Source organism: Dietzia cercidiphylli (genome assembly GCF_039531545.1).
In the GTDB taxonomy this organism is placed as follows: domain Bacteria; phylum Actinomycetota; class Actinomycetes; order Mycobacteriales; family Mycobacteriaceae; genus Dietzia; species Dietzia natronolimnaea.
In genome coordinates this window covers 504,209-619,551 of sequence record NZ_BAAAQG010000007.1, presented here as the reverse complement: position 1 = coordinate 619,551, position 115,343 = coordinate 504,209, and the positions used below count along the sequence as shown (strand labels likewise).

The following is a 115,343-nucleotide window of genomic DNA, read 5'->3' as shown; positions in this document are numbered from 1 at the left end:
CGGCCACGGAGGACACCCCGCCGGACGCCACCACCGGCGCTCCGGTGACCGAGCACACCTGGGAGAGCATCTCGAGGTTCGGACCGTTGAGCATGCCGTCCTTGGAGACGTCGGTGACGACGTACCGCGCACACCCGTCCTTGTCGAGGCGCTCCAGCACCTCCCACAGGTTGCCCCCGTCGGACACCCACCCGCGGCCACGGAGTCGGGGCTCGCCGTCGACCACACGGACGTCCAGCCCCACCGCGATGCGGTCCCCGTGCCGGGCGATCGCGGAGGCGCACCACTCCGGGTCCTCCAGGGCGGCGGTCCCCAGGTTGACCCGGGCGCAGCCGGTCGCGAGGGCGGCCTCCAGCGAGTCGTCGTCGCGGATCCCCCCGGACATCTCGACCTTGACGTCGAGCGCGCCGACCACCTCGGCCAGGAGGTCGCGGTTGGTCCCGCGTCCGAAGGCGGCGTCGAGATCCACCAGGTGGACCCACTCGGCCCCGTCCCGCTGCCACTGCATCGCGGCCTCGAGCGGAGATCCGTACGAGGTCTCGGTCCCGGCCTCCCCCTGCACCAGACGGACGGCCTGCCCGTCGGCGACGTCCACGGCGGGCAGGAGTTCGAGGTAAGAAGCGTTGGTCACGGGCATCAGCGTAGTCCGTCCGCCCGGGGGTGCTCCCCATCGCCCTCGGCCGGTTCCGACGGCTCCCCGGGGTGTACGCCGGAGTCGACCCCGACCTCGACGGCGGGCTCGTCCCCGTACTCGGCACGGATCGCCCGATCGGTGATGCGGGTGGACACGACCCCCATGGCCACGACCGTCATGACCACCCCGACCAGCGCCACGACCGCCCGGCCCACCGGCGGCAGCGGGAGCAGCGCCACCGCCAGGGCCGTCAGCCCCAGGGAGAGGACCCCCGCCCCGGATACCCCCAACGCCAGTACCGCGAACGACACGGGCGCCGGGCGACCCCGGCGGTCAGCCAAGGGATCTGATCCAGTTCTCGAGCAGCTGAAGTCCGGCGTCGCCCGACTTCTCGGGGTGGAACTGGGTGGCGGACAGGGGCCCGTTCTCCACGGCGGCGACGAACCTCGTGCCGTGCCGGGCCCAGGTGACATCCGGCGGGGCCAGGTGGTCGGACGGTTCCATCTCCCACCGCTGCACCCCGTAGGAGTGGACGAAGTAGAAGCGCTCGTCGGCGGGCATGCCGGCGAACAGGACGCTGCGCTCGGGCGCCTCGACGGTGTTCCACCCCATGTGCGGCAGCACCGGTGCCTCCAGCCGCTCGACCACCCCGGGCCACTCACCGCAGCCCGCCGCCCCGGAATCGGCGTGCTCGCCGTCCGAGAACTCCGTCCCACGCTCGAACATCACCTGCATACCCACACAGATCCCCAGGACGGGGCGACCGCCGGCGAGACGCTCGCCGATGATCCGCGGCCCCTTGACCGCCCGGAGACCCTCCATGCACGCCGCGAACGCACCGACCCCCGGGACCACGAGCGCGTCCGCCTCGGTGGCGACCCGGTGGTCCGAGGTGAGCTCGACCCGGGCGCCGACACGCTCCAGCGCGCGATGGGCCGAGCGGAGATTGCCCGAGCCGTAGTCGAGGAGCGCCACCCGCGGGGCCGATGAGGTCATGGGCTCACTTTATCGTCCGTGGCGGGCGAGGTCAGATCACGCGTCGGCCGGGTGCGCCGGGCGCCCACCGCCGCGGGACCGCCGACGAGCAGCACCACGCCGGCCGCGACCGTGAACAGGACGACGTATCCGAAACCGGCGACGCCACCCATGACCACCGACCCGAGACCCGTGCCCGCGTCGAAGGAGATGTTCCACGAGGCGGACGCGGTCCCCAGGCGCGAGCGCGGCATCCGCTCGAACGAGGCGACGAGCGCCTCGTTCTGCACGGCGCCGAACCCGAGTCCGAACACCACGGTCGGGGCGATGAACCACCACGGGTTCGCCGACACCGAGAGCAGGCCGGCGATACCGGCCATGCCGAGCGCCGAGACCGCCAGTCCGGGCCAGACCAGGGCGCCGGGGCCGCGCCGGTCGGAGACGAGTCCCGCGAAGGTGCGCCCGACGATCACGCCCACCCCCAGCAATCCGAGCCCGACCCCCGCGACGACCGCGCCGCTGCCCGAGACGATCGAGTCCAGGGCGGGCGAGAGGAACGACGCGGCGGCGCCGTACGGCAGCGACACCGCCACCATGACCAGGAACGGCCCGGCGAGCAGGACGAGCATCGCCCGGCGGCCCAGTGCGGACGGGTCGGAAGGCCTGGCGGGAGCGGGGTGCACGTCGGGGAGTCGTGCCGCCGCGAGCAGTCCGACCACACCGAACGCCGTCGCGCTCCAGGCGACCGTGGCCAGACCGAAGACCTCCAGCAGCCACAGACCGACAGGCAGGAAGATGGCCTCGGAGATCCCCACCGCGAGGCCGATCAGCGAGGTGGCGCGGCCGAGCATCCCGGGTGGCGCGAGCTCGGCGACCAGTGCGGAGCCGGCGACCGTCATCATGCCGAAGCCCGCCCCACGCACACCGCTGACCGCCAGCACCGCGAACGGCCCGTCGAACAGGGCGAGCAGCCCCGAGGGCAGGCCGAGGAGCGCGCTGCCGATCGCGAGCACCCAACGGTAGCCGATCGCCGCGGTGATCCTCGGGGTGAGCAGTTGGACCAGCACGGTGACCGTCATGAACACACCGGTGGTCGCACCGGCGACCAGCTCGCTGCCCCCGCCCCGGACCACGGCGAGGGGCACCACGGGCAGGAGCAGCGAGAAGCCACCGAAGGCGAGGAGCACCAGGACGAACGCCGCCGGCACACCGGGGGTCCGGGACAGCTGTGCGAACGCGCCCGGCTTCGTGACCCCCGCGGTCACTTCGCCATCACAGAGCGCCCTTGGTCGAGGGGATCCCGCTGATCCGCGGATCCGGCTCGACCGCGGCGCGCAGCGCCCGGGCGACGGCCTTGTACTCCGCCTCGGTGATGTGGTGGGGGTCGCGCCCGTAGTGCACGCGGACGTGCAGCGCGATGCGGGCGTGCGACGCGAGGGTCTCGAACACGTGCCGGTTGAGCACGGTGCCGTACGGCGCGCTGTCGTGGCCCACGACGACGTACCCGATCATGACGTCGGGCTCCCCCGTGTGGACGCAGTACGGGCGCCCGGAGACGTCGACGACCGCCTCGGCGAGCGTCTCGTCCATGGGGATCGAGCACTGGCCGAAGCGGCGGATGCCGCGCTTGTCCCCCAGTGCCTTCCCGAGCGCCTGGCCCAGAACGATGGCGGTGTCCTCGACGGTGTGGTGCGCCTCGATCTCGACGTCGCCCGTCGCGCGGACCGTGAGGTCGAACGCTCCGTGCTGGCCGAACGCGGTGAGCATGTGATCGAAGAACGGGACGCCGGTGGCGATCTCCGTCCGGCCGGTGCCGTCGAGGTCGATCTCGACGACGATCGACGACTCCCTGGTGGTGCGCTCGACGCGACCGACGCGTCCGCCCTGCTCGCTCATCGTCTCTCCCTCGTCGTGGTGATCTCTGTTCCCGCCAACTCGGCGCTCACCTGCAGCAGCCGGTCGTTCTCGCTCTCCAGCCCGATGGTCGCACGAAGACGGCCGGGGATGCCCACGTCGCGGATGAGCACGCCCGCGTCGAGGTAGCGCCGCCACGCGCGGGGCGCGTCCACGAAGGGCCCGTAGAGCACGAAGTTGGCCTCGCTGGGCAGCACGTCGTAGCCGAGCGACTCGAGCCCCGCGGTGACGCGCTTGCGCTCCTCGGCCAGCAGGGCGACCGACGCCAGGGTCTCGTCGGCGTGCCGCAGCGCGGCCGCGGCGGCGGCCTGCGCGATCACCGACAGGTGGTACGGCAGGCGGACGAGCAGCACGGCGTCGACGAACGAGGGGTCGGCCGCGAAGTAACCGAGCCGCCCGCCGGCGAACGCGAACGCCTTGCTCATGGTGCGCGAGACGACCAGCTTCGCCGGGTACTCGGCCAGGAGCGTGCACGCGCTCGGCGACGGGGAGAACTCCGCGTACGCCTCGTCGACCACGACGATCCCCGGTGCCGCGTCGATCAGCCGCCGCAGGTCGTCCAGCTCGATCACGTGGCCCGTCGGATTGTTGGGCGTGGTGAGGAAGACGACGTCGGGGCGGTGCCCGGCGATCGCCGCCAGCGCGGCCTCGACGTCGATCGCCAGGTCCGCGCCCCGGTCGACCGGGATCCACTCGGTGTCCGTGCCCGCGGCGAGGATCGGGTGCATGGAGTAGCTGGGGACGAATCCCATCGCACTGCGACCGGGTCCGCCGAAGGCCTGCAGCAACTGCTGGAGGATCTCGTTGGAGCCGTTGGCCGCCCACACCATGTCCACGTCCAGCTCCACCCCGGTCTGCCGCGTGAGGTAGGCGGCGAGGTCGGTGCGCAGGTCGACGGCGTCCCGGTCCGGGTAGCGGTTGAGGTCGGCCGCCGCCGCGGAGACCGCCTCCGCGATATCGGCGACCAGCGCCGCACTGGGCGGGTGCGGGTTCTCGTTGGTGTTGAGCTGCACCGGCACCTCGAGTTGCGGGGCTCCGTAGGCGCTCTTCCCGCGCAGGTTCTCGCGTAGGGGCAGCGCGTCCAGGCCGACTCCTGGCCGGGGGGTGTCGCTCACTGTTCCTCCTCCGCGGCGGTGAGGTCCTCGAAGCGGGCCCGGACCGCCTCGCCGTGGGCCGGCAACCGCTCGGCGTCGGCGAGCGCGACGACGGTCGGGGCGATCTCCTTGAGTGCGGCGCGGTCGTAGTCGATGACGTGGATACCGCGCAGGAAGGTCTGCACGCTCAATCCGGACGAGTGACGGGCGGTGCCCGACGTGGGCAGGACGTGGTTCGAGCCCGCCGCGTAGTCGCCGAGCGGGACCGGGGAGTAGGCGCCCACGAAGATCGCCCCGGCGTTGCGCACCCGGGCGGCGTCGGCGGCGGAGTCGCGGGTCTGCACCTCCAGGTGCTCGGCCGCGTACGCGTCGACCACGCGCAGGCCGGCGTCGATGTCGTCCACCAGGACGATTCCCGACTGCGGGCCCTCGAGCGCCTCGCGGACGCGGTCGGCGTTGAGGGTGACGGTGTACCGGGCCTCGACCTCCCGGTCGACGGCGTCGGCGAGCTGCTCGGAGTCCGTGACCAGCACGCTCGCCGCATTGGGGTCGTGCTCGGCCTGGCTGATGAGGTCGTAGGCGATGTGGACCGGGTCGGCCGTGTGGTCGGCCAGGACGGCGATCTCCGTGGGGCCGGCCTCCGAATCGATCCCCACGACACTGCGGCACAGTCGCTTGGCGGCGGTGACGTAGACGTTGCCGGGGCCGGTGACCATGTCGACGGGCTCGAGCTCGCGGCCGTCGGTGTCCTCGCCGCCGTGGGCGAGCAGTGCCACGGCCTGGGCGCCGCCGACGGCCCAGACCTCATCGACGCCGAGCAGCGCGCACGCGCCGAGGATGGTGGGGTGCGGCCAGCCGCCGGAGTCGGCCTGTGGCGGGGAGGCCACCACGAGTGAGCCGACCCCCGCGACCTGCGCCGGCACGACGTTCATGATGACGCTCGACGGGTACACGGCCTTTCCGCCGGGGACATAGAGGCCCACCCGCTCGACGGGCACCCACTTCTCGGTGACGAAGCCACCGGCGGCGACCTCGGTGACGGTGTCCGAGCGGCGTTGGGCGGAGTGGACGATCCTCGCGCGGCGGATGGCCTCGACCAACGCCGCGCGCACATCGGGGTCGAGGGTCTCGCCGGCCTCCGTGATGACCTCCGCGGGAACCCGGACCGAAGTGGGCCGGACCCGGTCGAACTCCTCGCCGTAGTCGAGCGCGGCGAAGGCCCCGTGCTCCCGGATCGCCTCGACCACCGGGCGGACGGTGTCGACGACGGAGTCGACGTCGGCGGCGCCTCGCGGGAGTGTGCGACGCAGCTCGGCGGTGCCGAGGGTGCGACCGCGCAGGTCGATGCGGGAGAGCATGGTGTGGCCTTTCCGTTGGATCACGGGACGTCGAGCAACCGGCCGACGGCCGCGAACCAGTCTAGGTGCGCCCGCGCCCGAGCCTCCCTCATGCCACCCTCGCGGGTGTTGTGGACGCGGTCGACCGCACCCTCCGGCCGCTCACGCGCAGCACATGCCGGCCTCGTCGTCGTTCGTGGTGTCGTGATCCGCCACCGGCGAGGTCCCGAACGTCTCCGAGTCGGCGAGGACCGTGTAGACCTCCCACCGTTCGCCTCCGGGGCCGGTGACCCACACCTTGTCCTGGGTGGCGAAGCAGCAGGTCGTGCCGATCTCCTCGTCGGTGAAAAGTCCGGCGTCGGTCAGTCGCGCGATCTCACCGTGGACCTGCTCGCTCGACTCGACCTCGACGCCCAGGTGGTTGAGTGAGCCGCCCTGGCCCGGGTTCTCGAGCAGGACCAGCTTGAGGGGCGGCTGCTCCACCACGAAGTTGGCGTAGCCGGGCTTGCGCTTGGCGGGTTCGACACCGAACAGGGTCGAGTAGAACCGGACGGCCTCGTCGACGTCGTCGACATTGAGGGCGAGTTGTACACGGGACATGGTCGGAACCTCCACCTTTGTGACGGATATCGAATTACTACTCCGCACAGATAAGCACCCATTTCGATATACGTCAAGAAGCTGGGCTACACTCGCGGACATGCCCAAGGCACTGCCCCTCCTCGACGTCAGCTCGCCGGTGTGCTGCGCACCGATGTCGGCGGGCACTATCGGCCACGAGGACGCCGTGGAGATCGCGCTGCGACTCAAGGCCCTCGCCGACCCGGTACGGATCCGGCTCCTGTCGCTCCTGCTCACCAGTGACGACGGCGAGGTCCGCACCGGAGACCTGGCCGCAGCCACCGGCGTGGCCGAGTCCACCACGTCCCATCACCTGGGCCGACTCCGCGAGGCCGGGATGATCGAGTCGGAGCGGCGCGGGATGAGCGTGTTCCACCGTGCCCGCGGGTCCGCGATCGACGCCCTGCGTGCTGCGCTCGACCCGAACTGCTGCACCTAGCCGGACCGGACCGCCCCGTCCACCAGGTGCATGCGGGCATCACACCGCGCCGCCACCGTGTCGTCGTGTGTGACGAGCATCAGCGCCACGTCGAACTCCTGCGCCGTGCGCACCAGCAGGTCCATCACCACGGCACCCGACTCCGAGTCCAGCGCACTGGTCGGCTCGTCGGCCAGAAGCAGCGACGGCCGGTTGACCAGCGCCCGTGCGATGGCCACCCGTTGACGTTGACCCCCCGACAGCGCTCCGACGGTCCGGCCGGCCAACGAGCCCAGGCCCACCCTGTCGAGCAGCTCGTCGGCGCGCTCACGCACCTGGGCGCGCCGCGCCCTCGACGGCCGCCCGCCGAGCCACGCCATGGCCTGGAGTTGCTCGCGCGCGGTGAGAGACTCGACCAGGTTGGACTGTTGGAAGACGATGCCGATCTCCGTCCGGCGCAGCTCAGCCGCCCGACGAGCACTCACCGCCGCCAGGTCCACCTCGCCGTCGCGCGTAGCCAGCCACGCGTGGCCGGACTCGGGCGGGGTGAGGGTGGCGGCCACGGCCAGCAGACTGGACTTGCCCGAGCCGGAGGGCCCGGTCACCGCGAGACTGCGGCCGCGGTCGATCCCGCACGAGACGTGGTCGACGGCGGTGATCCGGCCGTCTCCGTCGGGGTAGGTCAGGACGACGTCGTCCATCCGCAGCGCGGTGGTCGCGGGGGTGCCGACGGCAGAGGCGTCGAGGACGGGGGCATGGGACATGCGGTTCTCCTGGATGAGTAGAGGGTGTGACGACGAGGTCGCGCGATCGCGGCCGGGAGTCCGGTTCACCGGAGCGCGCCCAGTGCGGTGGCCGGGTCCGCCGTGACGACGGGGCGGAGCGAGACGGCGGCTCCGGCGAGTCCGAGGACAGCCAGGAGCGCGGCGGGGAACACGGTGGTGGCGGGCGAGACGATGTAGGGCACCGCCCCGCCCGCGACGGCGCCGAACAGCGCGGCGATCCCCACGCCGGTTCCGATGCCCACCGCCAGCACGATGGCCGCCTGGCCGACCGAGTCGCGCACCACCGTGGCGGTGGAGGCACCCAGGGCCTTGATCACCGCGATGTCTCTGCGGCGCTGCATCCCCCAGACCGCGAAGAACGCGCCCACGACCAGCGCGGTGACGGCCAGCAGCATGTAGGTCATGGTGTTCAGCGAGGTGTTCTCGGCGCGGTGTGATGGCAGGGAGGACACCAGACCCTCGGGGTCCACCACCGTCAGACCAGCGGTGGTGGACCCCGAGGACGCGGACGAGACCGCGACGGCGGTGGCCGCCCCACCGCGTGGGGCGAGCTCGCGCCAGGTGGCCAGGTCGGTGACGACGACGGGGGTGTGCGAATGCCAGAGGTCGCCGGCGCTTCCGGCGACGCCCAGCGCGCCACCCTCGATTCTGAGTTCGGTGGCCTCGGCGCCCAGCTCGTCGTCGACGCCTGTAGAGGTCAGGACCTCCCCCGGTGAGGGCGGGGTCAACGAACCCACGGGGCCACCGAGACCCACGGCGACGGCCGAGGCGCCGGTCTCGGTGCCGTCGTCCACGCGGATGCGGGCCACGCCCACGGGGACGGCGGAGGGGTCGGCGGCGGTCACCCGGTCCAGTTGCTCGCCGGTGAGGGCTGCACGGTCCAGGTCGACCGCCCCGTCCTCGTCGGCGGGCAGGACGAAGTCCGAGTCGCCGCTGCCCAGCGCCCGCAGCGCGGACACACTCTGGTGCGCGAGGCCCGCGGTGAGCCCGAGCAGGCCGGCGACAAGCACGGACAGCAGCAGCACGACGCCCGTGATGAGCGCGAAGCGGCCCCGCGCGGTGCGCAGGTCGCGGAGTGCGAAGAACATGGGGTTTCCTCTCGTGGCGGTATGCCTCCAGGTTCGTCGCCGCCCGCGTCTCCCGAATCGCCCGTGCGGATGGTCTCGCGCACCAGGAAGGTGGAGCGCCGAATCCATCCTTCGATGGATGCCCGGGGCGACGGCAACGGCTAGCGTCGACCGGGTGACCGGCCCCTCCCTCCCCCGAGAGAGCGCAGAGCTGCCGCCCGAATCGGCCGGAGTGCGCGCGGTCTTCACCCAGCTGCAGGTGGCCCTGCACACCCTCGTGGCGGCGCTACTCGCGTTCACTCTGGTCAGCGCGCACCGGGACACCGGCGGCGAGCTGGACCACGTGGCGGTGGCGGCTGCTCTCGGGTTCACCGTGGTGTACCTGGCGGGGACCGTGTGGGACCGCCTGTCCGGGACCGGCCGGACCGCGAGGCTGTGGTGGCTCGCCGCGGTGCTGGCGCTGTGGTCGGTCCTGGTGGTGCGGGTGCCGGAGGCCGCCTACCTGGCGTTCCCGCTGTTCTTCCTGGCCCAGTTCCTGCTGGCTGTGTGGGCCGGGATCGCGGCGGTCGCGGCGCTCGCCACCGTGGCGGTGGTGGCTCTGGGGATGCACGGGGGGTTCACTCCCGCCGGGGTCGTGGGCCCCGTGGTGGGGGCGCTCGTGGCGGTGGGTCTGGGCACCGGGGTCCGGGCGCTCGATCGGGAGTCCCGGGCACGGCGCGAGGTGATCGCCGAGTTGGTCAGGACCCGCTCCGAGCTGGCTCGACAGCAGCGCGAGGTGGGCCGCGAGTCCGAGCGAGCGCGCCTGGCCGGTGAGATCCACGACACCGTCGCCCAGGGGCTCGCGAGCATCGGGATGCTGCTGCACGCCGTCGAGCGCGCCGATCCCTCACACCCGGCCGTCGGCCAGATCCGGTTCGCGCGGGAGGTGGCCGGCGAGAACCTCACCGAGACCCGCCGCCTCATCGCCGCGCTACGGCCCGCCCCACTCGACGGCGTGTCGCTCGCCGGCGCACTGGTCCGCGTGGTGGAGCGGACACGCGCGGAGCATCCTGCGGTCGAGGTGACCGCTGACTGCTCCCTCGAGCTCGACCCTCCCGCCGAGGTCGCCGCCGTGCTCGTGCGCGTGGCGCAGGAGGCATTGGCCAACGCGGTCACGCATGCCTCACCCTCGAGGGTGGCGTTGACGCTGACCGGTTCATCCGCCGCCGTCGCCCTCGAGGTGCGTGATGACGGTCGGGGTTTCGACATCTCCGCGCCGCGGCCCACCGCCTCGTTCGGCCTGGACGGGATGGCGCGTCGGGTGTCCGGGCTGGGAGGAGAGTTCGACGTGAGCTCCGAGGCCGGCGCGGGGACCACGATCCGCGCCGTGCTGCCGACGGCGGTGGGAGGCTCGGGGATATGACGACGACGAAGGTGCGCGTGTTGATCGCCGACGATCACGCGGTGGTCCGGACAGGCCTTCGCGCGCTGCTGGCCTCCGACCCCGCGATCGAGGTGGTGGCCGACGTCCCCACCGCCGACGGCGCGGTCGAGCGGGCGCGGATCGGCGACGCGGACGTGGTGCTCATGGACCTGCGCTTCGCGGGGGACGCCTCCGCGGGGGTCAGGGCGACCCGGCGACTTCGCGAACTCGACTCGCCGCCGCAGGTCCTCGTGCTGACCAGCCACGACACCGACGCAGACATCCTCGGTGCCATCGAGGCGGGCGCCTGCGGATACCTCCTCAAGGACGCCGGCCCCGACGAGCTGCTGGCGGCCGTCCGCGCCGCCGCGGGCGGGGAGAGCGCGCTCTCCCCCACCGTCGCCGCCACGCTGATGAGCCGGCTGCGCGACCCGCGTCCGGTCCTGACCGACCGCGAGGTGGAGGTGTTGCGCGCGGTGGCCACGGGCGAGACCAACCGGCAGGTGGCCTCGTCCCTCAACGTGTCGGAAGCGACGGTCAAGACGCACCTCGTGCACGTCTTCGACAAACTCGGCGCGACGTCACGGACGGCCGCGGTGGCCAGGGCGCGTGAGCTCGGGGTGGTGTAGTCGATCAGCACTGCTCGCCCTGGAGCGACGGGAGTCGGAGAGCAAGCGCATCTGCTACTGCCGAGAGCGTCCCGACGCCCTGGTCGAATGACGCTGATTCGACCGCGATGGCGACGGCCACCTCCCCTCCCGCGGCCGGCACGATCCCGAACTGTCGCACGAGATAACCGCCACTCTCCCCCGGCCCCCAACCTCCTTTGAACCGGGCACCCGGAATGCGGCCGAGTCCCCAGCTCTGATCCGGTGATACCCGGCCCATCAGATCGAGAACTCGGGCCGATGACCCGATGCATGGCAGGAGACTGCCGAACCGCGCTTGATCGACGAGTGGCCACCGGGTCTGACCGAAGATCGAGTACTCCGCGCGGGTGCGGACTGTCGGCACCCGGGTGGTGCTGTCACCCCCGTCCGCGAGCACTGCGCCGATCCCGGCCGCCGACGAGGCTCCCCCGCCGAGGGCGTCCCACAATCGCTCGGCCGCCGCGTTGTCGGATGCCGTGATCGCGGTAGACGCCGACTCGAGGGAGGCCGGAGAGACGCGCGCGACGGCGACGGCCAGCGGGACCTTGATAGTCGACCAGGCGGCACCCGACTGCACGACTCCCGCCGTCTGGACCTCGGAGCGACCACCGACTCCGGCTACGGCGATACCAACCGGACTCGGAACACCATCGATCACCCCGGAGAGATCCATACCGCCGGGCCTGGGGTCGGCGACGGGCGGGACCGTGAGCTGGGCGGTATCCGGACCCTCTGCTCCGCCCGGTCCTACCGGTCCCGGAGAGACGGTGGTGACCGTGGAAGTGACGTAGACGGTCTGTAAGGGCTCGCTCGTCGGGACCAGCCCACCACAACCGGAGACGACGAGGACGAGCCCGCAGGAACCCGAGGCCAGCGCCCCACGCCTGCTCAGTAGACCCATCAGTAGATGTACACGACAGCGTTGTTGCCGCCGGTGCAGGTCACAACCGGTCCGCCCGAACAGGACATCGTGTACGTCGTACCCGTCACCGGGCTGTAGGCGTCGATGGTCATCGGGCCCCCGTCGCCTCCGGATGCGAGGTACGTGGAACGGACTGACACCGCGAACTCGCACGAGGTGACTGATGACCCCACCGCGGAATGCGAGAGCGGGCCCCCGCCGACGTTCGAGCACACGAACGACCCGGACGGAGCATTCGGTTGCGCCGGTTGGACCTGAGGCCGGTCTGGTTCCGCAGCACTCGGGGCCGTCGCCGTGGCGGACACCGTCGACGTCACGGGTGCAGCGGTCGGACTGGTGAATCGCGGGATCATCAGGAACGCCACGACTGCGATGAGACCCACGATCAGCACGGCCATCAGTGTGATCATCACGGCCAAGGCCGGGGACATCGACTGTTTCTGAGTGGACGCCACCGGACCCGCCTGAGGGATCCGCCCGAACTCCGACGTGGGGAAGTCACTCCATTGAGGAGGGTTCTGGCCCATGTCGCGCCTCCCGGCTACCCGAACACGCTCGCGACCACTCTGCCGCTGAGAATGAGGGTAGGTGACGCCGCATGACAAGAGTCGCGAATCAGGGTCCTGAACGCCACGTGATCGAGCCGAGAACGAGTCGGGTCGAGTCATCGTCTCGCCTGACGATCCTCCACCCATCGTCGCTCCGGAACGGGGCATCGACTCCTAAGCTCGACACATGCGGAGACTCCCCTGGATCATCGGCGCTCTGGTCGTCGTCATCGTCGTCGTCATCTCGGCGCCCTACCTCTACAAGGCTGTGCGCGGTGGCGACGACGCTCCGGCTGCGACGGTCTCCACCGACGGCGCCGAGGCTGCGACCGGGGACCTGGACGGCTCCTGGGTGGTGGTTCCGGGCTCCGAACCCAACGAGACCACCGCCGGCTACACGGTGGACGAGATCCTGCGCGGGGAGCCCGTGACCGTGGTCGGGAGCACGAGCCAGGTCACCGGTGGGGCGACCATCTCCGGGAGCACCCTCGATTCCGCCGAGTTCGAGGTGCGCATCGAGGGGATCGCCACCGACATCGGGCAACGTGACAACCGTGCCCGCTCCCCCGAGATCCTCGACGCCCAGGCCCACCCCTCGGCGACGCTCGCTCTGGCGGCACCCGTCGGACTGGCGTCGACACCCTCGGACGGGACCACGGCCACGATCCCGATGGAGGTGGACCTGACCATCAAGGGGACGACCGTCCGAAAGTCCGTGGAGGTGACGGTCCTCCGGTCGGGTGAGGAGCTGATCGCCTCCGGCGCCGTGCCGGTGACGTGGACCGAGGTCGGCGTGGAGCCGCCGAGCCTGGGCTTCGTCACCGTCGATCCGACCGGGACCATCGACTTCCTGGTGAACCTGGCCAGGCAGTAACCGGTCAATCCGTGGACCGGGGCGCTCTGCCTGCCCGGACCGTTCTCCCACCGTTATCCGGCGTGATGGCCCTCGATTACGACGAGGTGGACGGAATTCTCCGGGTCCTGTGCGACGAGGTCTGCGAGGGGCGCTCGCCGCCACTGCAGGGTCCGGCCTACGCACCGCCGTCTAGTCCGGATCCCACGCGGGGGTTCTGCCATCACTGCCCGCCGCAGTAGGCGACTGAGTCCACCCGACTCAAGTCAGATTTTCTGACCTGAGTCGGGAATACTCAACTACAGCGGTGAGTTGAACCGTGTGCGACCCCGGAGACGCCGGGCGCACCCCGACCAGTCCTGAAGGAGACCATCATGGCCACCAGCACCCGTTTCGATCCGTTCCGTGAGCTCGATCGCCTCCTGGGCGAGGGGCTGCGCAGCGCGACCGCCTCCACCTCGCTGCCGATGGACCTGTACAAGGAGGGCGATCGCTTCGTCGGGCTCATCGACCTGCCGGGCGTCGATCCCTCCAGCATCGACATCGACGTGGAGGACCGCACCCTCACCGTCCGTGCCGAACGCCGCGCCCCCGCCGAGGGCGATGCCCAGTGGCTCATGCATGAGCGCCAGTCGGGCACCTTCGCCCGGCAGCTCGCCCTGGGCAAGGGCCTGGCCACCGACAGGATCGAGGCCGACTACAGCGACGGCGTTCTGCGCCTGGTGATCCCCGTGGCCGAGGAGGCTCAGCCGCGCAAGATCACCGTCTCCCACGGTGCCCAGAAAGCCGAGCAGGCCGAGATCGTCGAAGGTTCCGCCGACCTCGGAAGCTGACCACCGCACCTGGGCCGCCTGACCACCGCCCCGGCCTCGCGTGAGGTCGGGGCGGTGGTTCTCATTCGACTCGCGCGCCCCGCCACGCGTCCACACGCCGACCTGCCGCCTCACGTTGCACCGGGATCACCCACCACCACCAGTACATCCGTCGCCCGCGACAGCCCCACGTACACCCTCTCGCGGACCCGGTCCATGCCGTCGTGGTGGTTGCACACCAGCACCACGGCGCGGCGCTCCAGGCCCTTGAAGCCCAGCACGTGGCCGTAGAAGATGTCCTCGCCGCTCCAGAAGGTCTCCCAGTAGGCGTCGTTGCCGCCCTGCTGCAGCTCGACCTGCATCGGGTGCCGCGATCCGGTGGTCAGCAGCGCGACGTCCCGCGGCTCCCAGCCCGCGTCGAGCAGGCGCATTGCCTCGTCGTCACCGATCGCCACGGCGTCCTCGCCCTCGGGCACCTCGACGTAACGGACCGCGGGCCCCGAGCCACCGCGCAACTGCATGCGCTGGCCCACCAGGGGTAGGAAGGCACTGGCGATCTGGCGCGTGTTGCGCAGGTTGTGATCGAGCACCAGCGGCACCAGGTCGACGGGCGGCCGACCGGTCCGCCGGAACACGCTCTGCCCGGCGTCGCCGACGATCATCAGACGGCCGCGCTCACGGTCGCGCAGCGCACCGATCACCGGGCGCCACCAGCTGTCTGCGAAGTCCTGGGCCTCGTCCACGATCACGGCGTCGAACCTCTTGCCGTCGGGCAGTTCGTCGGCGAGCTCCGCCATGAGGCGGGGGAGCTCCTCCTCCCACCACCGGACCGTCTCCTCGGACCGGACCCGCTCGTCCGGTCCGGCAGGCGCGCCCCACTCGACACCCAGTGCGTGGAACTCCCCCACGTACGCCGGCTGCTCGCGTCTACTCCATCCGCTCGTCACGCGCCGGAGGTATCCCGCGAGGCCGTGTGAGTAGCAGATCAACGCGACGCGCTGACCGGCCCTCGACAGACGCCGCGCCTGCTCCAGTGCGAGGTAGGTCTTGCCGCTGCCCGCGCCACCACGGATCTCCACGCGCGGCAGTGCGTCGACTGCCCGGAGAAGCACCGATTGCTCGCGGGTGAGCGCGTCGGCGATGTCGGCGTTCTCCGCGGCGCGTGCCACCACGTCGCGCTGCGGTAAGCCCCGGCCACCGAGGATCTCTGCCAGTCGGTTGACGGTGTCGACGGCGAGGAAGGGTCGATCGCTCGGCCCGGAGTTCTGCGCGAGACGGTAGGCGAGGGTGGCGAGCTGATCGAGCTGATCACGGTCGACGATTCGATCGCGCTGAATGTCGGGAAGTGCGAAATCCCCCGGGATCGACGCGTGAGGGAAGACCAGCATGTGGGTCCAGCGCTGGTACTGACGGGGCCATCGTGGGTCCGTATCGACGTGCCCGCGCAGGGCGTAGAGGGCCTCACGACACTGGGTGACGGGATCGATCGTGTGCTGCTTGCCGCCGCTCCCCTGCACCCACCGACCGTCCTCGATCGCGATCTGTCCGGCCTTGACCTCGATCGCCACGATCCCTGCACCGGGCATCGCCACGAGGATGTCGACCTCGTGCTCCTTCTCCGCGGTGGAGACGCGCTGGCCTACCACGATCAGGCTGTCGTCGGAGAGTTGATCCGTGAGTAGCTCCACGACCTTCTCCTCGGAGGGGTGGCCGTAGACGGGGGTGTCGGGAATGACGCGGGGCATGTTCCAGGAGTACCCGCCCGCGCCTGCGGATCGGGTCGAATCGCCGGGTCCTGCCGACACCGCACCGCGGTGAGACCTTCGCGACACTGTGTCAGCATGATACTGACATGGTGTTAGCATCTTCCCCGTTCCCGATGTCGATGCCGGAAGGCCTCCATGTTTCTCGCCCTACGCGAACTGACCTTCGCGCGATCCCGATTCACCCTGATGGGCTCCGTCGTGGCCCTGATCAGCGTCCTCGTGGTTCTCCTCGCCGGGCTGTCCTCGGGACTGGTCAACGACGGCGTCTCCGGCCTGCAGCGCATGCCCGTCCAGGCCGTCGCGTTCGCTCCCGAGACCCGCACCGACTCGGCGTTCACCCGATCCGTGGTCGGGCCCGACCAGGTCGAGGCCTGGGCCGCACGACCCGACGTGTCGGTGGCCACACCGATGGGTCTGTCGATCATCAACGCCAGGACCTCCTCCGGGACCCCGGTGGACCTCACCCTCATCGGCGCGGACCCCGAGGGCCCGCTCGTTCCCGAGGTGGCCGAGGGCCGGGCGCCCGCGTCCGACGGGGAGATCCTCATCAGCGCCACCGCCGCCGATTCCGTCGGCCCGGGCGACACGGTGACGGTCGACCGACTGGGGATCCCCCTCGAGGTCGTCGGCATCGCGGCCGCCCAGCACACCTTCGGCCACGTCGACATGGCCTTCACCACCCTGGCCACGTGGCAGGACGTGCACGCCGGCACCCGCTTCGGCGAGGAGTCGCGCGCCGGCGCCCGTGAGGAGTACAGCGTCGTGGCCCTCGCCGGGGTCGACGGCGAGTTGCCCGACCTGGCCACCGGCGATGCCGCGGCCGACACCTCGTCGCGCACCCTGGAGGAGTCGTTCGACTCCTCGCCCGGATACCAGGCCGAGATGATGACGATGTCGATGATCACCTGGTTCCTGTACGCCATCTCAGCGCTGGTCGTCGGTGCGTTCTTCGCCATCCTCACCGTCCAGCGATCCCGCGAGATCGCTGTCCTGCGCGCCATGGGCGCCTCGACCGTGCGACTCCTGGGCGACGCGATCGGGCAGGCCTTCATCCTGCTGGCGGGGTCCATCGCGGTCGGTGTGGCCATCGGCGTGGGAGTGGGGTCGTTCCTGGTGGGCACCGGCATGCCGTTCGCCCTCGCGACCGGACCCATCGCACTCGGAGCCGCCCTCCTCCTGACTCTGGGACTGGTCGGCGCCACCCTCGCCACCATCCGCATCACCGCCGTCAACCCGCACAGCGCACTGGGAGAGAACCGATGACCACCACCACACACACCGGCGACGCCTCCACCCCGGGCCTTCGCCTGAGCGGTGTCGAATTGACTTTCCGGGACGGCGACCAGACCGTCTACGCGCTGGCCGGTGTCGACGACGAGGTGGCCCGTGGCGAGGTCCTGGCCGTGGTCGGCCCCTCCGGAGCGGGCAAGTCGAGCCTCCTGGCCGTGGCCGGCGGACTGCTGTCCCCGACCTCAGGCACCGTCGAGGTGGGCGGCCGCGACATCACCGGTCTCGGTCGCCGGGACCTCACCCGGTTCCGGCGCGACCACGTCGGGTTCGTGTTCCAGTCCGGCAACCTTGTGCCCGCTCTCACCGCGCGCGACCAACTCCGGCTCGTGGGAACACTCGGCGGAGACCGGTCCCGGCGTCGCGATCCCGACCACCTGCTCGAGGCCGTCGGTCTGACCCACCGCGCGCGCCGCCGCCCGGCCACCATGTCCGGCGGCGAGCGTCAGCGGGTGGGCATCGCCCGCGCCCTGATGTCCTCGCCGGATCTGCTGCTGGTGGACGAACCCACCGCCGCGCTGGATCGCAGGACCAGCCACGACGTGGTGCGCCTGCTCGCGGAGGAGGCCCATCAGAACGGCGTCGCGACGGTTCTGGTCACGCACGACCACGAGATCCTCGAACACTGCGACCGGGTCCTGGAGATGGTCGACGGGCGGCTGCACGCGCACGTGTGACCTGATGGACACGTATGATCGGGCCTCCGCCGAGAAGGTGACGGGAGACCGACATTCCACGTATCGACGCCCCCACCGTGGGCGAACACCGGGACGCCAAGCGTCGGGTCCTGCTCGACGCGGCCCGGTCGATGCTCTCCGAGGCCCCCGGCACCCCTCCCGACATCAATGAGCTGACCGCCCGGGCGGGCATGACACGGTCGAACTTCTACACCTACTTCTCCTCGCGCGCGGAGTTGGTCGTCGCCGTGGCGGAGGACCTCATGCCACGGTGGATCGACACCGTCACTGGAGCAGTGCGTGACGCAGGCGGCGGTCGCCGGGGGGTCGTGGCCTACGTGCACACCACCCTGGATCTGGTCGCCGCCGGTGACCACGCGATCCTCACCGCGCTGGCCGCGCAGCTCCCCGACGGCCCGGCGCGCGAGCGGCTGACCCGGATGCACACCGAGATGACCACCCCACTGCGCGAATCGCTCGCCGAGTCCTCCCGCTCCGATCCACAGTTGACCACCGAGCTGGTCATGGCCGTGACGTTCAAGGCCTCCGAACTCATCGAGGGAGGGCGGCCGCTGGACGAGGTGCTCACCGCGGTAGACGCTCTGATCGATCCGCCGGGTTGACCGGAGAGGCGGCGCGGCTACGGGTTCGCGACCCAAGCGTCGCGCGTCACCCCGGCCCGATCGCCCACCCCGACGCCATCTGCCCGACGAACACCGGCAGCCGCACGAGGATGCGGTTCTGTTCGGCCCGCGGCCGGAAGCCCACGTCCAGGTAGCGGGGCGCCTCGTCGGGCCGGTCGCGCACGAGCGACCGGAACGCCGGCACGAGATCCTGCTCGATGTACTCCCAGCGCGGTTCCCTGTCGGCCCAGTTGAACGCGGGCAGCGGGGTGTGCAGCACCGTCGGTCGGCCGTTGACGTCCGCGCGCACCGACAGCGGGCGGAACCCACCCAGGGTGGAGGCCCCGGGGATATCGGGGGAGCCGCCCACCGTGGTGATGTAGGTGAGCACCCGACCGACGTCCCCTCGGCCGGCCGCCGTCGCGTCCCACTGTTCGGCGATGATCTGGTTCTGCTCCCGCGACGCCATCCGCAGCAGCGCCTCCGACCTGCCGTCCGGTGAGCCCTCGTCGAGTCTCCGCCAGGCATCGAGCGCGTACTCGTCATACGCCCCGCCCGCCGCGAGTTCCCTGACCGCCGGCAACCCCCCTGCCAGGTAGGCCTCGTGCATCGGGACCATGTCCATGAAGATGTTGCGCTGCATGATCAGCAGCCGGTGCAGGTACCAGTCCACGTCCGGCCGCGTGAGCGTCGGACCCGCGGTGGCCAGTAATCTCACGTCGCGCGGCATCCCGGCCGCCAGCTCCCACGGCACTCCACCGAGGGCGTCACCGACCCCGGTCCCCACCTCGTGCACCCCGGGCACGCTGAGCACGCCCCCCACCTCGTCGAGGTCCCAGAACCCGGCGGCGAACGACATCCCGGCCAGCCCGGCCATCCCGGTCCACCAGAACCCGTCGTGGGAGTTGTACAGCCGCAGGTAGTTCACGTACACCTTGTCGACCGTCTCCAGGTTCGCCTCCAGCCCCCGGGCCGGCTCCCACTCGTCGAGGTCGATCCCCGCGTTCTGGGCACCGACGACCAGCCAGTACTGGCGGGCCAGGGTCCCGTATCGCTCCGGCGCCACGCCCGCGGCCCGCACCACGTCCAGCGCCGCCCCCAACTCGTCGCGATCGGTGGTCATGGAGGTGGAGAAGCCTCCCGCCGACTCACCGTGCGGGTTGTCGGCCGCGACGTCCAGGTAGACGGCATAGGGTTGCGCGCTGACGTGGGCCGGCAGGTGGACGAACGCCAGGACTGCCACGAGGAATGCGGCGATGACCTCGCCGAAGACGCGTTGGGATCGAGTCGTCACTGGTCCCCCGAACCGCTGGGTGTGATTCAGGTCACTCTAAGCCAGTCCGGCCGGGCCCGCGACCGGACACGCGGAGCCGCCCACCCCGATGAGGCGGTTCGGGGTGACAGGGGCAACAATGAACCCCGTCCATCGTCGATCAGCTTTCCAGGTGACAAGGAAGTCCACGTGAGCACCTCCATCGATCAGGCCCCGGCCCGGAGCGCAACCCGAGATCTCGCCCAGATCGCGGTGTTCGCCGCCCTCATCGTCGTCCTCGGTCTCCCCGGTCAGATCAGCATCGGCTCCGCCGGGGTGCCGATCACGCTGCAGACGCTCGGCGTCATGCTCGCCGGCGCCCTTCTGGGCTGGCGCAAGGGACTGCTGTCGGTCCTCGCGGTGATCGTGATCGGTCTCGCGCTGCCCGTCCTCGCCGGCGGTCGCACCACCCTCACCGCGCTGGCCAGTCCCACCGCGGGTTTCCTCATCGGCTGGCTCCCGGCCGTCGTCGTGATCGGCCTGCTCACCGCGATGCTGATGCCGCGGTACCGGCTGATCCCCGGGCTGCTCATCAACATCCTCGGCGGCATCGTGGTCATCTACGCCTTCGGCGTGGTGGGCATGCTGATCCGCACCGAGCTGACGTTGACGGCCGCGATCGCGGCGAACGGCGTCTTCCTCCCCGGCGACCTCGTCAAGGCGGTCATCACGGCGGTCGTCGCCGTGCAGGTCCACAAGGCGCGGCCCGGTCTGATCGCCCCGCTGCGTGGGCGTCGTCCGACCCCCGCGTGACCGACCCCCGCGTGGCCGACGACCGAGGCACCGAGATCCGCTTCGACGGCGTCAACCACGCCTACGGTGACCGGACCGTCCTCGCCGACATCGATCTCGTGCTGTCCGAGCGGCGAATCGGGATCGTCGGCGTCAACGGCGGGGGCAAGTCGACGCTCGCGCGGATGATCAACGGGCTGGTCGTCCCCACCTCGGGCACGGTGACCGTCGACGGCCTCGACACGCGCCGCAAGGGCGCGCAGGTGCGCCGCCGGGTCGGCTTCTGCTTCACCGATCCCGACACCCAGATCGTCATGCCCACCGTGGCGGAGGACGTCGAGTTCTCCCTGCGCCGATCGGGCCTGAACCGCGAGGATCGACGACGACGGGTCGACCAGGTACTCGCCACCTACAACCTCTCCGATCACGCCGATCACCCCTGCCACCTCCTGTCCGGCGGTCAGAAGCAACTACTCGCCCTGGCGGCGGTGCTGGTGATCGAGCCCTCGGTGATCGTGGCCGACGAACCCACCACCCTGCTCGACCTGCGCAACCGCGCGCTGGTGGCCGAGACCTTCGCCGGACTCCCCCAGCAGCTCGTGGTGGTGACCCACGACCTGGACCTGGTGGCCGACTTCGACCGCGTACTGGTGGTGGACGGCGGCCGGGTGGTGATCGACGACGCCCCCGCGGCCGCGCTGTCGGGGTACCGCCGGATCGCGCTGCGTCCGGGCTCGGGTACCGGATCGGGATCGGGATCGGGATCGGGATCGGATACCGCTTCGGGGCCGGGGGTCTAGGTGTTCGCCACCTACCAACCCGGGCACTCGCTGCTCCACCGCCTGCCGGCGGGCCTGAAGATCCTCCTGGTCTGCGCGCTGATCCTCGCGGTGTCGCTGTCGGTGCGGGACGCCTGGCACGTGCTGCCCGCGCTGGGGTTCGCCGCGGCGCTCTATGCGATCGGGCGCATCCGGCCGCGCGCCGCCTGGGACCAGGTGCGTCCGGTGCTGCCGATGTTGCTCGCGATCCTGGTGTTGCAGTGGATCGTCGCCGACCTCGACACCGCTCTGCGCGTGAGCGGTGCGCTTCTGGTGGCGGTGGCGGTGGCGGGCCTGGTCGCGCTGACCACCAGGGTCTCGGACATGCTCGACGCGGTCACCCGGGCCGCCCAGCCACTGCGCCGCGTCGGGGTCTCGCCGGATCGGGTGGCGCTCGTACTGGTCCTGACGATCCGGGCGATCCCCCTGCTCGCCCGGCAGCTCCGGCAGGTGACCGAGGCCCGCAAGGCGCGCGGTCTGGGCATGTCGATCAGGGCGCTGGTCGTACCCACCGTCCTCGGGGCACTCACCACGGCCGACCAGCTCGGCGACGCGTTGGCGGCCCGCGGCGTCGACGACTGAGCGCCCCGGCGGGGCGAACTCCGGGGCCGAGCCCACCCTCCTCGGCGAGTGGTCGCAAATACGCCGAGCGGGAGAATTCGCCCTGGGCAAACGCGATCGAAATCGACCACTCGCTGCCGCTGGCGTCGTACCCACATGCCACCATGAACGCCATGTCCGCGCTGGCCCGCTTCTTTGCCCTCACCCGGCTGAACGCGGAGTCTCCGACCCTCGCGCTGCTGCGCAGCCCGCTTTGGCCGCTGATTGTGGCGGTTCTGAGGGAGATGTTCGAGGGCTCCTCCCGCCGGGTACCGTCAGCGGAGCTCTACGAGTTCCTCGACAGGACGTTGCTGGCGGTGCGCGACTCCGGTGCGGATCTTCCCGGGACCGCACAGTCCTACGTGCGGGCGTGGGTGGACGCCGGCTGGATGCTCAGGCGTCCAGGAACCGCCGCGACCGGCGAGACGGTAGAGCCCACACAGTCAGCCCTGGTGGCCGTGGACTTCCTCGACGGTCTGCAGACCCCGCGTCGCGGACTCACCGTCTCACGGGTCGAGACTCTGACCCGCCAGCTCGAGGACCTCGCCCGGGACACCGATCCATCGATCCAGGGCCGACTCGCGTCCCTCACCCGGGAGCGGGAGCGGATCGATGCCGCGATCGCGCGCGTCGAGGCGGGCGAGGTCGAACTCGCGGATCCCGAGCAGGTCCGGGAGAAGGTGGCCGAGATCCTGCACGGCGCGGACGACATCCCCGCCGACTTCGCACGGGTCCGCGCTGAGTTCGACTCGCTCAACCAGGATCTTCGTCGTCGTCTCCTGGACCAGGACGGTGCCCGCGGCGACGTGCTCGACGCGGTCTTCGGGGGTGTCGATCTCATCGGTGACTCGGAGGCGGGTCGGAGTTTCTCGTCGTTCTACTCGGTACTCCTCGACCCCGAGCGCTCCGCCTCGGTCGACGCGTGGATCAACGACATCCTGAGCCGACCGCAGGTGGCGGACCTCCCGCCGGCCGCGCGCCGCGAACTGCGCGCACTGTTCGAGGAGATGGAATCGGCGGGCGCCGAGGTCAACGGTGTCCTCACGTCCCTCTCGCGGAGCCTGCGGCACTTCGTCGCGACCGATGCCTACGTCGAACACCGTCAGATGATCGCCCTGATCCGGTCGGCCCGGTCCGCCGCGGCCGAGGCCAGCAGGACGAACGCAGCCCGACCGACCACGTCGATGTCCGTCCCGCTCCGCCGGATCGGCATGTCCGTCCGATCGGTGAGCGCCCTGCGCCTGAGGAACCCCGGGGAGGAACGCGTGGCGGCGGAGGTCTCCCACCACGACACGGGCACCGCCGACCTCTCCGCACTCACCGCGCTCGTGCGCGCCTCGGAGATCGACGAGGTCGAACTACGCGCCCATGTCGACGACGTGGTGAGCCGACTCGGACCGTCGTCCATCGGCACCGTCCTGCGCGAACACCCCGCCACCCAGGGCGTGGCCAGTGTGGTGGGCCTGCTCAACCTGGCCATCAGGGGCCACGTGCAGGCCCCACCGGACGCCCCGGACGCGACGGAGACCGTCACGTGGACAGGCGCGGCCGGTTCCGAGCACACCGCCCGGATCCCTACGCTGGTGTTCACCGCCGACCGATCGAACGAGGAGAACACGTGACGGCTCCCCCGGGAGACGGTGCCCCGCCCACCGCCGCCTCGACTGATGCCCCGGCCGACGACCGCGACGCGTTGTGGCCCGGTGACACCGGGACGCTGTCCTTCGCTTCCCGACGCGCGCTCGCCCGCCTGCTCACGGGTCCACTGGTGCAGGCGCATCGCCAGCCGGAGATCTGGGCAGCGGTCGTGTCCGACGAGCCCGCTCTCCGCTCCAGGCTCGCGGACGTGTTCCTCGATCTTGTCCTGGACCACGACGCCGGGATCGCGTTCACGCGCCAGGTCGACACCTCCGGCCACGTCGAGGTACCCGCTGTCCTCCGAACCGAGACCCTTTCCCATATGGACACCGTCCTACTCCTGCACCTGCGGTCGGAGTTGTCAGTGGCCCAGCCCGGCGAGCGGGTGATCGTCGACCGCACCGACGTCGCCGAACAGATCGACGTCTATCGCCGGGTGATCGACTCCGACCGGGCCCGCTACACCCGCAAGTTCGACGCCTCGTGGAACCGGCTCAAGACGTACTCACTGCTCACCGAGACCGAGACCGAGGGACGTGCCGAGGTGTCTCCGGTCCTCCGGCACCTCTTCGATGCCGACGTGGTGGCGGGTATCCGCGACGAGTACCGGGGGTTGATCGCCGCGCACGGCGATGCCTCCGACGAGGGTGCCTCCCTGTTCGACGACGACGAGGCGGACGACGATGCCGGATGACCTGAAGTTGCCCGGTATGCCAAAGCACCCCGGGCAGAGGCGGCTCTCGCGAATCCAGGTGTGCAACTGGGGCACGCTCGACGGGTATCACGACGTCGCGGTCCCCAGGAAGGGCTTCCTGGTCACCGGCGGTTCCGGCTCCGGCAAGTCGACCCTGATAGACGCGGTCTCCGCCGTACTCGTCCCGCCCGCTCACCTCCGGTTCAATGCGGCGGCCCAGGAAGAGGCCGGCCGGGGCTCCGGGCGCACGCTCGTCTCGTATCTCCGCGGCGCATGGCGTCGAGGGGCCGACGGCGAGACGGGCGACCTCGCCTCCGTCTACCTTCGCCCCAAGGCCACGTTCTCGGCCATCGCGCTCACCTACTCGAACGGGACGGGGAGCAGTGTGACGCTGCTGCTCCTGCTCTACGCCCGTTCGGGCGACAACTCCGCGACCGGGATCAAGCGCCTCCACGGCGTCGCCGAGCACCCCTCCGACTCCCCCCTCGATCTGACGGAGATGTTCGGTCACCTGCGCAACGGGATCGACAAGCGAGCGCTCAAGCGCGAGTTCCCGGACATCAGGTTCCACGACAGCTATTCGGCCTTCGCCGCGGCGTTCCGGCGCCGGCTGGGCATCGCGTCGGAGGCCGCGCAGTTGCTCCTCCACCGGACTCTGTCCGCCAAATCCCTGTCCAGCCTCGATCAGCTCTTCCGGGACTTCATGCTCGACGAGCCGGACACGTTCGCCGTGGCCGACCGGGCTGTCGAGCAGTTCGCCGAACTGCGGGAAGCGCACCGGTCGGTGGTCGACGTCCGTAGACAGATCTCTCACCTCGAGCCGCTCGCGGACCTGAGTGCCTCACGGATCCAGGTGCTGGGGAGGGCCGAGGAACTCGACGCCGAGAGCTCGGCCTTCCCGGCCGTGCAGGTGGCCGTTACCACCGCGCTGGTCGAGGAGGAGCTGTCGACCGCGCGCGGAGCCCTCGTCGCCGCCGAGGCCGCCGTCGCCACTGCCCGTGATCAGCTCGACTCAGCCAGAACGACCAGCGACGACCTCCGCTCCCGGTTGCGGGGCAGTGCGGGCGCCGGGCGCGACGAGCTCGCGCGGGAGCTGGGCCGCGCGCTCGACCACGCAACGTCGGTGACCTCCCGTCGCGAACGGGCGGCCACGGAGCTCGAGCGACTCGGCGGCACACTTCCGGCCACCGCCGAGGACTTCGCCGTCCTCCTCGCCAGGCTCGACCGGGACGACGCGGACCAGGAAGCCGAGCGAGCGCGTGATCGGACGAAGCTCCGCGAGGTCGCCGGGGACCTCAACGAGCAGTCGAGCACCCTCGCCCGTGTGACGGCCGACCTCCAGGCGCTGCTCCGTCACCGCTCGAACATTGATTCGCGCCTCTTGGCAGCGCGGGACCTGGTCTGTCGTGCGGCTGGGGCCAATCCCCGCGAACTCCCGTTCGCGGGAGAGTTGCTCGATGTGTCCTCCGAGCATGCGAGGTGGCGGCCGGCAGCCGAACGGGTGCTCTCCGGCTTCGCGCGGACGATGCTCGTCCCCGACCATCTCCGCGCCGCGGTCACGCGCGCGGTCAACGACACGCATCTGGGCATTCGGCTGGTCTACGAGGTCGTCGACACCACCGATGACTCGCCTGCCAAGAGGACCGGCCCGGACAGCCTGGTCCGAAAGATGGAGCCCGCCCCCGGTCCGTTCCAGCAGTGGATGCGTCGTCGACTCGCGAGCGAGTTCGACCTGACCTGCGTCGAGTCCTCCGACGAATTGGGCGCCCTGGAGCGGGCGGTCACCCTGCACGGCCTCATCAAGCGTGGTCGGAGGTTCGAGAAGGACGACCGACGCAGCATCGACGATCCGGCGGTCTTCCAGCTGGGTGGTCTCAACGACGCCAAGGTGGAGGCGCTCACCGCTCGGCGCGATCAGATCCAGTCCCGGATCGACTCCGCGGAGAGCCGGTGGGCGGCGCTGGAGAACCTCGACGCCGATCGACGCTCCCGGCAGCAGGCGGGAGCTGCGCTCCGCGGACTGCGGTGGGAGGAGATCGACTCGACCACCGCCCAACGACGGGCCGACGACGCCCGAGAGCGGCTCGACCGGTGGCGCGAGGCGCACCCGGAGGTTGCCGAGATGGAGCGGGAACTACGTGATGCCGAGGAGTTCCAGTCGCGGGCGCAATCGACATACGATGCGGCCACCGGTGACCGAGCAGTCGCGGCGAACCACGTCGCCGGGCTGCAGGCCCGCCTCGCGCAATTGGCCGAGCGTAGTGCCTCCGAAGAGTCCCACGGTGCTGCCGATCCCGACGCCGCCGACCGGATCCGCGCGCGCCTGTCCGCCGCCACACGCAGGCTGACGGCCGACAACGTGCAGGACGTGTGTCAGCGGGCCGAACGCGCGATCGCGGTGGAGCAGTCGGCCACCGCCACCGAGCGCGACCGCATCCACCGGCGCATCACGGCGATCCTCACCTCATATCTCGAGATCTGGCCCACGATGAAGGCCGACCTCAAGTCGGACCCGGAGTTCGTCGGTGAGGCGGTGGAGGTGCTCGTCCGCCTGCGGCGGGACAGGTTGGCCGATTTCGAGGAACGCTTCCTCGGCCTCATCGGCGAGATGCAGACCCGCAACCTGGGCGAGCTCGCCCGCCGCATCCGCCGGGCCCGGTCGGAAATCGAAGCCAAGATCCGACCCGTCAACGAGTCCCTTCATCGATCGGAATTCCAGTCGGGACGCTGGTTGCAGATCGAGGTGCGGGACCGGCGCTCGGAGACCGTCACCGACTTCCTCGGTGACCTGGAAACGGCCCTGACCGGCGCACTCGACAGCCGCACCGTGGACGCCGCGGAGGCGGGTTTCGCCGTGATGTCACGTCTGCTCGACAAGCTCGGGTCGGCGGACGCCGGCGACCGTCGCTGGCGGCAGACGGTGCTGGACACCCGCAAGCACGTGGGGTTCATCGGCATCGAGATCGACGCCGACGGCGCCCCGACCAACTACCACGATTCCTCGTCCGGGCTGTCCGGCGGGCAGGCGCAGAAGCTGGTGTTCTTCTGCCTCGCCGCGGCGCTGCGCTTCCAGCTGGCCGACATCGACGCCGACGTCCCCGGCTACGGGACGGTCGTTCTGGACGAGGCGTTCGACCGCGCCGATCCCGAGTACACGCGTCGGGCGATGGACGTGTTCACCGACTTCGGTTTCCACATGGTCCTGGCCACCCCGCTCAAGCTCCTGCAGACCCTCGAGCCGTACATCGGCGGACTCGTGGTGGTGGGCAACGACGACGGCAGCCACTCCCGGATCGAGCGCGTCACCTGGGACGAGGCCTGATGGTGGCTACCCGCTCGGAGCCGCGCGACCCAGACCAACTGACGGCCGCGTGTGCCACCCGGTTCGCCCGGGTCCACCGTCGGTGGCTCGCCGACCCCTTCGGCGGGGACGCCGAGGTCGTCCGGTTCAGCACGGCGCCGCCGACCGCCGCGAACGCAGCCGAAGACCCCAGTGGGACAGCGGCGTGGATCAGGCGATGGCGCGAGTTCGAGAGCACCCATGGAGGACCCGATGTCCGGCTGACCTGGGCGGACCGCCGCCTGCCCGGGTTCGGCGTCGTACCGCTCCCGCAACGCGTTGAAGTGGTCGGCGCCGACACCATCGCCCACATCGCGGACCGGGCGTCGCGGTGGGCTCGGCTGCTGAACCGCACGCTCCGGATCATCGACCTCGGGCCCGATCACTCCATGCTGCGCCGCGCCGCCGCAGAGACCTCGGCCACCTGGGAGGACTGGGAGGAGGGCGCGTTCAACCAGCTCCTGGCAGTGTGCCGCTGGGCACTCGCGAACCCCACCGCCGGGCGTCGTGCCCGCGAGATCGCGGTCCCGGGGGTCGACACCAAGTGGATCGAGACCCGGACCCGGGTGGTCGAGGCTGTGCTCGACGCCGCTCGGGCCGGCGTCGACGACGCGGTCCGCGGGACGGCCACCGGGCTGGGATTGCTGGGCCCGGACGTCCGCATCCGCATGAGGGTGCTTGATCCGGACATCGCGTTCCCGTTGCGTGACGTCGAGAGCCCGGTCGATCAGCTCGCCACTCTGTGGCGTACCTCGGGGGGACCGCCTCACCTCGTCGTCGTCGAGAACCTCACCACCTTCCTCGCCCTGCCGGACCTCCCCGAGACCGTCGCGTTGTTCGGCCGGGGGTTCGCGGTCGACGCCGTCGCCGCCCTGCCCTGGGCACTCCGCGCTCACATCGCGTACTGGGGCGACCTCGACTCGCACGGCTTCGCGATCCTCGACCGTCTACGCCATCACGCCCCGCACGCCGTGAGCGTTCTCATGGACACCGAGACCCTGGACGCATGGCGCGAGTATGCGGTGCCCGACCCCTCGCCGACCCGGGCCGCGCCATCGCGCCTCACACCGGATGAGCTCGACGCGCTCGAGGCGCTGACGACCGGCGGGGACCTCCGGCTCGAGCAGGAGCGCATCCCCTGGGACTGGGCGCTCCCGCGCCTCCACGCAGTGTGGAGCTGAGCCCGGACACCGTCGGCCAGGTCCCCTGGGGTCGTCAGGGCAGTCCGCGGACCCACCACTCGATCACCATCTTCTGAACGCTTCACGCGACGAGGTGAGTTGCGGTGATCGGGTCGCGTCGCCCGCAGGGTCGATGACTGGATCAATCGGCGCGCCTAACTCCGGGGCCGAGTCCACCCTTTTCGGCGAGTGGTCGCAAGTACGCCGAGCGGGAGAATTCGCCCTGCGCAAACGCGATCGGAATCGACCACTCGGCGGGGCGGGGTCGGCGGGGCGCGGTCGGCGCGGCGGTGCGGACGAGGCGCGGTCGGTCGAGCACTGCACGTAGCGCCGCTGTGTGAGACGCGGCGCTGAGTATCGTTGGGATCATGCCCCGCACCCATCGGAGAACCGCCCGCGGCACCTCCGCCCACGCCCCAGTCGACCGTCGCCCGGAGGCTTCCGCGGAGGTGGCCGTGCGCTCGTCCCCCGTCGCGGGTCTTCTCGGTTCGGTCTTCGGGGTCGCGGCGGCGGTGACGCGCCTGGCACGACCCAAGGCCCTGCACCCCAAGGGCATCGTCGCCCAGGCGACCCTGAGCGTGACCGGGGTCGGCCGAACCGGTTCACCGCTCCTGGACATCACGGGCAGGTGGCCGGCGACGATCCGTTTCTCGCGCGCCGTGGGTCTGCCGGACGTCGTCCCCGACATCGGCGGGATGGCCATCCGCATCCACGCCGACCGCCCCGTCGACATCCTGCTCGCGAGCACGGGCCTGGGTCCGATCAGTCGTTACGTACTGACCACGGGATGGCGCACGACCGGCCGCACCATGACCTCGATGTTCCCCGTCAGGGTCGCCGGGCGGCAGCTGTTGTTGGCCGCCATCCCGACAGGCGACGGCGGCACGTGGACCCTCCAGCACGCCACTCCGCTGGGCAGATGGGAGACCCTCGGGCGTGTGACGGTGGACACCTGGGAGGACGACGACGAGAACCTGCACTTCGATCCGGTGGGGAACCGCCTGCCCGGATCGCGGTATCCGCGTCTGCTCGGCGCGTTGCGGGATCCGTCGTACCCGGCGCCCGACGAGGGCCCGGAGACGACCTGATCCGCCCGAGCGCTCAGGATTCGGCCGCACCCCTGCGCCAGTAGCCCATGAACGACACGGCCCCCTTGGGGATCCCGGCGCCGTCCACGGCGAGGCGGCGCATCGCGCGGACCAGCCCCGCCTCCCCGGCCAGGAACACATACGGGTCCCCGGCGGAGACGGTGGTGGCCGTCTGCCATTCCCGCTCGGCGGGACGGCGCCCGTCGAGGACCGACTCGACGCATCCCTGACCCACGCCCAACACTCCGCCGAGGTGATGGACGAGCGCGTGTCCCCGCTCACCGGACCGCGAGAGCAGGGTGACGGTCTCCGGCGCCTCGGCCGACAGCGCGCGCACGTCGGCCGGTGTCGGCAACTCCAGGACGATCCGGACCTCTCTCGTCCCCCGTGGCTCCGCGGCCAGCTCCCCGGCGATGGACAGCAGGGCCGGCGCCGCGGTCTCGTCACCCGCGCACACCACCCGGCCGGCGGCTCCGGGAGCCCACGCCGCCCACGGGGCGTGGCCCCGCCCGGGGCCGGCCAGGTGCACGGTGTCCCCGGGCCGGACCGACCGCGCCCATCCCGAGCCCGGTCCCTCGTCCGCACCGGGATGCACCACCACGTCCACGGTCAGCGCGGGGACGTGCTCGCCGTCGAGCTCCACCGAGTCGGCCCGGCGCACGGTGTAGGTCCGCATCCAGCCCCGCTCCTGCTCCGGGAGGGTCAACCACTCCCGGATGGCGAGCGGGTCGGGCACGATCCCCCGCCCGCCCGGCGGGGGGACGAACACCTTGATGTACGCGTCTCGCACCGTCCCCGGGTCCACGACGTCGCGAGACCACCTCGAGAGGTCCGGGCCGGCCAACACCAGGCGCAGGTAGGACTCCCCCAGTTCGCGGACCCGGACCACCCGGGTCTGCGCGACGAGGATCGGGGCCTCTACGGCGATAGCGGTCATACTGTCCCCTTCGTTCGTCCCCGCGGCAGCACCACGGGATGGCCGGTGAGCGGGTCGCTGATGATGTCGGCCTCCAGATCGAACACCCGGCGCAGGGTCTCGGGGTTGATCACCTGATCGGGCGGCCCCGCGGCCACCACCCCACCCTCGGCCACGGCCACCAGATGGTCGGCCACACGCGCGGCCAGGGTGAGCTCGTGGAGGACGGCCACCACCGTCCGGCGACCCGCCCCGGGGCCGTCCGGATCCGGGCCGTGACCGGCGGGCAGCGGCAGATCGCGGACCAGGTCCAGCACGTCCAGCTGGTGGGCCAGGTCGAGAAACGAGCACGGCTCGTCGAGCAGGAGCGCGGGGGTCGCCTGGGCCAGCACCAACGCCACCCACACCCGCTGGCGCTGGCCGCCGGAGAGTTCGTCGACCCGGCGGTGGGCGAAGCCCGCGGTGCCGGTGAGGTCCAGCGCCTCGGCGACCGCCACGTCGTCGCCGTCCGCCGATCCCCACCACCGTCGGTGCGGGTGGCGCCCGCGGGCCACCAACTCCGCCACCGTGAGGCCCTCGGGCACCAGTGGAGACTGCGGGAGAAACGCCACCGATCTGGCGTGCTCGCGCGACCTGACGGTGGCCAGGTCCCGCCCGGCCACCTCGATCGATCCGGCGAGCGGGGCGAGTTGGCGGCCCAGCGCCCGCAGGATGGTGGACTTGCCACAGCCGTTGGCGCCGATCAGCACCGTGGTGCGGCCGCTGGGGATGTCCAGATCGAGATCCCGGATCACGGGGTCGGCCCCGTAGCCCAGGGTCAGCCCTCGCAGGCGGAAGGCGGGCGCGGAACCGGGCGGTGATTCCATGGGCAACGCGGTGGCGACGGGCGTGGTGATACTCATCAGGCGACCTTTCGGGAGCGCAGGAGGATCCAGAGCATGGCGGGGGCGCCGAGCGCGCCGGTCACCACACCGGTGGGGAGGTCCACGGTGGTCAGGGCCTCGGAGGCAACGATGTCGGCCACCACCACGATCACCGCGCCGGTGAGTGCGGCGGCGACGATCCGCGGGCGTCCGCGGCCGAGTGCGGTGGCGATCGGCGTGGCGAGCAGGGCCACGAACGCGAGGGGGCCGGCCACCGCGGTCGCGGCCGCCGCGAGCACGGTGCCCACCCCGAGAGCGGCCGCGCGCGTCGGGACGGGCCGGGAGCCCAACCCCACCGCGAGCTCGGGCCCCAACTCCGCGGGCCGGAGTGCGGAGTGCAACCAGACGGCCAGTGGCAGCAGGAGCGCCAGGGTCACCGCGAGCCACACGATGCGCTGGGCCGAGGCACCGGAGAGCGAGCCGACGGTCCAGACCGCGGCCTCCTGCGCTCCCGCCAGAGGGAGGCGCGCGATGAGCTGGGTCACCACGGCGGTGCCCAGTGCGGCCACCGCCACGCCGCCGAGCAGGAATCGTTGGCCGACGATCCCGGTGTGACGCCCCGCGGAGGCGCTCAGGACGAGGGCCAGCGCCACCGCTGATCCGAGGAGCGCCGCGGGGATGATCGCCACCCCGCGCAGCCCCCAGAACGCCATCCCGGCGACGGCCCCCGCGGATGCCCCGTGGGAGATGCCCAGGATGTCGGGACTGGCCAGGGGGTTGCCCAGGACGCGACGGAACAGGGCTCCGGAGGCGCCGAACGCCAGCCCCGCCAGTGCGCCCAACACCGCGCGGGGAAGCTTGTCCTCCATCACCACGAAGGTCGCGCCGGGAATGGTCGCCCCTCCGAGGATGGCGAGGAAGTCGGGGATGGTCACCGTGTACCGACCCAGGAGGACGCGGACGGCCATGGCCGCCACGAGGGCGGCGACGAGCGCGAGCACAAGGAGCAGGGCTCGTCTCCGGCGACCGGCGGCGAGTGTCCGGACGAGCTCGTCCGTCTCCACCCGGTCGGCGGGTCGGTCGAGGACTGCGGTGCTCACGAGGCGCCCACCCCCCGGTTCATCCGCAGCATGGCGATCAGGAACGGCACGCCCATCGCCACCGTCATCACACCGACGGCGATCTCACCCGGCGGGGCGAGGACACGCCCCACGGTGTCGGCGAGGAGCAGGACGACGGGGCCCACGATCACGGACAACCCCAGGACCACCCTGTTGCCGACCCCGACGAGCCGGCGCAGCAGATGGGGGACGAGGAGCCCGAGGAACGCGATCGGGCCGGCCAGCGCGGTGGCGACCCCGGACAGGATCACCACTCCACCCAGGACGACCGCCCGGCCGGCCACCGGGCCGACCCCGAGCCCGCGCGCCAGGTCGTCGCCCAGCGCGAGTGCGTCGAGTGACGCGGCCCCGGCGAGGACGAGCGCGAGTCCGAGGAGGATGAACGGCACCGCGGCGGTGATCTCCGGGGCCCCGGAGCGTGCCACTGATCCCAGTCCCCAGAAGCGGAACCGGTCGAGCACACCGGGGAGGGCTATGACCAGCGACGAGGTCGCCGCGGTGCAGCCGGCCGTCACCGCGGCTCCCGCGAGCACCAGTCCGGTGCCGGAATCCGCGCCGAGTCGCCCGGCCCCCACGACCACCATTCCGGCGGTGAGCGACCCGGCGACCGCGAAGACGGCGACCGCGGTCGGGCCCGCCGTGGGCGCCAGCGCCAACCCCAGCACCACGCCGAGGGCGGCGCCCGCGGTCAGCCCGAGCAACCCCGGGTCACCGAGCGGGTTCCGGGTGGCGCCCTGCAACCCGGCGCCGGCCACGGCCAGTGCGGCACCCACGACGATCGCGGTGATCGTGCGGGGGACGCGGGCGGTCACCACCGCCTCGTCCATCCCCGCGCCGGACCCCGGGGCCAGCGCCGCGGCGAGGTCTCCGGACATCAGCTGGGACGGCAGTCCGGTCAGGACCGAAACGACGACGGCGGGGTCGACCGACCGGGATCCGAGGAAGAGCGAGGCGGCCACCGACGCGACGAGCAACACCGAGGCGGTCACGGTGCCCAGCACCACGCGGTGGCGCCCCGGTGCGGAGGTCCGCACCGGGGCCGCCGGCGGCCCCGCGGGTGCGGGGTCGCTCCGGCTCGTCGCGGTCACCTGCATCGGTCAGTTCTGCTCCGCGGCGGCGATGATGTCCGGGACCACGTTGTCGAGCGCCCAGGGCAGGCTGAGCGGCGACGCCGCCGAGATGGACAGCACCTGCTGCTCGTCGGTCTGCACCACCATCCGGCCCGCCTCGACCGCGGGGATGCGACCCAGCAGCGGATCCGCCTCGATCGCGGCGCGCACGTCGGGCGACGCCGCGTAGGTGACCAGGATGTCCGAGACGAGCTCGTCGGCCCGCTCGGGTGACCAGGTGACGGCGAACTGGTCGGCGGCGCCGGTCGAGGCCTCGGAGACGACGGGGGCCTGCACCATCCCCAGCTGCTCGAGGAATCGCGGTCGGTTGTCCACGTCGGTGAACGCGTAGATCTTCTCGGCCGCGTCGGGATCCACCGTGCCGTAGATGAAGGTCGTCCCCCGGACGCCCGGGTGATCGTCGGCGACCTGGGCGATCCGGTCCTCCACCTCGTCGATGAGCTCCTCCGCCCGCTCCGAGCGGCCGAGCGCCTCGCCGATGAGGCGGGTCGAGTCCTGCCAGGGCGTACCGAAGGCCACGTCACCCTCGGGCATCGCGATGGTGGGGGCGATCTTGGACAGGGTCTCGTACTCCTCGGCGGTCATCCCGGAGTAGGCACCCAGGATGACGTCGGGCTGGAGCGCGGCGATGGCCTCGGTGTTGATGCCGTCCGTCTCCGAGTACAACTCCGGCATCTCGCCGCCCACCGACTCCAGTTCGGCGTCGAACCAGTCGGTGGATCCACCGGCGTTGCCGCCGAACGAGTTCCGCGGCATGCCCACCGGAACCACTCCCAGCGCCAGCGAGACATCCGCGTTGACCCAGGAGATCGTGGCCACCCGCTGGGGCGGTTCGGTGATCTCCGTCTGCCCGTACGCGTGGGTGATGGTGCGGGGGAACTCCCCGTCGCGCTCGACGTCGGTCGCCGTGGCCGGGTCCTGCGATCCACCCACTGAGCCCGTCGTGCACCCGGCCAACACCGCCAGTGTCGCGAGGAGCGCGGCCAGGAGCAGCACGACCCGTGCGCGATCGGGGGCGTCGACCGCACGGACACGGGATCGGACGGTGAGTGGACTCATGGGGTCTCCGATGGGATAAAAGCCGCTTAGGCTTGGCTTACCTTATCGGGGCAACAGTAGAGCGACGATGCGCCGAAACGCAAGACCGTACTCCCACATTCCCACTTCGCCTGGGGCACAACGTGACTCATGTCACCCTAGTGTTGATAAGGCAAGCCTACCCTCATAACGTTCGCCGGTACCTACGTCCCCGATCAGTTCGGAGCACCCGTGAACGAACACCTGTTGAGCCACCGGAGCAGGAAGGACCACGCCGCCGCCCTGGCCGCGGCGACCGCCGAGGTCGGTCGATACCTCGACGGTCGTACCACCCCGCGCTCGTCCGCCTCTCCCGCGCATCTCGCGTCACAGACCGCGGCGGTGGATCTGTCGACCCCGCTGGGGACGCTCGACAAGGCCCTGGTGGAGGTGCGTGCGCTCTACCTCGACCACGCCGTGGGGTACCACCACCCCCGCTACCTCTCGCACCTCAACTGTCCGGTCACGATCCCCGCGCTGGCCGCCGAGACGCTCGCCACCTCCGTCAACACCGCGGTGGAGACGTGGGACCAGGGCACCTCGGCGTGCCTGATCGAGCAGAGACTCGTCGACTGGGTCGCCGACCTGATCGAGTTCGACCGGCCGGACCGGGTCACGCCGGACGGCGTCTTCACCACCGGCGGATCGCAGTCCAACCTCCAGGGGTTGTTCACCGCTCGCGAGGATCGACTCTCCCGCCCCGGCCCCTGGGGGACCACGCCCGCGGACCGTTGCGCCCGTCTGTCCCGACTGCGGATCGTCACCGGCGAGCACGCCCATCTCAGCGTGGTCAAGGCCGCGCGTCTGCTCGGCCTGGCGCCGGACGCGGTGATCGTCCTCCCCGGGGACGGCGACCGCATGGACCCCGCCACCCTCGACCGCGCCCTGGCATCCGTGGCGGACGCCGGTGACGAGGTCGCGGCCGTCGTCGCCCTGGCCGGTACCACCGACCACGGCGCGATCGACCCGTTGCGTGAGATCGGACTGGTCTGTCGCCGTCACGACGTCTGGTTGCACGTGGACGCCGCCTACGGCGGCGGGTTGCTGGTCTCCCCCACCCGCCGCGATCTCCTCGACGGGATCGGGCTGGCCGACTCGGTGACCGTCGACTTCCACAAGACCTTCTTCCTGCCGGTGGCCGCATCCGCTCTTCTCCTGCGGGACGGCTCCGGTTTCCGCCACTCCACCGTCAGCGCCGACTACCTCAACCCCGCGGACGGTGACGATCACGCCGTGGACAAGTCCCTGCAGACCACCCGCCGCTTCGACGCGTTGAAGCTCTGGATGACGCTGCGCGTACTCGGCGCCGACGGGATCGGCCGCATGCTCGACGACGCGATCGACGTGGCCCGGCGGATCGGTCGGACCATCGACTCCGAGCCCGACCTCGAGCTGGTTCGCAGGCCGGCACTGTCGACCGTCCTCTTCCGCCCCCGGCCCGAGGGGTGTGACCCCGACGAGTCCGACGCCCTGGTCCGTCCCGTCAGGGACGCGCTGTTCGCCGAGGGACGGTCGGTGGTCGCGGCGACGGTGGTGGACGGCAGACCGTGCCTCAAACTCACGATCCTGGACCCGGAGCTGTCCGACCGGGACGTGGCGGCCGTGCTCGCCGACGTCCGCGAGGCCGCCCGGTACCTGGCCGAGGGGATGCGCCAGGCCACCACCGCGGGGGTGATGTCATGAGCGGGAAGATCCACGACCTGCTGGGGGTGGGCATCGGTCCGTTCAACCTCGGGCTGGCGTGCCTCGCCGACCCGCTGGAGATCGACGCCGTATTCCTCGACTCCCGCGAGGGCTTCGCGTGGCACCACGGACTCATGTTCGACGACGCGACCATCCAGGTGCCGTTCCTCGCCGATCTGGTCACGCTGGCCGACCCCACCTCTCCGTACTCGTTCCTGTCCTATCTCAAACAGGTGGGCCGGTTGTATCCGTTCTACATCCGCGAGAACTTCCAGCCCCTGCGCGCGGAGTACGACGCGTACTGTCGCTGGGCCTCCGAGCGGGTGGGTGGACTCCGGTGGGGACGGCAGGTGGTGGACGTCCGGCGCGAGGCGGCACAGGGCGCCGGGGGCGGGCCGGACGGGGGGAACGGAGGGACCGACGACGACGAGGACGGGCCCGTCTACCGGGTCACCGCGATCACCTCCGACGGCACGGAGACCTACCGCGCCCGGCACCTCGCACTGGGGATCGGCACCACCCCGTGGTCGCCTGTCGACACGGACTCGCTCGACGGCGCCTCCCCACACGCGGGCCGACGGGTCGCGCTGCACGCTGCCGACTACCTGCACCGGCGCGAGGAGCTGCTCGGGTTGGACTCGGTGACCGTCGTGGGCAGCGGCCAGTCGGCCGCCGAGATCTTCCACGACCTGGTGGCGACGTCCGGGCACTCCGGCCCCCGCGTGGACTGGATCACCCGGTCCCCCCGGTTCTTCCCCATGGAGTGCACCAGGCTCACCCTGGAGATGACCTCCCCGGAGTACATCGACCACTTCCACGGTCTCGACGCCGGCACCCGGGACCGGTTGCTGCGCGAGCAACGGTCCCTCTACAAGGGCATCGACGCCGAGTTGATCAACGAGATCCACGATCTTCTCTACCGCCGGTCCGCCCACGGACTGGACACCGGGTTGCTGGTGGCCGCGACCGCCCTGGACGGGGCCACCGTCGACGAGTCGGGGATCCGCCTGGACCTGCACTGCAACGACACCGGCCGGGCCTGGCAACACCACACGGACGGTCTGGTGATGGCCACCGGTTACTCCGCCACCGCTCCGCGGTTCCTCGACGGGATCGCCTCGGAGATCGACTGGGAGGACCCCGGACCCGGGCGGGCCGGCGAGGGCAGGCCCCGTCGCTACCGCGTGGCCCGCGACCACACCATCGACCTGGCCCATCGGCGTGTCCATGTCCAGAACGCCGAGGAGCACACCCACGGGCTCAGCGCCCCGGACCTGGGGATGGGGGCGATGCGCAACAGCATCATCCTGCGGTCCGTCACCGGTCGCGAGGTCTACCCCGTCGAATCACGCATCGCGTTCCAGCGGTTCGGCGCCCCGGCCGGCGAGTCCTGCCCCACCCGGGAGACCGATCCGACCCGAGCCGGGACGTCCGCCGTGCGCCACTCCCCCGCCGACCAGCAGGCCCAGGAGGCCCGATGAACCATCACACCGTCAGTACCCCCGCCGGGCTCGTCTCGCTCTCTTCCCTCTCCACGGACGCCGATACCGTCGGGACCCTCCACGCCTGGCTCTCGCACCCCGGGTCGGCGTACTGGGGCATGCGGCACATGGCGCCCGAACAGATCTCGGCGTTCTTCCGCGACTGGCAGAGCAGCCCACACCGGCAGGTCCACATGGTGCGTATCGACGGACTGCGAGTGGGGTTGGCGGTGTACTACGACCCGGCCGCGGTCGAGCTCGACGGCTCGTACCCGCACGAACCCGGGGACCTGGGTATGCACCTGCTGGTCGCCCCCTCGCGGACGCCCGTGCCGGGCACCACGGCCGCCGTGATCGGCGCGATCTGCGAGACCGCCTTCGGTCCGCAGGGCGCCCGACGCGTGGTGGTGGAGCCGGACATCCGCAACACCGCCGTGCACCGCCTCAACGCCCGAGCCGGCTTCCGGGAGGGCGGGGCGGTGGAACTCGCCGACAAGACCGCCCTGCTCTCCTTCTGCGACGTCGGGGACTTCCGGGCCTCCGAGATCGGGCGGACCACACGGGCCGTGTCGTCGTCACCCCCGTCGGCCGGTGCCGTGCCCCACGCGCACCTCGCCGGCCACGCGATGCGGCGGGCCCACCGTCACCTGTGCGCCAAGGCCCTGGCCGAGTTCTCCCACGAGCGACTCGTCTCGCCTCAGCCCACCGCGGACCCGGACGTGTACGAGGTGCGCGCGGCTGAGGAGAGGTGGCTGTTCCGCGGGCGGGTGCTGCCCCTGGAGCACTGGGTGGTGGACGAGGGTTCGCTGCGCCGGGAGGTCGCCGGCGAGCCGGTCGAACCCGACGCCCCGGCCCTCATCACCGCGCTGGCCCCGGTGCTCGGTATCCCCGCGTCACTCGTCGGCGTCTATCTGGAGGAGATCGCCGCGACCCTCGGGTCCGCCGCGTTCTGTCTGCACCACCGCGCCCGCCCCGTGCAGGAACTGGCCGGTGCCGACCTGCAGGAGGTCGAGGCCGCGATGACCGAGGGGCACCCGGGCTTCGTGGCCAACAACGGGCGCATCGGACTGGGGCTGACCGACCGACACCGCTACACCCCGGAGGCTCCCGCGACGGTACGTCTGGTGTGGCTCGCCGCCCGCCGTGAACTCAGCCACCTCGCCACCGTGACCGGACTGGAGGAGAACGAGCACTACCGTCGGGAGTTCGACGGTGACGACCTCGACCGGTGCGACACACGACTTCGGGAGCTGGGCCTCGATCCGGACGGGTACCGCCTCATTCCCGTCCACCCGTGGCAGTGGGAGCACAAGATCGCCGTGGCGTTCGGCCCCGACCTGGCCCGCCGCGACCTCGTCCACCTGGGCGAGTCCCGCAGTGAGTACCGCCCGCAGCAGTCCGTACGCACGTTCTTCGACGTGACCCGTCCCGAGCGCGGGTACGTCAAGACGGCACTGGCGGTGCAGAACATGGGCTTCACCCGCGGACTGTCTCCTCGGTACATGCGTGACACCCCGGCGGTCAACGACTGGGTGGCCGGTCTGGTGGCCGGGGATCCCGTGCTCCGGGCACTCGACTTCGGAGTCCTGCGCGAGGTCGCCGCCGTGGGGTACACAGGCGACGCCTACCACCGCGCAGCGGAGTCCGGCGTCTCGGACGAGGGGCCGCACACCAAGATGATCGCCGCCCTGTGGCGTGAGAGCCCGGTGCCGCGACTGGCGGAGGGCGAGCGGGCCTTCACGCTGGCCTCACTACTGCACGTCGACCTCCACGGGTGCCCCCTCGTCGTCGAACACCTGGAGCGGTCAGGGGCGGACGCCCGCACGTGGCTCCGCGCGCTGCTCGAGGCCTACGTTCTGCCGGTGGCCCGCTGTCTGCTCGCGCACGGGTTGGTGTTCATGCCCCACGGTGAGAACGTGATCGTGGTGATCGGCCCGGACCACCTGCCGCGCCGGGTGCTGTTCAAGGACATCGGCGAGGAGGTGGCCGTGGTGACCGACCGACCGCTGCCCGAGGGGATCGAGCGGATCCGGCACCTCGTGGACGCCGAGACGGCCGCGTTGAGCATCCACACCGACGTGATGGACGGGGTACTGCGTCACCTCGCCGCGATCCTCGACGAGTCCGGGGTCCTGACGGCATCGGAGTTCTGGGACGAGACCCGCCGGTGCCTGCTGGCGCTGGGCGGCGACGGCGACGGCGACGGCGACGTCGACCGGACTGAGGTCGACGAGGCGACCTGGCAGGCGCTGTTCGCGCCGCGGTTCAAGCACTCGTGCCTCAACCGCCTGCAGTTGCGCGACACCCGGCAGATGGTGGATCTGACCGATCAGGCGGGATCGCTGCAGTTCGCGGGCACCCTCGCCAATCCCCTCGCATCGAGCCCGACCGACCCCGCGGGTCGCGCGGGTCGCACGAATCGCGACGAGCGCACGGGTCACGAAGGTCGCACGAGACGCGAAAAGCGCACGAGTCGCGAAGAGCGTTCCGAACACGTCGGCCGAGAAGCAGGTGTGCGGAACGCTCTTCTCGATGACGGAGCCCGCAGCGTGTCGTAGCGTCACTGGGATGAACGGGCGGGAACTCCAGAAATGTGCGGCGATGCGGGCACGCGAACTACCGGCGTCGACCCTGGAGTTCCCGTTCGGGCCGGACGTCGACGTCTACAAGGTCCGCGGCAAGGTGTTCATGATCCACACCGTTGTCGACGACGAGCCCCTCGTGGTGATCAAGGCATCACCCTCGGACGGCCTCGCCCTCCGTGACGCGCACGCCGACATCACCCCCGGCTACCACATGGACAAGAGGCACTGGATCTCACTGCACCCCGGGGGGAGCCTCGGCCCCGACGTGGTCGAGGAGTTGGTCACGGAGTCCTACCGACTCGTGGTGGCCGGGCTCCCCAGCGCGCAGCGACCGGTCGAGCCGCACGCCTTCGGGCGCGGGCAACGCTGATCCGGCTCAGTTCACCGGAGCGGTCTCCGGCGAACCCTCGGGCGACACCGAGGACCCGGTGATCGAGCCGAGCCGCTCCTCGCCCAGCGAGCCCTCCACGGCGTCGGTCGCCGAGTCCGTGTTGACGGCTCCGGCCAGCGAGTCGCCCACCACGGGCACCCCGCCGATGACGGCGTCGACCGACCCCGGGACGTCCCCGCGCATCAGGAAGTCGACGGACTCCGCGACGGGCTTGACGACCATGCACACGACCCCGATGGGCGGCAGCGGGATGCCCGCCAGGTTGGCCGCCGTGCCGGCCACGGTGCCGACGCCACAGACGGCGCTGGCGACGGAACCGACCGGACCGGAGGTGTAACCGGGCAGCGAACCGGTGACGGAGGCCGGAAGCAGGTCGCCGGCGGAGCCGAGGCCGCCGCCGGTGTCCGCATCGGTGCCCGTTCCGGCGGACCCGGTGAGCGACGACGAGTCGAGGGCGCCCGACGACAGGCCGTCTGCGCTCTGGGCTGCGGCGGCGCCGGTCGAGAAGACGAGAAGTGCGGCGGCCAGCGCACCGGCGCAGGCGATGGATCTGGTCACAGTGATCTCCGAGCATGACGGGGGCGCGAGCCCCACGATGAGTTAAGGATTCTTGAGTCCATCACATATACGTCACGAGCGGGGCGGTGTTACGTCACGACCACCCCGTCGACACGTCACGACCACCACGTCGTCGCGTCACAACCTCCGCCCTGATGCCGTCCGCCCGCCCGGCGCCGGTCCGCACCGTTCGCGGGCGCGATCAGGGAGAGTGGAGCCATGACCGGGATCCCGACCACCCCCGCCGACCATTCGCTGGCAGACGTCATGCCGTCGATCGCCGCCTCGCTGGGCCTCGACCTCCGCAACCCACTGGCTCTCCCGCCCACGCGGGATACGGTGCTCGTCCTGGTCGACGGCCTCGGCGCCGAGCTCATCCGGCAGCACGCCGAGGTCGCCCCCACCCTCTCGGCGATGACCACGCGGATGATCTCCGCGGGGTTCCCCGCCACCACGGCCACGAGTCTGACCAGCCTGGCGGTGGGAGCGCCGTGTTCCCGCCACGGGATCGTCGGGTACAGCTTCGCGCTCCCGGACGAGGGTGCAGAGACACCTACCGTCTTCAACTCGCTCCGGTGGACCACGGGGTCGGCGGAGGGGCCCTCCGCACTGGACCGGTTCCCTCCCCGTGAGGTGCAGGTGCTGCCGAGTCTGCTCGAACTGCTCACCGAGGAGGGGGTCGACGTCACCTACGTCATGCGCGAGGACTTCCGGGCATCCGGACTCACCCGCGCCGCGTTCCGGGCGGAGGGCGAGTACCGCCCGGCGATCTCACTGCAGGAGATCCGCGAGGCGATACTCGGTGTCGTCGCCGCTCCCTCGACGTCCAGACGGTTCGTCTATTCCTACTTCGGAGACCTCGATCTCATCGGGCACATCCACGGTCCGGGCTCCCCGGAGTGGATCCAGTCGTTGCGCGAGGTGGACGCCTTCGTCGCCGACCTGGCGACGGATCTGCCCCCCTACTGCGGGATGCTCGTCACCGCCGACCACGGCATGGTGGCCGCGGAGACCGTGATCGATATCGATGCCACCCCGTCGCTCCTCGCGGACGTCGAGGCGGTCGCCGGCGAGGCCCGGGTACGGCACGTGCACGCACGGGCCGGGTCGGAGTCGGCGGTGTTGGCCGCCTGGCGCGAGGAGTTGGCGGGGCACGCGCGGGTGCTGAGCCGGGAACAGGTGCTGGACGAGCAGTTGTTCGGGCCGGGCCGGGAACATGCGGACCGTCTGGGTCACGTCATCGCGGTCGCCACCGGCGGCGTCATCCTCGCCCGCACCCACCACGAGAAGATGGAGTCGGGCCTCCTCGGTCATCACGGGGCCAATACCGCGGCAGAGCAGCACATCCCACTCATCCTGCGGTGAGCCGCCGGCCTGTTCAGCAGGTGACCAGCGTCGACGGGTCGCTGGTGGAGTCCAGCCAGCGACCGTAGGCGGGTGGCCCCATCGCTCGCACGTCTGCGCACAGCTCCTGCCGGGAGTACCCGGAAGCACGGTAGACGGCATAGATGACGTTGCCGTTCTCATCCCTCGCGCGCAGCGATGGGCACGCCATGTCGGTGCGTAAGTAGGACGCACCCGGGTTCCGCGCCAGTGCTGCAGCGATCTCCTGCGCGTACTCACCCGGGGTGACGGCGGAGTACAGGACCACGATCCCCCGGCCATCGCACGCGGGGCGGGACATCGGGACATTCAGTCCCAGATCGCCGGTCGGTGCGGCCGAGGACCGGCAGTCGTCCAGGACCGCGGCGATCTCGGCGGGCATGCCGTCGGCCTCCGCCTCCTGACGGCACGTTGTGGACGGGATCCCGGTGTATCGGTTCCAGCTCCCATCGACACGGCTCACTATGTACTGCGTATCCCCGGCGGGTTCGCCCTGCTGTACGAAGACGTGCGCCAGTGCCCACGCCCCCGCGCACCGGTCCACGTTGACGTTCCGACGGGCGATACCCGCCTCCCTCGCGATCTCGTCCGGGTCGCAGTCGGAGGTCCGTGCTGATGGAGAAGCGGTTGCAGCTGGCATCGTCTCAGGGACGGGGGACCCCGTAGCCGGTTCCACGGAGGTCGTCGTCGGCTCTGGCACCGCACCCGGTTCGCCGCCGTCCGAGGCGACGAGGTAGCCGGCCGCGCCGGCGAGGACGACGAGCAGCACCACGATGAGCCCACCCATCACCCACATGAGGCCGTTGCGAGAGCGAGCCTGTGGACCCGTTCCGTAAGCCTCCTGCCCCCACCCCCCGTCGTTGCCTCGGTGACCGTCCCAGCTGGAACCGTCCCAACCGGAGCCACCTGACGGATTGCTCATAGTCACCACCATCGACACTGCCGACGAGTCGGCCTACGTCCGGAGAATGACAGTCACTTTATCCACCTCGCGACCGGCAGCGCACCGCATTCTCAGGAGCCGAGCAGGACCGTCGTGAAGTCCTGCTCGTCGGGGTGGTCGAGCATCTCCCCCATCCGCTTCCGGTCGAAGGGCCAGAGATCGATCTCACCGCCGGCGGTCTGGTACCAGGACGTGCACCCGGTGTTCCACACCGTCGGTCCCATCGCCGCACCCACCGCGCGGGAGAACTCGGCGGTCGCCCGCTCGGTCACCTCGACCGCGTCGAGCTCGCCGAGCCGCCATCGCTCGATCCACTGCGCGATGTAACGCGAGGTGAGCTCTGCCGAGAACTGCAGTGGGATCGATCCGGTCGGCGAGTTGGGGCCGAGGACGGTGAAGAGATTGGGGAATCCCGGGATCGCGGTCATCCGGTATGCGCGCGGACCTGCGGCCCAGGCCTCATCGAGACTCAGGCCGTCGCGGCCGGTGATCCGCATGGGCCGCATGTACTCGTGGGTTCGGAAACCCGTGGCCAGCACGATCACGTCGACCTCGTGGTGGACACCGTCGCCGGTACGGATGCCGGTGGGCGTCACCTCGGAGATCGGACCCGTGACCAACTCCGCGTTGGGGGCGGTGATTGCGCGGTAGTAGGTACCCGAGACCACCTGGCGCTTGCACAGTGGTTCGTAGTCCGGGGTCAACGCCTCCCGGAGCCGACGATCGCGGACCTGCCGACGGAGACTCACGCGGGCGTAGGCCTGCACCGCGCGACGCCGCCAGGTCGGCTTGAGGACCACGTCCGCCAGGATCCCCGAGGCCCACAGGGCCGTCGCGTACATCCTCCGCTGCGATCCGGGTGACCGACGGAGCAGGGCGGTGAGCGGTGCGGGCTGCCGCACAGTCATCGGCGCCCACAGGATCCACTGCGGGGATCGGGCGAAGTGCAGAAGCCGTGACGCCTCCGGCTGCAGGGCGGACACGATCTGCACTCCCGTGGAACCGGAGCCGATCACCGCCACCCGGGACCCGCCGGTCTCCAGCCCGGGATCCCAGCGGGCGGTGTGGACGACCGGTCCGGCGAACGAGTCGAGCCCGTCGATATCGGGCACGTACGGGTGGTGCAGCACCCCGGTCGCGCACACCACGAAGTCCGCGTGCAGCACCTCCCCCGCTGCCGTCGTCACCGTCCAGGTGGCGGACTCGTCGTCGTACACGGCGTCCGTCACCTCGGTCCCGAGCCGCAGCCAGGCGTTCAGACCGACCCGGTCCACCACGTCCCGGTGGTACCGCTGGATCTCCTCCCCCGATGCCCAGACGTGTGACCAGTCGGCCTTGGGGGCGAACCCGAACTGGTAGAGCTGGGAGGGAACGTCGCAGGTCAGACCCGGATAACGGTTCCAGTGCCACACCCCACCGACGTCGGTGCCCTTCTCGCAGATCGTCACGTCGGTCAGCCCGGCCCGCATGAACGTGTGCGCGGCGGCTATCCCCGCGACCCCCGCGCCGATGATCACCACGCGGGGTTGGCGGAGATCGGTCACCACTCAGGTCTACCTCCTCGGGCGACCGGATGCGTCGACTCCCGCGGCCTCGTAGCGTCGGTGATATGCGTGAGCGCGCATGACACGACCAGCGAGAGGAGCCTGCCATGAAGGCGGTCACCTGGCACGGCAAGCGCGACGTCCGCGTGGACGAGGTACCCGATCCCAGGATCGAGGATCCCACCGACGCGATCGTCAGGATCACCAGCACGAACATCTGCGGATCCGACCTACACCTGTACGAGGTGCTCGGGCCGTTCATGAACGAGGGCGACATCCTCGGCCACGAGCCGATGGGGATCGTCGAGGAGGTGGGGTCCGGTCTCTCCGACCTGAAACCCGGCGACCGCGTGGTGATGCCGTTCCAGATCTCGTGCGGCCACTGCTACATGTGTGACAAGGGCCTCAATACTCAGTGCGAGACCACCCAGGTCCGTGACCAGGGTATGGGCGCGGCACTGTTCGGGTACTCCGAGCTGTACGGCAGCGTCTCGGGCGGTCAGGCCGCGTACCTGAGGGTCCCGCAGGCCCAGAACACCACCATCCAGGTGCCGCACGAGCACACCGACGACCGGTACCTGTACCTGTCCGACGTGCTGCCGACGGCCTGGCAGGCGGTCGAGTACGCGCAGATCCCCGACGGCGGGACGGTCGTCGTCCTGGGGTTGGGACCGATCGGCGACATGGCCGCCCGGATCGCCGCCCACCGCGGACACCGCGTCATCGGAGTGGACCCGGTCGCGGAGCGCCGGGCCCGGCAGGCGCACCGGGGTGTCGAGGTACTCGACCCCTCCGAGCTCCCCGGTGAGCTGGGCGACGTGATCCGCGACATGACCGACGGCCGCGGGCCGGACTCCGTGATCGACGCGGTGGGGATGGAGGCACACGGGTCCCCCGTCGCCACGGCGGCCCACGCGGCCGTGGGGATGCTCCCGAAGTTCCTGGGCAAGAAGATGATGGAGCACTCGGGAGTCGACAGGCTCGCCGCGTTCTACTCCGCCATCGACATCGTGCGCCGCGGTGGGACCATCTCGCTGTCCGGCGTGTACGGCGGTGTCGCCGACCCGTTGCCGATGCTGACGATGTTCGACAAGCAGCTCACGCTCAAGATGGGGCAGGCCAACGTCAAGCGCTGGGTGCCGGACATCATGCCGCTGCTCACCGATGCCGACCCGCTGGGCGTGGACGACTTCGCCACGCACCGGCTCCCACTGTCGGACGCCCCCCACGCTTACGAGATCTTCCAGAAGAAGCAGGACGGGGCCGTGAAGATCGTCCTCACGCCGTGAGTCCGGGGACGGGCGGGATGCGGATGGGTAGGTTGCGGATATGACCGAACTGTCCCGACTCCTGCTCGTCCGCCACGGGCAGAGCGTGGGGAACATCGCCGACGACGAGGCCCGGGCCGCCGGGGCGCACCGCCTCGACCTGGACTACCGGGACGCCGACACACCCCTGTCGGATACCGGGTTCACGCAGGCGTCGGCGGTCGGCGCGTGGCTCGCCGACCTGCCGGAGGAGCACCGACCCACGGTGTGGTTGACCTCCCCGTACCGGCGCGCGGCGGACACCGCCGCCGCCGCGCTGGAGGCCGCCCGCCTGGACGCCACTCTCCTCACCGACGAGCGGCTGCGCGAGCGTGACCTCGGGATCCTGGACGGATTCACCGGACACGGTATCCGTGACCGCTTCCCGGAGGAGGCGGAGCGGCGCGACCGGATCGGGAAGTTCTACTACCGGCCCCCGGGCGGTGAGAGCTGGACGGACGTGGTCCTCCGCGTGCGTTACCTGCTCACCGACCTGCGCCAGCAGTACGCCGGTGAACGGTTGTGCGTCTTCAGCCACCAGGCGGTGATCATGGGGTTCCGGGTGGCGCTGGAGCAGATGGCCGAGCAGGACATCCTCCACGTGGACCGGGCGGACCCCCTACCCAACTGCTCGGTCACCACGTACCGGCACGGCGGCGCGGCGCTGGAACTCGAGCGGTACGCCGACACCACGGCCGTGGAGCGGGCCGCGGCACCGACGACCCGCGAGGGATCCGCGGCGGACGAGGACGGCCGGTGAACGGCGGTCCGTCGGAGAAGGAGATCGTCCTGACCTCCCACCGTCTGCGGGGCTGGGCTCTTCCCGCGCCGGGCGGCGGCAAGGAGAGCCGGGGCCGGGTGCTCGTGGTGGGAGGCGGTCGCACGACCCCGGGCGGGGTGCTCCTCGCCGCGGAGGCCGCGCTGCGCGCCGGCGCCGGCAAGCTCCAGATCGCCACGGCGTCCTCCGTGGCGCCTGGCCTGGCGCTGCGGATCCCGGAGTCGATGACGGTCGGACTGCCCGAGGACGAGGAGGGCGAGCTGACCCCGGCCGGTGCGGAGACCATCTGCGAGCTGGCGGAGGGTTGTGCGGCCGTCGTCATCGGGCCCGGCCTCGGCCGCGTCGGGGTCGCCGGGGAACTGCTCCGCCGGGTCGTCCCCGATCTGGATTGCACGCTGGTCCTGGACGCGCTGGGCCTGGCGTACCTGACCTCGGATCCGGACGGGGTCGCCCACCTCGACGGGCGCTGCGTGCTCACCCCGAACCCCAGGGAGCTCTCGAGGACGCTCGACGTCCCCGAGTCCGAGGTCGAGGCCGACACCCCACGCCGGGTCGCCGACCTCGCCCGGCGCACCCGCGCCGTGGTGGTGTCCGGGGCGGCCACGTCGTGGATCGCGTCGCCCGACGGCCGTCTGTGGCGCGACGAATCCGGCACGCAGGGGCTCGGGGTGTCCGGGTCCGGAGACGTCAAGGCCGGGGTCATCGCCGGGTTGCTCGCCCGCGGCGCAGAGCCCGCGCAGGCCGCCGCCTGGGCCACCTTCGCCCACGGCCGGGCCGGTGAGCGGCTCGCGGTGCGGGTCGGGCCCACCGGCTTCCTCGCCCGGGAGCTGCTGTCGGAGGTCCCCCGAGTCATGGCCGAGCTCTCGTCCTAGCGGCGCGTCCGTCAGAGCACACCGGGCGCACACCGGGCGCGCCCGCGCGACCGGCTGCATCCCGGCGCCGGGACTGGCAGGCTCGGGTCATGAGTTCGACTGACAAGATCCGTTCCGAGAAGATCCGTTCCGCCATCGACGCCGCCACCGACCCCGGGCCCGACGCGCTGGAACGCGCCCGCATGATCGTCGTGGACAAACTCGGGGAGTGGGACAGTCTGGGGGTGGACGAGATCGTCGAATCGGTCTGCGAGGCCTACGAGGCCCCCTCGGGCGAGCCGCTGAGACTGGGCGACGTGGACCCCTCCGACCCCGATACGGACACCCCCGCGATGCGACACCTGCGGTACGCCCGGGCGGCCCGCACCGCGATCATCGATCTCGAGCGGGAGGGGGCGATCGTCGCGGTGGACGAGCAACCCGGCGACGCCGAGGCGGTCAACCTGACCGACGACCCGACCGGGGACGGCACCGCCGACGACGACCTCCACGACGACGACGAGGTCACCGCCGTCAAGGAGACCACGGGCCCGGCCGGCCGTGAGTCCGGTGCCGACGAGTTGGTCCTCAGCACCGGCCCGCGACCGCGGGGCCGGCGGTTCGCACTGGCCGCTCGCTGACGGCCCTGCTCAGAGCGAGGTCGTGGTCTCCGGGTGGTCGGTCTCCCGGAGGGACTTCTGCGCGCCACCGGAGAGTGTGGACTCGCCGAGCCTGGCCTCGCGGTAACGGTCGGCCTGCGCCTGGGTGATCGCCTCGCGGGCGCCGTCCTTGGCGTAGCAGACCGGCAGCCACGCGCCCTGGGAGTCCAGGCGTGCCACTATCCGCTGGCGCAGGCGGAACGGCTGGATGGAGTCCGACCAGGCGACCAGCAGGTCCAGATCGGCCCCGCGGGCGTCCGGGAGCGAGTCGGTGGCGCAGAAGTGCTGGACGCTACGCCAGACGGCGAACTGCGCCCCGGTGACGGAGAGCGGGTCCACGGTGGCCGCCCTGGGCGAGCGCGCCGAGCGACTCCGGGCGGGCTTGCCGGGGGCGGGCCGCGGAGGCGGCGGTGAGGTGTTCTCCCCGGACTCCACGCGTCGGCGCGCCTCCGCCATCCGCTGCTGTCGGCGTTCCGCCGGAGTGCTCTTCTCGCTCGTGTCCCAGAAGCCCGTCATGTCATCAAACTTTACGCGGGTTCCGGCGACCCACACCTCACCCGAACGGCCGGGTGCGGTGGACCTCACATATCCAGGCCGAGGTCGAGGACCGCAACCGAGTGGGTGAGCCCGCCGACGGCGAGGAAGTCGACACCACAGCGCGCGTAGTCGGCGGCGACGTCCAGACCGAGGCCGCCACTGGACTCCAGCCGGGTCCGGGGCGAGATCGCGTTCCGACGCTGCACGGCCATCTGCGTCTGCCAGACGGGGAAGTTGTCCAGCAGGACCAGGTCCACGCCTGCGTCGAGCATCTGGTCGAGCTGCTCCAGGGAGTCCACCTCGACCTCGCAGGGCAGGTCCGGGAAGTGCTCGCGCACGGCGGCCAGCGCCGGAACCACCCCACCGGCGGCCACCACGTGGTTGTCCTTGACCAGGACGGCGTCCCCGAGGCCGAGTCGGTGGTTGACCCCGCCGCCGCAGCGGACGGCGTACTTCTGCAGCAGGCGCATGCCGGGCATGGTCTTGCGGGTGTCGCGCACGGCGCAGCCGGTGCCACTGAGCTCGTCGGCCCATGCCCGGGTCGCGGTGGCCACCCCCGAGAGGTGGCACACGAGGTTGAGCAGTGTCCGCTCGGCGGTGAGCAGCCCGCGCGTCGGAGCGGTGATCTCGGCCACCACGTCGCCGGCCGAGACGCGGTCACCGTCCCCCGCCCGGAGCGTGACCGAGTAGTCGTCGCCGAGCACCTCGGTCAGGACCATCCCGATCAGCGGCAACCCGGCCACCACCCCGTCGGATCGGGTCGCGAGTCGTGCGGTGGCACGGGAGTCCGCGGGCACGGTGGCCAGCGAGGTGGCGTCCGGGCCGTAACGCAGGTCCTCCTCGAGGGCGCGCCTGATCGCGATCAGGGCGTCGGCACGGGTGTCGGGGTCGAAGAGCTCGTCGTCGTCTCCCCCGGATACCGGCGAACCCACGCCCGCGCCGGTCACTCCCCGGATCCCGGGTTGCCGATGGCGATCATCCGCTCGACGGACCCGCGCGCGGCCTCGGCCGTTGCGGGATCGACGTGCACCTCGTCGGCGCCCTCGACGAGCGCGCGCAGCAGCGCGGCCGGGGTGATCATCTTCATGTAGGGGCAGCTGGCCTGGTCGTTGACCGGGAGGAAGTCGATCTCCGGAGCCGCCTTGCGCAGCTGGTGGATCATCCCGATCTCGGTGGCCACCAGGACCTCGCGGGCACCCGAGGAGCGGGCGGCGTCGACCATCCCGCCGGTGGACAGGATCTTGACCTGGTCGGCCGGCACGGCACCCTCGGTGGCGAGGTGCAGCGCGCTCGTGGCGCAGCCGCACTCGGGGTGGACGAACAGCTCGGCGCCCGGGTGGGCCTGCGACTTGGCGGTGAGCTGGTCACCGTTGATCGCGGCGTGGACGTGGCACTCGCCCGCCCACACGAGCACGTTGTCGCGGCCGGTCTTGCGCCGGACGTGCGCGCCGAGGAACTGGTCGGGCAGGAACAGCACCTCGCGGTCCGGGTCGATCGACTCGACCACCTCGACCGCGTTGGAGCTGGTGCAGCAGATGTCCGTGAGGGCCTTCACCGCGGCGGTGGTGTTGACGTAGGAGACCACCACGGCATCGGGGTGCTCGGACTTCCACTCCGCCAACTGCTCGGCGGTGATGGAGTCGGCCAGCGAACAGCCCGCCGCCTCGTCGGGGATGAGGACGGTCTTGTCCGGCGAGAGGATCTTGGCGGTCTCCGCCATGAAGTGGACGCCGCAGAAGATGATGGTCGACTGCTCGGCCTCCGCGGCGATGCGCGACAGGGCCAGGGAGTCCCCCACGTGGTGGGCGATGTCCTGGATGGCGGGGACCTCGTAGTTGTGGGCGAGGATCACCGCGTCACGCTCGCCGGCGAGGCGGCGGATCTCGGCGGCCCACTCCGCGTCGGGTTCGACGCCCGTGTACACCGCGCCGTCGTGGCGGATCCTCGTGGCGAGCGGCGAGTCGAGCCGTCCGACGGTGGTGTCGGGCCGTGGCGCGACCGTGGTGCCGTGTCCTGTGGCAGTGCTCATCGCTGCCCCCTCCCGGGTCGGTTCTGTGGGCCGATACGCCACCGGCCCTGTTTTCGACTTACAATCGAAAACATGATGCAGTGTAACACCGGTCACGAGGTGCTCGTCGTGGTGACCCAGGTGCGACCGGCCCCCGGTGCCACCGCGCCCACGCTCCACGTGATGCTCTGGCGGCACTCCCTCGGGCCCGCCGCCGGCCGGTGGGCGCTGCCCGGCGGTGAGGTCCGGGACGACGAGGACCTGCCCGCCTCCGCCACCCGGCAGCTCGCCGAGAAGGTCGACGTGCAATCGCTCAGCCACCTGGAATCCGTGGCGGAGTTCTCCGACCCGGGGCGCATACCCGGCCGACGCGTGTTCGCCTCCGGGTTCCTCGGCGTCCTCCCCAGCGACGCCGACCCGGCCATCCCCGACGACACGGCCTGGTTCCGGGTCGACCAGCTGCCCGACACCGTCTACGACCACGCGGAGATCGTCGCCCGCGCCCGCGCCCGCCTCGCGGCCAAGCTCTCCTACTCGACCCTGGGGTTCGCCCTGGCGCCCGTGGAGTTCACGCTGTCGTATCTCGCGCAGCTCTACGGCGCCGCCCTGGGCCACCCTGTGGATCCGACCAACCTGCAGAGGGTCCTCACCAGGCGGGGCGAGCTCGTGCGGTGCGGGCGCAGCGCGCCACCGGGACCCTCGGGGGGTCGGCCCGCCGCGCTGTACCGCTTCTCCGAGCGCAGGTTGCGGATCACCGACCAGTTCGCGACCCTCCGGCCGCCTGTCGACGCCGTCGCCGAGAACCGCCTGTAGAGCTCAGGCGAGCCGGTCCGGCGCAGCCGACTCCGGCCGCACTCCGTCGACCCCGTCACGCAACTCCGGCGAGTGGCTGAAATGGGCCAACACCGCGACGGTGAAGGCAGCGATCATCGCGCCGAATACCAGCCATCCGGCCCCGGGCGGGAACCAGTCCCACGACGGCCCCGACGTCCCGTAGATCATGCGGTCGAAGAACAGCGCCCCCGCCGCCGGCGACTGCGCCACCACCGCCCCGTACGGGGCGTCCTCCGCGGGCGGCGCCAGCAACGCGGCGAGCGGCGAGGCGGCCGCCGCGGCGACCGCACACGTCAGCCCCGGAAGCACCACGAGGACGGTGACGCCACCCGGCCTCCGCAGGCCCGGGTGACGGTGCCACAAGGTCAGCACCGCACACACGACGGCCGCCCCGAGGAGGACGATCAACATCAGGAGCTGGCTGCCGCCGTCCGTCCCGGACTCCGGGAGCCGCAACCCCCTCCCGCCGCCCACCGAGAGCAACTCCGAGCGGGGTGCCGCCACGATCCACAGCAGCAGCGCGACCACGGCCGGACCGACGACTCCCGTCACGGTCCCCACGGCGCGGATCGGCGGCGAGCTGAGCATGGGCCGGACTGTACCAACGCGGGCGCTGTCGACCGTCTGTGGTGTAATCGGACGCGGCTCCGCCATGCTCTTCGGTGCACGCGCTCGCAGAGTCGGGGCGCCTGCACAGACCGGACGACCCGTCAGGAAGTACTCGCCAGTGGCCACCAGCACTCCGATCTCGCCTGCTCGCCGCCGGCGAGGGAAGATGGCCTACCGGCACGACATCGACGGGCTCCGCGGGCTGGCCATCGCACTGGTCGTGGTGTTCCACATCTGGATGGGCCGCGTCTCCGGCGGCGTCGATGTGTTCCTCACCCTCTCCGGATTCTTCTTCCTGGGATCGCTCCTACGCGGCGCCTCGGACGGGCGCACCGCCCTCAACCCGATCCCCCATCTCACGCGACTGGTCCGTCGGCTGTACCCGGCGTTGGTGGTCACGGTGGCCGCGACCGTCGTGGGGACGATCCTCATCAAGCCCCCTACCCAGTGGTCGGCGATCTTCGAACAGACCCTCGCCTCACTGCTGTACTACCAGAACTGGGAACTCGCGCTCACCTCCCAGGACTACGCGGCGGCCGACGCCACCATCTCGCCGCTGCAGCACCTGTGGTCCATGTCGGTGCAGGGCCAGTTCTATCTCGTCGCCCTCGGCGTCGTCCTGGGCCTGACCGCGATGTGGCGGCTCATCGGGCGGGGCGGCTCGCCCAAGTGGATGCTCCTCGGAGTGGTGGCCGTGGGCACCGCGGCCTCGGTGTGGTGGTCCGCCTACGGGCAGGCCGTCAACCAGCCCTGGAACTACTACGACACCGGCGCCCGGATGTGGGAGCTCCTCGTCGGTGGTCTCGTGGCGATCCTGCTGGCGGGGATCGTGCTGCCGTGGCCGTTGCGCATGCTCAGCACCGTCGCCGGGCTGGCGCTCATCGTGAGCTGCGGCTTCGTGATCGACGGCGCCGCCTACTTCCCCGGCCCCCTGGCCTGGTACCCGATCGGCGGGGCCCTGCTGATCATCCTCGGCGGCAACCTCCCCGAGGGCGAGCGCGCGACACCGCGGAGGGACCCGGTCACCTGGCTGCTGTCCGCGCGGGTGTTCCGACGCCTGGGCGACATCTCGTACTCCCTGTACCTGTGGCACTGGCCGCTCCTCATCCTCTGGCTCTCCTACGACCGGCAGGCCGAGATCACGCTGGTGTCGGGGCTGGCGATCGTCGCGGTCTCCGTGGTGCTCGCCCTGTTGACCGAGAAGTACGTCGAGCGACCGCTGCGGATGGCCAGCCGGGCACGCGGGCGGTCCACCCCCGCCGCCCAGAAGCGTGACTCGCTCCGCAAGGGGTCCGGACGCAACGCGCGCGATCAGCGCCGCTTCGTCCAGGCCACCGCCCTCGTCGTGGTGGCCGCGGTGGCCAGCCTCGGGACGGTCGGATGGTGGACCGCCACGTCCGCCTCCCGCTCGGCCGTGCCCTATGTCGACTCACTGACCGACCCGGACCACCCCGGGGCCCGCGCCTTCTTCGACGGCATCCCGGTCCCCGAGGACGCCGACTACGTCCCCTCACTGCTGCAGGTGGGCAACGACCTGCCCGTGAGCACCCTGGACGGCTGCATCTCGAACTTCGAGTCGGCCGAGGTGCAGATGTGCGTGTACGGCGACGTCACCGCGCCGCGCACCATCGCCTTGGTGGGTGGCTCCCACGCCGAGCACTGGATCAGCGGCCTCGACGAGGTCGGCCGACACTACGGCTTCCGGGTGGTCACGGTGCTCAAGATGGGGTGCCCGCTGACCCTGGACGCCTCGGTGTCCGACAGCGACGAGTTGCTGTACGAGAGCTGCGCCGAGTGGACGCCCGCCGCCCTGGCCGCCCTCGTGGGCCTGGCACCCGACTTCGTGTTCACCACCGCCACCCGGCCGGTGGGGGTCGTGGGCCCGGACGTCACCCCGCGCCAGTACGTGGACCTATGGCGTGCACTCGACCAGCAGGGCATCGGCGTGATCGCCGTCCGGGACACCCCGTGGCTCAACCAGGGCCGCGGCCCGATCCGGGCCGGGGACTGTCTGGGAGACGGCGGCACCCCCGAGGAGTGCGGGATGCCCCGGGAGCGGTCCATCGCGCCGATCAACCCGGCCGGGCTCGCCGGGGCCGGGATCGACTCGGTCCGACTGATCGACCTCACCGACGGCCTGTGCGACCCGGCGAACTGCCCGGTCGTGGTGGGCAACGTGATCGTCTACCACGATTCCCACCACCTCTCCGGGTCGTGGGTCCGGTCCGCGTCGGGCGAACTGGCCAGGCAGATGGGGCCCGCGACCGGCTGGTGGTGACCGCCGGGGGCCCGGCACAGCGGCTCCCGCCCCGAAACGCACTACTGTTGGGCTTTGTGACCAACGACGACGCGCAGCAGTCCGCCCCAGAGCTCATCCGTGCCTGGCCTGGTACCGCCTTCCCCCTCGGTGCCACGTATGACGGAACCGGCACCAACTTCGCGCTGTTCTCCGAGGTGGCCGAGCGCGTCGACCTGTGCCTGATCGACCGCGACGGCGGGGAGCAGTGCGTCGAGCTCACCGAGGTCGACGGTCATATCTGGCACTGCTATCTGTTCGGGGTGACCCCGGGGCAGCGCTACGGCTTCCGGGTGCACGGGCCGTACGAGCCCGAGAACGGTCTGCGCTGCGACCCCTCCAAGCTGTTGCTCGACCCGTACGGCAAGGCCTTCGACGGGGAGTTCGACGGCCACCCGAGCCTGCACAGCTACGACCTGGACGACCCGGGTCGACGGAACACCGAGAACTCCCTCGGTCACACCATGACCACCGTCGTGATCAACCCCTACTTCGACTGGGGCAACGACCGCGCGCCCCGGCACGAGTACCACAACACCGTGATCTACGAGGCCCACGTCAAGGGCATGACCGCCACGCACCCCGACATCCCGGCGGAGATGCGCGGCACCTACGCCGGCATGACCCACCCGGCGATCATCGACTACCTGACCGACCTCGGCGTCACCGCGATCGAGTTGATGCCGGTGCACCAGTTCATGCAGGACCAGCGGTTGATCGACATGGGGCTGCGGAACTACTGGGGGTACAACAGCTTCGGCTTCCTGGCCCCGCACAACGAGTACGCGTTCGCGGAGAAGCCCGGTGACGCGGTGAGCGAGTTCAAGGCGATGGTCAAGGCGTTCCACGACGCCAACATCGAGGTGATCCTGGACGTGGTCTACAACCACACCGCGGAGGGTAACCACATGGGACCCACCATCGCGTTCCGCGGGATCGACAACCAGGCGTACTACCGTCTGGTCGAGGGCGACGAACAGCACTACATGGACTACACGGGCACCGGGAACACGCTCAACGTCCGGCACCCCCACTCCCTGCAGCTCATCATGGACTCGCTGCGGTACTGGGTCCTCGACATGCACGTCGACGGGTTCCGGTTCGATCTCGCCTCCGCCCTGGCCAGGGGGCTGCACGACGTCGACCGGTTGTCCTCGTTCTTCGATCTGGTCCAGCAGGACCCGGTGGTCAGCCAGGTCAAGCTGATCGCCGAGCCGTGGGACGTCGGCGAGGGCGGCTACCAGGTGGGCAACTTCCCGCCGCTGTGGACGGAGTGGAACGGGCAGTTCCGCGACACCGTCCGCGACTTCTGGCGGGGAGAGCCCGCCACTCTCGGCGAGTTCGCCTCCCGCCTGACCGGCTCCTCGGACCTGTACGAGAACACCGGACGTCGCCCCACCGCCTCGATCAACTTCGTCACCGCCCACGACGGCTTGACCCTCAACGACCTGGTCAGCTACAACGAGAAGCACAACGAGGCCAACGGCGAGGACGGCAACGACGGCGAGAGCCACAACCGCTCCTGGAACTGCGGGGTCGAGGGACCCACCGACGACCCCGAGGTGCTGCGTCTGCGCCACCGGCAGCGGCGCAACATGCTGACCACCCTCATCCTGTCGCAGGGCACGCCGATGATCGCCCACGGTGACGAGATCGCCCGCACGCAGGGCGGGAACAACAACGTGTACTGCCAGGACAACGAGATCGCGTGGATGAGCTGGGACCTCGACGAGGAGAAGGAAGACCTCCTCGAGTTCACCCGCACCCTGGTCCGACTGCGGAAGGACCATCCGGTGTTCCGCCGGCGCAGGTTCTTCGGCACCGTTCTCCGCGACGACGAGGACCCACAGGACATCGCCTGGTTCAGCCCGGACGGGTCCGAGATGACCCACAAGGACTGGGACTCCGGCTTCGGCAAGTCCCTGGCCGTCTATCTCAACGGTGAGGGCATCCACGAACCCGACGAGCGTGGCCAGCGGATCGTCGACGACTCGTTCCTCCTGCTGTTCAACGCCCACCACGAGCCCATCGAGTTCTCGTTGTTGGGGTCCGAGTACGCCGAGAGCTGGGAGGTCGTCCTGGACACCGCGGTCCACCTCGAGGAGCGCACCGGTGAGCTGGGGTCGGACGACACGATCACGGTGGCCGATCGCGGCACGATCGTGCTGCGCAAGGTCACCTGATCGTGGCCGCCGCGGATCTGACCGGGACCGGGCCGCTGCGCAGGGGTACGGCCCTGGCGAGCACCTACCGCATCCAACTGCGGACGCCCGCGTCCGACCCGGACGGCCGCGGGTTCGTCCTGGCCGACGTCGAGGCCCTGGTCCCCTACCTCGCCGACCTCGGCGTGGGATCGGTGTACCTGTCGCCGATCCTCGAGGCCACCCCCGGATCGACCCACGGGTACGACGTGGTGGACCCGACCACGGTCGCAGCGGAGCTCGGCGGGATCAGCGCACTGCGGTCGCTGCGGGCGGCCTGCCGGGAGCACGACCTGGGCCTGGTGGTGGACATCGTCCCCAACCACCTGGGCGTGGACCGTCCGGCGGCGAACCGCTGGTGGTGGGACGCGTTGCGCCGGGGCCCGGAGTCGCCGTATTTCACGTACTTCGACTTCGACACCGAGCCCGCCAACGGGGCGGACGGCCGGATAGCGATCCCGGTGTTGGGTTCACCGGAGGACGTCGACCAGCTCGTCGTCGTCACCCCCACCGACACCGCCACAGACACCGACACCTCCGACACGGACGCTGCGGAGGCCGAGCTGCACTTCTACGACCATCGCTTCCCGGTGGCCCCCGGCACCGGGGGCGGGACCGCGCAACAGGTGCACGACCGCCAGCACTACCGGTTGGTCCACTGGCGGGAGCCGCTCCTGGGCTACCGGCGGTTCTTCACCGTGACCGGGCTGGCCGGGCTGCGCCAGGAGGACCCGGCGGTCTTCGACGCCACCCACGCCGAGGTGGCCCGCTGGTGCGAGGAGGATCTGGTCGACGGCATCCGGGTCGACCACCCCGACGGTCTCGCCGATCCCGTGGGCTACACCCGGCGGCTCCGCGGGCTGGCCGGCGAGGACCGGTGGCTGCTGGTGGAGAAGATCCTCGCGCCCGCCGAGGTGCTCGAACCCGCCATGCCCGTCGACGGGACCACGGGATACGACGCCCTCCGGCTGATCGACCAGATGCTGGTGGACCGGGGCGGACAAGCGCGGTTGACCGAGCTGGCCTCCCGGTACTGCGGCGGCCCCGGCGACGAGGAGCAGGTCCACGATCAGTCCGCCCGTCTCAAGCGGCAGATCGTCCTGGAGGACCTCGCCCCCGAACTGGGCCGCCTGACCCGCGCAGTGCGGCGTGAGGCCGCCCTCGGCAGGGAGCCGAGTGTCGTGACGGGTGGTGACGACGAGGAGGCCCTCCTCCGCGAGGCGTTGGTCTCGGTGATCGAGCGCACGCCCGCCTATCGCGCCGACTATCCCGTCCTCCGCGGGACCCTGCCCGCGATACTGGACGATCTGCACCGCGACCGCCCCGAACTGGCTCCCGTGCTGGGTCTCGTGGCCGGGGCTCTGGCCCGTGGTGCCGAGGCCTCGAGCCGGTTGGCGCAGGTGACCGGTGCGGCCACCGCCAAGGCCGAGGAGGACCGCCTGTTCTACCGGCTCGGCCGGCTGGTCTCGCTCAACGAGGTCGGCGGTTCACCGGGGCGGATGGGCATGCAGGTGGAGGCCTTCCACCTCGCGATGGCCGAACGCGCGCTCGCCTCCCCCCTGGCCATGACGGCGCTCAGCACCCACGACACCAAGCGGGGCGAGGACGTGCGCGCCCGGATCTCGGTCCTCTCCCAGCTGTCCGACGAGTGGGCGGATCTGGTCTCCGAGGTGTTCCGGACGTTCCCCCCGCCCGCCGAGGACGCGGGCTACTTCCTGCTCCAGGTGATCGTGGGGGTGTGGCCGGAGCGCGACGATCCCGCCGACGACCTGCGGTCCCGGCTGCACGACTACGCCGACAAGGCCCTACGTGAGGCCGCCGTGCACACCACCTGGACCGATCAGGACGCGGACTTCGAGTCCGCCGCCCACCGGTGGATCGACACCCTGCTCGACTCGGGCGGCGCGTTGCTCACCCCGTTCGTCGACCGCATCGCCCCCGCCGGGCGTGACAACTCGTTGATCGCCAAGGCGACACAACTGCTGTCCCCCGGGGTCCCCGACGTCTACCAGGGCACGGAGGTGTGGGAGGACTCGCTGGTCGACCCGGACAACCGCCGGTTCGTGGACTACGAGCCCCTGCGGTCCGGCGCGGTGGCCCGCGGCGGGCACCCCAAGTTCGCGCTGGTCCGTGAGGCACTGCGGATCCGGCGTGCGCATCCGGCGGCGATGGCGGCCGGCGCGCACGTCCCGCTTCCGGTGCGGGGGCCCGCCGCCGCCGACGTGGTGGCGTTCACCAGGTTCGTCGACGGGCGTGCGACGGTCGGCATGATCGCCAGGCGGCGCACCGCGGTGGTCGGGGCCGGCGAGTTCGGCGGAACCGAGGTCCTGCTCCCGGAGGGCACCTGGGTGGTTCGCCCGGACGGCTCGTCGATCTCCGGCCGGGTGGACGTCGGTGACCTGCTGGCCGTGTCGCCGGTCGTGCTGATCGTCCGCTCGGACGACTGACCGGCCCTACCCGCGGCCCTGGAGGCGGTCGGTCTCGCGTCGCTCTCGCTTGGTCGGCCGCCCCGCTCCCCTCTCCCTCCGGGGCTGTGAGGCCAGCACCTCCCTGGGAGGGGGCGGTGGCGAGTGATCGATGTAGCAGGTCACGGCCACGGGGGCGCCCACCCGTTTGTTGACCGTCCGGACCACCTCGAGGACGCGGATCCGACCGAGCGTGCCCGTCACCTGGACGCGATCTCCGGGCACGACGGCCTTCGACGGTGGCACCGCCTCCCCGTTGACCTTGACGTGCCCGCCGCGGCAGGCGGCCGCCGCCTTGGTCCGCGACGGGAACAGCCGCACCGACCACGTCCACGCGTCCACCCGCACTGCCATAGGGCGAGGATAGCGAGACCGGTCGTCGCTAACCGGTCGGGACACCGTCACGGGGTGTCCGCGCGGCGGCCAGCCGGGTCTCGAGCTCCCGCGCCGCCCGGAGCAGTCCGTCGGGGCCGAGGACGCGGAACCCGGCGTCGAAACGCACGACCGCGGCGATCACGCCGGCCCAGGACCACGACCCGAGCGTCACCCGGGTGGAGTGCGCCGACAGCGCCTCGACCTCGCCGTCGTGCACCCAGCGGGCCACGTCAATCACGGGGAGGTCGATCACGACCTCCCCGACGCACGGCCACGCGTCGTCGTGGGCGGACCCCTTCGACCGGCTCGCGAGGAATCCCGTCGCGGTGCCGGTCGGGATCCCCCTGGCCTCGAAGGCGGGCCCGGTGGGTAGTCGTGGGGTCATGCGATCCACCCGGAACGTCCGCCAGTCGTCCCTGTCCAGGTCCCACGCGACCAGGTACCAGCGTCCGTTCCGCGCCACCACCCCGTGCGGTTGTGTCCGCCGGGACGGTGAATCGGGGTCGCGGTAGCCGAAGCGCAGGGTCATCCTCCTCCGCACCGCCTCGCTGACGGCCTCCACGACGGCGGGGGTGACGCCGGTGGAGTCGACTCCGGTGGGGTGGGCTGAGTTGTCGAACCGGATCCCGTCGATCCGGTGCCGCAGTCGTGAGGGCATCACCTGTCGTACCGTCGCCAGCGCGCGGTGGTCTTATTCTCCCGGAAAAGAGGACACCCTGTGTCCTCGAGCCCCGACACGATGGAGCCGAGCGGCAGATCGCCGCGGATCCGGTCCCACCCGAGGGAGTCACCATGTCAGTCACCACCACCACACATCTCAACCTGCCCGGCACCGCACGGGAGGCGCTCGCGCACTACCAGCGCGCCTTCGGCGGCGAGGTGCACATCACGACCTATGGCGAGGTCGGGATGCCCCAGGACGCCCCGGACGCCGGGAAGGTGGTCTTCGGCCGCGTCACCGCGGACTGCGGCTTCAGCGTCATGGCGTACGTCATCCCCGGACGCGACGAGCCCTTCGGTGGTCTCACGACCCGCCAGAACGGCATGACGGTGACCGATCAGCCGTTCTTCGACTCCGTCAGCGTCAGCTCCCTCGGTGAGGCGGAGGGGTACTGGAGCGCACTCGCCGAGGGTGCGACGGTCATCGAGCCCCTCGCGGCGTCCGCGTGGAGCGCCGGCTTCGGGATGCTGACGGACCGGTTCGGCGTCACCTGGAGCGTGGACGTGGCCGGGAACCCGGCGGACTGATCCCACCGCGGTCACCCGGTTGCACGAAGGATCCGGCCGGGGCTCGGGACGGGCCCCGGCCGGGGGCCGCGTGCCCCCCGTGCGAGACTGACATCACAGTCCCGCACGACCTCCTGGAGGGCCCATGACCGACGCCGCCGCCACGCTCGAGCGGATCCTCGACGACCGCTACAGCTGCCGAGGATTCACGTCCGACCCCGTTCCCGAGGAGACGATCGACCGGATCCTGCAGATGGCCCAGCGCACGGCGTCCTGGTGCAACTCTCAGGCCTGGCAGGTCGACCTGGTGACCGGGCAGGCGACCGCCGAGTTCGGCAAGCACCTCACGGAGTACGTGTTGGCCAACGGGATGCGCTCGGACCTGCCGGCACCCGAGCGCTACGAGGGCGTGTACGGCGAACGGCGGCGGGCCAGCGGGTACGGCCTCTACACCGCGCTGGGCATCGAGCGCTCGGACAAGGAGGCACGGCTCACGCAGATGCTGGAGAACTACCGGTTCTTCGGCGCCCCGCACGTCGCGGTGATCACCTCGGACGCGGGCCTGGGCACCTACGGCGCGGTGGACTGCGGTGGCTATGTGGCGACGTTCCTCGCGGCGGCGTCCTCGCTGGGCGTGGCCACCTGCGCCCAGGCCGCGCTCGCGCTCTACTCGGACGGGGTCCGCGAGCACCTCGGGATCGGTGAGGACCGGCTGATCGTGTGCGGGATCGCCTTCGGCTACGCCGACCCCGAGCACCCCGCCAACACCTTCCGGGCCGATCGGGCGGATCTCACCGACGTGGTCCGCCGCCACGGCTGACCGGGGACGCCCACGGTCGATCCGGATCCGTCAGTACAGTTCGCGATTCTTGGGCTTGCCCGAGATGGCCTGGCGCACCTGGTTGCCTTTGTAGATCGCCACGATCCCGGCGAGGATCGCCACCACGGTGAAGAACGAGCTGGCGAACAACGCGATCGGCAGCGCCACCACGGTCACGCCCAGCGCGATCGCCGTGGTGCGCGCATCCTTGCGCACCTGCTGCTTCTGGACCTCGATCGAGTTCGGTTGGTAGGGCTGCATGCTCATACCGTCAGGATTCCATATCTCGGCACCGCACCGCGTTCTCGGTGGTCGCCACCCCTGCGGGTTGCCACTCGACCCCACCGGAGGTCCGGGTCGCCAGGATCGGCCCCAGCACCTCGAGCTCCCCGGCGACGGTCAACACCACCCGCCGGCCGTGGTCCACGCCGAGCACCCGCGCACCCGCCCCGCGGACTGCTCCCTCGAGGCCTCCCGCCACCGAGTGGTCGACCTCGGCACGCCACGCCGGCGTCCGCGTGACCTCCACGACCCGACCCGTCCGCCACGCCCGGTCGAGGGCGGCCGACACCGCGGAACCGTACGCCCGGACCAGACCGCCCGTGCCCAACCGGGTGCCGCCGAACCACCGCACGACCACCGCGCTCACCCCGGTGAGCCCACTGCCGCGCAGGACCTCCAGCATGGGGGTGCCGGCGGTTCCGGAGGGTTCGCCGTCGTCGTTCGAGCGCTCGATCCGGCTCGACCCCGGCACGTCCACCAGGAAGGCGCTGCAGTGGTGGCGCGCGGCCGGATGGGCACGGCGGAGGTCGGCGATCAGGTCGCGGGCGGCCTCCTCGTCGTCGCACCTCCTCACCACGGCGAGGAACCTCGAGCGCTTCTCCTCGTACTCGCCGGTGACGTCCGGGCCGGCGGCCAGCCTGAGCACACGTGTCCCGGGGTCGGTCATGGGACCAGTATCGCCGCCCCGCCCCCGGTGGTTTTCCCTACCCTGGGGGTGTGACCTTCCCGAGCAGTGACACGTTCTCCGTCTGGGCGCCGACAGCCGAGGCCGTCGGCCTGGTCCTGGACTCCGCCGACGCCGATCCGATCGCCATGCACCGCACCGCCGACGGCTGGTGGGCCTCGACCGTCGTCCGCGAGCAGGGCAGGGACTACGGGTTCGTGGTGACGGGCGACGACGGCGAGGTGAGCGACGCGCGTCCCGACCCGCGGTCGGCGCGTCAGCCCGACGGCGTGCACGGGCTCTCGCGGGTGCACCGGGTGGACGCGACGCGCTGGACCGACTCGGCCTGGACGGGTCGGCAACTGGCCGGGTCACTCCTGTATGAGATGCACGTGGGAACCTTCTCCCCCGGTGGCACCCTGACCAGCGCGATCGAGTACCTCGACGACCTGGTGGAGCTGGGCGTGGACATGGTCGAGGTGATGCCCGTCAACGCGTTCAACGGCGAGTACGGCTGGGGTTACGACGGGGTGGCGTGGTTCGCCGTGCACGAGCCGTACGGAGGACCGGACGCGTTCCAGCAGTTCGTGGACGCCTGCCACGCCCGCGGACTGGGAGTGTGTCTTGACGTGGTCTACAACCACCTCGGGCCGTCGGGGAACTACCTGCCCGAGTTCGGCCCGTACCTGTCCGCCGCCGACGGGCCGTGGGGATCGGGGCTCAACCTCGACGGCCGCCACTCGGGCGAGGTGCGCCGGTACATCATCGACAACGCCCTGCGCTGGTTCGACGAGTTCCACGTGGACGCCCTGCGCCTGGACGCGGTCCACGCCCTGCACGACGCCTCGGCCGTGCACCTGCTCGAGCAGCTGGCGGTGGAGGTCGAGTCCCTCTCCGCCCACCTCGGGCTACCGTTGTCGCTGATCGCGGAGTCGGACCAGAACGACCCCCGGTTGGTCACCGCGAGAGAGGGCGGCGGACTGGGCCTCACCGGACAGTGGGACGACGACGTGCACCACGCGGTCCACGCCGCGGTCTCCGGTGAACGCCAGGGCTACTACTCGGACTTCGGGTCACTCGAGTCACTCCGGCAGGTCCTCACCGGGGCGTTCCTCCACGCCGGGACGTGGTCGGCGTTCCGGGGGCGGGTCCACGGCCGCCCGCTGGATGTCGGACGGGTCCCGGGCAGCCGGTTCGTGGCGTACACGCTCACCCACGACCAGGTGGGCAACCGCGCCGCGGGTGACCGGCCCTCCGTGAACCTCTCACCCGCGCAGCAGCTGGCCAAGGCCGCGATCGTCCTGTGCTCCCCCTTCACGCCGATGCTGTTCCAGGGCGAGGAATGGGGCGCGCGTACCCCGTTCTGCTTCTTCACCTCGCACCCCGAGCCCGAGCTCGCCGACGCCGTGCGCCGGGGCCGGACCCGCGAGTTCGCCGAGATGGGATGGGACCCGGCCACGGTGGCCGACCCCCAGGACCCGGAGACGTTCCGGCGGTCGGTGCTGGACCGGTCCGAGCAGACCCGGGACCAGCACGCCGAGATCCTCCGGGGGTACCGCGCACTCATCGCCCTCCGGCGGGCCGAGCCCGAGCTGACCGATCCGTGGCTCGGGTCGGTCCGCGTGCGGTGCGGGGTCGAGGCCGACGACGGCCGCTGGCTGATCGTCCACCGCGGATCGCTCGCCCTGGTGGTGAACCTGGGAACCGAGCCGAGCAGGGTCCCGGTGGCCGGCGAGGCGGTGCTGGCCTCGGGGGCGGTGGTCGACGAGGACTCGGTCTTCTGTCAGGCGTTCGGGTTCGCGGTGGTGCGCACCCGCCCGGACACCGGGTAGACGGGCCTCAGGTCAGGTACTCGTACGCCGCGGTGCCGGGCTCGAGCCGCTCACAGTCGATCCGGGAGGCCTCCATCCGCTCGAGCAGGGAGTGCAGGCCCGTGGCGGAGCCGAGTTCGATACCCACGAGGGCGGCCCCGTACTCGCGGTTGTTGCGCTTGAGGTACTCGAACTGCGTGATGTCGTCCTCCGGACCCAGCACCTCGTCGAGGAATCGACGCAGTTGGCCGGGCTCCTGGGGGAACTTGACCAGGAAGTAGTGCTTCAGCCCCTGGTGCACCAACGAGCGTTCGATGATCTCGCTGTACCGCGAGACGTCGTTGTTACCGCCCGAGATGATGCAGACGACCGTCGCGCCCTCGTCGATCTCGAGCTGCTCGAGTGCGGTGACCGCCAGCGCGCCGGCGGGCTCGGAGATGATCCCCTCGTTCTGGTACAGCTCCAGCATCGCCGTACACACCGCACCCTCGTCCACGGTGAGGACCTGGATCCGCTCGGTCATCGACGAGATCACCCCGAACGGGAAATCCCCGAGCCGTGCCACCGACGCACCGTCGACGAAGGTGTCCACGGTGTCGAGGGTGACGGGCTCGCCCGCCTCGAGAGCCCGGGTCAGAGAGGGCGCTCCCGCGGGTTCCACCGCGATGATCTTGCAGTCGGGCGCGTACTCCGCCAGGTAGGTGGCGAGCCCGCCCACCAGACCGCCGCCGCCGACCGGCACCACCACCGCATCGGGGACCCGGTCGAGCTGCGCCAGGATCTCCGCCGCGATGGTTCCCTGACCGGCCATGGTGTCCGGGTGGTCGAACGGCGGGACCATCGTGGCACCGGTCCGCTCGGCGTCCGCGCGGGCGGCGGTCTGGGCCGCGTCGAAGTTGACGCCGGTGACCACCAGCTCCACCCAGTTGCGTCCGTGGGCGAGGATGCGGTCCCGCTTCTGCTTGGGGGTGTTGGTGGGGACGTAGATGCGGCCGTTGATCCCGAGGCTGCGGCAGGCGAAGGCGACGCCCTGGGCGTGGTTGCCCGCACTCGCCGTCACCACGCCCGCGCTGCGCTCGTCGCCGGTCAGCTGCGACATCAGGTTGTAGGCGCCACGGATCTTGTACGACCGGACGGCCTGCTGGTCCTCGCGCTTGAGCAGGATGGTCGCGCCGGTCTGCTCGCTCAACCGCTCGCTCTGGTGCAGTTCGCTCGCGAGGATCACGTCGCCGATGCGGCGGGCGGCGATGTCGATGTCGTCTGGGGTCACTACCTGGGTCGCGGCGGAGTCGGTGACGGTCACGACGACCAGTGTCCCACCGTGCGGTCCGTCACCGCCAACTGGTCATCCGGTGAGACAACCCGGCCCGAGCAGCGCCTTGAGATCCCCCATGAGCGAGGAGGACGTCTCCACCCGCAGATGGTCGTCCAGTCGCAACACCGTCGAGGAGTTCCCGTTGACCAGCCGCAGGTGGACGTCGGAGGGTCCGGGGTGTCGGCCGAGCACCTGTTTGAGGGCGGTGACGGTCTCGATGGTGCACATCCGGGTGGGCAGGGTCAGCGCCAGCGGGGCGCCGTTGCCGCCCACGACCAGGTCCGGCACCTCGAGGGTGTCGCCGAACACCGACACCCGGTCCTCGCGGATGTTGATGCGCGCCTTGACCAGGACGACCGCGTCCTCGGCGATGTCCAGCGCCGCGAGCCGGTACGTCTTGGGGAAGAAGAGCACCTCGACGCTCCCGTTGAAGTCCTCGATGGTCACGATCGCCCACGGTTCGCCGTTCTTGTTGACCCGCCGGTCCACACCGGAGATGATCCCGCCGATGGTCACCGCGGTGCCGTGCGCGAGCTCGCCCTCGTGGATGGTGGCGATCGACGTGTCGGTCTTGGCGGCGAGCGCGGACTCCAACCCGTCGAGCGGGTGGCCCGAGACGTACAGACCGAGCATCTCCCGCTCGAGCGCCAGCTTCTGCTTGATCTCCCATTCCTCGTCGGGCACGCGGACCGCGAAGACGTCGCTGAAGGCGGAGGCGCCTCCCGTCTCGTCCGTGTCCGCCCCGCCGAAGAGGTCGAACTGGCCCACCGCCTCGGCCTTCTTGGTGGACATCACCGACTCGACGGCGTCGGCGTGGACCAGGAACAGTCCCTTGCGGGGGTGCCCCAGGGAGTCGAACGCGCCGGCCTTGATCAGCGATTCCGTGACCTTCTTGGTGCACGCGGTCTGGTCGATCTTGGCCAGGTAGTCGGAGAAGTCGGTGAACGCCCCCTTCTCCGTACGGGCGGCCACGACGGAGTCCACGACGTGCGAACCGACGTTGCGGACCGCACCCATACCGAACCGGATGTCCGTGCCCACCGAGGCGAAGTTGGTGAGCGACTCGTTGACGGACGGCGGCAGGACCCGGATCCCCATCTGCCGGCAGTTGGACAGGTACAGCGCGGCCTTGTCCTTGTCGTCACCCACGGAGGTGAGCAGGGCGGCCATGTACTCCGCCGGATAGTTGGCCTTGAGGTAGCCGGTCCAGAAGGACACCAGCCCGTAGCCGGCCGCATGGGACTTGTTGAACGCGTACGAGGCGAAGGGCTCGATGGTCCCCCACAGGGCGTCCACGGCCTCCTTGGAGAAACCGCGTTCGAACATTCCGCCCGAGAACTTCTCGTACTCGGCGGCCAGGACCTCGGCCTTCTTCTTGCCCATGGCCTTGCGGAAGCCGTCGGCCTCACCGGCGGTGTATCCCGCGAGCTCGCGGGAGATGGCCATGATCTGCTCCTGGTACACGATCAGACCGTGGGTCTCGCCGAGGATCACCCGGAGCGGCTCCTCCAGCTCCGGGTGGATCGGCACCAGCTCCTGCTTGCCGTTCTTGCGGTCGGCGTAGTTCCAGTGCGTCCCCATCCCCATGGGGCCGGGCCGGTACAGCGCGAGGGCGGCCACGATGTCGTTGAAGCCGGTCGGCTTCATGCGCTTGAGCAGCTCACGCATGCCACCGGAGTCCAGCTGGAACACGCCGAGGGTGTCGCCGCTGGCCAGCAGGTCGTAGGTCGCCTGGTCATCGGTGCTGAGCGTGTCGAGGTCGATCTCCTCGCCACGGTTGGACTTGATGTTCTCCAGGCAGTCGCCGATCACCGTGAGGTTGCGCAGGCCCAGGAAGTCCATCTTGAGCAGGCCGATGTCCTCACACGAGGGGTAGTCCCACCCGGTGATCAGGGCCCCGTCCTGCGCTCGCTTCCACATGGGGATCACGTCGAGCAGCGGCTCGGAGGACATGATCACCGCGCACGCGTGGACACCCGCCTGGCGGACCATTCCCTCCAGTCCGCGGGCCGTGTCGTAGATCCGCTTGACGTCGGGGTCGGTCTCGATGAGCTGGCGGACCTCCGAGGCCTCGCCGTACCGCTCGTGCTTGGGGTCGGTGATGCCCGACAGGGGGATGTCCTTGGCCATGACCGCCGGCGGCAGGGCCTTGGTGATCCGGTCGGCGATCGCGTACCCGGGCTGGCCGAAGTTCACGCGCGCGGCGTCCTTGATGGCGGCCTTGGTCTTGATGGTGCCGAACGTGATGACCTGGGCGATCTTGTCTGCGCCCCACTTGTCGCTGGCGTAGCGGATCATCTCGCCGCGCCGGCGGTCGTCGAAGTCGATATCGATATCGGGCGCGGACGGGCGCTCCGGGTTGAGGAACCGCTCGAACAGCAGTCCGTGCTCGATCGGGTCGATATTGGTGATCTTGAGCGCGTACGCCACCAGCGCACCCGCCGCGGACCCTCGACCCGGGCCGACCTTGATCCCGATGGAGCGGGCGTACTCGATGAGGTCACCGACCACGAGGAAGTACCCGGGGTACCCCTTGCCCTTGATCACCTCGAGCTCGAACTCCGCGCGGTCCAGGTACTCCTGCGGAACCCCCGCGGGGAAACGCCACTGCAGGCCCTTGTGGACCTCGCGGGCGAGCCAGGAGTCCTCCGTCTCCCCCGCAGGCACGGGGAACTTGGGCATCCGGTCCTTGGGCGCCCAGATCTCGTCGTACGGCTGGACGCGTTCGGCGATCCACAACGTGTTGTCGCATCCACCCGGGACCTCGGTATCCCACTGGGCACGCATCTCGGCCGCGGACTTGAGGAAGTACCCGTCGCCGTCGAACTTGAAGCGGTTCTCGTCGGCGAGGGTCTTGCCCGTCTGCACGCAGAGCATCGCCTCGTGCGCGTGGGACTGCTCGCGGGTGACGTAGTGGCAGTCGTTCGTCACCAGCGGCGGCATGCCCATGTCCCTGCCGAGCTTGAGCAGGTCCTCACGGACCCGCCGCTCGATGTCGATCCCGTGGTCCATGAGCTCCAGGAAGAAGTTGTCCTTCCCGAAGATCGACTGCCACTTCTCGGCCGCCTCGTAGGCCTCCTTGTGGTGGCCCAGGCGCAGTCGGGTCTGGATCTCGCCGGAGGGGCACCCGGAGGTGGCGATGATCCCCTCGGAGTGCTCGGCCAGGATCTCGGCGTCCATCCGGGCCCACTTGCCCAGCTGTCCCTCGTAGGAGGCCAGCGAGGACAGCAGGAACAGGTTGCGCAGGCCGGTCGCGTTCTCGGCGACCATGGTCATGTGGGTGTAGGCACCCGAACCCGCGACGTCGTCACCCTTCTGGTGTTTCTCACCCCACAGCACGCGCTTCTTGTTGAACCTCGACTCGGGTGCGACGTACGCCTCGATGCCGATGATCGGCTTGATCCCGGTCTTGACGGCCTGCTTGTAGAAGTCCGAGGACCCGTACATGTTGCCGTGGTCGGTCATGCCCACCGCGGGCATCCCGAGCCTGGAGGCCTCGGCGAACATCGGGTTGATCTGCGCCATCCCGTCGAGCATCGAGAACTCGGTGTGATTGTGCAGATGCACGAACTGGGATCCGCCCACGCAGCATTCCTCCTACGGCTTGTCCGGCCCAGTGTAGGTCGGTTATCCGACACGACCCGAAACGCCAGCACGCGTCCGGCGGCGTGACCGTCCCGCCAGCGTGAACGCGATCACCGCCACCCAGATCAACGCGAAGCCCGTCCACTGGACGGCGTCCAGTCGCTCCCCGACCACCAGGATCCCCCAGGCCATCTGCAGGACCGGGATGATGTACTGCAGCATCCCGACGGTGGCCAGGGGTATCCGCTGGGCGGCCACGGCGAACAACAGCAACGGCACCACGGTCACCAGGCCCGAGGTGGCGAGCAACGCCGCGTGCCCCGCCCCGTGTCCGGTGAACGTGCCCGCGCCGGTCGCGCCCAGCCACACCAGAACGGCGAGCGCGACCGGCGCGATGAGCAGCACCTCCCCGGTCATCCCCACCACCGGGTCCACCCGGAGCTTCTTCTTGAAGACCCCGTACAGGCCGAAACTCGTCGCCAGGAGCACCGAGAGGTACGGGAAGTGTCCGTACCCCACGGTGAGAACCCCCACCGCGACGACGGCGAGGGCCACCGCGAACACCTGGGGACGGTTCAGCCGTTCGCGGAACACCACGACTCCCAGGAGCACGCTCACCAGGGGGTTGATCGTGTATCCCAGGGCCGCCTCGGTGACCCGCTCGGAGTTGACCGTGTGGACGTACACACCCCAGTTCACGGTGATGAACGCGGCGGCGCCGGCGATCCGCGCCCACGAGAGGCGGTCGAGCGCCCACAGCTCCCGCCACCGTCGCATGACGGTGAGCACCAGCGCCATGATCACCAGCGACCACACGATGCGGTGGCCCACGATCTCGACCGCACCGGCGGGCTCGAGCAGCGGGAAGAACGCGGGGAAGAAGCCCCAGAGCGTGTACGCCAGGACCCCGGCGAGCATCCCGAGCGCCACCGACCGGTCGGCGGGATCCCGCCCGCGGAGCTCCCCTCCCCGCTCGGTCATCCGCACCACCCCGGCACCCGCGCGCTCACGCCGACGGCACGGGGGCGTCGTCGGGGAGGGGGAACGCGGCGTCGACCTGCTGGGGCTGGAGCGGGCGGACGGCGAAGCGCTCCCACACGGCGTCTGCGGGCAGTGCCTCGACCGCCCGCACCCACGGCTGACCGGCCACGGACCGGAGCTGCGCCGGCGTGCCCCGGGCGAGCAGACCGATGATCGCCGGTGCCCCGGATCGGATCCTCGACACGGTGAGCGCGGCGGTCGCGGCCGCGCGGTCGGCGTCGGGTGGGGCCTGGGCCCCGGGGCCGACGGGGAGGTCGCCGTCCAGACGCTCCACCACGTCGCGGAGGCCGCGGTCGAACACCGGCTCTCGGCCCGACTCCCCCGCCACCGGCTCGGCCAGTGTCACCCCGGTCACCGGCATGGCGACGCCCTCGACCGGAACCTGGACGTAGAGCCCCGAGACGCGCGGCAGCCCCCGGACCACGGCGGCCGCCTCGGGCACGGTCCACGCCCGGTCGGCGGACACCAGGGCCCAGCGGTGGTCGTCTGCTCCGGTGGCGGGGTCCTCGTCGTCGTCACCCAGGGAGCTCGCGGCACGCGCCAGGTAGTCGTCGACCACCTCGCCGTTCTCGGGGCCCAGCGCGTCGCTCATCACCCCGGGGCTGCGCGGGAGCTCGGTGCGCAGCGCGGTGAGGACGGCGACCAACGCCAGGACGATCACCACCCCGACACCCGCGATCCTGAGGACCCGCAGGCCGGCCGATCGGGGGGTCGTCCGACCGGTGCCCCGGGGCCTGCTCACGCCGCGCGGAGGGCGTCCAGCGCGTGCTGGAGGTCATCGGGGTACGAGCTCGCGAAGTCCACGCGCTCACCGGTGCCCGGGTGGTCGAACCCGAGCCCCACCGCGTGGAGCCACTGCCGCTCCAACCCGAGCCGCCTCGCCAGCACCGGATCGGCGCCGTAGGTCAGGTCCCCCGCGCACGGGTGGTGCAGGGCGGAGAAGTGCACCCGGATCTGGTGGGTGCGCCCGGTCTCCAGCTTCACCTCGACCAGCGTCGCGGCCTGGTGCGCCTCGAGCGTGTCGTAGTGGGTGATCGAGTGCTTGCCGTCGGAGGTGACCGCGAACCGCCAGTCGTTGGAGGTGTGGCGGCCGATGGGGGCGTCGATGGTCCCGGACAGCGGATCGGGGTGTCCCTGGACCAGCGCGTGGTAGGTCTTGTCGACCGTGCGGTCGCGGAACGCCCGCTTGAGGAGCGTGTACGCGCGCTCGGAGGCCGCGACCACCATCAGGCCGGAGGTGCCCACGTCGAGGCGGTGGACGATCCCCTTGCGCTCCGACGGCCCCGAGGTGGAGATGCGGTACCCGGCGGCCGCCAGCCCCCCGATCACGGTGGGGCCGGTCCAGCCCACGGAGGGGTGGGCGGCCACGCCGACGGGTTTGTCGACGACGACGAGGTCGGCGTCGGAGTAGATGACCGACATCCCCTCCACCGGCTCGGCGACCACCGCCGGTTCGGCCCGCGGGTCGGGCATCTCGACCTCGATCCACGACATCCCGGTGAGCTTGTCGGACTTGCCCACGGCCCGGCCGTCGATCAGCACCTTGCCCTCGCCGGCGAGGTCGGCGACCGCGGTCCGGGAGATCCCGAGCAGGCGGGAGACGCCCGCATCCACCCGCATCCCGTCGAGACCGTCCGGGACGGGGAAGGTGCGCAGCTCACCCATGCGTTCCGCCCACGGTGTCGCCGCCGTCCCCGCCGTCACGACGCTCCGTCGCGGCGGAGTCCTCCGCCACCAACCCACGCGAGCCGTCGAACTCCACGCCCCTGAACACGGCGACGGCCACCACGATCACGCCGACGACCAGACTCGAGTCGGCCACGTTGAACACCGGCCACCACCCGACCGAGACGAAGTCCACCACGTGTCCGCGCAGCACCCCGGGCGAGCGGATGTACCGGTCGACGAGATTCCCGGCGGCACCACCCAGGATCAACCCGAGTCCCCACGCCCACCACCGCGAGTGGACCCGGCGCGAGAACCACAGCAATCCCAGCACGACCAGTGTCGCCACGATGCTCAGGACGACGGTCGAGTCGGTCCCCATCGAGAAGGCCGCCCCGGGGTTGCGCAGGAGGAGCAGTCGTACGGTGTCGCCGACGATCCGGATCGGGTCCTGTCCCTCGAGTCCCCACACCGCAAGGGCCTTGGTCACCTGGTCCGCCGTCACGATCACCGCGGCGATCATCAGCATGACCACCGGCCCCGCCCTGAAATAGCCGGCACCGGCACCGCCGGGCGTCGTCCCCGTGGCGTCGGACCGCGTCCCGTTGGTCTCCGTCATGCGGTCCAGTATCCCTGATCCCCCGGCGGGGCCGGGTGGCCCGGTGGGTGGACCCTCTAGGATCGGGGGTCGTGAACCCCCGAACACCCCGTGCCTCCGGCCCTTCCCGACCCACGCGAGGCGGTCGCCGACTCCTCGTCACCGCGCTGGCCGCTGCGCTCGTGGCCTCCACGGCCGCGTGCTCGGACGGCGGGGACTCCCCCGGGGACGCGGCGGTCAGCGCGCAGGAGGACCAGGGCCTGGAGCCGGCGGTGGAGGTGGACCCCGGCCCCGCCCCGACGGTCGAGCTCCTCGACGAGGGCTCCGGGGACCTGAGGGTGTTGGCCTACGCCCCCTCGCGTGAGCCCGTGACCGTCGCCGTCACCAGGTCCGCGACGTCTCGCACGACCGTGCCGGGCTCGGAGCCGAGGATCGACGAGACCCCCGAGCAGACGTTGACCGTCGAGGGAGAGTCGGAACCGGATGTCGACGGCGCCCAACGGGCCACCGTCACGGCTCTGGACTTCACGTCCGTGGACGAGCTCCGCTCGGCCCAGTTCGCCACCGCACCCGGCTTCGCGGTCACCTGGACCCGCAGTGCGGACGGCATCGTCCGCGGACTCTCGCTGGAGGCCCCCGCCACCGCGACGGATGCCGCGCGGGCGGGGGTGGAGATCACGGCCAACGCCGTGTCCGACGCGACCGTCGCGTGGCCGACGGAGGCGATCGGTGTGGGGGCCCGATGGACCGTCACCCGGGCCGTCGACGACGCGGTGGCGCCGGAGCGGGCCGTCACCTACGAGCTGACCGCCCTCGACGGCGACGTGGCGACCGTGACCGTGGAGGTCGGGGCGCCCGACACCGCCGCGACCCTGGACGCCCCGGCGCCCGACGGAGGCCCGGGCGTCACGCTGGAGGTCGAGGCGTACGAGGTCACGGGGTCGGGAGAGCTGACGGTGGACCTCCGGGCGCCGGTGCCCGTGGACGGAACGACCGAGTCCTCGACGCGGGCCGTGTACGTGGACCCGGATTCGGGCCGACGCACGACCTACGAGGAGGACTCGGTGCTGGACTTCCGCCGCGCGGGCTAGGACCCGGCGACACCCGGGGAGATCACGCGACCTGGCAGGTCGCCGGCGGCTCGAGCCCGGCGTTGGTGATGAGCGCGCAGGCGAAGGACTGCTGCAGCTGCCACTGGCCACCCTGCTGGATGAACTGCGCCTGGACGTTGATGTCCTCCTGGCCGGGCTGCATGATCACCGCGTTGGCGATGAGCGTGCCGGGGATGTCGCCCTCGGCGGCACCCGTGATGGTCACGTCGGCGCCCTGCTCGGCCTTGAGGGCGGCGATCTGGTCGAAGAGCTCGGGCGCCTCGGCGCCGCCCTCGACCAGGTCGACCTTCTCCTCCAGCGGCACCGCCGGGTCGGAGGCCCGGGCGAGCAGCTGGGTCAGCTCCTCGGCGGTGGGCACGGCGGCGACCTCCTGCTCGGTGGCCGTGGGCGCCGGTGCCGTCTCGCGCCCTCCGTCGTCGTCCCCGCCGCACGCGGCGAGTCCGCCCAGGGCGAAGGCGGACAGGGAGACTGCGGCGATGGTCCGTCGAAGACTCACGCATGGTCCTTTCGTCGTGATGTGCAGCTGTCGGGCCGTTCACCGGCCCAACGGGTACCGGTGCGCCATTGTTCCACCGACCACGGCCCGGGTGGTTGACGACCGGTCCCGAGCCCACCACTGTGGACCGGGTGACCAGCGTCGAGACCAGCACCGATACCCCCCACGTCGTGATCTGCACCACCGGCGGCACGATCACCGCCTCCACGGTGCCGGGAGGGGTGGTGGTGGCGGGCGACTCGGACGTCGCCACACGGGCCATGCTGGACGGGCTCCGGGCCGTGTTGCCCGCCTCCATACGCGTGAGCGCGCGGGCCGTGCTGGACGCCGACTCGTCCACCTTCGGCCCCGCGGAGTGGGACCGCCTGGTCGACGCGGTCACCGGCGCCCTCGCCGATCCGGGCGTGACCGGCGTGGTGGTGGCCCACGGGACGGACACCCTGGAGGAGTCGGTCATGGCGCTGGACCTGCACCACACCGATCCCCGCCCGGTGGCGGTGACCGGTGCCCAGCTGCCCGCCGACCACCCCGAATCCGACGGCCCCGCGAACCTCCTCGACGCGGTGCTGCTCGCGGCCGACCCGGTCTCCCGCGGCCTCGGTGTCCTGGTGGTGCTGGGACGGGCGATCCTCCAGGCCCGGGGGGTGCGCAAGTGGCACACCACGGAGCCCGTCGCCTTCGCCCGCAACGCCCCGGACCTCCCCGTCGAGGGCCTGCCGCCGGAACTCGAACGACCCACGCTCACCGGCCGGGCCCGTTTCTCCGGCACCCGGGTGGACGTGGTCTCCTGCCCGCCCGGGTCCGACGCCGTGGCGTTGCGGGCCTGCGTCGACGCCGGAGCCCGCGGGCTCGTGCTCGAGGGGACCGGGTCCGGCAATCTCCCGCCACTGGTCGCCGAGGCCGTCGCGGACCTGGCCTCGACGCGCCCGGACATCGTGGTGGCGACCTCGACGCGCGTGCCGCGGGGCGAGGCGACGCCCACGTACTCGGGGCCCGGCGGCGGCGCCGAGCTCGCCAGGCGGGGCGTGTTGAGCTGCGGGTACCTTCGCTCTGCCCAGGCACGGGTCCTGCTCACCGCGCTGCTCTCGCTCGCCGACGCCGACGAGGTCCGCACCCAGTGGTCCAGGTACCACCTCTACAGCTGAGGCGACCGGGCCGGGATCACCACCCGAGCGAGTCGAGCGGATCGGCGAGCTCGAGATCGGGGTCGTCCTCGGCGAAGGTCCGCATCCTCCCGGGCCCGGTGACCGCCGTCTCGAACCGGACCGACACCCGGCCGTGGCCGGAGCCCTGGACCCAGCCGTGGCCGAACTCGGGATGACGCACGTCCGACCCCGTGCGGAATCTCTCCTCCAGCCCCTGACGCCACGCCCCGATCGCCGGCGGCGCGTGGAGTCCGTCGTCCGCGGCCGATGACGCCCCTCCCCCGACCGCGGTCTCGTCGTCGTCGGTGGTGACGGTGGTCCCGACGCCGACGATGTCGGGGAGGTCCTCGAACTCGTCGTGGGCGGGGACATGCCGCGCACCGGGGAGGAACTCCTGCTCGAACAGCGCGTCCTGGTGGATCTCGGTGAGTCCCGACAGGCCCACGCCCAGTAGCCGGATCGCGCCGAAGTCCAGGGGATCGGGAGCCAGGGACCGGGCCACGGCGACGATGGTCTCCAGCGACGTCGTGCCCGCCGGCAGGGTGTACGAGCGCGTGATCGACGTGAAGTCCGTGCGCTTGACCTTGACCGTCACCGTCCGGGCCGCGCGGCCGTCCCCCAGGAGTCGCCGGTGTGCGCCCTCCGCGGACCTGCGCACCGCCACGGCCACCTGGCCGGCGGTCGTGAGATCCGCCGCGAACGTGCTCTCGGCGCTGATCTGCTTGGCTTCCGCCCGCTCGTGCACCGGCCGGTCGTCGTACCCTCGCGCGATCCGGGCGATCGCCGGCCCCACGGTCCTCCCGAGGGCGTGGACCACGTCGTCGTCGTCCATCGCGGCCAGATCTCCGATGGTCGAGATCCCGAACTGGGACAGCCGCTCCCCCGCCACCGGCCCCACACCCCACAGGCTCCGGACCGGGAGCGGATACAGGACCTCGGCGTGATCGCGGCGCGGCACCACCGCGACCCCGTCCGGCTTGGCCAGCTCGGAGGCGATCTTGGCGTACTGCTTGCCCGCGCCCGCCCCCACCGAGGCCGGCAGACCCGTGGCCTCACGAATCGCCGCCCGCAGGTCCTGCGCCCACCGGCGGGTCCGCTCGGGGTCGGCGCCCCGCAGCTCCGGCGGTTCGAGGAACGCCTCGTCCACCGACACCTGCTCGACCACCGGCGCGTGCTCGGCGAACACCTCGAACACCCGGCGACTCAACGCCCGGTACACCGCCATCCGGGGGAAGACGAACACGGCCGAGGGGCCCACGAGCCGCCGGGCCTGGTGCGAGGGCATGGCCGAGCGGGCGCCGCGGGCCCGCGCCTCGTACGAGCACCCCGCGACCACACCGCGGCCCCCCACCCCTCCCACGAGCACCGGCCGACCCCGCAGGGTCGGCCGGGTGAGCTGCTCGCAGGACGCGAAGAAGGCGTCCATGTCCACGTGCAGGACCCAGCGGTCCTGCCCGTCAGCCATGCCGACTCCCGTCTCGGCTCAGGACCGGCCCGGTCAGACCCGGGCCAGCGTCATCCTGACCCCCTCGGCGAGCTCGGCGGGCTCACCATCGCCCGGGTTCAGCGCGTCCACCACAGCGAAGTCCGTGGCGAGGACCTCGCCGGCGATCAGCCCGGCGTGACGGTCGGCCCAGTCGCGGCGGGCCGCCGGGACCTCCAGGCGCACCCGGATGCGGTCGGAGATGTCGAACCCGGCGCCGCGGCGGGCCTCCTGGATCTCACGGATCCGGTCCTTGGCCCAGCCCTCCGCCTCCAGCTCCTCGGTGACGGTCAGGTCCAGCACCACCAGCCCGGCCCCGCCCGGGAGCGCGGCCGTCGATTCCGGGTCCGCGGCCACGAGGCGGTGTTCGTACTCGCCCTCCTGCAGTTCGACCCCACCGGCGATGACCACCCCGTCGGCCTCGGACCAGTCCCCCGTCTTGGCGGCCTTGATGCACGCCTGAACCTGCTTGCCCAACCGCGGCCCCGCCGCGCGGGCGTTGACGGCCAGCTCCATCCGCCCGTGGGCGGCCACGTCGCTCGTCAGGTGGACGTGGCGCACGTTGACCTCGTCGGCGATGATCCCGGTGAACGGCTCGAGCCTCTCGGCGTCGGGCATCGCCACGGTGAGGGAGTTCAGGGGCAGGCGCACGCGCAGCTGCTTGGCCTTGCGCACGGAGGAGACGGTCGAACACACCGACCGCACGGCCTCCATGGCCTCGACCAACCCGGCGTCGCGCGGGAGCTCGTCGGCGGCCGGCCAGTCCGCGAGGTGGACCGACTCCCGCCCGGTCAGGCCGGTCCACACGACCTCCGACATGAGCGGGAGGAGCGGGGCGGCGAGCCGCATCGTCGTCTCCAGCACCGTGTAGAGGGTGTCGAAGGCGTCGCGGGAGTCCTGACCGGAGGCCTCCCCCGCCCAGAACCGGGAGCGCGACCTGCGCACGTACCAGTTGGTCAGGGCGTCGGCGAACTGTCGCAGTTCGTCGCAGGCGGCGGCGATGTCCGTGGTCTCCAGGGCCTCGGTCATCGCGTCCCGGGTCGTGGCCAACCGGGACAGGATGTACCGGTCCAGCACGTGCGGGGAGTCCGTGCGCCAGGTGGCGCGCTCGGCGGCGTACAGCTGCAGGAAGCTGTAGGAGTTCCAGAGCGGCAGCATGGCCTGACGCACACCCTCGCGGATGCCCTGTTCGGTCACCACGAGATTGCCACCGCGGAGGATGGGGGAACTCATGAGGAACCATCGCATGGCATCGGAGCCGTCGCGGGCGAAGACCTCGTTGACGTCCGGGTAGTTGCCCTTGGACTTGCTCATCTTGAGCCCGTCGTTGCCCAGCACGATCCCGTGGGCGGCGACGTGCGTGAACGCGGGACGGTCGAACAGCGCCGTGGCCAGCACGTGCAGCGTGTAGAACCAGCCGCGGGTCTGACCGTTGTACTCGACGATGAAGTCGCCCGGGTTGTGGGTCTCGAACCACTCCTTGTTCTCGAAGGGGTAGTGGACCTGCGCGAACGGCATGGACCCGGACTCGAACCAGCAGTCGAACACGTCGGCCACCCGCCGCATGGTGGATCTGCCGGTCGGGTCGTCGGGGTTGGGCCGGGTCAGCTCGTCGATGTACGGACGGTGCAGATCGGTGGGCCGCACCCCGAAGTCGGCCTCGAGCTCGTCGAGGGAGCCGTAGACGTCCACGCGCGGGTAGGCCGGGTCGTCCGACTCCCACACGGGGATCGGCGCGCCCCAGTACCGGTTCCGGTTGATGTTCCAGTCCCGCGCGCCCTCGAGCCACTTGCCGAACTGCCCGTCGCGCACGTGCTCCGGCATCCACGTGATGTGTTCGCGATTGAGCTCGACCATCCGGTCCCGGAACGCGGTGACCTTGACGAACCAGGCCGGCAGGGCCATGTAGATCAACGGCTGCCCGGAGCGCCAGGAGTGCGGGTAGGAGTGCTCGATGGTCTCGTGCCGGATCAGGCGACCCGCGGCACGCAGGTCGCGTGAGATGGGCGCGTTGGCGTCGAAGACCAGCTGGCCCGCGTACGGGGGCACCTCGGCGGTGAACTTGCCGTCGGGGCCGACCGGAATGACCAACTCGATACCGGCCGCGTCGCAGGCGTCCTTGTCCTCCTCACCGAAGGCCGGCGCGAGGTGGACGATGCCGGTGCCCGACTCGGTGGTGACGTAGTCCGCCGACAGCACGACGTGCGCGCCGGGGTGGCCGGCGAAGAAGTCGAACGGCGGGACGTACGTCAGACCCACCAGGTCGGCGCCCTTCGCCGTCGCCACCACCTCGGCGTCCTCGCCGAACTCGGGCGCATACACCCCGCGGCGGGCCTCGGCCACCACGAAGCGGCGGCCGGCGAGCTCACCGGAGTTCACCTGCACCACGCAGTAGTCGATGTCGGGGTGGACGGCGGCGGCCAGGTTGGACGGCAGGGTCCAGGGGGTGGTGGTCCAGACCAGCGCCTCGGCGCCGTGGAGCGGGCTGGACTGCGGCGCCTCGAGCGGCAGGCCGACGGTGACCGCGGGGTCCTGACGCATCTTGTACGCGTCATCCAACCGGGTCTCCTGGTTGGACAGGGGCGTCTGCTCGTACCAGGAGTACGGCAGCACGCGGAAACCCTTGTAGACCAGGCCCTTGTCGTAGAGCCGCTTGAACGCCCACAGGACGGACTCGGTGAAGTCGATGTCCAGCGTCTTGTAGTCGTTCTCGAAGTCCACCCAACGGGCCTGACGGTGGACGTACTCCTCCCACTCGTCGGTGTAGCGCAGGACCGACTTCTCGCAGGCCGAGTTGAACTCGGCCAGACCCATGTCGAGGATCTGCGACTTCTCGGTGATCCCCAGCTGCTTCTCGGCCTCGAGCTCGGCCGGCAGACCGTGACAGTCCCATCCGAAGCGGCGCTCGACCAGGTATCCGCGCATGGTGCGGTAGCGCGGGATCACGTCCTTGACGTACCCGGTGAGCAGATGCCCGTAGTGGGGTAGGCCGTTGGCGAACGGGGGGCCGTCGTAGAAGACGTATTCCTCGGCGTCCGCCCGTCTGCGGACGGACTCCCGGAAGGTGTCGCGCTGGTCCCACCGGGCCAGGACGGTCTCCTCGAGGGCGGGGAACGACGGCGACTGTGCCGTGGTGCCGCCGGTGAGGTCGAGAATCGGGTAGGCGCTACCCGTGGCGGTGGGCTCGGTGCTCATGCGGGCGGACTCCTCGCGGTACGGGGCCCGCACGAGTGGGTACCCGTGGGGCCGACAGGCCTGCGCTCGGGGACGATCCGGACACGACTGGCGCGTCCGTCCGCGGTACCACCCCGTTTGACGACGACGGTGCGACGCCCACTCATGGGTCGGGGGCCGGTCGGGCTCCCCCGTTCGGTTCTACTGAGCCGCCCCCTCCACGGGACCGGCTGTTCTTCCGAGCGCTCCCCGGTGATGGCCGGATCGCAGCGCATCCGGCTCACCGCCGGACATGGGGTGATGTTACCTGTCGGCGTGGGAGTCCGCCGCGTCCGCCACCTCTGACGGGTCCCGTCCGGACCCGTCACGCGCGGATCTCCCGCGGATGAGATCCATGACCAGCAGCAGCAGGCCGAGGGCGCCGACCACGATGCAGGCCCACGCCCACCCGATCTGACCGGTGGCGACGGCGGCGACGAGGAAGACGAATCCGAGGATCGTCAGTCCGAGTGCGGCGACGAGCATGCGTTCCTCCTGCCGTGGTGCGTGTCGTGGGGCGCGCCTGTTCCGGGGCGGTCCCACTCCCCGAATATACGTCGGTCCCCGCACCCTGGGCAGGGGCGGGGACCGGACGCGTCGACGCGGGAGGACTACTCGGCGCGGTGGCCGCCGTCCTTCTTGGCACCCTGGTCGGGCGCACCGGCGTTCTCCGCCGGGGCGGCCGGGGCAGCCGATCCGGACTTCCCGAGCTCGGACAGCTGGTTCTCGAGGTAGCTGGTGAGGCGACTGCGGTAGTCCTTCTCGAAGGTCCGCAGCTGGTCGATCCGGCCCTCGAGCACGCCACGCTGCTGGTTGATGGTGGCCATGATCTCGGTGTGCTTGCGCTCCGCGTCGGCCTGCAGGGCGTCCGCCTTGGCCTGGGCTTCCTTGATCTGCTGCTCGGAGCGTGACTGGGCGTCCTTGACGATCCCGTCGGACTTGGTCTTGGCCTCGCCGAGGATCTTGTCGGCCTCCCTGCGGGCGTCGCCGACCATCTTCTCCGACTGCGTCTTGGCGTCGCCGACCAGCCGATCGGACTCGCCGCGCGCCTTGGCCATGAGCCCGTCGGACTCCTTCTTGGCCTCCCCGGTCAGCCGGTCCGCCATCTCCTGCGCCATCGCGAGAACGCGGGCCGCACGCAGATGCGTGTCGGAGTTGGCGGCACCGCTGTCCTCGCTCTTCGCGAGCGACGGGGTGGCCGCGGCCGGGGCCGGCGTCGGCGCTGGGGGCGCGGCGGCCGGCGTGGCGGCCTGGGGCTCCTCGACGCGGCCGGCACCCGAACCGCTCGCGGAGTCACCGGGGGCCTTGTCGGACTTCTCCGCCGCCTTGCGGGCCTTCTCGAGGTCCTTGTTCAGCTCCTCGACACGCTGACGGAGGTCGTCGTTGTCCTCCACGAGCTTTCCGAGCTCCTCCTCGACCAGGTCGAGAAACTGGTCGACCTCGTCCTCGTTGTAGCCCCGCTTACCGATCGGCGGCTTTGAGAACGCGACGTTGTGCACATCGGCTGGAGTCAAGCGCATGGGATACCCCTCGTGGTCGTCTCGGGTGCCGGCCCGGCGTTCTCGAACCGGACCCACGACATCATTACTACCTTAACGCGTGCCAATCTAGTCACATTCGGCCCGCGCGTCACCTGCGGCCCGCCGCGGGCGTCACCCACGGCCGGCAGCCCGGCTCACGCGACGCTGGTCATGAGGATCCGCAGGATCAGCTGGATCACGATGATGATCACGAAGAGGACGAGGACCGACAGGTCCAGCGAGACCTGGCCGAGCCGCACGGGCTTGATGACCTTGCGCAGCGCCTTGACCGGCGGGTCGGTGATGGTGAACAGCCACTCGAGGATCACCGCCAGGAAGCCACGGGGATTCCAGCCGCGGGAGAAGGAGGCGATCATCTCCACGACGATCCTGGCGAGCAGCAGGTACCAGAAGACCTGGGTGATGATGTAAAGGACCAGCAGGATTTCACGCACGACATAACCCTACTGGCAGTGGCCGGCGCCGCGCCGCCGGCACCCGGTCAGGCGGGGTGGGCACCCGGGGGTCAGCGACGGAACGCGCCGTTGACGGCGTCGCGGACCTCGGCCTCGGTGAGGTCCATCCCGGCGGGCTGCAGGAGGAAGGTGCGCTCGCGGTCGGTGACCTTCTCCATGCGGCCGTCGAGTCCGAAGACCAGGCCGGCGGCGAAGTCGACCATCCGGCGGGCGTCGCCGGAGGCCATGGTGGACAGATCGAGCACCACGGCGCGTCCGGCGCGGAAGTGTTCGCCGAGGCTCTTGCCGTCACCGAATCCCCGCGGACGCTCCACCACGGTCTCGGGCAGGGTCACCAGACCGTCCTCGACGAAGTCCTCCTCGGGCGCCAGCGCGACGGCGCCACGGGTGACGGGCACGCCGCGCAGGGAGGCCCGGGCACCGGCCTCGGCGGCGTGGTAGCGCCGTGGGCGCGGGGCGGGCTCGTCGAGACCACTGCGCTGTCGGCGGTCCGCGACGTGGTCCTCGACGGGATCGAGGTCCGCGAGTCGGGTCCGGGGGGCCGCGTCGTCGCCGTAGCGGTCGGCCGCGTACCCGTAGTCCTCGCGGCGATCACGTGCGACGGGGCCGAGGTCGTCGGCGTCGTGCAGCGCACGGGAGCCGCGGATGTCATGGTGGACCGGTCGGTCGTAGTCGTCCAGGTACTCGTCCTCGTACGCCGCGACGGGCGCCATTCCGAAGTACTCCTTGAACCGGGCGATTGCGCTCATCTTCCGGGGACCTTCCTGATACGGGTCGTCGCGGGCCGTTCCTCGTGGGGAGAGGCCCCACGATGCTGGACCTCAAACTACTGGTCGCGGCCCGAGGATCGCCGTTCCGACACGCACGCACGTCGAACCGGCGGCTATCGCGGCCTCCAGATCGCCGGACATCCCGGCGGAGAACTCACGGGCCCCCGGATGGTCGCGCCGCAGTTCCTCCGCCACCCGGGCGGCGTCGGCGAAATGGGCGGCGGGTGACCCGTCCAGCGGGGGCACCACCATGAGTCCGACCAGCCGCAGGTGGTCCAGTCCCGCGACGTGGTCGGCGAGCCCCGGGAGGTCCTCGCGGGCCGCCCCGCCACGTGAGGTGTCGCCATCCAGGCTCAGCTGGAGCAGCACGGGGAGCTCCCCGGGGTCCTCACCCTCCGCCGCGGCCCGGGCCCGACCCTTCTGGAGACCGTCCGCGACCCTGGCCGAGTCGACCGAGTGCACGCGATCCGCCCACCCGGCCACCGCGGCGGCCTTCTTGGACTGGATGTGGCCGATCATGTTCCAGCGCACCGCCGCCGCCAGATCCGGCTCGGTGGCCGACAGATCGGCCACCTTCGCGGCCGCCTCCTGGACACGATTCTCGCCGAGGTCCCGGACCCCCAGGCGGGCGAGCCGCACGACGTCCCCGACGGGGTGGAACTTGGTGACGACGACGAGGTCGACGCCGTCGTGCCGTCCCGCCGCCGCCAGCGCCGCGTCCAGCCGCTCCCTGGTCTCGGTGAGCCGTGCGGCCAACTCCTCTGATCGGGGATCAGACACGGCGGGTGGGCTCCGGGCGGGGACATCGCTGCATGTCCTCAACCTATCGGAGCGGCCCGGCCGGTCGCCAGCAGGTCAGAGCTGCCGCAGGATGACGCTGGCCTGGCGTCCGGTGCGCCCCTGCCTGCGGTAGGAGAAGAGGGAGTCATCGGCGATGGTGCACCGCGGGTCGGTGTCCACGCGGACCACGCCGAGTCCGGCGAGCTGTCGGGCCAGGCCCGCGCGCAGGTCCACCCCGGCCGTCCCGTCGACGGTCCGGGTGCCGCTGCCCGGCAGGGCCGCCTCCACCTCGTCCGCGAGGTCGTCGGGCAGCTCGTAGTGTCGTCCCGCCGCCGCCGGACCGAGCAGGACGGAGATCCTCTCAGGACGGGCTCCCAACGACGTCATGGCCCCGATCAGCGAGGGGACGATCCCGCCGACGGCACCTTTCCGGCCGGCGTGGGCCGCGCCGATGACCCCGGCCTCCTCGTCCGCGGCGAGGACGGGCACGCAATCGGCACTCAACACGGCCAGGGCCAGGCCGGGCCGGTCCGTCACCAGTCCGTCGGTCGCCGGGACGGCCCCGCCGGTGGGGCGGGTGACCCGGGCGATCCGGGTGCCGTGGACCTGGTCCATCCACACCACGTCCGACGCCGCCACTCCCAGCCTGCGCGCGAGGCGGGCCCGGTTGGCCGCCACCGCGGCCGGGGCGTCGCCGACGTGGTCACCGAGGTTGAACGAGTCGAAGTCCCCGGTGGAGACGCCTCCGCGGCGGGTGGTGATGATCCGGCGGACGCGCCCGGGGCCGTGGGTGGCCACGCCGGTCAGTGCCGCATGAAGGGGGGGACGTCGATGTCGTCGTCCTCGTCCCGGCGGCGCGATCCCTGGGTACCGGCGCCGGCCTGAGCCGACTCACGGCGCTCCTCGCGACGCCCGCCGTCGAGAGGGGTCGATCCGAGCCCGGAGGCACCGCCGGTGTCGCCGGAGGCGCCGGGGACCTCGTCGTCGTCGAGGTGGTGGCGGCCGCGCCGCGACTGACCCGCACCGGAGGACTGCCGGGAGCCGCCCTCGAACCCGGCGGCGATGACGGTCACCCGCACCTCGTCGCCGAGCGAGTCGTCGACGACGGTGCCGAAGATGATGTTGGCGTCGGGGTGCGCCTCCTCCTGGACGAGGGTCGCGGCCTCGTTGATCTCGAACAGACCCAGGTCGCTGCCGCCGGCGATCGACATGAGTACACCCTTGGCGCCCTCCATCGTGGTCTCCAGGAGCGGCGAGTTGATGGCGGCCTCCGCGGCCTTGTACGCCCGACCCTCGCCCCGCGAGGAGCCGATCCCCATGAGCGCGCTGCCGGCCCCGGACATGACGCCCTTGACGTCGGCGAAGTCGACGTTGATCACGCCGGGGGTGGTGATGAGGTCGGTGATCCCCTGGACGCCGTTGAGGAGGACCTCGTCGGCGGTCTTGAAGGCCTCCATCATGGACACGCCGGCGTCCCCGAGCTGGAGCAGGCGGTCGTTGGGGATCACGATCAGGGTGTCGCAGGCCTCGCGCAGGCCCTCGATCCCCGCCTCGGCCTGTCCCCCGCGACGCTTGCCCTCGAAGGAGAACGGGCGGGTCACGACGCCGACGGTGAGCGCGCCGAGCTTACGCGCGATGGCCGCGACGACCGGCGCGCCACCGGTGCCGGTACCGCCGCCCTCCCCGGCCGTGACGAAGACCATGTCCGCGCCCTTGAGGACCTCCTCGATCTCGTCCTTGTGGTCCTCCGCCGCCTTGCGCCCGACCTCCGGGTCGGCGCCGGCACCGAGGCCGCGGGTGAGTTCGCGACCGACGTCGAGCTTGACGTCGGCGTCGGACATGAGCAGAGCCTGCGCATCGGTGTTCACCGCGATGAACTCGACGCCCTTGAGGCCCTCGTCGATCATCCTGTTCACGGCGTTGACACCGCCGCCCCCGATTCCGACGACCTTGATGACTGCGAGGTAGTTGTGCGGTGAGCTCATCGAGGCCCGGCCTTCCTTTGGGGGTGTCGTGCTCGGTTGCATGCTGTCTCGACGAAAGACTCTCGCCTAACTCTCACCCTCTACTTGAGGGTTAAAGTTGCTGGTCAGAGGCGGTTTCCGCCGTCGGATCACACGGTAGGGGCACCGGCCCCGCACGTCCACGAGGCTCGCGGGCGTGTCGGTCTACCGTGAGGCCGGCAACGCCGGATTGGAGACGTTCCAGACCTGCCCGGGTTGCTCGAGGACCATCTGCAGGGCGACCGCCTTCTCGTGGTCGCGACCCGCGGCCCCCCACTCCACGGTGCGCCCGTCGACGAGGGTGAGGACGATCGACGCCGGACTCTCCACCTCGACGGACGCGATCTCCTGCCCCGCGGTCCCCCGGACCTCGGCGAAGACCGTCGACAGGTCCCGGACGATCCCGGGCAGGTCGGAGCGTGCGCCGTCCCCCACGGTGAGCTCCGGGGTTCCGGGAGGCGGGTCCCCCTGCCCGAAGTCGATGCCCTGCCCGTCCACCAGGTGCCGGGCGCCGTCGACCTCGACCACGACCAGGGCGGTGCGCTCGATCAGCTCGATCCGCAGGGTCGACGGGTAGTCCCGCGTGACCGTGACCTGGTCCACCCTCGGGATCCCCGCCACGCGGCGCGCCACCGCGTGGGTGTCCACCTGGAGCAGCGGGGTCCCGGGGGACACCGCCGCGCGCTCGGTCACCGCCTCCACGGGAATGGTCCGGGTCCCGACGACCCGGACCTCCCGGACGGAGAACACCGGCAGGAAGTACAGCGCGATGTATCCCACCAGGAGGACGACCAGCGCCACACCGAGCCCCACATAGATGCGGTTGGTGCGGCGACGTCGCCTGCGCAGCGTGGCCCGCACCGCGGGGTCGGAGTGACGCACCCGCTCGTCCGAGCTACGGACGGCCGCCGCGGCGAGTCTCCGGTCCGGGTCGTCCGAGGCCGCCTGGTCCAGCGGGTCCGTCGGATCCGCCGGGTCCGTCGGGTGGTCGCGTGGCTCGTCGGTCACCGCTGAGCCCCCTTCACGGCGTCGGCCTCGTCATGACCCCGTCCCGCTCCCCGCGGGCCCGGCGACGATCCTCGGGCCGAGCGTGGTGATGTCTCCGGCCCCGAGCGTGAAGACCACGTCGTCCGGCCGGATGATCCCGAGCACCGTGGACAGGGCGGTGTCGAGGTCGGGGACGTGGTGGGCCGGCGAGCTCACGTGGCGGGTGACGAGGCCGCCGTCGACGCCCTCCTCGGGTTGCTCGCGCGCGCCGTACACGTCGAGCACCACCACCTCGTCGGCCAGGGACAACGCCCGCCCGAACTCCTCGGCGAAGATGCGGGTGCGGGAGTAGAGGTGGGGCTGGAAGACCGCGATCAGGCGGCCACCGTCCGAGGCGACGATCTCCCGCCCGGCGCTCAGGACCGCCCTGACCTCGGTCGGATGGTGCGCGTAGTCGTCGAACACCCGCACCAGTCCACCCTGGACCGCGACCGTGCCCTTGGGTTCGAACCGACGCCCCACTCCCCCGAATCCGGACAGACCGGACAGGACGTGGTCGACGTCGATCCCGGCGTCCCCGGCGACCTCCCGGGCGGCCAGGAGAGCGGCGAGCGCGTTGAGCGCCATGTGTCGGCCCGGGGTCCCCACGTGGAGGTCGCCACGAGACCGCCCGTCCAACGTGAGCCCGGCCCGGGTCCCGCCCGAGTCGACCTCGATCCCGTCGAGTTCACCCACCACCGGAAGGTCGGTCGTGGGGCCGGCCGTGGTGCGGTACCCCACCACCCGCACCCCCACGGACGCCGCCCGGCGCGCGCGCTCGGCCGCTCCCGCGTCGTCCAGGCAGACCACCAGGACGCCGGTGTCCGGGATCCGGGCGAGGAAGGTGTCGAAGACCTCGAAGTACGCCTCGGCGGTGCCGAAGTGGTCGAGATGGTCGGGCTCGGCGTTGGTCAGGATCACCACGTCGGGCTCGTAGTGCACCAGTGAGCCGTCGGACTCGTCGGCCTCGGCCACGAACACCGGGTCGGCCCCGCCGTGGGCGTTGGTGCCGTACTGCAGGACGGTGCCCCCCACCGCGAAGGACGGGTCCGCACCGGCGGCGAGCATGCCGGCGATCAGCATCGACGTCGTGGAGGTCTTCCCGTGCGTGCCGCACACCATGATCGAGCGACCGGCACGGGCGAGGTGACCCAGGACCCGGGAGCGGGTGACCACGGGTATCCCGGCGGCCCGGGCCGCGACCAGCTCGGGGTTGTCCGCGGGGATCGCGGCCTTGGAGACCACCACGATCTGCGGCGGGGCGTCGAGCGCGTCCAGCGCCGATGCGTCGTGGCCGACCCGGACCACCGCGCCGCGCGCCTCCAGCGCCCGGAGGTCCGCCGAATCCCTGGCGTCGCTTCCCGAGACCGCCACACCGTGGTCGAGCAGGATCCGCGCGACGGCGGACATGCCCGCGCCCCCGATGCCGATCATGTGGACCCGGGTCAGGGTGGCGGGAACGGACCCCGCCGTGACGTCGTCCCCGGTGGGTCGGGCTTGCGGTGTGGTGCTCTCGGTCAACGCCGGGCCTTCCCGGCGGCGTCGAGCGCGATGCGCGCCACGACCTCCGCCGCATCTCGTGAGCCACCGCTGACGGCGGCCGCGGACATGGTGTCCAGACGCTCCCGGTCCAGTGCGAGTGGCAGGACGGTGGACCGCAGGTGGTCCGGGGTGAGCGCGGCGTCCTCGACGAGCAACGCCGCCCCACCCGCGACCAGGTCGCGGGCGTTGAGGGCCTGCTCCCCGTTGCCGTGTGGGAGCGGGACGAACACGGCGGGGAGCCCCACCGCGGACACCTCGGCCACCGTGATCGCACCGGACCGGCACAGGATCAGGTCGGCGGCCGCGTACGCCAGGTCCATCCGGTCCAGATACGGCACCGTCACGTAGGCGGGGCCGTCCCCGACCACGGTCGGTGCGTCACCGAGGTTCTTGGGTCCCACTGCGTGGAGCACCCCGACCCCGGAGTCGGAGAACTCCTGTGCCACCGCGGACATCGAGGCGTTGAGGGACCGCGCCCCCTGGGATCCGCCCACGACCAGCACGGTCGGCGCGTCGGGGTCCAGTCCGAAGGCCGCCCGGGCCTCCGCTCGGAGGGCACGCCGGTCGAGACCGGCCACCGCCCGCCTCACCGGATTTCCCACGACCCGGGCGTCGAGCCCGGAACCGCTCACCGCGGCGAGGGTGGCGACCGCGAACCGGGCGCCGAGCTTGTTGGCGATCCCCGCGCGGGCGTTGGCCTCGTGGACGACGATCGGGACGCGCCCCCTGGTGAGCGCTGCCGCCAGGTACACGGGGACACACGCGTACCCGCCGAAGCCCACCACGACGTCGGCCTCCGTCCGGCGCAGCACGTCGCGGGCGCCCCGCACAGCGCGGACCAACCGGGTGGGCAGGCGGAACAGGTCCCCGCCCACACTGCGGGGCAGCGGCACGGGGTCGACCAGCTCGAGCGGGACCCCGCGGCGCGGGACCAGCTCCGTCTCGAGCCCCCTGGGGGTGCCGACTGCGGTGACGCGGGCGGCGGGGTTGAGCCCGGCCACCGCCTCACCGACGGCCAGGGCGGGCTCGATGTGACCCGCGGTGCCACCCCCCACGACGAGGACCGAGGGACCGTCACGGCGCGGCGCGGTCATCGCTCCCGCCCCCGGTGGATCGGGCTGGGGCCGCCGGCGCCCGGGGACTGCCGCGATCCGGGCTCGGGGGCGGGGCGTCGGGGCTGACGACGGTCGGCCTCACGACCGCGGACGCCACGGGCGTTGCGACCGGTCATGGCGGTGGCACCGCGGCGACGGTCACGGGCGGTGTCGGCCGGGATCGGCATCGACTCGTACGCCGGGCCGGTGGGTGCCCCGCGCGCCGGACGCGGGGCCGGGGCGGGCTGGGCGGCCCTGCGGGCGGCCGCGGACCTGTCCCGGGCCGGTGTGTCGGACGGCCGTGCTCCGGACGATCGCGCGGCGGTCGATCCCGCGGCCGCCGCCCGGGGGGTGGACGACCGGGGTGCCGACTGCCGGGTGACGGGCTCGCCGTAGCGCCGGGCACCGGCGCTCGAGCGGCCGGGTGCGTCCGAGGCCGGGACCGGGCGCTCTGGGGTGTACGGGCGCGGGTCCGGGAGGGTGAACCAGCGACGCCGGCGTCGCTCCGGGGAGCTGAGGATCGCCGAGATCGCCTCGGGCTCGTGGCGGGCGCAGTTGGCGAGGAGACCGAGGGAGGCCAGGGTCACGACCGCCGAGGTGCCACCGTTGGAGATGAGGGGCAGCTGGAGGCCGGTGACCGGGAGCAGACCCACCACGTACCCGATGTTGATGAACGCCTGCAGCACGATCGTCGTGGTGATCGTGCCGGCCAGCAGGCGACGGAACGGGTCCGCCGACCGCAGCGCGACGCGCATGCCGGCCCACCCCAGCGCCAGGTACAGCGTGACGACCACGGCGGCGCCGAACCAGCCGAGCTCCTCCCCGATGATGGCGAAGATGAAGTCGTTGGTCGCCTCCGGGAGGTAGAACCACTTGGCGCTGGACTGCCCCAGGCCCACCCCGAACAGGCCGCCCTCGGCGAGCGAGAGCATCCCCTGATACGACTGGTAGGCCGAACCCTGGGGGTTCGAGAAGTCACCGACGAAGGTGTTAAAGAAGGTCCGGACGCGCTCGAAGCGGTAGGCGAACGTCACGGCGAGGACGCCGAACACGACGGTGCCGAACGCGATCACCCACACGAAGTGCCGGGTGGGGTACCCGGAGAACCACAGCACGCACAGGAATGCGATGGTCACCGCCGTGGCCATGCCGAGGTCGGGGGCGACGACGACGAGGGCGGCGACCACCCCGTACCCCACGATGGCCGGGAAAAGCAGGTCGAGCCAGTACCCGGTGCGGATGCGCTTGGCCACCACCGACGACGCCCAGATGATGAACGCGAACTTGGCGATCTCGGCGGGCTGGATCGCGAAGAAGCCGAGGTCGATCCACCCGCGGGAGCCGTTGATCTCCATGCCCACACCGGGGATCAGCACGGCGATGAGCAGACCGATGGACACCAGGAGCATCGGCAGCGCGGCAGCCCGCAGCAGCTCGAACCGCATGCGCAGGGCCACCACGAACCCCACCCAGCCGATCGTGACGAACACGGCCTGGCGCAGGAAGATGTCGAACGGCGTGCCGCCACCGGAGAAGGCGAGGACGTTGGAGCTCGACAGCACCATCCCCAGGCCGATCACGGTGAGCAGGGCGGTGACCACCATGACCACGTGGTACGAGGTCAGCGGCGCACGGTTGATCGCGGCCAGTGGCGCGGCGATGCGCCCCAACAGATCGGGCCGGGTCGCGGCGCCGGCCTCGTCGGCGTCGTCCCGGCGAGCGGGTTCGTGAAGTGCCATGCCCTACCTCCCGGCGACCCGGCCCACGGCGAGCGCGAAGCTGCGCCCGCGGTGGCCGTAGTCGGTGAACATGTCCATCGACGCGGCGGCGGGGGCGAGCAGTACGGTGTCGCCTCCGGTGGCCATCCGCGCGGCCTCGGCGACCGCGCGGTCCATCGTCTGCTGCGGCTCGTCGGGAGCCGCCGCACCGTCATCGTCTCCCGAGGTCAGCTCCACGACGGGCACCCCCGGCGCGTGTCGGGACAATGCCTCGGCGATCCGCCCGCGGTCGCGGCCGATCAGGACCACACCGCGGAGTACGTGCGACACCTCCGCGACCAGCGGGTCGACATCGGCGCCCTTGAGCAGGCCGCCGGCGACCCACACCATCGTCCCGCCCGCCAGCAGCGAGGTGCGCGCGGCGTGCGGGTTGGTCGCCTTGGAGTCGTCCACGTAGCGGACGTCGTCGACGGTGTCCACGAGCTCGGCGCGATGCGCGGCCACCGTGAATCCCCGGAGCGCTGCCGCCACGTGCTCTGGTCGCGCCCCCACGGACATCGCCACAGCAGCGGCCGAGAGCGCGTCGAGGATGCCCGCGGGCCCGGGCGGCCGGACGTCCACGGCAGGCAGCAGCGCCACCTCGTCGTCGTCGCCCTCCTGCTCGCCGATCCGCGCGGTGAGGACCCCGTCGATCACACCGAACTCTCCGGCGCCGGGTGCGCCGAGGCGCACCCCGATCCGCGTCGGGGCGGGCGCGGCGGCGAGGAGTCGGGAGGCGATCTCGTCCTCGGCCCCGGCCACCGCGACCCGCCCGGTGAGCACCTGCGCCTTGGCCGCGGCGTAGGCCTCCATCGACCCGTGCCAGTCCAGGTGGTCCTCCGCGACGTTGAGGACCACCCCCACGTCGGGCCGGCACCCGGGGGCCCAGTGCAGCTGGAAACTCGACAGCTCGGCGGCGAGGACCTCCACCCTCGGCTCGGCGAGGAGCACCTCCGTCACCGGCAGTCCGATGTTGCCGCACGCGCGCACGGCCATCCCCGCCTCGAGGCAGATCGCCTCGAGCATCGAGGTGGTGGTGGTCTTGCCGTTGGTCCCGGTCACCGCGAGCCACGTCCGTGGCGGTCCGAACCTCCCGGCCGCGTCGGCGCGCCAGGCCAGTTCGACGTCCCCCCACAGCTCGAGGCCGGCCTCGGCCGCGGTCCGCAGCAGCGGGGAGTCCGGCCTCCAGCCCGGGCTGGTCACCACCAGGTCGACCCGATCGGGGCCGGTGTCGACGAGCATCTCGGCGGCGCGGTCGAGGCCGACCCCGGTACAGGTCACGCCGTCCGGGAGCGCCCCCCGCAGCAGTTCGACGGCCTCCGGTCGCGAGTCCGCCACCACGGGCTCGGCGCCGAGCGCGTGGAGGATCCGGACGGCCCCCGGCCCGGACACCCCGGCGCCGAGGACGAGCACGCGGGCGCCGGCGAGGTCGCGGATGTCCATACGCTCTCGTGTCACGTCGGTCATCCCGTCGAGCTCGCGAGCCAGTCACCGTAGAACAGCGCGATGGCCAGGCCACAGGAGATGGCCACGAGGAGCCAGAACCTGATGGTCACGGTCGTCTCGGCCCATCCGCCGTTCTCGAAGTGGTGGTGGATGGGTGTCATCCGGAACGGACGACGGCCGGTGGTGCGGAACGCCGCGACCTGGATGAGCACCGAGACGAACTCGATCACGAAGACCGCGCCGACGACGACCATCAGGAGTTCGGTCCGCGAGACCACCGAGACACCGGCGACGATGCCGCCCAGGAACATCGACCCCGTGTCGCCCATGAAGATCTTGGCCGGCGCCGCGTTCCACCACAGGAAGCCCAGGCACGCCCCGAGCGCGGCGGAGCACACCACGGCGATGTCGAGGGGATCCCGGACCTGGTAGCACCCGGACAGGTCCACCCCCTCCGCCGTGGAGAAGCACGAGTACCGGAACTGCCAGAAGCTGAACACCACGTAGGTGCCCATGACCATGGCCATCGAACCGGCCGCGAGCCCGTCCAGACCGTCGGTGAAGTTGACCGCGTTGGACCAGCCGTAGACCAGGAGAACGATGAAGACCAGGAAGACGACCACCGGGAAGGTCACGGCGACGAAGTCCCGCACGTAGCTCAGCGACCTGCTGGCGGGGGTCAGCCCGTCGTCGTTGCGGAATCCCAGGACCAGGATGCCGAAGGCGAGCGCCGCGAGCACCTGACCGGCGGTCTTGGACAGGATGCCCAGACCCTTGTTGTGCCGCTTGAACACCTTGAGGCCGTCATCGATCATCCCGACCACGGCCAACGCGGTGGCCAGTCCGAGGATGAGCAGGCCGGAGGCGGTGAACCCGCCACCGCCCACCGTCACCTGCCCCACCAGCCCGGCCACGATGTACCCCAGCCACACCGCGGCGAGGATCGCGATCCCGCCCATGTTGGGGGTCCCGCGCTTGCTCATGTGCGACTGGGGGCCCTCCAGGCGGATCTCCTGCCCGAAGCCGTGCCGACGGAAGTAGATGATGAGCACCGGGGTGAGGAAGATGCTCACGACGAAGGCGACGATGCCCGCGATCATGATCTGGGTCATTCGGACTTCTCCTCACCACGCGACGCGAGCAGATGCTCCGCGACGCTCCACAAGCCCACGGCCGCCGAGGCCTTGACCAACACGATGTCCCCCGGCTGCACGCGCTCGTCGACGATGGCGGACGCCTCCTCGGCGGTCTCGACGTGCTCCGCCTCCGATCCCCACGAGCCCTCCTGCACCGCCCCCTGGAACAGTGCGCGCTGGGGTCGACCCCGGCCGACCACCACGAGTTGGGACACGTCGAGCCGCACGAGGAACCGCCCGATGAGGTCGTGCTCCGTCACCGAGTCGTCGCCGAGTTCCGCCATCTCGCCCAGGATCGCCCAGGTCCGGCGGTGTCCCCCTCCCGACCGGGCCATCACCGCGAGCGACTTGAGCGCGGCCCGCACCGAATCGGGGTTGGCGTTGTAGGAGTCGTTGATCACGGTGACACCGTCGGCGGTGACCCGGACGTCCATCCGCCGGGCGGAGGCGGCCCGGGCGGTGCCGAGAGCGGCGGCGACCGCGGCGACGTCCATACCGCAGGCCAGACCCACCGCGGCGGCCGACAGGGCGTTGCCCACCTGGTGCTCCCCGTGGACGCGGAGGGCCACGTCGGCCTCGCCGTCCGGGGTCACCAGCCGGAAGGAGGCCCGGACCTCGTCGTCGAGCCGCACGTCCTCGGCGCGGAGGTCCGCGGACCGGCCCGTCCCGACCGTCACGACCTCGGCGGACGTCCGCCCGGCCATTCCCAGGACCCGGTCATCGTCGGCGTTGAGCACCGCGACCCCTCCGTGGGCCGCATCCGGCAGGGCCTCGACCAACTCACCCTTCGTGGCGGCGATGACGTCACGCGACCCGAACTCACCCAGGTGCGCGGTCCCCACGTTGAGCACCACACCGATCCTCGGGGGCGCGATCTCCGCGAGCTCGCGGATGTTGCCCGGCGCGCGGGCACTCAGCTCGAGCACCAGGAAGTCCGTGGACTCATCGGCACGCAGGGCGGTCCAGGGATGGCCGATCTCGTTGTTGAACGATCCGGGCGGCGCGATGACCGTCCCGGCCGCGGAGAGAACCGCGCCGATGAGGTCCTTGGTGCTGGTCTTGCCCGAGGAGCCGGTGATCCCGACCACGACGAGCCCGTGGTCGGCGACCAATCTGTCCACGCTGGCGCGCGCCAGGGACCCGAGCGCCGCGAGCACCGCCGCACCGGACCCGTCGGAATCCGCGGCCAGGACCATGGCGTTGGTCACGCGCCGGTCCACGGGGGGCACCACGATCTGCGCGCCCGCGCCCTCGGGGACATCGGTGACCTCGCGGGCGACCAGCGCCGCCGCCGCACCCGCCTGCAGCGCGCGGGCGACGAACTCGTGTCCGTCGACCCGCTCGCCGGGGAGTGCGAGGAACAGTCCGCCCGGCTCGAGACGACGGGAGTCGAACTCGACGGAACCGGTGACCGCGGTCGAGGGGTCGCCGCCGACCAACCGACCGCCGACGATCCCGGCGATCTCGCCGAGGGTGAGGTCGATCATGAGGTGCTGTCCTCCGTCTGGACCGATGGGTCGGTGTAGTGCATGCGTCTGATGATTTCCTCGGCCGCGCGGGCCCGGTCGTCGAAGGGGAAGACCGCGCCGTCGATCTCCTGCCCGGTCTCGTGGCCCTTGCCCGCGATCACCACCGCGTCGCCGGCGCGGGCCCAGTCGATCGCCGCGGCGATCGCGGCCCCCCTGTCCCCTATCTCCTCGATGCGGGTCCCGTCGGGGGCGGCGGACTCGGCACCGGCGCGGACGGCCTCGCGGATCGCGGCCGGGTCCTCGCTGCGCGGGTTGTCGTCGGTCACCACCACGAGGTCCGCGACCTCCGCGGCCGCCGCCCCCATCAGAGGTCGCTTGCCCGGGTCCCTGTCCCCGCCGGCGCCCAGGACGACGGCCACCCGGCCCCGGGTCTGCGCACGGACGGAGCGCAGGACCGCGGCGACCGCGGCGGGTTTGTGGGCGTAGTCCACCAGCACCCGGAAGTCCTGGCCCCGGACCACGGGCTCGAGCCGGCCCGGAACCCTCACGTTCCGCAGCCCGGCGGCCGCGGCCCGCACGTCCAGCCCGAGGGAGTCGATGATCGCGAGCGCGACCAGTGCGTTGGCCACGTTGAAGCGGCCGAGCAGTGGCAGATCGACCTCCACGGTCACGCCGTGCGGTCCCCACGCGGCGAAGGCCTGTCGATCGCCGTCGGTGGTCAGTGCCTCGCCCGCCGTCCAGTCGGCCGACCCGCGGGGATCGGCCGAGACGGTCACCGCGTCCGGTCGGGACGCCAGCAGTCGCCTCCCCCAGTCGTCGTCGATCACGATCACGGCCCGTTCGGCGGGCCGCACCGCGGAACCCGTGTCGGCGTCGGCGTCGAAGAGGCGGGCCTTGGCCTTGAAGTAGTCCTCCATGCTCGGGTGGAAGTCGAGGTGATCCTGGGAGAGGTTGAGGAACGCGCCGACGGCGAACCGTGTCCCGTCCACCCTGCCGAGCCGCAGCGCGTGGCTGGAGACCTCGGCGGCGACGGCGCGGGCGCCCTCCGAGCGCATCGCACCCAGCAGCGCCTGGAACTCGGGGGCCTCGGGGGTCGTGAGGCTGCTCGGCAGGTGCCGCCCGCCCACCCGGCTGCCCGTGGTACCGATGATCCCCGCCACGAGGCCACAGCCCTCGAGTGCGGCCTCCACCAGATACGAGGTGGTGGTCTTGCCCGACGTCCCGGTGATCCCCACGACGTCCAACTCCGCGGACGGGTCCCCGACGATGGCCGCCGCCACCTCGCCCAGGACGGACCGCGGCCGGGGGTGCACGAGGACCGGGACACGGTCGGCGGCGGGCCCCATCAGCTCCAGCCCCTCGGCGTCGGTGAGCACCGCCGAGGCGCCCGCCTCGACCGCGGTCGCACAGAACGAGGCGCCGTGGATCCTGGTTCCGGGCAGCGCCGCGAAGAGGGTGCCGGGCAGCGCGTCCTGGGCCCGGATGGTGGCGCCGGTGAGCTCCGTGTGGGCTGCCGCCCTGTCGCCGAGGAGGCCGGCGCGCACCGCGTCCGCCAGCTGTGCCGCTGTCGTCATAGCCTGTCCTCGACCCGCCTCTCGTTGTCCGTGACCCCCCGTGAACCCGCTACACGCTACCTTGCCGGTCGCGGGTCACTGCGCCTGCAGGATCAGGTCGGCTGCGGGGGCGGACGGCGGGATGTTGTCCCGGTTGACCAGCCAGGAGGCGATGTCGTGGAACAGCGGCGCGGCGGACGCCCCGAGGGTGCCGCGCTGGGGGGCGTCGAGCATGATCGAGATCACGTACCGCGGATCGTCGGCGGGCAGGATCCCGGAGAAGGTGATCCAGTACCGGGAGTTGGAGTAGCACGCACACGACGGGTCGATCTGCTGGGCCGTGCCGGTCTTACCGCTGATCTGGTACCCGGCCACCGCGGCCTGAGGGCCGGTTCCCGCCTGTGCTCCCGGCCCGGACTGGACCACCGAGCGGAACATGTCGCGCACCGTGCGAGCGGTCTGCTCACTCACCACCCGCTCGCCCTCCGGTCGCTCGGACGCATGGGTCTCACCGTCCGGGTCCACCCGCTCGGCGACGATCCGGGGCGGCACCCGGACCCCGTCGTTGGCGATCGTCTGATAGATGCCCGCCATCTGCAGGGTCGTCATGGACAACCCCTGGCCGATCGGCAGGTTGGCGAAGGTACCGCCCTGCCAGTTCTGCAGGTCGGGCACCAACCCGTCCGATTCACCGGCGAGTTCGATCCCGGAGCGCTGCCCCAACCCGAACTTCTCCAGGTACTCCGAGTACGGCTCCTTGCCGACCCGCTGGGCCAGCATGAGGGTCCCGACGTTGGAGGACTTCCCGAAGATGCCCGTGGTCGTGTACGGCGTGGGACCGTGCTGCCACGCATCGGAGACGGTCACCCCCTCCATGCTGATGCTCCCGTCGACGGAGTGGACCTCCCCGGGATCGGTCAGCCCGGCCTCGATCGCCGCGGCGGCGGTGATGATCTTCTGCACCGACCCGGGCTCGAACGGCGAGGTGATCGCCGGGTTACCGAGGTCGGCCCCGCGCTCGAGCTCGGCGCCGATCCCCACCGCGGGGTTGAAGGTGTTGTCGTTGGCCATCGCGCGGACCTCGCCGGTCCGGGCGTCCAACACGACCGCGGACGCGCTCTGCGCACCCGAGGAGTCCTTGGCGGACTGCACCGCCTTCTGGACGTGCCACTGCAGGTCCGCGTCCAGGGTCAGACGGATCGTGTCGCCGTCACGCGGTGCCGAGACGTTCCGCAGCGTCCCCGGGATCACCGTGTCGTCCTGGGCCCTGTCGAAGGTCTGTCGGCCGTCCTCGCCGTCGAGTTCGTCGTTGAAGGACGCCTCGATGCCCTGCAGGCCGATGAGCTTGCCGTCGTCGCTCTTCGACGTGGCTCCCACCACGTTGGCCGCGAGGGCTCCGCCCGGGTACTCGCGGATGTCCACACGCTCCGCGCCGATCATGGGGAACTTCCTGGTGATCGCGTTGGCCTGGGTCACGTCGACGTTGCGGACGAGGTAGGTGAAGCCACCCTGGGACGTGAGCTTGGCCTCGATCTCCTCGCGGTCCACCTTCTCCCCGAGCACGGACTCGAACTCGTCGCCGATCTCGTCGACCAGCTGGTCCCAGGTGGGTTTGGTGCGGTCCAGTTCCCTGCGCGCCTCGGCGTTGCGCTGCTCGACCAGTGGCTGGATGGACAGATCACGGGCTTCCCGGGTGAACGCGATCGGGTCGCCGTGCACATCGACGATCGCGCCACGGGTGGCGGGGAGCACCTGGTGGACCTGCCGTTGGCTCTCCGCCCGGGCCGCGAGTTCGGTGCCACCGATCGTCTGTACCCACAGCAGCTTGACCAGCGCGATCACCATGATCACCACGAAGGCGGAGCGCATCCACGTGAACCGCCGGTCCGTCGACGCCGCGGTGAGGACCCTGCCGGAGCGGGTGGGGGGCCGACCGTCACCCGACCGGCTGCCGCGAGGGGCCCCCGAGGGGACCCGCGGTCCCTGTCCCGGGTTGCGTCGATCGGTCATCGAGGGGCCTTTCGCAGATCGTGTCGTCAGTAGAGGGGGCCGGGCACCGGCGCGAGTGTCGCGGCGTCACCGCCCGGGGCGGGTGCGGGAACCGGGGGTGCGGGGGCCACGGCCGGGGCCGGGTCTGCGGGTTGGTCCATCGGCGCCGGCGGCGCGACGGGGGCCGGACGAGCGGCGAGTGGCGGATAAGGGACGGGGGCGACCCCGCGAGGGGTCCTGTCCTGGGGCGCCTGCGCGGGCGGTGCGTCGAATCCGCCCCGGTCGGGCGACGTCGACGGTTCGGACGCTACCGGAGCCGGCTGCAGCGGCTTGACCGGCGCGCCGAGCTTCGCCTCGGGCTCGCCGACCACCTCGATCACGCCGTCCGAACCCCTGGTGAGGATCGGCGCGCTGGCGACCCCGACCATCCCGAGCTTCTCGGCGCGCTGGGCCAGGACCTCCGCCGACCGGGCTCGCTCGTTGGACGCCTGGAGTGCCTCCATGCGTTCGACGAGCTGGACGTTGGCGTCACGCGCGTTCTTGAGGTTGTAGGTGTCCTGGGTGGTCTGCGCGGACAGCAGGAGCGTGCCGCCGACGCCGGTACCGATGAGGAGGAGCATGACGACGACGAAGGGGATCCTCCCCGCGAGGTCGGCGGGACTCAGCCGTTCCGCGGGGACGACCACCGTCCGGCGGCCCCGGACAGAGCGGGTGACCGGCTTCCGGCGCAGTCCCACGGCCCCGACGCCTCTGACCGGCTCGGCGCCCTCGGTGGTGGTGCCGCGCCGGGTGTCGAGGTCGTCGGCGGGATCCGACGTGTCGATCGTGCTCGTCATGGGGTTCTCCCGTCGATACGCCGGACGCAGCGCACCCGGACCGAGGCCGAGCGCGGGTTGTGATCGATCTCGGACTGTGAGGCCTTCTCCGCACCGCGGGTCACGGCCTCGAACTCGGGACCGTGTCCGGGCAGTTCCACCGGCAGACCCGCCGGGGTGCGCGAGGCGGTCCGGGTGGTCAGTTCTCGCTTGACGATCTTGTCCTCGAGCGAGTGGTACGCCATGAACACCGCCCGCCCGTCACCCCTCAGCAGGTCGAGGTACCCGGGGACCGCGTTCTCCACGGCCTCGAGCTCGGCGTTGACCTCGATGCGCAGCGCCTGGAAGACACGTTTGCCCGGATGCCCACCGGTGCGGCGGGCGCCCTGCGGGATGGTGTCGTAGAGCAGCTCGACGAGCTGGGCGCTGGAGGCGACCGGATCTGTCTCACGGCGACGCACGATCGCGGAGGCGATCTGACGCGCGAACCGCTCCTCGCCGTAGACGCGGAAGATCCTGGCGAGGTCGTCACGCGGGTAGTCCGCCAGGATGTCGGCGGCGGTCGGGCCGGTGGTGGGGTCCATCCTCATGTCCAGCGGGGAGTCGACCGAGTACGCGAAACCGCGCTCGGCCACGTCGAGCTGCATCGAGGAGACCCCGAAGTCCAGCAGCACGCCGTCGATCGCCGGGCCGGCCGCGTCCCTCGCGTCCTCGGGGAGGCTGTCCACGATCAAATCGAAGTCGTCGAAGCGGGCGTGCACGGGAGTGAACCGGTCCCGGTAGGCGGTGAGTCTGCGGGTGGCGATCTCGAGGGCCTCGGGGTCGCGGTCGACCCCGACCACCCTCAGGTCGTCGAACTCGGCGAGGAGATGCGAGGTGTGACCGCCCAGACCCAGCGTGCCGTCCACGATCACCGGGCGACGGCCTTCCGCGGCCGCGGAGTCGACGACGGGCCGGAAGAGTTCGAGGGTGCGGTCGAGGAAGACGGGGATGTGACCGGACCGGGCAGCCGCGCGGTCGGAGTCGGGCTCTTCCGCCATGTCGCCTCCCTCGCGTCCGGATGTCATCGGTGCTCCGGTTGTGGTGGAGCCCCCTGGTCCCCGTCCGGTACCCACCTGGCGTTGGGGAAGTACGTCAGGGTGGTGCCGGGCAGGGGCCGGGGGGCTCCGTCCGTCGTGCAGTCGTGCTGTCGTTCCGTCGTTCCGTCGTGCTGGTCCGTCCCGGGGATCAGAACTCGATCCCCAGCGAGGTGCCCTCCATCTCGGAGAACACGGGGAGGTTCTCCGCGCTGTAGCGGTCCCAGGCCTCGGCGTCCCAGACTTCGAGACGCTCTCCGAGGCCGTTGACCACGCAGTCCTTGCCGAGGCCCGCGTAGTTCCGCTGACTCGCCGGAATGGAGACCCGTCCCTGCGAATCGAGTTGTTGGACCTCCGCGCCGCTCACCAGGAGCCGGAAGAACGCCATGTGCCTCTCACTGAGGTTGGCGGTCGGCCGGACCTTTCTGACCAACGCGTCGAACTCGCGTTCCGGGAAGACCGAGAGCGTGTTGGTGAACCACCCACACACGACCACCCCGTCGGCCAGGCCAGGCCTGAATCTGGCGGGGATCGTCAGCCGCCCCTTGTCGTCGAGCTTGGGACGGTGCGTCCCGTACCCGACGAAGGCTCGTTCACGCTCGGAGTCGGTGGGATCGGTGTCGGTCACCCGCCACCTCCTGGGTTCAGGCCCCTTCGAGCTCCTCGCGTCCCCCACTGTACCCCACAACGCCCCACAAACAAGGCCTGTGCCCCACTTCTCCCCACCGACTTACATCTCTGCAGTTCAGAGCACCCTGTCGACCCGTGACCAGCTGGAGAACCCGCCGGGAGTCACGCCGGAGACGGCCACAGTCGGCGAACAGATGTGGTTCTTGTGACTATTTCACACCCTAGGGGCGAATGATGGGCCCCCGGTGGGGCGAAGTGGAGAGCCGGGGGGCGCACGGTGGGGCGCGCCGACGCAGGGCGACCCGGCATCACCGAGTTCCCACGCGGCCGAGACGCTCGCCGCCGAAATAGGCAGGAGGGGCGAGCGCGGATGCGCTCGCCCCTCCCGGGACGTGATCAGTCGTTCTGGCTACTGCTCGAAGCGACGGCGGAAGCGATCCTCCATGCGAGAGGAGTAGCTCTGGCCCTCGGCCCCCTTGGTGGACGCCTTACCCGTACCCGGCACCCGGGCTCCGCCCGCGGAACCGGCCGACGACGACGCCTTGGACGGCACCGCGCGCATGGCGAGCACACCCGCCGCGAACATCACGAGGAAACCCACGAGACTGAGGACGGGAAACCCGCCCGGTTTGAAGTCGAGTGCCAACCCGCCCACGAGGAGCGCGACCCCCACGAGACCGAGGATCACCACCAGCCCGGCAGGACGGCGGCCACCGGTCCCACCGGTCTTTCGAACAGACGACGCGAACTTGGGGTCGTCGGCGTAGAGCGCATTCTCGATCTCGTCGAGCATGCGCTGCTCGTGCTCTGACAGGGGCACTTCGACCTCCTTAGAACGCTCGCGGTTACGAGCTCGGCCGGCTCGGCCGTGTGACGTCGACCGTCTACGGGGATCAGCCGGTCAAGGGTTGACTCCATCATACGAGCGCGACGCGGTGGTGACCACCGGGATTCCGAGTACGCGGCAGAAGCCCGGTCCACAGGGCGTCCTCGACCTCACGCCGCCGGACCCAGTACTCCCAGCCGCTCGTCGACCAGGTCGAGGAAACGACCGACAGCCCAGAGGAAGTCATCCGCCATGCGGGGTGTGACCGTTCGGGGGAGCCCGTCCTCCACGGCGGCCGCGAGGGCCGAGTAACCGCCGAAGGCGGAGGCCCATTCCGCCAGCTCGGGAACCTCTGCGGCGAGCCGGTGCCACACATCGGACGGGCCCCTGCGACGCGGCCCCGGGGACAGGAGCGCCGCCGCCGCCGAACGCGCCGCCCGGTAGGACTCGAGAAACCGCTCGGCGGGTGACGACGCGGCCAGCGCCCGGCCCCGGTGGACCTCGGCACGACCTGCCCGACCGAGGGACCCGAGGCCACCCCCGCCCGGCGCACGAACTGCGGTTCTCGACGCCATCTCCGCTGCACCTCCCCTTCTGGACCCCACGGTATCGGCGGGGTACGACACAACTGGAGGTCGTGAACGCGCGCACGTGATGAGATGGGGTGGATGGACACCGTGATCACCAGCCTGGACGCCGGGGAGTTCCGTGACCGACTGCCGGAGGCGCTCGGTGTCTACGTCGACGCCATGGGGTACCCGTCCCAGGTGATCCGATCCCGCGCCCCCGCGTGGATGGAGCACAGCCACCGGGAGGGCTGGTCCGGGGTCGCGGCCTTCGAGGCGCCGCGTCGGCGCCTTCTCGGCCACGCCCGTGGGCCCCTGGTCGCCATCTGCTACGGCTACCGGGGCTCACCCGGCCAGTGGTGGTACGAGCAGGTCGCGCGAGGGCTGCGAGAACAGGATCAGCGCCTGCCGACGGACTACGTCGAGTTGACGGAGCTCCACGTCTCCCCCCGCTACCAGGGGCACGGCATAGGCACTGAGTTGCTCCGCAGGTTCCTGTCCGGTCGCACGGAGGGATCCGTGTTGCTCTCGACCCCCGAGGTCCCCGACGAGGCCAACGGGGCGTGGCGGTTGTACCGGTCGATGGGCTTCTCGGATGTGCTCAGGGCCTACAGGTTCGAAGGCGACGCCAGGCCGTTCGCCGTACTCTCGCGGTCGCTCCCCCTCACCCAACACGGAGGCCCGCGTGAACAACAGTCATGACGTCGTGGTGATCGGTTCCGGTCACAACGGCCTGGTCTGCGCCGCCTATCTCGCGCGGGCAGGGCTCGACGTCCACGTGGTGGAGAAGGACACCGTCCTGGGCGGCGCCACCTCCACTGTCGAGCGCTACCCCGGGCACCGCACGGATCGTGGCTCGTCGGCCCACCTGATGATCCGGCACACCGGCATCCCTGAGGAGCTGGACCTGGCCGCCCACGGGCTGAGGTACGTGGACTGTGACCCGTGGGGTTTCGCCCCCGCCCCGCCGGGCAGCGACGCCCCGCCCCTCGTCTTCCACCGCGACCTCGACGAGACCTGTGCGAGCATCGCCGCCGCCTGCGGGCGGGCGGACGCCGACGCCTACCGCGGGTTCGTCCGCCGGTGGGAGGTCCTCGCCGGGCGGATGATGAAGGGGTTCAGCGTTCGCCCCACGGCTCCGCGCCTGGGTTCCGCGTTCCTCGGACGCGACGATCTCCGGGATCCCTTCGGCACGGTCCAGACCTTCCTGTCCTCCGGGGATGCGCTGCTCGACCAGACCTTCACGTCCGAGCGGCTCAAGGCCGCCCTGTCCTGGTTCGGCGCACAGTCCGGACCGCCGATGTCCCATCCCGGCACCGCGCCGATGATCGGCTTCGCCGCGCTCATGCACCAGACCCCTCCCGGCCGTGCGATCGGCGGGTCGGGTGCTCTCGCCGACGCTCTCGTCTCCGCCGTCCGGGCCGGCGGCGGATCGGTCACGGCGGGCGCCGGAGCGACGGCGATCCGCCGCTCGGGGGCCGGTTGGCGGGTGGATACCGCGGGGGGCCCGTCGTTGCACTGCTCGGCCGTCGTCGCGGCCTGTCACGTCCACACCACGCTGGACCTCCTGGCCCACGAACTCCCCGCGGCGGGCCTCGAGGCCTGGCGCCGCAGGATCCGTCCGGGGTTCGGGCTGGGGATGGTCGTCCGGCTGGGTACGACGGATCTGCCCCGGTACCCGGGTGTGCCCACGACCACCAGTGCGCACGGTCTGCAGTTGCTGGTGACGGACCGCCGTCGACTCGACCACCGGTACGGGGTCGCCGCGGCCGGCGGTCTCGACGCCGATCCCGCCGTCCTCGCCATGAGCTTCAGTTCGCTCGACCCCTCGCTGGCGCCGGCGGGTCGGCACGAACTGACACTGTGGTCGCAGTGGCACCCGCGGCACCTGGCGGACGGGCGCTCCTGGTCACAGGCGGGTCCGGGTGAGGCGGACCGGATCATCGCGGCCGCGGAGCGGTTCGCCCCCGGGCTCACCGACTCGATCGTCCACCGTCACGTCCAGACACCGGAGGACCTGGAGACCGAACTCGGCCTGATCGGCGGCAACGTGATGCACGTGGAGATGTCGCTCGATCAGATGCTCCCCATGCGGCCCCACCCGGATCTGGCCGGGCACACCGTCCCCGGCGCCGACGGCGTGTTCCTCGCGGGCGCCTCCACCCATCCCGGCGGGGGTGTCATCGGCACCAGCGGGAGGACGGTGGCGCGGCTCGTCGGTCGCCGACTCGGCACGTCGACGCGGCGTCGGCGCCGCACGCGGGCACAATGACGACCGTGATCGAACCGAGCACCACCGCGACCAGCCCCGTGACGGCCGCACACTCCCCCGCGCGTCGCCGGATCACGGGCGTCACCGCCCTGGTGACGATGCTGTTCGTCCTCACCGGGTGTCTCCAGCTGAACGCCCAGATGAGTGTGCGGAAGGACGACACCGTCTCGGGTCGCATCCTGGTCGCCGGCGACCAGCCGGCACAGGCGGCCGCCCTGGACCGGCTGTCCACTCCGTCCGGCCTCGAGCAGAAGGTGCGGATCACCGCCTACTCCGCGGACGGCTTCACCGGCAGGGAGATCTACTTCACCCAGTTGACCTTCGCAGAGGTCGACGCGCTCTCGCTGGCCATCGAGGTCGAGGGGGCGAGGCCGTACACCCTGGGTTTCCGCCGGAGCGGCGACACGGTGTCCTTCACCGGCTCGGTGGACCTCTCCGGAATACCGGCGGACCGGGCGGATTCCGCGTCCACCCGGGTGGACCTCACGTTCCCCAACCGCATCGGGGAGACGAACGGCACGCTGGGTGGGGGTAACTCCGTGAGCTGGACACCGGCGCCGGGGTCCATCACCCGGATGCAGGCGTCCTCGTCCTACCCGGATCCGGCGACCCGCGGTTTCGCGGTGTGGATGATCGTCGGGATAGGCGCTGCTCTACTGGTGTCGATCGGGACGATCCTGGCCGCCCGGACCTCGCGGGCCCGGTCGGACCGACTCGCGCGCTGATCTCACGGGGAGCCGGCGGGGCGCACGGACCGCGGGAGCACCGCCTCAGGCCCTGGTCGCCCCGACCCCCGGGGACGGGACCATCGACAGGTTGGCCAACACCTCATGCGTGGCACGGGAGAAGTTGAGGGTGTTGAAGTGCAGGCAGGGCACGCCCTCGCCGATCAGACGCTCACAGAGTTCGGTGGCGAACTCGATCCCCACCTCGCGGACCGCGGCACGGTCCTCCTCGGGCCCGTCACCCGCCGCCGCGCGCAACCGGTCGGACAGGCCGTCCGGGAGGGCGCACCCCGACAGTTCCACCATCCGGCGGACCTGACGCAGGCTCGTCACGGGCATGAGCCCGGGGATGATCGGCTTGGCCGCCTGCTCCGGGTCCGCGACCGCGAGACGGTCCCGGAGACGCAGGTAGTGTTCCACGTCCCAGAACATCTGCGTGATCGAGTACTCGGCGCCGGCGCGCAGTTTGTTGAGCAGGATCTCGGTGTCGTGGTCCAGGTCCCGCGCCCGGTAGTGCCCCTCCGGGAAGGACGCGACACCCACGTGGAAGTCCCCGACCTCGTGGATCAGTCGCACGAGCTCCTCCGCGTAGTGCAGACCCTCGGGGTGCGGGGTCCAGTCACCCAACGGGTCCCCGGGGGGGTCCCCCCGGAGGGCGAGGATGTTGGTGACACCGACGTCGGCGTACATCTGGATCATCTCGCGCAGTTCGGCGATCGTGTGCCCCACGGCCGTCAGGTGGGCGATGGGCACCAGGTCGGTCTCGCTGACGACCTTCTCGACGACCCTGACCGTCCGGTCACGGGTGGACCCGCCGGCCCCGTAGGTGACGGACACGAACGCCGCACCCAGTTCGGAGAAGACGGAGGCGGCCCGCCAGAGACGTGCCTCCGCGGCCTCGTCCCGGGGTGGGTAGAACTCGACGGAGAAGGGCACCCTGGGGGTGCTCGACGAGGCGATCCGGTCCACGATGCTCGGGTGTCGGTCGCCGCCCGCTGGGTCGATGTCGGGTAGCTGGGTCACCGGACCAGGGTAGCCCGACACGCGTCGGTGCCGACCTCCGCCCGGCGACTAGGATCACGGTATCGAGGGCTGCCGGGCGGCGGCGCCCGGAAGGGATGGTGACCGTGGTCACGGCGACTCGTCCAGACGACGGAGAGCGGATCCTCGGCGCCCTCCGCCGCCATCTCGACGGACGGCGCCGGGTCGTGTCAGGGGTCGACGAGCGGGTCGACACCCTGGCGGGCCTGCTCGCGGACTTCGTCCTCAGTGGTGGCAAACGGATGCGGCCCCGGTTCGGCCTGGCGGGATGGTCGGCCGTGAGCCCGGCGGACGCCGTCGTCCCGGACGAGATCGTCACCGCCTGCGCGGCACTCGAGCTGATCCAGGCGTGCGCCCTCATCCACGACGACATCGTGGACGCCTCCGACACCCGTCGCGGCCGACCCACCGTCCATCGCTCGATCGAGGCGGCCCACCGGGGACTGGGATGGTCCGGGGACCCCGCCCGGTACGGGGTCTCGCAGGCGATCCTCGTCGGAGACCTGGCCCTGACCTGGGCGGACGAGATGTTCGTGACCTCGGGCGCGGATCCGGCCGCACTCGGCCGGGCGCTCGCGCCCTGGTACGCGATGAAGACCGAGGTGCTCTCGGGTCAGATGCTCGACATCCTCGCGGAATCCTCCGGTGCGACGGACGAGCTGACGCCGGCCCGGATCAACCGGTTCAAGACCGCGGCGTACACCGTCGAGCGGCCGCTCCACATCGGTGCCGAGCTCGCCGGGGCCGGCGCCGACACCGTCGCGGCGCTCCGCGAGTTCGGTGTGGCCGTGGGGCAGGCCTTCCAACTCCGCGATGACATGCTCGGTGTGTTCGGTGACCCCGAGGTCACGGGCAAGCCGTCCGGGGACGACCTCCGTGAGGGCAAGCGCACCCTCCTGTTGGCCAGGGCGACCGCCCTGGCACCGACCGGGGACTCGGATTTCCTGCTCTCGGTCCTGGGCACCGACCTCGACACCGACGACCTCGAGCGGGCTCGCCGGATCCTCGTGGACTCGGGGGCGGTCGCCTCCGTCGAGGCGGAGATCGACACCCTGACCGTGCGGGCCCTGGACGCGATCGGTTCGGACGCGGTGAGCGAGCACGGCCGGGTCACCCTGCGCGACCTGGCCGAGGCCGCCACCCGTCGTCGGGCGTGACGATGGCACCGGGCCCGGCCCCGGGGGCCGTCACGCCCACCTCGTCAGATCCGTCGGCGCGGTCTCGCGCCGCCGTGGTGGCCGGGTCCCTCACCTCCTCCGCCCGCTCCGCCCTGTCCGGCCCCTCGGGTCCCGCCCTGTACCGCGGGATGCTCGGGTCCGCACTCCTGACCCTCGGCGGCTTCGGTGCCGGCGCCCTCCCGGTGGACGGGGGGCCCGCCGCCGCCGTGGGTCTGCTCGGGTTCACCTTCGGCCACGGCGAGGTCCTGGCCCTGACGCTGTGCTGGATCGGCGTGGCCCTGCTGTTCACCGCCTGGCTGGCACTGGGCCCGCGGGCGGTGTCGGGCCGACTCCCCACGCGAGACGCGGTCTGGGCCACCGCGTTGTGGTCGCTCCCGTCACTGCCCGCGGTGCCGATGTTCAGCCGCGACGCGTGGTCGTACCTCGCGCAGGGGGCGATGACCGCCGCGGGGGTCGATCCCTACGAGGTCGGCCCCGAAGCCAACCCGGGACCCTTCACCGACGAGGTCAGCCCCGACTGGCGGTCGACCGCCACTCCCTACGGCCCGCTCCACCTGCTCCTCATGAGGATCGTGGTGGCCGTGTCCGGCGGGCACCCCGCGGTGGGGATCGTCGTCCTGCGCGTGGCGGTGTTGGTGGCACTGGCCGCACTGACCGTGGTGCTGGTGACGGCGGCCCGCCGGACCGGGGTGGACGCGGGGGCCGCGGTCTGGCTGGCGTGCGCGTCGCCGCTGTCGGTGATCCATCTGGCGGGCGGGCTGCACAACGAGATCTTCCCGCTCGTCGCCTGCCTCGGGGCGGTCGTCCTGGCCCTCGACGGTCGCCGGGCGTGGGCGGGCGCGGCGATCGGGATCGCGGTGGCGTTCAAGGCCACCGCGGTGATCGTCGCCCCGTTCCTGCTGTGGATCGCGCTGACCCGGCGGCGCGAGGACCCCTCGGTCACCAGACCGGTGGTCCGGGCCCTCGGGGACACGGCACTGGCCGCCGCCATCGCGGTGGCCGTCCTCGGGCTGGCCACCGTCGCCTCCGGTACCGGGATCGGGTGGTTCGACGCGATCGCCGTGTCCGACAGGGTGATCAACTACCTCAGCGCACCGACCGCGGCAGCGCACCTGTTCCACGCGGTCACCGACTCACCCGGGTTCGAGGACGTGCTCGCGGTGTCCCGGCAGGTCGGGCGGGTGGTCCTCGCCGTGGTCCTGGTGGCCGTGTGGTGGCTCCATCGCCGGGACCGGATGACGGCGCTCCGCGGCATCATGCTGGCGTTGCTGGCCTTCGTCGTGCTCAACTCGCTGGCCTGGCCCTGGTACTACGTCTGGGTGGCCGCGTTCTGGATGCTGGCGAGGCCGGGGCCCCGGGCCACCACGGCAGCGGTCGGGATGACCGTGTTCCTGGTGATGGCGATAGGGCCGAACGGATCGACCAGCCTCTACAGCCCCGTGCTCTCCGGGATCGCGGTGCTCGCCTCACTGGCGGTGGCCTGGTGGTGGTGGCGGGCCACCGGAAGGGTCAGAACGCCATCGCCTGAGCGCGCCGGATGACCTCCCGCGCGCGATGACCGTGGAGCGCGTCCGCGGGGCGACCCGGCAGGCTGTCGTCCTCCGTGAAGAGCCACCGCAGGATCTCCTCGTCGCGGTAACCCCCGTCACGGAGAACCGAGACGAGTCCGGGCAGGAAACGCGCCACCTCGTCGTCGTCGTCCAGGAACACCGCGGGGACCACCACCACCCCGGCACGTCGGACGGCGATCAACCCCCCCTCACGGAGGAGGTCGTGCACACGGGTGACCGGGATGCCCAGTCGCCGCGACACCTCGGGCAGATTGATCGTCTCGACGTCCCCGGGCAGGACGTCATCGCAGTGCGGAACGGTACTCACGGCCACCACGTTAGTCCCAGCGGGGCCCGGCGGTCACCACCGCGGGGCGCACGGCACGGTTGCATACCGAGATCGGGACGCCGACGGGCAGAATGGACTCCATGACCACTCACGACGGGCAGCTACCAGGGCCGGGCACCGTGCTCGACGGGCGCTACCGGCTCGACGCCGTGATCGCACGCGGCGGGATGTCGATCGTGCACCTCGCCACCGACGAGCGGTTGGACCGCCACGTCGCCGTCAAGCTGTTGGACCCCGCCCTCGCCGGCGATCGCGCCTTCGTCGACCGGTTCACCCTCGAGGCGCGCTCGGTCGCGCGGCTCTCCGACCCCGGCATCGTCCAGGTCTTCGACCAGGGGGTCGAGGGGGACACAGCCTTCCTCGTGATGGAGTTGGTCCCGGGCGGCACGCTGCGCGAACTACTGGACGAGCGCGGACCCATGCCCCCGTACGCCGCCGCCGCCGTGCTCCGCCCTCTCCTCGGCGCACTCCGCGAGGCCCACGAGGCCGGGCTGGTCCACCGCGACATCAAGCCAGAGAACGTCCTCATCTCCACCACCGGGGCGGTCAAGCTCGCCGACTTCGGTCTCGTCCGTGCGGTGGCCGAGTCGAGGGCGACCTCGCGGAGCGTGGTGATGGGCACCGCCGCCTACCTCTCCCCCGAGCAGATCTCCGGCGCCGACACCGACGGGCGCTCCGACCTGTACTCACTGGGGGTGCTCGCCTACGAGATGCTCACCGGCGAGCCCCCGTTCAACGGCGACAACTCGATCGCCGTGGCCTACCGGCGCCTGGACACCGACGTCCCGGCGCCCTCCGACCAGTCCGATTCCGTGGCGGAGGACCTCGACCACCTGATCCTCCGGGCGACCCGACGCAGCCGCGAGGACCGCTACCAGGATGCCGGGGAGATGCTCGACGACCTGGACCGGGCGGCCGAGATCGGACGCTTCCCCACCTATGTCGTCCCGGCGCCCCACCAGTCGTCCTGGTCCCGGGCCCGCGCTGCCGCGGCGCGATCGGCGCCCGGCGGTGCCACGGAGTTCGACGCCGCCGATCGCGAGAGCGGCGAGGCGCTCGGCCACGGTGACGGCCCCGTCCCCACACGGATGCACACGAGGGTGGGACTCGACGCGGTCCCGCCGCCCCCCGTCGCCGAGGAGTCCTACGCCCGAGGGGAGGTGGAACCGGTCTCGGACCGGGCGCCCGTCCGCCCTCGACGCAGGCTCGGTCTGCTGTGGCTGGTGGTCGTGCTGGCGGTCGCCATCGCCCTGGCCGTCGCCGGATGGTGGCTCGGGTCCGGCCGTTTCGTCACCGTCCCCGCGGTCCAGGGCATGTCGGTGGGCCAGGCGACCGAGGCCGTGAACGAGGTGGGGTTGTCCGCCTCCACCCGCGACGCGTTCAGTAACGACGTCCCCCGGGCGGGACTGGTCGGGACCGACCCCGAGGCCGGGGCCCGGGTGCCCCGGGGCGAGACGGTCGCGGTCCTGGTCTCCGTGGGCCGCCCGGTCGTGCCCGAGGTGGGTGCCGGACGCGACGTCGACACCGTCTCCGCACTCCTGCGGGAGAACTCGCTCGAACCGGTCCGTGGCGGGACCGAGCACTCCGACTCGGTCCCGGTCGGTCAGGTGGTGGCCCTGGAACCGCGGCCCGGGACGACCGTCGACGTGGGGACCAGGGTGTCGATGGTGACGAGTTCGGGGCCCGCGCCGGTGAGGGTCCCCGATGTGGCGGGCCTCGAGGAGGAGCAGGCACGGGCCGCGCTGGAGGGATCCGGGCTCACCGTCTCGCAGGTCAGACGGGTCTACGACGACGAGGTGGACGGCGGACTGGCCGTGGGCACCGACCCGGACACCGGATCGGACGTCGCCCGGGGAGACGGGGTGACGCTGCTGGTCTCCAACGCCCTCACCGTCCCCGACATCAGGGACGTGCCGCTGGACGAGGCGACGGACGTGCTCAGCAGGGCCGGGTTCACCATCGTCCGCGAGGCACCCGTGACCGACCGCCGGATCTCCGATGGCCGGGTGGTCAGCACCGACCCGCCCGCCGGCCGGCGACTCGACCCCGCGAACGCCGTGCTGCGGGTCGTCCCGTCGAACGCGGTGACCGTCCCCGTGGTCCTGGGGGCCCGGGCCTCGGACGCCCAGCAGACTCTCCGGGACGCGGGGCTCAACCCCACCATCGACACGGGTTCACCGGGCGGGATCGTCTACGGCCAGAACCCCCTGCCCGGGCGGGTCGTGGCACGGGGCAGCGGGGTCGAGATCGACGCACTGGGCTGACGTCGACCGGGCGGCCCCGGGGCCCGGCCGTCCCCGCGAGGCGAGTGTCCCCGGGGCCCGGCCGTCCCCGCGACGCCGCGGCTCAGTTGCGGAGCATCTCCGCCACCAGGTAGGCCAACTCCAGCGACTGCTGGGTGTTGAGCCTCGGGTCGCACGCGGTCTCGTACCGCCCGGCCAGATCGAGGTCGGAGATGTCCTGGGCGCCCCCGAGGCACTCGGTGACGTCCTCACCCGTGAGCTCGATGTGGATGCCGCCCGGGTGCGAGCCGAGGGCGTGATGAACCTCGAAGAAGCCCTGGACCTCGTCGATGATCCGGTCGAAGTGGCGGGTCTTGTAACCGTTCGACGTGGAATGGGTGTTGCCGTGCATCGGGTCGCACTGCCAGATGACCTTGTGTCCCGAGGCCTCGACGGCCTGCACGATCGGCGGGAGCGCGTCCCTGACCTTGTCGTTGCCCATGCGGGAGACCAGGGTCAGACGTCCTGGACGGTTACGCGGGTCGAGCTTCTCCACGTACTCCACCGCGAGTTCCGGGGTGGTCGAGGGGCCGATCTTCAGTCCGATCGGGTTCTCGATGAGTGAGGCGAACGCCACGTGGGCGTCGTCGATCCCACGGGTCCGCTCCCCGATCCACAGGAAGTGGGCCGAGAGGTCGTACAGCCCCTGTTCCGCGTCACCCGTGAGGCCCGTGCCGTCGTCGGCCAGGCGCAACATCGCGCGCTCGTAGTCGAGCACCAGCGCCTCGTGGGAGGAGAAGATGTCCGCCGACCGCAGGTTCTCGTCGGAGACACCGCAGGCGTCCATGAACCGCAGCCCTCGATCGACCTCCGCCGCGAGCGCCTCGTAGCGCGCGCCGGCCGGCGACCCGGCGACGAACTCCATGTTCCACTCGTGCACGCGGTGCAGGTCCGCCGTCCCCGAGGCCGTCAGGGAGCGGACCAGGTTCATGGCCGCGGCGGCGTTGGCGTAGGCGCGGACCAGACGCGACGCGTCGTGCTCACGAGCGGTGTCGTCCGCGTCGAGCCCGTTGACCATGTCCCCGCGGTAGGAGAGCAGGCCGGTGGCGTCCCTGTCGGCGGAGCGCGGTTTGGCATACTGCCCGGCGATCCGGCCGACCTTCACCACCGGCATGGACGCGCCGTAGGTCAGGACGACGGACATCTGCAGGAGCGTGCGGATCACGCCCTTGATGTGCGGCTCGGTGTTGGCCTCGAACGTCTCCGCGCAGTCCCCGCCCTGGAGCAGGAACGCGCGACCGTGCGCGACGTCGGCCAGCCGATCCGAGAGGTGTTCGACCTCCGAGGCCACGCAGATGGGCGGCACGCTCTCGAGGACCTTGCGCATGGCCGCGGCGTGATCGGGATCCCACGACGGTTGCTGCAGCGCGGGTCGCGACAGGGCGTCCGCCAGCAGCCGATCGAGGTCCGCCGAGAGCGGGGGGAGGTCGGGAAGCTGTGCGATGTCGACGTCGACTGTCCAGTTGCTCACCCCGCGAGGATACGCCACCGCCGCCGGCGCGGACCTCAGAGACCCAGGTGGGGCGCCTTCGCCGCGATCGCCCGGAATCTCAAGAACGCATGGCGGGCATCGCCGAGGGCGTCGTGGGCTCCGCCCGGGTGAGGCGGCAGCTCCGGTTGCCCGGCCATCTCCCACAGCTGGCGCACGTCCCGCGTGAACCTCGGCATCGCCGCCGGCAGCTCGGTCATGTCACCCCAGAGCTGACACACCGCGACGTGGTCATAGGCCCCGATCCACGCCCACAGCTCGACCGGCCCGGAGATCGGTGCGGTGACGAAGTCGTACAACCCGTCCCGGATCCCCGACCGCGACATCCAGGCCGGCGAGGAGGGATTGGGCAGCTTGGGCAGGACGTTCCGCCGGACCCACGGGCCGGCCTTGGCCTGGTCGAAATCCGTGGAGACCGCGTAGAACTCGCGTCCGTCCTCCGCCACCACCCCCACCGACACCAGGTCGATGGTGGTGCCGTCCTCGATGAACTCACAATCGTAGAAGTAGCGCACCGGCGTCAGCGCTGTCCCTCGACGGGCTGGTCGAGGAGGTTGCGTCCCGACTTGCGCACCGCCTCGTAGCGCTTCTTCATCTCCGCGCCGTAGGTGTCGTGGACATACTCCTGACCCGTCAACGCCTGGATGCGCCGCATGAACTCATCGGTGATCTCCCGCTCGGCCACGCGGTCGCCCTCCCGCCCGGCCCACGGCGTCAGGTCGAGTGGTTCCCCGATCATCACCCGGACCCGGGTCCGGCGGTGGGGTCGGTTGACCTTGCGGATGTACTCACCCGTCCCGATCACGCCCACGGGGACGATCGGGACCCCGGCGCGCAGCGCGAGCCGGGCGGGCCCGGTCTTGCCGCGGTACAACCGCCCGTCCGGGGACCGGGTCCCCTCCGGGTAGACGCACAGGATCTGACCCGACGAGAGGACCTCGAGGCCCGCGTTGAGAGCGGCCTGGGCGGCATCGGCGTCGGTGCGGTCGATCGGGTACTGACCGGTCCCCGCGAAGAACCACCTGCTGAGCATGCCGCGGATCCCGGTGCCGGTGAAGTAGTCGCTCTTCGCCAGGAACGTGACCCGCCGGGGAAGGAGGAGCGGGGTGAACAGCCAGTCGGCCACCGACTCGTGATTGCCCA

The 115,343-nt window shown here is 71.3% G+C and carries 103 protein-coding genes (2 of these 103 running past the window's edge); 40 read left to right on the top strand and 63 right to left on the bottom strand.

Features of this window, described 5'->3' with window-relative positions:
- The 8 genes from priA to ABD250_RS09140 form a co-directional block, all read right to left on the bottom strand.
- On the bottom strand, window positions 1-637 hold the 5' portion of the coding sequence (gene priA / locus ABD250_RS09175) for a bifunctional 1-(5-phosphoribosyl)-5-((5-phosphoribosylamino)methylideneamino)imidazole-4-carboxamide isomerase/phosphoribosylanthranilate isomerase PriA (RefSeq protein WP_182659381.1). The gene continues 119 nt to the left of window position 1, outside the view; 637 of the gene's 756 nt are visible here — the first part of the coding sequence; the start codon lies at window positions 635-637; its stop codon lies beyond the left edge, outside the window.
- Complete coding sequence (locus ABD250_RS09170) at window positions 637-945, bottom strand: hypothetical protein (RefSeq protein ID WP_182641517.1); 309 nt, start codon at window positions 943-945, stop codon at window positions 637-639. Before ABD250_RS09170 ends, priA begins: the two co-directional genes overlap by 1 nt.
- 22 nt (window positions 946-967) lie before the next feature.
- The gene (hisH, locus tag ABD250_RS09165; RefSeq protein WP_182641518.1) at window positions 968-1,630 is read right to left on the bottom strand and encodes an imidazole glycerol phosphate synthase subunit HisH; all 663 of its coding nucleotides are present in this window, start codon (window positions 1,628-1,630) and stop codon (window positions 968-970) included.
- Window positions 1,627-2,874 carry an MFS transporter gene (locus ABD250_RS09160; RefSeq protein WP_179525137.1) on the bottom strand — a complete coding sequence of 416 codons (1,248 nt, stop codon included), beginning with the start codon at window positions 2,872-2,874 and terminating at the stop codon, window positions 1,627-1,629. Before ABD250_RS09160 ends, hisH begins: the two co-directional genes overlap by 4 nt.
- A gap of 7 nt (window positions 2,875-2,881) precedes the next feature.
- On the bottom strand, window positions 2,882-3,505 hold the full coding sequence (hisB, locus tag ABD250_RS09155) for an imidazoleglycerol-phosphate dehydratase HisB (RefSeq protein WP_179525136.1): 624 nt from the start codon (window positions 3,503-3,505) through the stop codon (window positions 2,882-2,884).
- Window positions 3,502-4,638 carry a histidinol-phosphate transaminase gene (locus ABD250_RS09150; protein ID WP_344391839.1) on the bottom strand — a complete coding sequence of 379 codons (1,137 nt, stop codon included), beginning with the start codon at window positions 4,636-4,638 and terminating at the stop codon, window positions 3,502-3,504. The genes hisB and ABD250_RS09150 overlap by 4 nt, the downstream gene beginning before the upstream one ends.
- Window positions 4,635-5,975: a histidinol dehydrogenase gene (hisD, locus tag ABD250_RS09145; protein ID WP_182659385.1), complete on the bottom strand. Its 1,341-nt coding sequence runs from the start codon at window positions 5,973-5,975 to the stop codon at window positions 4,635-4,637. The genes ABD250_RS09150 and hisD overlap by 4 nt, the downstream gene beginning before the upstream one ends.
- A 141-nt stretch (window positions 5,976-6,116) precedes the next feature.
- Window positions 6,117-6,554 carry an ArsI/CadI family heavy metal resistance metalloenzyme gene (locus ABD250_RS09140; RefSeq protein WP_182659386.1) on the bottom strand — a complete coding sequence of 146 codons (438 nt, stop codon included), beginning with the start codon at window positions 6,552-6,554 and terminating at the stop codon, window positions 6,117-6,119.
- Between the two features lie 100 nt (window positions 6,555-6,654).
- Between ABD250_RS09140 and ABD250_RS09135 the strand changes: the two genes are divergently transcribed.
- Window positions 6,655-7,014 carry an Rv2640c family ArsR-like transcriptional regulator gene (locus ABD250_RS09135; RefSeq protein ID WP_344391837.1) on the top strand — a complete coding sequence of 120 codons (360 nt, stop codon included), beginning with the start codon at window positions 6,655-6,657 and terminating at the stop codon, window positions 7,012-7,014.
- Here ABD250_RS09135 and ABD250_RS09130 read toward each other — a convergent pair.
- Window positions 7,011-7,757 carry an ABC transporter ATP-binding protein gene (locus ABD250_RS09130; RefSeq protein WP_344391835.1) on the bottom strand — a complete coding sequence of 249 codons (747 nt, stop codon included), beginning with the start codon at window positions 7,755-7,757 and terminating at the stop codon, window positions 7,011-7,013. The two genes, ABD250_RS09135 and ABD250_RS09130, sit on opposite strands and share 4 nt — an antisense overlap.
- Before the next feature lie 65 nt (window positions 7,758-7,822).
- Window positions 7,823-8,866 carry an FtsX-like permease family protein gene (locus tag ABD250_RS09125; protein WP_344391833.1) on the bottom strand — a complete coding sequence of 348 codons (1,044 nt, stop codon included), beginning with the start codon at window positions 8,864-8,866 and terminating at the stop codon, window positions 7,823-7,825.
- 154 nt (window positions 8,867-9,020) lie between these two features.
- Here ABD250_RS09125 and ABD250_RS09120 point away from each other — a divergent pair, with 154 nt between their 5' ends.
- From ABD250_RS09120 to ABD250_RS09105, 4 genes are all read left to right on the top strand, one after another.
- Window positions 9,021-10,247 carry a sensor histidine kinase gene (locus ABD250_RS09120; protein ID WP_344391830.1) on the top strand — a complete coding sequence of 409 codons (1,227 nt, stop codon included), beginning with the start codon at window positions 9,021-9,023 and terminating at the stop codon, window positions 10,245-10,247.
- Entirely contained in the window at window positions 10,244-10,876 is a 633-nt protein-coding gene (locus ABD250_RS09115) for a response regulator (RefSeq protein ID WP_344391828.1), read from the top strand. Before ABD250_RS09120 ends, ABD250_RS09115 begins: the two co-directional genes overlap by 4 nt.
- A 1,678-nt stretch (window positions 10,877-12,554) precedes the next feature.
- The gene (locus tag ABD250_RS09110) at window positions 12,555-13,241 is read left to right on the top strand and encodes a YceI family protein (RefSeq protein ID WP_182658498.1); all 687 of its coding nucleotides are present in this window, start codon (window positions 12,555-12,557) and stop codon (window positions 13,239-13,241) included.
- Window positions 13,242-13,594: 353 nt separating this feature from the next.
- Entirely contained in the window at window positions 13,595-14,053 is a 459-nt protein-coding gene (locus ABD250_RS09105) for an Hsp20/alpha crystallin family protein (protein WP_182658499.1), read from the top strand.
- A 110-nt stretch (window positions 14,054-14,163) separates the two neighbouring features.
- On the opposite strand, the gene ABD250_RS09100 is transcribed toward ABD250_RS09105, so the two are convergent.
- The gene (locus ABD250_RS09100; RefSeq protein WP_182658500.1) at window positions 14,164-15,777 is read right to left on the bottom strand and encodes an NERD domain-containing protein; all 1,614 of its coding nucleotides are present in this window, start codon (window positions 15,775-15,777) and stop codon (window positions 14,164-14,166) included.
- A 156-nt stretch (window positions 15,778-15,933) separates the two neighbouring features.
- On the opposite strand from ABD250_RS09100, the gene ABD250_RS09095 reads away from it, so the two are divergent.
- The 3 genes from ABD250_RS09095 (at window position 15,934) to ABD250_RS09085 (ending at window position 18,385) form a co-directional block, all read left to right on the top strand.
- Complete coding sequence (locus ABD250_RS09095; protein WP_182658501.1) at window positions 15,934-17,061, top strand: FtsX-like permease family protein; 1,128 nt, start codon at window positions 15,934-15,936, stop codon at window positions 17,059-17,061.
- On the top strand, window positions 17,058-17,762 hold the full coding sequence (locus ABD250_RS09090) for an ABC transporter ATP-binding protein (RefSeq protein ID WP_182658502.1): 705 nt from the start codon (window positions 17,058-17,060) through the stop codon (window positions 17,760-17,762). The genes ABD250_RS09095 and ABD250_RS09090 overlap by 4 nt, the downstream gene beginning before the upstream one ends.
- Before the next feature lie 77 nt (window positions 17,763-17,839).
- Window positions 17,840-18,385 carry a TetR/AcrR family transcriptional regulator gene (locus ABD250_RS09085; RefSeq protein WP_179525119.1) on the top strand — a complete coding sequence of 182 codons (546 nt, stop codon included), beginning with the start codon at window positions 17,840-17,842 and terminating at the stop codon, window positions 18,383-18,385.
- A 46-nt stretch (window positions 18,386-18,431) separates the two neighbouring features.
- Here ABD250_RS09085 and ABD250_RS09080 read toward each other — a convergent pair whose 3' ends face one another.
- Complete coding sequence (locus tag ABD250_RS09080; RefSeq protein WP_182658503.1) at window positions 18,432-19,679, bottom strand: hypothetical protein; 1,248 nt, start codon at window positions 19,677-19,679, stop codon at window positions 18,432-18,434.
- Between the two features lie 168 nt (window positions 19,680-19,847).
- Here ABD250_RS09080 and ABD250_RS09075 point away from each other — a divergent pair, with 168 nt between their 5' ends.
- The 8 genes from ABD250_RS09075 (at window position 19,848) to ABD250_RS09040 (ending at window position 29,788) form a co-directional block, all read left to right on the top strand.
- Window positions 19,848-20,450: a biotin transporter BioY gene (locus tag ABD250_RS09075; protein WP_179525117.1), complete on the top strand. Its 603-nt coding sequence runs from the start codon at window positions 19,848-19,850 to the stop codon at window positions 20,448-20,450.
- Entirely contained in the window at window positions 20,447-21,229 is a 783-nt protein-coding gene (locus ABD250_RS09070; RefSeq protein ID WP_338404170.1) for an energy-coupling factor ABC transporter ATP-binding protein, read from the top strand. The genes ABD250_RS09075 and ABD250_RS09070 overlap by 4 nt, the downstream gene beginning before the upstream one ends.
- Window positions 21,230-21,829, top strand: a complete 600-nt coding sequence (locus ABD250_RS09065; RefSeq protein ID WP_182615429.1) for an energy-coupling factor transporter transmembrane component T family protein — start codon at window positions 21,230-21,232, stop codon at window positions 21,827-21,829.
- A gap of 143 nt (window positions 21,830-21,972) precedes the next feature.
- Window positions 21,973-23,469: a DUF3375 domain-containing protein gene (locus ABD250_RS09060; protein WP_182615427.1), complete on the top strand. Its 1,497-nt coding sequence runs from the start codon at window positions 21,973-21,975 to the stop codon at window positions 23,467-23,469.
- Complete coding sequence (locus ABD250_RS09055; protein WP_338404171.1) at window positions 23,466-24,179, top strand: DUF4194 domain-containing protein; 714 nt, start codon at window positions 23,466-23,468, stop codon at window positions 24,177-24,179. Before ABD250_RS09060 ends, ABD250_RS09055 begins: the two co-directional genes overlap by 4 nt.
- A 16-nt stretch (window positions 24,180-24,195) precedes the next feature.
- Window positions 24,196-27,501, top strand: coding sequence for an ATP-binding protein (locus ABD250_RS09050; RefSeq protein WP_182658504.1), 3,306 nt, complete (start codon window positions 24,196-24,198; stop codon window positions 27,499-27,501).
- 2 nt (window positions 27,502-27,503) lie between these two features.
- The gene (locus ABD250_RS09045) at window positions 27,504-28,700 is read left to right on the top strand and encodes a Wadjet anti-phage system protein JetD domain-containing protein (protein ID WP_344391817.1); all 1,197 of its coding nucleotides are present in this window, start codon (window positions 27,504-27,506) and stop codon (window positions 28,698-28,700) included.
- A gap of 368 nt (window positions 28,701-29,068) precedes the next feature.
- Complete coding sequence (locus tag ABD250_RS09040; RefSeq protein ID WP_187700890.1) at window positions 29,069-29,788, top strand: catalase family protein; 720 nt, start codon at window positions 29,069-29,071, stop codon at window positions 29,786-29,788.
- A 13-nt stretch (window positions 29,789-29,801) separates the two neighbouring features.
- Here ABD250_RS09040 and ABD250_RS09035 read toward each other — a convergent pair whose 3' ends face one another.
- From ABD250_RS09035 to ABD250_RS09015, 5 genes are read right to left on the bottom strand one after another with little or no spacing between them, the layout of a single operon-like run.
- Entirely contained in the window at window positions 29,802-30,725 is a 924-nt protein-coding gene (locus ABD250_RS09035) for a siderophore-interacting protein (protein ID WP_107756260.1), read from the bottom strand.
- A complete protein-coding gene (locus ABD250_RS09030) occupies window positions 30,722-31,606 on the bottom strand; it encodes an ABC transporter ATP-binding protein (protein ID WP_344391809.1) in 885 nt (294 codons plus the stop codon). The genes ABD250_RS09035 and ABD250_RS09030 overlap by 4 nt, the downstream gene beginning before the upstream one ends.
- A complete protein-coding gene (locus tag ABD250_RS09025; RefSeq protein ID WP_304816261.1) occupies window positions 31,606-32,667 on the bottom strand; it encodes a FecCD family ABC transporter permease in 1,062 nt (353 codons plus the stop codon). The genes ABD250_RS09030 and ABD250_RS09025 overlap by 1 nt, the downstream gene beginning before the upstream one ends.
- The gene (locus ABD250_RS09020) at window positions 32,664-33,782 is read right to left on the bottom strand and encodes a FecCD family ABC transporter permease (RefSeq protein WP_179525109.1); all 1,119 of its coding nucleotides are present in this window, start codon (window positions 33,780-33,782) and stop codon (window positions 32,664-32,666) included. The genes ABD250_RS09025 and ABD250_RS09020 overlap by 4 nt, the downstream gene beginning before the upstream one ends.
- Before the next feature lie 3 nt (window positions 33,783-33,785).
- Window positions 33,786-34,877, bottom strand: coding sequence for an iron-siderophore ABC transporter substrate-binding protein (locus ABD250_RS09015; protein WP_179525108.1), 1,092 nt, complete (start codon window positions 34,875-34,877; stop codon window positions 33,786-33,788).
- Window positions 34,878-35,087: 210 nt separating this feature from the next.
- On the opposite strand from ABD250_RS09015, the gene ABD250_RS09010 reads away from it, so the two are divergent.
- The 4 genes from ABD250_RS09010 to ABD250_RS08995 are packed head-to-tail and all read left to right on the top strand — an operon-like array spanning window position 35,088 to window position 41,014.
- Window positions 35,088-36,578, top strand: a complete 1,491-nt coding sequence (locus ABD250_RS09010) for a pyridoxal-dependent decarboxylase (RefSeq protein ID WP_182658054.1) — start codon at window positions 35,088-35,090, stop codon at window positions 36,576-36,578.
- Window positions 36,575-38,059 carry a lysine N(6)-hydroxylase/L-ornithine N(5)-oxygenase family protein gene (locus ABD250_RS09005; RefSeq protein WP_182658053.1) on the top strand — a complete coding sequence of 495 codons (1,485 nt, stop codon included), beginning with the start codon at window positions 36,575-36,577 and terminating at the stop codon, window positions 38,057-38,059. The genes ABD250_RS09010 and ABD250_RS09005 overlap by 4 nt, the downstream gene beginning before the upstream one ends.
- A complete protein-coding gene (locus tag ABD250_RS09000) occupies window positions 38,056-40,617 on the top strand; it encodes a GNAT family N-acetyltransferase (protein ID WP_182658052.1) in 2,562 nt (853 codons plus the stop codon). The genes ABD250_RS09005 and ABD250_RS09000 overlap by 4 nt, the downstream gene beginning before the upstream one ends.
- Before the next feature lie 10 nt (window positions 40,618-40,627).
- Window positions 40,628-41,014, top strand: coding sequence for an MmcQ/YjbR family DNA-binding protein (locus tag ABD250_RS08995; RefSeq protein ID WP_179525103.1), 387 nt, complete (start codon window positions 40,628-40,630; stop codon window positions 41,012-41,014).
- A gap of 6 nt (window positions 41,015-41,020) precedes the next feature.
- Here ABD250_RS08995 and ABD250_RS08990 read toward each other — a convergent pair whose 3' ends face one another.
- On the bottom strand, window positions 41,021-41,593 hold the full coding sequence (locus ABD250_RS08990) for a hypothetical protein (RefSeq protein ID WP_179525102.1): 573 nt from the start codon (window positions 41,591-41,593) through the stop codon (window positions 41,021-41,023).
- A 219-nt stretch (window positions 41,594-41,812) separates the two neighbouring features.
- On the opposite strand from ABD250_RS08990, the gene ABD250_RS08985 reads away from it, so the two are divergent.
- Complete coding sequence (locus ABD250_RS08985) at window positions 41,813-42,958, top strand: alkaline phosphatase family protein (RefSeq protein WP_182658051.1); 1,146 nt, start codon at window positions 41,813-41,815, stop codon at window positions 42,956-42,958.
- A 13-nt stretch (window positions 42,959-42,971) separates the two neighbouring features.
- Here the strand turns inward: ABD250_RS08985 and ABD250_RS08980 are convergent, their stop codons facing one another.
- Both ABD250_RS08980 and ABD250_RS08975 read right to left on the bottom strand, forming a co-directional pair.
- Complete coding sequence (locus tag ABD250_RS08980) at window positions 42,972-43,763, bottom strand: serine/threonine protein kinase (protein ID WP_241730507.1); 792 nt, start codon at window positions 43,761-43,763, stop codon at window positions 42,972-42,974.
- 227 nt (window positions 43,764-43,990) lie between these two features.
- Complete coding sequence (locus ABD250_RS08975) at window positions 43,991-45,466, bottom strand: flavin-containing monooxygenase (RefSeq protein ID WP_182658050.1); 1,476 nt, start codon at window positions 45,464-45,466, stop codon at window positions 43,991-43,993.
- A 104-nt stretch (window positions 45,467-45,570) separates the two neighbouring features.
- On the opposite strand from ABD250_RS08975, the gene ABD250_RS08970 reads away from it, so the two are divergent.
- From ABD250_RS08970 to ABD250_RS08955, 4 genes are all read left to right on the top strand, one after another.
- Complete coding sequence (locus ABD250_RS08970) at window positions 45,571-46,752, top strand: zinc-dependent alcohol dehydrogenase (RefSeq protein WP_182658049.1); 1,182 nt, start codon at window positions 45,571-45,573, stop codon at window positions 46,750-46,752.
- A 40-nt stretch (window positions 46,753-46,792) separates the two neighbouring features.
- A complete protein-coding gene (locus tag ABD250_RS08965; RefSeq protein WP_179525098.1) occupies window positions 46,793-47,530 on the top strand; it encodes a histidine phosphatase family protein in 738 nt (245 codons plus the stop codon).
- Window positions 47,527-48,420: an NAD(P)H-hydrate dehydratase gene (locus tag ABD250_RS08960; RefSeq protein ID WP_179525097.1), complete on the top strand. Its 894-nt coding sequence runs from the start codon at window positions 47,527-47,529 to the stop codon at window positions 48,418-48,420. Before ABD250_RS08965 ends, ABD250_RS08960 begins: the two co-directional genes overlap by 4 nt.
- An 89-nt stretch (window positions 48,421-48,509) precedes the next feature.
- Window positions 48,510-49,040, top strand: a complete 531-nt coding sequence (locus ABD250_RS08955) for a hypothetical protein (RefSeq protein WP_182659281.1) — start codon at window positions 48,510-48,512, stop codon at window positions 49,038-49,040.
- 9 nt (window positions 49,041-49,049) lie between these two features.
- On the opposite strand, the gene ABD250_RS08950 is transcribed toward ABD250_RS08955, so the two are convergent.
- The 3 genes from ABD250_RS08950 to nadA all read right to left on the bottom strand — a co-directional run bounded on the left by ABD250_RS08950 (window position 49,050) and on the right by nadA (window position 51,624).
- Window positions 49,050-49,574, bottom strand: a complete 525-nt coding sequence (locus tag ABD250_RS08950) for a hypothetical protein (protein WP_182616728.1) — start codon at window positions 49,572-49,574, stop codon at window positions 49,050-49,052.
- A gap of 65 nt (window positions 49,575-49,639) precedes the next feature.
- The gene (gene nadC / locus ABD250_RS08945; RefSeq protein ID WP_422110540.1) at window positions 49,640-50,527 is read right to left on the bottom strand and encodes a carboxylating nicotinate-nucleotide diphosphorylase; all 888 of its coding nucleotides are present in this window, start codon (window positions 50,525-50,527) and stop codon (window positions 49,640-49,642) included.
- An 11-nt stretch (window positions 50,528-50,538) separates the two neighbouring features.
- Window positions 50,539-51,624: a quinolinate synthase NadA gene (gene nadA, locus ABD250_RS08940; protein WP_187700272.1), complete on the bottom strand. Its 1,086-nt coding sequence runs from the start codon at window positions 51,622-51,624 to the stop codon at window positions 50,539-50,541.
- A gap of 72 nt (window positions 51,625-51,696) precedes the next feature.
- Here nadA and ABD250_RS08935 point away from each other — a divergent pair, with 72 nt between their 5' ends.
- Window positions 51,697-52,416, top strand: a complete 720-nt coding sequence (locus ABD250_RS08935) for an NUDIX hydrolase (protein WP_179525094.1) — start codon at window positions 51,697-51,699, stop codon at window positions 52,414-52,416.
- Window positions 52,417-52,419: 3 nt separating this feature from the next.
- On the opposite strand, the gene ABD250_RS08930 is transcribed toward ABD250_RS08935, so the two are convergent.
- Window positions 52,420-53,025, bottom strand: coding sequence for a hypothetical protein (locus ABD250_RS08930; protein WP_218873204.1), 606 nt, complete (start codon window positions 53,023-53,025; stop codon window positions 52,420-52,422).
- A gap of 139 nt (window positions 53,026-53,164) precedes the next feature.
- Here ABD250_RS08930 and ABD250_RS08925 point away from each other — a divergent pair, with 139 nt between their 5' ends.
- The 3 genes from ABD250_RS08925 to treY are packed head-to-tail and all read left to right on the top strand — an operon-like array spanning window position 53,165 to window position 59,990.
- Entirely contained in the window at window positions 53,165-55,324 is a 2,160-nt protein-coding gene (locus ABD250_RS08925; RefSeq protein WP_182609853.1) for an acyltransferase family protein, read from the top strand.
- A gap of 56 nt (window positions 55,325-55,380) precedes the next feature.
- Window positions 55,381-57,525 carry a glycogen debranching protein GlgX gene (glgX, locus tag ABD250_RS08920; RefSeq protein WP_182658278.1) on the top strand — a complete coding sequence of 715 codons (2,145 nt, stop codon included), beginning with the start codon at window positions 55,381-55,383 and terminating at the stop codon, window positions 57,523-57,525.
- A gap of 2 nt (window positions 57,526-57,527) precedes the next feature.
- On the top strand, window positions 57,528-59,990 hold the full coding sequence (treY, locus tag ABD250_RS08915; RefSeq protein WP_182658277.1) for a malto-oligosyltrehalose synthase: 2,463 nt from the start codon (window positions 57,528-57,530) through the stop codon (window positions 59,988-59,990).
- Window positions 59,991-59,996: 6 nt separating this feature from the next.
- Here treY and ABD250_RS08910 read toward each other — a convergent pair whose 3' ends face one another.
- Window positions 59,997-60,362, bottom strand: coding sequence for an RNA-binding S4 domain-containing protein (locus ABD250_RS08910; protein WP_179525090.1), 366 nt, complete (start codon window positions 60,360-60,362; stop codon window positions 59,997-59,999).
- Window positions 60,363-60,390: 28 nt separating this feature from the next.
- On the bottom strand, window positions 60,391-61,041 hold the full coding sequence (locus ABD250_RS08905; protein ID WP_182658276.1) for a helix-turn-helix transcriptional regulator: 651 nt from the start codon (window positions 61,039-61,041) through the stop codon (window positions 60,391-60,393).
- Window positions 61,042-61,175: 134 nt separating this feature from the next.
- Here ABD250_RS08905 and ABD250_RS08900 point away from each other — a divergent pair, with 134 nt between their 5' ends.
- Together ABD250_RS08900 and ABD250_RS08895 are read left to right on the top strand one after the other, a co-directional pair.
- Window positions 61,176-61,631: a VOC family protein gene (locus tag ABD250_RS08900; protein WP_182658275.1), complete on the top strand. Its 456-nt coding sequence runs from the start codon at window positions 61,176-61,178 to the stop codon at window positions 61,629-61,631.
- A 124-nt stretch (window positions 61,632-61,755) separates the two neighbouring features.
- Complete coding sequence (locus tag ABD250_RS08895) at window positions 61,756-62,430, top strand: nitroreductase (RefSeq protein ID WP_179525087.1); 675 nt, start codon at window positions 61,756-61,758, stop codon at window positions 62,428-62,430.
- Between the two features lie 30 nt (window positions 62,431-62,460).
- On the opposite strand, the gene ABD250_RS08890 is transcribed toward ABD250_RS08895, so the two are convergent.
- Complete coding sequence (locus ABD250_RS08890; RefSeq protein WP_179525086.1) at window positions 62,461-62,697, bottom strand: hypothetical protein; 237 nt, start codon at window positions 62,695-62,697, stop codon at window positions 62,461-62,463.
- A gap of 4 nt (window positions 62,698-62,701) precedes the next feature.
- Complete coding sequence (locus tag ABD250_RS08885; RefSeq protein ID WP_182658274.1) at window positions 62,702-63,379, bottom strand: IMPACT family protein; 678 nt, start codon at window positions 63,377-63,379, stop codon at window positions 62,702-62,704.
- A 50-nt stretch (window positions 63,380-63,429) separates the two neighbouring features.
- On the opposite strand from ABD250_RS08885, the gene treZ reads away from it, so the two are divergent.
- Window positions 63,430-65,208, top strand: a complete 1,779-nt coding sequence (treZ, locus tag ABD250_RS08880; RefSeq protein WP_182658273.1) for a malto-oligosyltrehalose trehalohydrolase — start codon at window positions 63,430-63,432, stop codon at window positions 65,206-65,208.
- 7 nt (window positions 65,209-65,215) lie between these two features.
- Here treZ and ilvA read toward each other — a convergent pair whose 3' ends face one another.
- Genes ilvA through lspA form a run of 6 tightly spaced genes read right to left on the bottom strand, consistent with a single transcriptional unit; the run spans window position 65,216 to window position 73,412 of the window.
- Window positions 65,216-66,490, bottom strand: a complete 1,275-nt coding sequence (gene ilvA / locus ABD250_RS08875) for a threonine ammonia-lyase IlvA (RefSeq protein WP_179525083.1) — start codon at window positions 66,488-66,490, stop codon at window positions 65,216-65,218.
- A 42-nt stretch (window positions 66,491-66,532) separates the two neighbouring features.
- Complete coding sequence (gene dnaE, locus ABD250_RS08870; protein WP_182658272.1) at window positions 66,533-70,087, bottom strand: DNA polymerase III subunit alpha; 3,555 nt, start codon at window positions 70,085-70,087, stop codon at window positions 66,533-66,535.
- A gap of 42 nt (window positions 70,088-70,129) precedes the next feature.
- The gene (gene rarD / locus ABD250_RS08865) at window positions 70,130-71,068 is read right to left on the bottom strand and encodes an EamA family transporter RarD (protein WP_182658271.1); all 939 of its coding nucleotides are present in this window, start codon (window positions 71,066-71,068) and stop codon (window positions 70,130-70,132) included.
- Between the two features lie 25 nt (window positions 71,069-71,093).
- Window positions 71,094-71,870: a hypothetical protein gene (locus tag ABD250_RS08860; protein ID WP_259845768.1), complete on the bottom strand. Its 777-nt coding sequence runs from the start codon at window positions 71,868-71,870 to the stop codon at window positions 71,094-71,096.
- The gene (locus tag ABD250_RS08855) at window positions 71,867-72,793 is read right to left on the bottom strand and encodes an RluA family pseudouridine synthase (protein ID WP_182658847.1); all 927 of its coding nucleotides are present in this window, start codon (window positions 72,791-72,793) and stop codon (window positions 71,867-71,869) included. Before ABD250_RS08855 ends, ABD250_RS08860 begins: the two co-directional genes overlap by 4 nt.
- On the bottom strand, window positions 72,786-73,412 hold the full coding sequence (gene lspA, locus ABD250_RS08850) for a signal peptidase II (RefSeq protein ID WP_182658845.1): 627 nt from the start codon (window positions 73,410-73,412) through the stop codon (window positions 72,786-72,788). Before lspA ends, ABD250_RS08855 begins: the two co-directional genes overlap by 8 nt.
- 71 nt (window positions 73,413-73,483) lie before the next feature.
- On the opposite strand from lspA, the gene ABD250_RS08845 reads away from it, so the two are divergent.
- The gene (locus tag ABD250_RS08845) at window positions 73,484-74,482 is read left to right on the top strand and encodes a hypothetical protein (protein ID WP_182658846.1); all 999 of its coding nucleotides are present in this window, start codon (window positions 73,484-73,486) and stop codon (window positions 74,480-74,482) included.
- Between the two features lie 22 nt (window positions 74,483-74,504).
- Here the strand turns inward: ABD250_RS08845 and ABD250_RS08840 are convergent, their stop codons facing one another.
- Window positions 74,505-74,999 (bottom strand): WKL family lipoprotein, encoded by a 495-nt coding sequence (locus tag ABD250_RS08840; protein WP_179525078.1) that lies wholly within the window; start codon window positions 74,997-74,999, stop codon window positions 74,505-74,507.
- A 131-nt stretch (window positions 75,000-75,130) separates the two neighbouring features.
- Between ABD250_RS08840 and ABD250_RS08835 the strand changes: the two genes are divergently transcribed.
- Complete coding sequence (locus tag ABD250_RS08835; protein WP_259845772.1) at window positions 75,131-76,144, top strand: asparaginase; 1,014 nt, start codon at window positions 75,131-75,133, stop codon at window positions 76,142-76,144.
- A gap of 16 nt (window positions 76,145-76,160) precedes the next feature.
- Here ABD250_RS08835 and ABD250_RS08830 read toward each other — a convergent pair whose 3' ends face one another.
- From ABD250_RS08830 to ABD250_RS08720, 23 genes are all read right to left on the bottom strand, one after another.
- Window positions 76,161-77,609: a DNA polymerase IV gene (locus ABD250_RS08830; protein ID WP_259845779.1), complete on the bottom strand. Its 1,449-nt coding sequence runs from the start codon at window positions 77,607-77,609 to the stop codon at window positions 76,161-76,163.
- 33 nt (window positions 77,610-77,642) lie between these two features.
- On the bottom strand, window positions 77,643-80,822 hold the full coding sequence (gene ileS, locus ABD250_RS08825; protein WP_182658320.1) for an isoleucine--tRNA ligase: 3,180 nt from the start codon (window positions 80,820-80,822) through the stop codon (window positions 77,643-77,645).
- A gap of 282 nt (window positions 80,823-81,104) precedes the next feature.
- Window positions 81,105-81,326, bottom strand: coding sequence for a hypothetical protein (locus ABD250_RS08820; RefSeq protein WP_182618041.1), 222 nt, complete (start codon window positions 81,324-81,326; stop codon window positions 81,105-81,107).
- 125 nt (window positions 81,327-81,451) lie between these two features.
- Entirely contained in the window at window positions 81,452-82,360 is a 909-nt protein-coding gene (wag31, locus tag ABD250_RS08815; protein WP_179525074.1) for a DivIVA-like cell division protein Wag31, read from the bottom strand.
- A 155-nt stretch (window positions 82,361-82,515) separates the two neighbouring features.
- Window positions 82,516-82,815 (bottom strand): YggT family protein, encoded by a 300-nt coding sequence (locus tag ABD250_RS08810; RefSeq protein ID WP_179525073.1) that lies wholly within the window; start codon window positions 82,813-82,815, stop codon window positions 82,516-82,518.
- 71 nt (window positions 82,816-82,886) lie between these two features.
- Window positions 82,887-83,585: a cell division protein SepF gene (locus ABD250_RS08805; RefSeq protein ID WP_179525072.1), complete on the bottom strand. Its 699-nt coding sequence runs from the start codon at window positions 83,583-83,585 to the stop codon at window positions 82,887-82,889.
- A gap of 72 nt (window positions 83,586-83,657) precedes the next feature.
- Window positions 83,658-84,386 carry a YggS family pyridoxal phosphate-dependent enzyme gene (locus ABD250_RS08800; RefSeq protein WP_259845803.1) on the bottom strand — a complete coding sequence of 243 codons (729 nt, stop codon included), beginning with the start codon at window positions 84,384-84,386 and terminating at the stop codon, window positions 83,658-83,660.
- Between the two features lie 75 nt (window positions 84,387-84,461).
- On the bottom strand, window positions 84,462-85,184 hold the full coding sequence (pgeF, locus tag ABD250_RS08795) for a peptidoglycan editing factor PgeF (protein ID WP_179525070.1): 723 nt from the start codon (window positions 85,182-85,184) through the stop codon (window positions 84,462-84,464).
- A 5-nt stretch (window positions 85,185-85,189) separates the two neighbouring features.
- Window positions 85,190-86,371 carry a cell division protein FtsZ gene (ftsZ, locus tag ABD250_RS08790; RefSeq protein ID WP_107756220.1) on the bottom strand — a complete coding sequence of 394 codons (1,182 nt, stop codon included), beginning with the start codon at window positions 86,369-86,371 and terminating at the stop codon, window positions 85,190-85,192.
- 183 nt (window positions 86,372-86,554) lie between these two features.
- Window positions 86,555-87,397 (bottom strand): cell division protein FtsQ/DivIB, encoded by an 843-nt coding sequence (locus ABD250_RS08785; RefSeq protein ID WP_182610677.1) that lies wholly within the window; start codon window positions 87,395-87,397, stop codon window positions 86,555-86,557.
- A 30-nt stretch (window positions 87,398-87,427) separates the two neighbouring features.
- On the bottom strand, window positions 87,428-88,849 hold the full coding sequence (murC, locus tag ABD250_RS08780) for a UDP-N-acetylmuramate--L-alanine ligase (RefSeq protein WP_241730592.1): 1,422 nt from the start codon (window positions 88,847-88,849) through the stop codon (window positions 87,428-87,430).
- An 83-nt stretch (window positions 88,850-88,932) separates the two neighbouring features.
- Complete coding sequence (gene murG / locus ABD250_RS08775; protein ID WP_344391775.1) at window positions 88,933-90,051, bottom strand: undecaprenyldiphospho-muramoylpentapeptide beta-N-acetylglucosaminyltransferase; 1,119 nt, start codon at window positions 90,049-90,051, stop codon at window positions 88,933-88,935.
- Complete coding sequence (gene ftsW, locus ABD250_RS08770) at window positions 90,048-91,790, bottom strand: putative lipid II flippase FtsW (RefSeq protein ID WP_344391773.1); 1,743 nt, start codon at window positions 91,788-91,790, stop codon at window positions 90,048-90,050. The genes murG and ftsW overlap by 4 nt, the downstream gene beginning before the upstream one ends.
- Before the next feature lie 3 nt (window positions 91,791-91,793).
- A complete protein-coding gene (murD, locus tag ABD250_RS08765) occupies window positions 91,794-93,251 on the bottom strand; it encodes a UDP-N-acetylmuramoyl-L-alanine--D-glutamate ligase (protein ID WP_344391928.1) in 1,458 nt (485 codons plus the stop codon).
- Window positions 93,252-93,271: 20 nt separating this feature from the next.
- The gene (gene mraY, locus ABD250_RS08760; protein ID WP_182658350.1) at window positions 93,272-94,366 is read right to left on the bottom strand and encodes a phospho-N-acetylmuramoyl-pentapeptide-transferase; all 1,095 of its coding nucleotides are present in this window, start codon (window positions 94,364-94,366) and stop codon (window positions 93,272-93,274) included.
- Window positions 94,363-95,877 carry a UDP-N-acetylmuramoyl-tripeptide--D-alanyl-D-alanine ligase gene (locus ABD250_RS08755; RefSeq protein ID WP_182658351.1) on the bottom strand — a complete coding sequence of 505 codons (1,515 nt, stop codon included), beginning with the start codon at window positions 95,875-95,877 and terminating at the stop codon, window positions 94,363-94,365. The genes mraY and ABD250_RS08755 overlap by 4 nt, the downstream gene beginning before the upstream one ends.
- A complete protein-coding gene (locus tag ABD250_RS08750; RefSeq protein WP_344391770.1) occupies window positions 95,874-97,433 on the bottom strand; it encodes a UDP-N-acetylmuramoyl-L-alanyl-D-glutamate--2,6-diaminopimelate ligase in 1,560 nt (519 codons plus the stop codon). Before ABD250_RS08750 ends, ABD250_RS08755 begins: the two co-directional genes overlap by 4 nt.
- Window positions 97,434-97,508: 75 nt before the next feature.
- A complete protein-coding gene (locus ABD250_RS08745; protein WP_182609921.1) occupies window positions 97,509-99,422 on the bottom strand; it encodes a peptidoglycan D,D-transpeptidase FtsI family protein in 1,914 nt (637 codons plus the stop codon).
- Between the two features lie 26 nt (window positions 99,423-99,448).
- On the bottom strand, window positions 99,449-100,237 hold the full coding sequence (ftsL, locus tag ABD250_RS08740) for a cell division protein FtsL (RefSeq protein ID WP_179525060.1): 789 nt from the start codon (window positions 100,235-100,237) through the stop codon (window positions 99,449-99,451).
- Window positions 100,234-101,256 carry a 16S rRNA (cytosine(1402)-N(4))-methyltransferase RsmH gene (rsmH, locus tag ABD250_RS08735; protein WP_179525059.1) on the bottom strand — a complete coding sequence of 341 codons (1,023 nt, stop codon included), beginning with the start codon at window positions 101,254-101,256 and terminating at the stop codon, window positions 100,234-100,236. The genes ftsL and rsmH overlap by 4 nt, the downstream gene beginning before the upstream one ends.
- Before the next feature lie 187 nt (window positions 101,257-101,443).
- On the bottom strand, window positions 101,444-101,920 hold the full coding sequence (locus tag ABD250_RS08730) for a division/cell wall cluster transcriptional repressor MraZ (protein ID WP_179525058.1): 477 nt from the start codon (window positions 101,918-101,920) through the stop codon (window positions 101,444-101,446).
- A 411-nt stretch (window positions 101,921-102,331) separates the two neighbouring features.
- Window positions 102,332-102,742, bottom strand: a complete 411-nt coding sequence (locus ABD250_RS08725; protein WP_179525057.1) for a DUF3040 domain-containing protein — start codon at window positions 102,740-102,742, stop codon at window positions 102,332-102,334.
- Between the two features lie 176 nt (window positions 102,743-102,918).
- Window positions 102,919-103,323 carry an SAV_6107 family HEPN domain-containing protein gene (locus ABD250_RS08720; protein ID WP_179525056.1) on the bottom strand — a complete coding sequence of 135 codons (405 nt, stop codon included), beginning with the start codon at window positions 103,321-103,323 and terminating at the stop codon, window positions 102,919-102,921.
- Window positions 103,324-103,416: 93 nt separating this feature from the next.
- On the opposite strand from ABD250_RS08720, the gene ABD250_RS08715 reads away from it, so the two are divergent.
- The 3 genes from ABD250_RS08715 to ABD250_RS08705 are packed head-to-tail and all read left to right on the top strand — an operon-like array spanning window position 103,417 to window position 106,311.
- Complete coding sequence (locus tag ABD250_RS08715) at window positions 103,417-104,016, top strand: GNAT family N-acetyltransferase (protein ID WP_179525055.1); 600 nt, start codon at window positions 103,417-103,419, stop codon at window positions 104,014-104,016.
- On the top strand, window positions 104,000-105,586 hold the full coding sequence (locus tag ABD250_RS08710) for a phytoene desaturase family protein (protein ID WP_179525054.1): 1,587 nt from the start codon (window positions 104,000-104,002) through the stop codon (window positions 105,584-105,586). The genes ABD250_RS08715 and ABD250_RS08710 overlap by 17 nt, the downstream gene beginning before the upstream one ends.
- A complete protein-coding gene (locus ABD250_RS08705) occupies window positions 105,583-106,311 on the top strand; it encodes an LppM family (lipo)protein (protein ID WP_182657945.1) in 729 nt (242 codons plus the stop codon). The genes ABD250_RS08710 and ABD250_RS08705 overlap by 4 nt, the downstream gene beginning before the upstream one ends.
- Window positions 106,312-106,356: 45 nt before the next feature.
- Here the strand turns inward: ABD250_RS08705 and metF are convergent, their stop codons facing one another.
- The gene (gene metF, locus ABD250_RS08700) at window positions 106,357-107,334 is read right to left on the bottom strand and encodes a methylenetetrahydrofolate reductase [NAD(P)H] (protein WP_182657946.1); all 978 of its coding nucleotides are present in this window, start codon (window positions 107,332-107,334) and stop codon (window positions 106,357-106,359) included.
- Window positions 107,335-107,429: 95 nt separating this feature from the next.
- Between metF and ABD250_RS08695 the strand changes: the two genes are divergently transcribed.
- Both ABD250_RS08695 and mptB read left to right on the top strand, forming a co-directional pair.
- The gene (locus ABD250_RS08695) at window positions 107,430-108,509 is read left to right on the top strand and encodes a polyprenyl synthetase family protein (RefSeq protein ID WP_182657947.1); all 1,080 of its coding nucleotides are present in this window, start codon (window positions 107,430-107,432) and stop codon (window positions 108,507-108,509) included.
- Window positions 108,510-108,511: 2 nt separating this feature from the next.
- Entirely contained in the window at window positions 108,512-110,071 is a 1,560-nt protein-coding gene (mptB, locus tag ABD250_RS08690; RefSeq protein WP_344391765.1) for a polyprenol phosphomannose-dependent alpha 1,6 mannosyltransferase MptB, read from the top strand.
- Here mptB and ABD250_RS08685 read toward each other — a convergent pair.
- On the bottom strand, window positions 110,040-110,408 hold the full coding sequence (locus tag ABD250_RS08685) for an Rv2175c family DNA-binding protein (protein ID WP_179525049.1): 369 nt from the start codon (window positions 110,406-110,408) through the stop codon (window positions 110,040-110,042). The two genes, mptB and ABD250_RS08685, sit on opposite strands and share 32 nt — an antisense overlap.
- Before the next feature lie 92 nt (window positions 110,409-110,500).
- Here ABD250_RS08685 and pknB point away from each other — a divergent pair, with 92 nt between their 5' ends.
- Window positions 110,501-112,693 (top strand): Stk1 family PASTA domain-containing Ser/Thr kinase, encoded by a 2,193-nt coding sequence (pknB, locus tag ABD250_RS08680; RefSeq protein WP_182659327.1) that lies wholly within the window; start codon window positions 110,501-110,503, stop codon window positions 112,691-112,693.
- An 82-nt stretch (window positions 112,694-112,775) separates the two neighbouring features.
- Here pknB and ABD250_RS08675 read toward each other — a convergent pair whose 3' ends face one another.
- The 3 genes in view from ABD250_RS08675 to ABD250_RS08665 are tightly spaced (at most 35 nt apart) and all read right to left on the bottom strand, a layout consistent with a single transcriptional unit that may run on beyond the window.
- Complete coding sequence (locus tag ABD250_RS08675) at window positions 112,776-114,182, bottom strand: class II 3-deoxy-7-phosphoheptulonate synthase (protein WP_179525047.1); 1,407 nt, start codon at window positions 114,180-114,182, stop codon at window positions 112,776-112,778.
- Window positions 114,183-114,217: 35 nt separating this feature from the next.
- Window positions 114,218-114,715 (bottom strand): polyadenylate-specific 3'-exoribonuclease AS, encoded by a 498-nt coding sequence (locus ABD250_RS08670; RefSeq protein WP_179525046.1) that lies wholly within the window; start codon window positions 114,713-114,715, stop codon window positions 114,218-114,220.
- Window positions 114,716-114,720: 5 nt separating this feature from the next.
- Window positions 114,721-115,343: the 3' portion of a lysophospholipid acyltransferase family protein gene (locus ABD250_RS08665; protein ID WP_179525045.1), read on the bottom strand. 112 nt of this gene lie beyond the right edge of the window; only the last 623 of its 735 coding nucleotides appear in the window; its start codon lies off the right edge, out of view — the gene reads right to left on this strand; its stop codon occupies window positions 114,721-114,723.

Excerpts from the sequence above, each read along its gene's own strand:
- ABD250_RS08900 (WP_182658275.1), top strand. The coding sequence starts at position 61,176 with ATGTCAGTCACCACCACCACACATCTCAACCTGCCCGGCACCGCACGG.
- nadA (WP_187700272.1), bottom strand. The coding sequence starts at position 51,624 with ATGAGCACTGCCACAGGACACGGCACCACGGTCGCGCCACGGCCCGAC.
- ABD250_RS09095 (WP_182658501.1), top strand. The coding sequence starts at position 15,934 with ATGTTTCTCGCCCTACGCGAACTGACCTTCGCGCGATCCCGATTCACC.
- ABD250_RS09000 (WP_182658052.1), top strand. The coding sequence starts at position 38,056 with ATGAACCATCACACCGTCAGTACCCCCGCCGGGCTCGTCTCGCTCTCT.
- pknB (WP_182659327.1), top strand. The coding sequence starts at position 110,501 with ATGGACTCCATGACCACTCACGACGGGCAGCTACCAGGGCCGGGCACC.
- ABD250_RS08955 (WP_182659281.1), top strand. The coding sequence starts at position 48,510 with ATGAGTTCGACTGACAAGATCCGTTCCGAGAAGATCCGTTCCGCCATC.
- ABD250_RS09060 (WP_182615427.1), top strand. The coding sequence starts at position 21,973 with ATGAACGCCATGTCCGCGCTGGCCCGCTTCTTTGCCCTCACCCGGCTG.
- ABD250_RS09050 (WP_182658504.1), top strand. The coding sequence starts at position 24,196 with ATGCCAAAGCACCCCGGGCAGAGGCGGCTCTCGCGAATCCAGGTGTGC.
- mptB (WP_344391765.1), top strand. The coding sequence starts at position 108,512 with ATGGCACCGGGCCCGGCCCCGGGGGCCGTCACGCCCACCTCGTCAGAT.
- ABD250_RS09135 (WP_344391837.1), top strand. The coding sequence starts at position 6,655 with ATGCCCAAGGCACTGCCCCTCCTCGACGTCAGCTCGCCGGTGTGCTGC.
- ABD250_RS09020 (WP_179525109.1), bottom strand. The coding sequence starts at position 33,782 with ATGCAGGTGACCGCGACGAGCCGGAGCGACCCCGCACCCGCGGGGCCG.
- ABD250_RS09005 (WP_182658053.1), top strand. The coding sequence starts at position 36,575 with ATGAGCGGGAAGATCCACGACCTGCTGGGGGTGGGCATCGGTCCGTTC.
- ABD250_RS08695 (WP_182657947.1), top strand. The coding sequence starts at position 107,430 with ATGGTGACCGTGGTCACGGCGACTCGTCCAGACGACGGAGAGCGGATC.
- murG (WP_344391775.1), bottom strand. The coding sequence starts at position 90,051 with ATGACCGCGCCGCGCCGTGACGGTCCCTCGGTCCTCGTCGTGGGGGGT.
- ABD250_RS09035 (WP_107756260.1), bottom strand. The coding sequence starts at position 30,725 with ATGACCGCTATCGCCGTAGAGGCCCCGATCCTCGTCGCGCAGACCCGG.
- ABD250_RS08890 (WP_179525086.1), bottom strand. The coding sequence starts at position 62,697 with ATGAGCATGCAGCCCTACCAACCGAACTCGATCGAGGTCCAGAAGCAG.
- ABD250_RS08985 (WP_182658051.1), top strand. The coding sequence starts at position 41,813 with ATGACCGGGATCCCGACCACCCCCGCCGACCATTCGCTGGCAGACGTC.
- rsmH (WP_179525059.1), bottom strand. The coding sequence starts at position 101,256 with ATGGCGGAAGAGCCCGACTCCGACCGCGCGGCTGCCCGGTCCGGTCAC.
- ileS (WP_182658320.1), bottom strand. The coding sequence starts at position 80,822 with ATGAGCACCGAGCCCACCGCCACGGGTAGCGCCTACCCGATTCTCGAC.
- murC (WP_241730592.1), bottom strand. The coding sequence starts at position 88,849 with ATGATCGGCATCGGGGGCGCGGGCATGTCCGCCGTCGCGCGGATCCTG.
- ABD250_RS08715 (WP_179525055.1), top strand. The coding sequence starts at position 103,417 with ATGGACACCGTGATCACCAGCCTGGACGCCGGGGAGTTCCGTGACCGA.
- ABD250_RS09140 (WP_182659386.1), bottom strand. The coding sequence starts at position 6,554 with ATGTCCCGTGTACAACTCGCCCTCAATGTCGACGACGTCGACGAGGCC.
- mraY (WP_182658350.1), bottom strand. The coding sequence starts at position 94,366 with ATGACCCAGATCATGATCGCGGGCATCGTCGCCTTCGTCGTGAGCATC.
- hisB (WP_179525136.1), bottom strand. The coding sequence starts at position 3,505 with ATGAGCGAGCAGGGCGGACGCGTCGGTCGCGTCGAGCGCACCACCAGG.
- ABD250_RS08935 (WP_179525094.1), top strand. The coding sequence starts at position 51,697 with ATGATGCAGTGTAACACCGGTCACGAGGTGCTCGTCGTGGTGACCCAG.
- wag31 (WP_179525074.1), bottom strand. The coding sequence starts at position 82,360 with ATGCGCTTGACTCCAGCCGATGTGCACAACGTCGCGTTCTCAAAGCCG.
- ABD250_RS08995 (WP_179525103.1), top strand. The coding sequence starts at position 40,628 with ATGAACGGGCGGGAACTCCAGAAATGTGCGGCGATGCGGGCACGCGAA.
- ABD250_RS08970 (WP_182658049.1), top strand. The coding sequence starts at position 45,571 with ATGAAGGCGGTCACCTGGCACGGCAAGCGCGACGTCCGCGTGGACGAG.
- ABD250_RS08720 (WP_179525056.1), bottom strand. The coding sequence starts at position 103,323 with ATGGCGTCGAGAACCGCAGTTCGTGCGCCGGGCGGGGGTGGCCTCGGG.
- ABD250_RS08885 (WP_182658274.1), bottom strand. The coding sequence starts at position 63,379 with ATGACCGACCCCGGGACACGTGTGCTCAGGCTGGCCGCCGGCCCGGAC.
- ABD250_RS08750 (WP_344391770.1), bottom strand. The coding sequence starts at position 97,433 with ATGACGACAGCGGCACAGCTGGCGGACGCGGTGCGCGCCGGCCTCCTC.
- ABD250_RS08950 (WP_182616728.1), bottom strand. The coding sequence starts at position 49,574 with ATGACGGGCTTCTGGGACACGAGCGAGAAGAGCACTCCGGCGGAACGC.
- ABD250_RS09105 (WP_182658499.1), top strand. The coding sequence starts at position 13,595 with ATGGCCACCAGCACCCGTTTCGATCCGTTCCGTGAGCTCGATCGCCTC.
- rarD (WP_182658271.1), bottom strand. The coding sequence starts at position 71,068 with ATGACCGAGCGGGGAGGGGAGCTCCGCGGGCGGGATCCCGCCGACCGG.
- ftsZ (WP_107756220.1), bottom strand. The coding sequence starts at position 86,371 with ATGAGCTCACCGCACAACTACCTCGCAGTCATCAAGGTCGTCGGAATC.
- ABD250_RS08965 (WP_179525098.1), top strand. The coding sequence starts at position 46,793 with ATGACCGAACTGTCCCGACTCCTGCTCGTCCGCCACGGGCAGAGCGTG.
- ABD250_RS08820 (WP_182618041.1), bottom strand. The coding sequence starts at position 81,326 with ATGCTCGTCGCCGCACTCGGACTGACGATCCTCGGATTCGTCTTCCTC.
- hisD (WP_182659385.1), bottom strand. The coding sequence starts at position 5,975 with ATGCTCTCCCGCATCGACCTGCGCGGTCGCACCCTCGGCACCGCCGAG.
- ABD250_RS09115 (WP_344391828.1), top strand. The coding sequence starts at position 10,244 with ATGACGACGACGAAGGTGCGCGTGTTGATCGCCGACGATCACGCGGTG.
- ABD250_RS08855 (WP_182658847.1), bottom strand. The coding sequence starts at position 72,793 with ATGGGTGAGCTGCGCACCTTCCCCGTCCCGGACGGTCTCGACGGGATG.
- ABD250_RS08910 (WP_179525090.1), bottom strand. The coding sequence starts at position 60,362 with ATGGCAGTGCGGGTGGACGCGTGGACGTGGTCGGTGCGGCTGTTCCCG.
- ftsW (WP_344391773.1), bottom strand. The coding sequence starts at position 91,790 with ATGGCACTTCACGAACCCGCTCGCCGGGACGACGCCGACGAGGCCGGC.
- ABD250_RS08745 (WP_182609921.1), bottom strand. The coding sequence starts at position 99,422 with ATGACCGATCGACGCAACCCGGGACAGGGACCGCGGGTCCCCTCGGGG.
- ABD250_RS08980 (WP_241730507.1), bottom strand. The coding sequence starts at position 43,763 with ATGGGTGGGCTCATCGTGGTGCTGCTCGTCGTCCTCGCCGGCGCGGCC.
- ABD250_RS08905 (WP_182658276.1), bottom strand. The coding sequence starts at position 61,041 with ATGCCCTCACGACTGCGGCACCGGATCGACGGGATCCGGTTCGACAAC.
- ABD250_RS08930 (WP_218873204.1), bottom strand. The coding sequence starts at position 53,025 with ATGCTCAGCTCGCCGCCGATCCGCGCCGTGGGGACCGTGACGGGAGTC.
- ABD250_RS09100 (WP_182658500.1), bottom strand. The coding sequence starts at position 15,777 with ATGCCCCGCGTCATTCCCGACACCCCCGTCTACGGCCACCCCTCCGAG.
- ABD250_RS08830 (WP_259845779.1), bottom strand. The coding sequence starts at position 77,609 with ATGGCTGACGGGCAGGACCGCTGGGTCCTGCACGTGGACATGGACGCC.
- murD (WP_344391928.1), bottom strand. The coding sequence starts at position 93,251 with ATGGACATCCGCGACCTCGCCGGCGCCCGCGTGCTCGTCCTCGGCGCC.
- ABD250_RS09125 (WP_344391833.1), bottom strand. The coding sequence starts at position 8,866 with ATGTTCTTCGCACTCCGCGACCTGCGCACCGCGCGGGGCCGCTTCGCG.
- ABD250_RS09015 (WP_179525108.1), bottom strand. The coding sequence starts at position 34,877 with ATGAGTCCACTCACCGTCCGATCCCGTGTCCGTGCGGTCGACGCCCCC.
- ABD250_RS08895 (WP_179525087.1), top strand. The coding sequence starts at position 61,756 with ATGACCGACGCCGCCGCCACGCTCGAGCGGATCCTCGACGACCGCTAC.
- ABD250_RS09030 (WP_344391809.1), bottom strand. The coding sequence starts at position 31,606 with ATGAGTATCACCACGCCCGTCGCCACCGCGTTGCCCATGGAATCACCG.
- ABD250_RS09110 (WP_182658498.1), top strand. The coding sequence starts at position 12,555 with ATGCGGAGACTCCCCTGGATCATCGGCGCTCTGGTCGTCGTCATCGTC.
- ABD250_RS08805 (WP_179525072.1), bottom strand. The coding sequence starts at position 83,585 with ATGAGCGCAATCGCCCGGTTCAAGGAGTACTTCGGAATGGCGCCCGTC.
- ABD250_RS09090 (WP_182658502.1), top strand. The coding sequence starts at position 17,058 with ATGACCACCACCACACACACCGGCGACGCCTCCACCCCGGGCCTTCGC.
- lspA (WP_182658845.1), bottom strand. The coding sequence starts at position 73,412 with ATGACGGAGACCAACGGGACGCGGTCCGACGCCACGGGGACGACGCCC.
- ABD250_RS08705 (WP_182657945.1), top strand. The coding sequence starts at position 105,583 with ATGACGACCGTGATCGAACCGAGCACCACCGCGACCAGCCCCGTGACG.
- ABD250_RS09040 (WP_187700890.1), top strand. The coding sequence starts at position 29,069 with ATGCCCCGCACCCATCGGAGAACCGCCCGCGGCACCTCCGCCCACGCC.
- ABD250_RS08755 (WP_182658351.1), bottom strand. The coding sequence starts at position 95,877 with ATGATCGACCTCACCCTCGGCGAGATCGCCGGGATCGTCGGCGGTCGG.
- ftsL (WP_179525060.1), bottom strand. The coding sequence starts at position 100,237 with ATGACGAGCACGATCGACACGTCGGATCCCGCCGACGACCTCGACACC.
- ABD250_RS09130 (WP_344391835.1), bottom strand. The coding sequence starts at position 7,757 with ATGTCCCATGCCCCCGTCCTCGACGCCTCTGCCGTCGGCACCCCCGCG.
- hisH (WP_182641518.1), bottom strand. The coding sequence starts at position 1,630 with ATGACCTCATCGGCCCCGCGGGTGGCGCTCCTCGACTACGGCTCGGGC.